Consider the following 115,343-nt stretch of genomic DNA (forward strand, 5'->3'; position numbering starts at 1 on the left):
CGACTTGGGCAGGGGCCGGGTGTTGTTGATCAGCACAAACTGGCGGCGCAGCTCGGCCTCGTCGCGGCACACCATCGCCGCGACGAACACCTGGAAATCCTCGCGCTGGGTGGCGGTCAGAGCCGATAGGCGTTGTTGGCCGTCAACGACCAGGCCGGGCGGGCCATCGGTCATATCGATGGTGATCTTGACGACGCCCTCGCCCAAGTCCTCGACCTTCACACGGTCGGTGAAGGCCACGACCACCGCGTTGGGAAGGATCGAGTCGGGCTTGGCTAGATAGTCCTGGATCTCGCGGATGTGGCCGGCGATCTGGGGGCGCTGGAAACCCGACAGGTCACCCTGCGAGTCTCGCGACACCCGCTCGATCTGAGCGAACTTCAGGATGTCGCTGGCGCTCGCCGCGAAGGTCAGCACCTCGTGCTCGGGGCTTTGGTTGGCCTTTACGGCGGTGAAGGTAAGCTTGGTCATTCTGCGTCGCCCGCAAGGCTCGTAAGATCGTCGATCAGGGTCTTGTAGATGGCGAGGTTATGGATGCCCCGCCGCTTGTTGCGATTGCTCGCCCGAAACAGCATCACCTCGATGCCGGCCTGGCTGCAGATGGGGCAGCCACAGGCCTTCCAGGGGCGCTTGGTCAGAGTCTCTCGATACGCCGATTCCAGCCGCTTCATGACGGTGGTGTGACGCACGGCCTCGTAAGATTGGTCCGTGGCGATGATGGCGTTGTACTTGAGCACCGGCTCCAGGACGCTTTCGACATCGCGCTCGCCCTTGTCGAACGCGCGCAGCGCCGCCAGCGCCTCGACTTCGAGCTTGGAGAGATCCTCGGCCTTGAACGTTCCCTGTTTGATAAGCCGCGTCAGGCGCGGGTTCTCGATCGCTTGGGGGACCCGGATGGCGGTGTAGTATCGCAGCGCGCCGTGGCCATCGTCCTCGCGCAGGAAGTAGTTCTGCTTGGCGTCCTTGAAGGCGCGGATCAGCGGCGAAGTCGTGTCGAAGCTGGTGATGTCGTAGGCACCAAACGAGTCGATCTCGTTGGCCTTGGCAAAGCCCAGGATATGGATGCGCGTGATGGCCGGGATCGCATCGCGAATGGCGGCCAGACAGGTTTTGATCTGGTCCGACTTCAGCGGCACCATCCCTCCGATGGCGAGGTAGGTGTAACCCATCGCCACCAGCGAGCGGGCGGCCTCGGCCATGCTGTTGGGCGACCACCCTTGGACGACGCCCAGGGGCGTGAAGTTCTTCATCCCGCGCGTTTCGCGCCAGAAGGCGTCGGCGTTTTCCAGGGTGATGTCGTAGCGCCGCTTGGCCTCGGGCGAACCGCCGGCGAAGCCGACCAGGGTCTCGTCGTAGTCGAAGATGATATGGTCGACCGAGCAGCCGTGGGTGAACCCGCAATCGTCATAAAACTCGGCGGTGTCGCCTGGCGTATAGGGCGGCACGTCGTGGGCGACATAGGTAAAGGCCCCGCAGTCGCCAAACAGCGCCAGGTCGGCGAACTGCGGCTTGTCCAGCCGCATGAACTCGCGCACGCCGATCCGCCGAAAGCGCATGGCCTGGCTTTCGGTGTACTTGCCCTTGATCCTGTGGTCGCCGACGATCCCGCGCGACACCAGCACGCCGTCATAGGGCGCATAGCCCATGATCTCGTGGGGGTAGGCGTCGTCCCAGTAGGGCTTGCGATTGGGCGTGTTGCGATCATTGATGAAATCGTAGCCGGGGTCGACGAAGTCGAGGCTGTCGGCGAAAATGAACTTCATCGGCTGGCCCTGGAGAGTTCTCGGTCGAGGCGCAGCAGATAGTCCGTGAGCCCTTTGATGTGCTTGCTAGTGCTTTGCGGATCGTCCCACGACCACCCCAGTTCCTCCCACACCCCGCTGGTCCAGCGGCAGTGGGGCACCAGGCGCGAGAGCGATGCGGCGACGTCGGCGCGTGGATCGAGGGACGCATCGGCGCGGGTCCATACAGGATCCATCAACGCGCCCATGACGCGCACGCCGACCGAGTGGGTGAGACGACTTTCCTGGGCAGGGCGGCCCCAGGCCTCGGGGAAGGCGGCCTTGACCGCGCCCCAGTAGATGTTCAGCGCCTGCAGCATGCTGGGCAGATCGGCGCCATCAGCGGTGCGATAGGATCCCAGGGCGCCGCCAGGACGCAGGTTGAACTGCAGAGCGTTCATCAGCGGCGTGTCGGTGATGACGGGGCCGACCACGCCGGCCTCGGACTCGCGCTTGATCATCTTGTGGAAGGGCGAGGCCGGATCCTGGTTCAGGGCATTGCACAGCACGCTGGGAATGAGGCGCGGAGCAAGATCGCGAGGCAGGTCGACACTGACTTCGGGCAGCAGTTCGTCGATCAGACGCGAGGGCAGGGGCTTGGCCTTGTTGACCAGGATGAACTGCTCGCGCTGCACCTCAAGGTCGGACGAGACGAACGCGACGATCGGCACCAGGAGGTCTGATTGATTGGCCTTCGACAACGCCAGCGACCGCTGTTGGCCATCGACGATCCAGGCCGCGCGCTGACCCTCGGGGCGCAGCGGGATGGACAGCACCCCGCTCTGGACCGCGTCCGTGCCGCCTTGCGGCGCGGGACCGCGCGAAAGCTTGAAGGCGACCTCCTTGGAGAGCGCCAGGATGATGGCGTTGGGGAAGAGAACCTCGCCCTTCTTCAGGAACTCGGCGATCTCGGAGACGTGGCTCTTGATCTCTTTGCGCTGAAAGCCGCGCAGCAGCGTCTCGTCGCGGTGCAAGCGCGAGATGTCGGCGATCTTCATCACCTCGTCGCCACGGACGAAGAAGGCGAAGACGTCCAGGCTTGCCGCCTGGCGGGTGCGCAACGCGCGCACCGAGAGCATGGGCGCGCGGGTCAAATCAGTGCTCCCGGGCGCTCGCCGGCCACGGCCTGGAACAGCAGCTTGAACCGGCCCTGCTCGCAGGCCACGCCCAGCTCGTCGCGCAAGTGGCGCAGCATCGCGCCCGATCGCCCTTGGACCAGCGCCCAGTCCCGCAGGATCAAGGCGCGGATCTGCGCGTCGTCTAGTCGTTCGCGGCTGGGCTTTTCTCGCGCCTCGAGACCCTCTAGCGCGGCCAACACCGCTGTTCGATGGTCAGCGGCGTCGTCGAGAGCCACCCCGATTTTGTCGACGAAGTGCCTGAGCGCGCGTTGGGCGAAGTCGCTTTGGGTGCCGGCGTAGGCGCCGCCATCGAAGCGATCGAGTCGGTCGTCATACGGCATCCAGGCCGCGCCGAACGTCTTGGCCAGATCGCCGCCGGGCGCTTCCTTCGAAAACAGTCGCAGCCGCGAAAGCCGTTCGGCCGGCCAGCGCGACCAGGCGTCGGCCACCATGTCCAGGTACGGACGCGACAGAGCCGCCAGGATCAGGCCCTGACCCTCGAGCGCCGGCGCGGGCTCCAGGGCGCTTTCCACCTGGGCCCACCAGGCGCGCGCCTGATCGCCGGTCTTTCGCAGGATCGAGTCCGGGGCGTTGGGCGCGACGGTCAGGTCATAGCTCGGCGCGCAGCTCTCGGCGCTGATCAGACCCAGCCCGGCGGATACGATATAGAGGCGACCCTCGGCGGACTTCGTGGCTTGCGTCGCCTCACTGAAGGCGCGGCCCAGATAGAGCGAACCGGCTATCCAGGGCCGGCTGGCCGCCAACAGCCGTTCACGCCATGCCGCCCCGACCACTTCGGACGGACCCGACGCCAGGTCGCGGGCGCTGAGCTGCGGATCGGGCGCGTGCCGCTTGCGGTTCGTGCAGGTCGTGACGATGATGGGGTGTGCAGTTATTGGCTTGGCCTCTGAAGTTCGATGCTGCAGTTTCCTACTGCAGTCATATCCAAATCGTTGAGCAGTTTTCCGGGGCATCGGCCGTTCTGTCCCTGGAATTTTGATCCGAGTCTGCGGCGCGAGCCAGCGGAGGTTATGACGCGCGAGAACCGGGGGCAGGGCGGTTCAGCCGCGCGAAAAGTTCGGCTCATTGATCACCATTGCGATCAACCGGCCTGCAGGTCATCGATCATCTCCAGCATCTCGCGCAGTTTCTCGCGGGCGCCGGCCAGCTTGCGGGCGGTGATCAGGTCGTGACGGCCGGCCAGGAAGAGGACGGTCTCCAGGACCTCTTCGGAGTGGCGCAGCAGCTCGACCAGGTTCTCGCCGCTGGGGCCGTTGTTGGCGGCGAACCAGTTGCGTACGGCCCTTGGATTGGCGCGGGTCAGACGCACCACCACCTTCACCGCCGCGGAGCTCTGGCCGTACTCGCGCCGCAGCGCCTGAGCGATCGCCTCGACGAAATCCATGCGGTGCGGGTCGGGGCTTTGCGGAAAAGTTTTTCCCAAATCTGACCGAAGTTTTCGGTCCTTCTGCGAACGCGACATTCCCACCATCCCCGACCTAGGGTCGTAACCGGAGCCAAGGTGCTCCGGCTCGGTGACGTTTGGCGGGGGGACTGAAGACAGATGGAAAGTGTAACCTGCGACGAAAAGCCCGCCGGAGCGTCAGTGCGCGCGGCTCAGTACGTTCGGATGAGCACCGAGCATCAAAAATATTCGACCGAGAACCAGGCCGAGATCATCGCCCGGTACGCCGCGCGCAAGGGGGTCGAGATCGTTCAGACCTATGCTGACGAGGGCAAGAGCGGTCTGCGGCTGGACGGCCGCGATGCGCTCAAGCGCCTGATCGCCGATGTTAAGGCCGGCCGGGCCGACTTTCAGGCCATCCTCGTCTACGACGTCAGTCGCTGGGGCCGCTTTCAGGACGCCGACGAGAGCGCCTTCTACGAATTCCAGTGCCGCGAGGCCGGCATCATCGTCCACTACTGCGCCGAGCAATTCGAAAACGACGGCAGCCTTTCGGCCACCATCATCAAGAGCATGAAGCGGGCGATGGCCGGCGAGTACAGCCGCGAGTTGTCAGCCAAGGTCTTCACCGGACAGTGCCGCCTGATCACCCTGGGGTTTCGCCAGGGCGGGCCGGCCGGTTTTGGCCTGCGCCGCGTGCTGGTCGACGAGCATCGCCAGCGCAAGGGCGTGTTGAACCGCGGCGAGCAGAAGAGCCTGCAGACCGATCGCGTGGTTCTGGCCCCGGGGCCGGCCGAAGAGATCGAGATCGTCCAGCGCATCTACCGCATGTTCGTGCTGCATCGCCGGTCCGAGCGCGAGATCGCCATCCTGCTCAATGAGGAAGGGCTGGTGACGGATCTGGGCCGCGCCTGGACGCGCGGGGTTGTCCACCAAGTGCTGAGCAACGAAAAGTACGTCGGCAACAACGTCTACAATCGCGTCTCCTTCAAGCTGAAGAAGAAGCGGGTGGTCAACGAGCCCGACCACTGGGTGCGGGGCGACGGCGCCGACGCTATCGTCGATCCCGATTTCTTCCTGGCCGCGCGGCGGATCATCGAGGAGCGTACGCGTCGCTTCACCAATGAAGAGCTGCTCGAGCGTTTGACGGGGTTGCTGACGCAGCGGGCTGTCTCTCCGGCCTGATCATCGACGAGGTGGAGGACATGCCTTCCAGCTCCACTTACCGGCATCGGTTCGGCAGTCTCGTGCGCGCCTACGAACTGGTCGGCTACGCCATCCCGCGAGACTATCGCTACCTGGAGACCAACCGCGCCCTGCGCGCCTTGCACCCGAAGATCGTCGAACAGACGCTGGGCGCGATCCGCGGGCTGGGCGGCACGGTGCGGGTCGACCCCGTCACCGACCTGATGACCGTCAACGAGGAGTTCACAACCTCGTTGGCCATCGCTCGCTGCGCCCCGACCCCCAGCGGTGGTCGTTGGAAGATCCGGCTCGACGCGGGCCTGCGCCCCGACATCACCATCGCCGCGCGCATGAACGCCGACAACGCTACCGTCCGTGACTGGTATCTCCTGCCGTGGATCGACCTGGGTGAAGCGTCCAGGCTCAGGCTCGCCGAGGACAACGGCGTCTTCCTCGACGCCTATCGCTTCGATGACCTGGAGCCGTTCTTCGATCTGACGCGGCGCTTTCGCCTGCGGAGCGCGGCATGAACGAGCAGGATCAGCACATTCGCCGCATCCCGATCGCGGCGATCACCGTCCTCAACCCGCGCTCGCGCAACAAGCGGATCTTCCAGGAACTGGTCTCCAGCATCGCCAACCTGGGCCTCAAGAAGCCGATCACCGTCAGCGCCCGCGACGACGGCGGCTTTGACCTGATCTGCGGTCAGGGCCGGCTGGAGGCGTTCGTGGCCTTGGGCGAGACGGAGATCCCCGCCGTGGTCATGGAGGCCTCGGTCGAGGACTGCTTCGTCATGAGCCTGGTGGAAAACCTGGCCCGTCGCCAGCACAGTCCGATGGAGCTGGTCCACGAGATCGGCGCCCTGAAGGAGCGCGGCTACACGATCGCTGAAATCGCCCGAAAGACCGACTTCAGTCCCGAATACATCTGGGCGATCGTCTTCCTGCTCGAGAACGGCGAGGTGCGCTTGATCAACGCCGTCGAGCGCGGCGTCATTCCCCACACCATCGCCATGGAGATCGCCAAGGTCGGCGATGCAGAGGTCCAGAGCGCCCTGGCAGACGCCTATGAGAACAAGGCCTTGCCCCGGCAATCAGCTGGTGTCGATCCGCAAGATCATCGAGCAGCGCAAGACCAGCGGCAAGGCTGGCCACAGCGGAGCGCGGGGTGGTGGGGCAGAGCGGGTGCGGGTCACCGCCGACGCCCTGGTGCGGGCCTATCGCAAGGAGACCGATCGCCAGAAGCTGCTGATCAAGAAGGCCGCACTCGCCCAGAGCCGTCTGCTCTTCGTGGTCAACGGACTGCGGCGGCTCCTGGACGACGACCACTTCGTGACCCTCTTGCGGGCCGAGGCCATGCATACCTTGCCCAATCCCCTGGCCGAGCGCCTCGGCGTCCACGAGGCCTGAAATGGCCCCCGTCCGCGCCGCCTTCGAGCAGGACCTGGTCACGGTTCGGCTCGACGAAATCCTGCCCATGCGCAAAACGCCCGAGAAGGTCCTGACCTCGGTGAAGTTTCGTCGCATCGCCCAGTCGGTCGCCGAGGTCGGCGTCATCGAGCCGCTGGTCGTCGTCCGCTCGCCCGGCGGCGGGCCCTACATGCTGCTCGACGGCCATGTGCGCTTGGCGATCCTCAAGGACCTGGGCGAGCGCGAGACCCGCTGCCTGATCTCCGACGACGACGAAGCCTTCACCTATAACAAGCGGGTCAATCGGCTCGCCACCATCCAGGAGCACTACATGATCGTTCGCGCCATCGAGCGCGGCGTTTCCGAAGAGAAGCTCGCGCGCGCCCTGAATGTCGACGCCAAGGCCATTCGGCGCCGGCGCAGTCTGCTGGAGGGCGTTACGCCCGAAGTCGTCGAGATTCTGAAGGACCGGGCGGTCAATCCGGTGTCATTCGACGCGCTTCGCAAGATGAAGCCGATGCGCCAGATCGAGGTGGCCGAGCTGATGGTCTCGGCCGGAAACTACACCTCCGCCTACGCCAAGGCCCTGCTGGCCGCGACCCGCCGGACCGATCTGGTCCATGCCAACAAGCCCAAGAAGGTCGGCGGCATGACCAGCGAGCAGATGGCGCGGATGGAGCGGGAGATGGAGTCGCTGACCCAAGGCTTCAAAGCCCTGGAGACCTCCTATGGCGACGATGTCCTGCACCTGGTCATCGCCTCAGGCTATCTATCCCGCCTGATCGGCAACGCCGAGATCGAGCGGTATCTGCGCGGGCGCCATTCTGAGATCCTGGGCGAGTTTCGGGCCATCGTCGCGGCGGCGTTGCTGGATCGGGCGGTGACTTTGGGCGGGCCGAGCGAACCCAGTCTGTAAAACAGCGCGGTCATGGGCAAGCTGCACATGTTCACCAGGCCGAGCGGTCGCCTGGTTCGAAGGAGCCTGCGCAGGCTTTCCTTCGTCGGCTTTCAGAATCGCAGCATCCTTCGGTCGAAGCGAATGTCCGCCGGGAGTCCAGCCGACCCCATGGCCAGCCAACTGAACCTTCCTTTTTCCAAGCCGCTGCTGAGGCGCGGCCGAGCCAGCCTGTGGATTGTCGCCTGCCCGGACAGGGACGAAGAGCGAGCAGCGGAATTTCTTTCGCGATTTCGCCACCTTTTCGTCGACGCCCGCACCGGGGCGCTAACCATAGCGCCTCAGGATCACATCCTGCTCAAGATTCAGAACCGTGGGCGCTTTGAGCTTTTCGGTCCGGCCTTGCCGGCTAACGGCGCGATCGATCTCGACCTCGACTTGGCTCTCAGGGCTGCGGACTTGGCAGAACCGGCCATGGATGTGCGGCCGGATGAGAGATCCCGCCCGGTGGTAGGAATTTTCTTCGGGCGTTCGGGGCTTGCAACCGCACCACCGCCCAGGGACGCCACCAGCCTGGAAACCATCCTAGCGACCCTGCGGCACGCAACATTTCAGGCCTCACATCAGGCGCGGCTGGATCGTTCAGAGCGTGCCTACGAGCATTTGGCCGGCGTGGCCCCGCCCGGGCTGCTGGGGACCTTCACGCGTGAAGCGGCTGACGCCGCGCGCCAGCTCTGCGGTTCACCGCAGGACACACCTGCGGTGGCGCGGATGCAGGAGCTCTATCAGCAGGCAGACGGTTATTTTCGCCAATCGGGCCTGATTGGCCAATCTGACCGAGTGCGCGCCCTCTCGGACACCTCCGGCCTTGATCAATTGTGTTTTCCATTCGCGGAAACGGTAGGGGAGGGCGGGTTGGGCTCCACGCGCATGGCTTATCGCTACCTGCGCCTGATCGCTCACCGTTTCGATGCGCCAGCCTTGTTTGGAGCGCGTTCCACGGCGCAGGTAACGACGCCCCGGACGCGGATCGCCGACCTTGAGCTCAGCGACGCAGTCTTGTGTCGCTGGCTCGCCGGCCTTGGCTCATCACGGCTTCGCGCCTGGCACGACTGGTCGCCCGGCGAAGGCCCGGGCCGGTGGACACTGCAGGCTGGGCTCGACACTGATCTTTCCGTGCTGCTGGGTATTGCTGGACGTACGGGCGAAAAGGGCGGTAGATACTCGTTAAAGGCGTGGGGGCGGGGCTGTGTGGTCGAGCCGCGGAGGCTTGATTGCGCGATCGGAGAGCCGGCGCGTCTGTCGATAACAACCGATGGCCGGGGGGCTGGCGGTGTGGATCTGGAGCTCACCAGCGGCTCTGGCGCACGGTTGCCTCTTCGTCTGAAAACGCCGGACGCAGATGCTGAACAGCCAGAAGGTTTTCACCGACAGGGACGCCATTGAGCTCTTCGGGGACTACGAAACCCATCGCTTGAAAATCGAGCTGGGCTTGGAGGAGTTTGGGGGTGCCACCCCTGGCGCTGATATCCGCGACGCTGCTGATATCGTAGCGGCCGCCGCTCACAAGATCGTCGATTTTGGTGTGGTGTCCGACCTTGATGCTGCGCTGCTTGGCGAACTGGCCCTCGCCGGTAAGGCGCTGTTTGACAGCGTCATCCTTCCAAACGAGCAAACCAAGTTCCTGCTGGAGTTGGAGCGGGCCAGTGACAACCAGACCGACCGGCCGATGATCCGTGTTACCGGCTCGGCGACGCGCGTCCCCTGGCCGTTGATGTATTTTGGACCTCTCGAGCCGGATGATACGCCAGCGCTGGAGCTCTTCCTAGGCGCTCGGTATCTTTTTCTCTTCTCCCCGGCCCACTACGACTCGATGTCGATCGAAAACGACCTGGCGGGGTCCCCCGAAGAGTTGAAGACTTTCTGGACCGTCGAGCAGGACGGCTCTCTGGCCCATGTATGGGACGATACCTATCTCTTGGCTGATCAGCCGGCCAACCGCCGATGGTACGCCCCACTTTCGCCTAACCTACGGCGAGAGCTTAGCGTGTTGAGCGACAAGCCCGCCGACCGGCCGGCGATGGAAGAGCAACTCAGGAGCTTCGCCACGAGCGACAACAAAGCAGTTCTGCATTTAGACTGCCACGGCAAAATGAGGCCGGGGACGTATGATCCTTCGCGCGTCGCCATCCATGTGCGTGAAAAATTCCTAGCTGAACACGGCAAGGTCAGCGCGTGGGCATTCGGAAGCAATCCCAGACTCCTGGCCACTCTGAATGTCTGCCATTCGGGCGGCAGCCGCTTAGCTGAAGAGCATACCAGCATCGCCGAGGCCTTCATGAACCAGGGCATCGGAGGCGCGATCGCGCCCTTTGCCAAGGTTCCGTACAAATTGGCCATGCGCCTAAGTCGCCTGACCTACGAGGGCCTGTTGGCCGGGGCAACCGTGCGAAGCGCGTTTGACAGGGCGCAGATGGAAATGCTGCAGGACGATCCAGCCGTACTCCTCTTCGCCATCTGGGCCGACGTGCCCTATGTCGACTCTCCACTAGCCAAGCCTGGCCTCAACTTCACGGCCGGGCAGGCCTGATCATGGGGCAGAAGGTCAATCCGATCGGGCTGCGGCTCGGCGTCAACCGTACTTGGGACAGCCGCTGGTTCGCCGACGGCGAACAGTACGGCAAGCTTCTGCACCAGGACCTGGCGGTCCGCGCGATGCTGAAGAAGCGCCTGTACCCTGCCGGTGTCTCGCGGGTCATCATCGAGCGTCCGCACAAGAAGTTCCGCGTCACGATCTATGCCGCCCGTCCGGGCGTCATCATCGGCAAGAAGGGCGCCGACATCGACAAGCTCCGCAAGGATCTGTCGGTGATGACCGAAGGCGAGGTTCACCTGAACGTCGTTGAGATCCGCAAGCCCGAAACCGACGCCCAGCTGGTGGCCGAGTCCGTCGCCCAGCAGCTCGAGCGCCGGATCGCCTTCCGCCGCGCTATGAAGCGGTCGATCCAATCGGCTGTTCGTCTTGGCGCCAAGGGCATCCGCATCAACGTGTCGGGCCGTCTCGGCGGCGCTGAGATCGCGCGGATGGAATGGTATCGCGAAGGTCGCGTGCCGCTCCACACCCTGCGCGCGGACATCGACTACGGTTTCGCGGAAGCCAAGACCACCTACGGCATCATCGGCGTGAAGACCTGGATCTTCAAAGGCGAAGTGCTGGAGCATGACCCGATGGCCCAGGACAGACGCTGGGCCGCCGAGGCTCGCGGCGGCGAGGAAGGCCGTGACCGCGGCGACAGAGACGGCCGTCGGGGTGCGGCGCATGCCGACGGCCGTTACGGTGACTCGGGTAGTGATCGCAGGACCTCCAGAGACGTCGTCCGGCCCGTCGGACGACCGACCGCGCCCCGGGCGGCGGCGGGCGTTGCGGGGGAATCCCCGCAGGGGGAGGCCCGGGTAAGTCCACGTGTGGTGGTTTCCAAGATCGCTGAAGTTTCCGCTCAACCTGAACCAGTCCCGGCTGAGCGGGTTAACCGAAAAGTCATTGAAACGAAGCACGATTGGATAGCTCGGGCGGAACGTGAACTGATGCACGTCTTTACGACACCTTCCGCCGACACGGCCGAGCGTCGTGATCGGATTGTCCTGTTGTTGGAGCATGGGCAGCGGGCGCTCGCCGAGAACGTCTCCGAAGCGCCAATCTCACGTCGTCTGGCCGCTATCCTGCCCAGACTGTTTGAAGAGTTGTTCGCCACCGACAACAAGATCAGCTGGGCGGCCGCCTACGCCATCGCTGCTCTGCGTGCGCCCAAGCAATTCACCGCGGGCGATATCCCCGCGCGCAACAGCGCCCTGGAACGCGCGGTTCGTGGAGAGCTCGAAAGTTATCTGGCCGACCGACGCAACAGCCTCTTGTCCAAGGTGGAGATATCCGAGGTTAGCAAGCGTGGGACCACTTTCCGCGTCCAAGGCCGCGCTAGTGTGTCCACGGCGCTGCCCATCACCCTTGACGGCGTCCATCCACAAATGAAGCTGCCGCGATGGGCCAACACCGACGTCTCGACCCTGAGGGTTCAGATCAGCGAAGCCCGTGGATCGTTGGGACAGCGCTTTGAAAACGTTGTCCAGCACAGCGCATCAGAGCCGGATGAAGTCTTGGCGACCTGTGATTTTGAATTCGATTTCGCGGGACCTGAAGTCAGTGCGGTGACCATCAACCTCTTCCTTGATGGTCACCGCCTGGATGTTCACCGGTTCACTACCGATCGTCTATTGGCCGTCCCAGTCGTCTGACAGCAGGACGTCTTCGTCGCTATCCGACCAGAGCTCAGCGAGTGCGGCCTCGACGACGGCCTGATTGTCCTCGCTCGCGTAGATATTCTCCGGCCGCATGTCACGAAGACGCAGAGTTCCGTCCTCCTGCTCTTCCAGCAGCATCAACTCCAGCCCGAAATAGAGCGGTTCTTTGGCCGAAAAATAGATCTCCGCCTCGCGCTTTCTGACGACCGACAGGCCCTGGCCGGCCTCAGCGATCTCACCCATTTCCGCAGACACGTCGATGTCGTGATTGCGATCGTCGAGCACCTGCACCTCCAGACCGCGGGCCGACCAGGCGCCGGTCACGAGGTAGGCCTTGCGCCCTTGCAATGAGCCTTGGAAAAGATCCGAAAAGCGGCTGGCGGAGAGCACCTTGTAGGCTTCGTCGAACTTGAGGCGTTCGCAGGCGGGCGCAACGAGCTTGAAAGAGGCCTTGCTGGCCTTTTTGGCCTTGAGTTTGGCGGTGACGGCGACCTTGTCGACCAGCCCCCCGATCAGCGGAATGCGGGCCAGAATATTCGTGGAATCCTCGATCTCCATTGCGCTCGTCATCGTCGTGTTGAGTACCTGGGTCTTGGAGGTCGTGACCCGCTCTCCGGGCAGCTTTGACGGCGGCGGCGTGATCGCGTTCTTTAGATCCCAGGTCTCCAGCATGCCCGACTTCCGGTCGCCGATCACGTAGATCCGGCTAAGGGCCGACTCCCGGCGCGCGATCTTGATGGGATTGATCCGCATATCCAGGAACAGCCTGAGCAGCGGATCAGAGGTCTTGGAATTGCATATCATGTTCGAGATCCCCCTAAGACTGTGCAATGCTCCGATACCACACGTCGGCAGGCAAGCCGTTCCAACCGATCAGCAGGGAAAAGATATCCAGCGGTGCAATGCTCTTCAGCGCTGCCGAGGGACCATCAGCCGTGAGCGCTGAGATGTTGCGCGACCAACTCATCTGCCAACAGGCTGGGGCGAACCAGGGCGAACCAGGGCGAACGGTGTTGTGCGATCTCCATGTCGACGCCGCCGAGCGTGCGGGTCTGCCCGATTTTGTGGCGACGACCTAAGGGTTGTTAATTTTCCATTTACAACCAAACCAAGTTCGATGAACTTCGTTATGTGGGATTGGGGCAAAAATTCCTGGCGGTGTTGGCTGCACTGGCGTGTTTTGCGCCAGCGCTCGCGAGCGCTGACGACAGGCCCTCTCTTCCGGGAAGCTTCAGGATCGGAGCCGGCGGCAGCGCCTCCTATTCGATACCGATACAGCTGCCCCCTGGAGCCGGAGGCACCGCTCCGCTCCTGGCGCTGAGCTACGACAGCCAGAATACGGCGGGCGCGCTGGGCGCGGGGTGGACGGTTACTGGCCTTTCCGTCATCACCCGGGGTGGCAAGTCCATTTTCGAAGACGGGGCCGCAGACGGCGTGCGTCTGACCACTGAAGACGCGCTCTATCTGGATGGCCAGCGCCTGGTGGTGATCACGGCCCAGCCGGGCGGCGGTGGCCAGCGCATCGAATATCGCCTGCGCAATGACGACGGCAGTCGCGTTGTCGAGCAGAGGAACGGTGCAGCCAGGGTCTTCACTGTTCAGCGCAAGGGCGGCGTAAAGCTCGTCTACGGAGGAACGCCCGACAGCACCATCAGACTCGCCGATGGCTCAGCGCTCCTCTACGCGCTTAGCCGAACCACGGACACGTTCGGCAACTACGTGCTCTATCGGTATGTCCAGAACGGGTCAGGCGGGTTCGCCCTGGCGCAAGCCGAGTTCACGGGTAACGACACGCCGGGCAAGCCCGCTCAGGCGCCCTATGCCTCGGTCGATTTCGCCTACAGCACGCTCGCAACGCAACCGACGAGCTACTTGGAAGCTGACAATGGGCGCCAGGTCGACGATCCCCAGGGGGCGTCGGCAGGTGTCGCAAGCCGATCTCCCGACGATCCAGGCCCGCCCCGCCGGCAGCCGCAACGTGAGCAGTCCGACGAAGCTGCCGACGCAGGGCGCGACCGCCAGGGCCATGATCGTCCAGGAATGAGCGAGGCTCACGCGTATCGATCCCCTTGCACGAATTCGCCGCCCGTAGGGTGATCGCGAAAATTGATGACGCGCGCGCGAAGGTAGACGTCGGGGCCGAAGGTGACTCTTCTCCGACCTTGGGAAGATCTGCTTTTGAGCGGGTCGCCGCCTGGCCGATAGCTGTCGCAAATCCGTGAAGGTCCTGCGCTAACAAGCCCACTTCGCGGCGCGCTGCGGGGCCGGTGCCGATGTCAGGGTCTATCTTTCGCACAGGGTTTGGAGCGTGCGCGCTGGCGTTCGCCATGGCGGCGCCGTTCGCGCCCGTGATGGCGGCCCCGGCCGCGACGGCGGTCTACGCCTATCCGAGCCTTCCGTTGTCCGAGGCGCTGGCGCGGCTGGCCGAGCAGTCCGGCTTTCATGTCAATTACGACGAGCGCCTGGCCCATGGCCTGACCTCGCGCCCGGTCAGCGCCTCGACGCCCCAGGACGCCCTGGATCAGATGCTGGCGGGCACCGGGCTGGCGCCGCGCTTCACCCGGCGCGACGCCTTCACCCTCGTGCGCCGTTCGCCGGACGCGCGGCCCGACATGCGGCTGGACGACATGGTGGTCACCGCGCCGGTGATCGGAAAGGCGCGGTCCAGCGACTACGCCTGGTACGGCTCGATGCTGCTGGAGGAATGTTTCCGCAAGCTGCGGGGGCAGACCGCGCTGAAGGGCCGCAAGTACGAGCTGCAACTCTATGTCTGGCTGGACTCCGCCGGCGCGGTCACGCGCCTGGAGGCCGTGGGTCCGGAGGAGCAGGCCGAAACGCGGATGCTGATCGAGCAGGCCTTGGCCGAGTTGCACATGGTCAGCCTGCCGCCCACCGCCATGCCCCAGCCGATCAGGATGCGCATCAGCGCGATGTGATGGCGGTTTGGGCAGGAGCAGTGTCTCGAACCGGGAGACAGGGCGGGGCGTCGTCGGGGCGCGGACGTCGCATCGCCGTGGCGCTGGGCGTGACCCTGCTGGTGCATGGCGCGATGCTTTGGTCGTTCCTCGGGCGTCGCCAGGGACTGGAACCGCGGTCGTGGACCATGGACATGCTGCTGGTCAGCGCCGACGGAACGCCGCAGGCCGCGCGCCAGGGCGGTCGCGTCGAGGCCGCGTCGGGCGGCGCTCCGACGACCGGACGGAAGCCGGCGCAAAGCCCGGCGCCGGTCTCGTCCGGCGATGGCGCGGGCGGCGGGCGGGGGAGCGACGGCCAATCCACGCCCGAACTTTCCCAGGTCGCCCCGCCCTCGACCCAGACGGGCGAGGCGAGCGGCGCGCTCGACGGCCTGGACAGGGCGTCCTCGGAGGGGGCGGCGGCCGACAACGCCTATCAGCGCGCATTGCAAAGGCACATCCGGCCCTTTCGCCGATATCCCGCCGACGCGATCCCGCGACGGGCCGAGGGCGTCGTGGTCGTGCGCTTTCGCGTGAGTCGGACGGGGAATGTCGAGGAGGCGTGGGTCGCGGAGCGTTCGCCCGACCCCGCCCTGGATCGCGCCGCGCTGGAGACCCTTTGGCGCGCCGAGCCGATGCCGGGCGTGCCGAGCCAGTTCCCCGCGCCGGTCGAGGTCGAGCTGGCCATGCCGTTCAGGTTGCCTGGCCGATGAACCGCGACGTGCTGATGGGCTGGTTCATGCGGCTGTATCCGGAGCTGCGGACGCGGCTGCGGGGGCGGTTGCGTTCGCAGGACCTGGCCGACGAGGCGCTGAACGAGACCTGGCTGCGGCTGTCGCGCGAGGGCGAGGTGGGGCAGGTCCGGGACGCCAGAGCCTATCTGTCGCGCATGGCGATGAACATCGCGATCGACCGCAAGCGCGCCGGCGCGCGCCTGGCCTCGGCGATCGACATCGACGCCGTCCTGGCCCTTCCCGATCCCGACCCCGGACCCGAGCGCGCGGCGATGGCGCGGCTGGAGCTGAGCGCGGTCGAAGAGGCGTTGGCCCGGTTGACGCCACGCCGCCGGGCGATCCTGGCCGCCGCCCGCCTGGAGGGCCGCTCCTGCGCCGACATCGCCTTGGCGATGGGGCTTTCGAAGCGGACGGTGGAGATGGAATTGAGACACGCCCTGGATCACTGCGCCGATCATTTGGCGTCGCTGGAAAAGATCGGCTTCGTAAATCCCGACGCCGGTTCGTCTAGATAAGAGAATGGTCGCGAGCACTGGATGATGGACATTAGACGCGACAGCCCCGGGGGACTGCCAGACGCGGATCTGGATGCGCAGGCGCGCGCCTGGATCGCGCGCCTGAAATCGGGGGGCGCGACCGAACTGGACTTGCGAAGACTGGCCAGCTGGCGGGCCAGCTCGCCCGACGCCGAGCACGCCTTCGACCGCGCGCGGCGGCTTTGGGCGCGGCTTGGGCCGGCCCTGCAGGCCAGCGCCGACGCCAGGGTCGTGCCGCTGCGCCGTCCGTCGATGTCCCGTCGCGCCATGATAGGCGGCGGCGGCCTGATCGCCGCCTGCGCCGTCGCGGGCGTGTATCTGGCCGGAGGGACGCAGCGCCAGGACGCCATGCCCGGCACGGTGTTCGTCACCGAGAAGGGACAGCGCCGCCGCGTCGCGATCGCGCCGGGCGCGGTGGCCGAGCTCAACACCGCGACCCACGCGCGGGTCTGGAACCAGGCCGGCGAAAACGGGCTGGAGCTGATGAGCGGCGAGGTGCTGATCACGCTGGCCGGCGCCTCTTCCGCGGGGCGGTTCGTCGCCAGGGCTGGGGAGGCCGTGGCCATCGCCCGCGCCGCCGAGTTCCTGTTGCGCCGCCAGGGCCAGCAGGTCAGCGTCCTGTGCATGAAGGGCGACATGGTGGTGACGCGCGGCGACCAGGACTTCGCCCTGGCGCCCAACAGCCTGCTGAGCCTGGACGGGCCGCGAGCTGTGCTGAGCCAGGTGCGCGACACCGTGGAGACGACGGCCTGGCGGGTCGGCCAGCTGGTCTACAAGGATCGTCCGTTGATCGAGGTGATCGGCGAGCTCAATCGCTACCGCAAGGGGCGGATCGTGCTGCGCGACAAGGCCCTGGCCACCCGGCGGATCAGCGGCGTCGTGCACCTGGACCGCATCGACGGCGCCTTGACCAACTTCGCCCGATCGCTGGATGTCCGCATCGTGCGGCTGCCCGGCGACATCGTCGTCCTGGGCTGACCGGGCGAGGCGCGCGGGAACGTCCATGGGACCCGCCCGCCGCTTTCTTTGCGCATTCGCCGGAGCCGTCTCGTCCATAGGGCAGGAGGCTTCGATGGCGACAGCAGGACAAGGGCGGGCAGGCGTTGCCGCGAGCGGCGCGTCTCTGGCGTTGGATGCGGCCCTGGCCGAGACGTCGGACTTCGCCGCCTGTTTCGACGTGCTGGAAGCGAGCGCCGCGAGCGCCGGCTTCAGTGATGTTCTCTGCCGTCACTTCATTGAGGGGCACGGTCACGCGGACGGCCATGAGCGCCACACGCTGGATGGCGCGGTGTCGGCCTTGATGGCCGAGAGCGCCTTTCGACGCGCCTGGCCCGTGGAGGCCTACGCCCTTGGCCGCAGCCGACCGTTCCGCTGGACGACGTCCGAATGGCCCGGCGAGCAGGGTGTGACGGCGCGCCGCGCGATGGAGCGGCTGGCCGCGGCCGGCATCGAGGGCGGCGTGTCCCTGTCGGTGCGCGGGCCCATCCAGAGGGCGACCGTGGTCACGGGGTTCTGCGCCATGTCGCGGCTGTCGGCCTTCGCCGGTGACGGGCTGGATCGCTGGCAGGTCGCGGTGTCGCGTTTCCATGCCCGACTGTGCGAGGTGCTGTCGCCCCAGGTCATGCCGCCGGACCTTTCGCGACGTGAACGCGAGATCCTGCACCTGACGGCCAGCGGCCTCACCGCCCTGGCCGTGGCGCGCGAGCTGGGGGTCGCCGAGGCGACCATCAAGTTTCATCTCGCGGGTATTCGAAAAAAGTTGGGTGTCAGCAAAACTTCCGGCGCGGTGGCCAGATTCCAATCTCTGACGGGCCTTTTGAGTTGAATTCTAAGGTTTAGGGAATGTAATTACTGCCTTGAAGGTAGTAATTTTGCATTGATTGAAGCTGAATTACATTGAGAAGCTCGCCAATCGGCGGGCTTATCTGCGTTGTAGGTTAAATTATAAAATCTCTATACTATAGTATAGTATTATGGATGTCGTAATCGACTGCTAGCAGCTGCCCCATCGGTCGGGGGCGATCGTTTCGCATCACCCCGGCGCTGTCGCGTTTTTGAGGGTCGGGGGCGAAATGATCGCTGAGAGAACCGCCATGGTCTTGGTCCATGGCAGCAAGGTCTTGTCCGCATCGTTGCGCGGCGCATTGTGCGCCGCCTCGGCCGCCGCCGCTCTTTGCGCCGCCGTGCCGGCCCTGGCCCAGGACGCCGACGCGCCGATCGCCACGGCCAACGGCGAACAGAACGACCTGCGCTTCGACGTCATGGAGTTCGAGGTTTCGGGCAATTCGGTGCTCGGCGCGGTCGCCATTCAACGCGCCCTGACGCCCTACACCGGCTTCGGCAAGGGCGTGCCGGACGTCGAGGCCGCCCGTGGCGCGCTGGAGAAGGCCTATCGCGACGGCGGCTACGCCACGGTCGTGGTCGAGGTGCCGGCTCAGGACGTCCGCAGCGGGATCGTCAAGCTGGCGGTGGTCGAGGGCAAGGTCGACCAGGTCCGGGTGCGCGGCGCCCGCTACGTGCTGCCCAGCGAGATCAAGAGCGCCCTGCCGGGCCTGGCCGAGGGCGCGGTGCCCAACGTGCCGTCCCTGCAGAAGGAACTGGGCGACGCCAACAGCCGCACCACCCGCACCATCACGCCGGAGTTCCGCGCCGGTCAGGCGCCGGGCACCGTCGATGTCGACCTGATGGTCGAGGACAAGCGTCCGTGGGGCGCCTCGCTGGAGCTCAACGACCAGTACAACCGCTCGACCGAGCGCTGGCGCGCCAACGCCTCGGTGCACTACGACAACCTCTGGCAGCGCGCCCACAGCGCCAACCTGTTCTTCCAGACCGCGCCCGAGGAGCCCAGCCAGATCCAGGTCTGGTCCGGTTCGTACTACGCGCCGATCGGCTATGGCCGCACCAGCCTGCTGGCCTATGCCGTGCAATCCAACACCGACGTGGCCACGATCGGCGGCCTGGCGGTCCTGGGCGACGGCTTCATGGCCGGCGCGCGGGTCATCCGCACCCTGGGCGGCTCGCCCAAGGGCACGGTCCAGTCGCTGCTCTTCGGCTTCGACTTCAAGGACTACATGGACCAGATCGGCCTGATCGATCCGGCCACCGGCCAACTGCTGACCTTCGACACCCCGGTCACCTACCTGCCGTTCACCGGCCAGTACCGGCTGCTCGGCGGCAACGCCAAGTCCAACTACGAGATCACGCTGGGCGCCACCTTCGCCTTCGACGGCGTGGTCGGCGACCAGGACGAATTCGGCGGCCAGCCGGACGATCCGCTGAAGCCGGGCGACCAGAGCCATCCGGGCAAGCGCGCCGACTCCGAGGCCAGCTTCTTCTTCCTGTCCGGCGCGGCCAACTACACCCGCCGGTTCCCCGAGACCTGGGAAGCCAAGCTCTCGTTCGACTGGCAGCTGTCGGCCGTGCCGCTGATCTCCAACGAACAGTTCGTGCTGGGCGGCGCCAACAGCGTGCGCGGCTTCCGCGAGGCCGAGGTGCTGGGCGACAGCGGCTTCCGACTGGCCGCCGAGGTCAATCGCAAGGTCCCGATGAGCTGGGCCGGCGCGGCGATCGACAAGGCCGTCGACTGGAAGCTGGGCGTCTTCGCCGAAGGCGGCGGCACGTTCCTGAACCGGCCGCTGCCGGGTGAAGAATCCGAGTTCTGGCTGGCCAGCGTCGGCGTCTCGACCCGGTTCGAGGTGCGCGAGGCCCTCTATGGCCAACTCGACCTTGCCTACCAGTTCCAGGAAGACCCCAGCGGCTCCGGATCACCGGTTCCAGACGACGTGGGCGACCTTCGCCTGCACGTGAAAATTGGCGTCAAGTATTGAGGCGGAAAATGAACAGGAAACATCTCTTAGGTCTGATTGCCGCCTTCTCGGCTTTTACGTCTTTTCAGGCCGCTGTGGCGGCTGACGGCGAGTGGTTCGACGATAAACTGAAGATCCGCAAGGAGATCGTGGTCAATCCCGGGCCCAAGGGCGCGGGCCTGGACGCGACGACGCCGACCTTCCCCTTCGCCCTGCGGCTCTCCGAGCAGACCGTGGCGTTCGGCGACCTGAAGGAAGACGGTTCGGACCTGCGGGTCACCGGTCCCGACGGCAAGCGCGTCGAGCACTATGTCGAGAGCATCGACCCCAAGGCCGGCCTGGCCGTGGTCTGGGTCAAGGGCACGAGCCTGGATCCCAAGTCGAGCCAGACCTACCACCTCTATTACGGCGGCGACGCCAAGTCGGTGGCCAATTCGGCCGCCGTGTTCGACAGCTCCGAGCTGCTGGCCCTGGACTTCACCGACGGCGCCAAGGACCGCACCCGCAACGGCAACGACGTGGTCGGCGCGGTCGCCACCGCGCCGGGCTTTGCGGGCCAATCGGCCAGTCTGACCGGCGCGCCGGTCCGCATCGCCGCCTCCACCAGTCTGACCGCGACGGCGGGCGCGCCCTTCACCCTGATGATGTGGGTCAAGCCCGCTCAGGCGCAGAACGCCGTACTGGCGCAACGCGCGGGGCTGAACCTCGGCCTGGCCGGCGGCCAGGTGGTCGCCCAGGTCGGCGGGACCCAGGTCGTCGGCGCCACGCCGGTGGCGCCCGGCGCCTGGACTCACGTGGCCCTGGTCGGCCGCGCCAACGGTATGATCGACCTCTATGTGGGCGGCAAGCTGGCCGGCAGCGGCCAGGGCGCGACCCCGGCGCTGAGCGACGACCTGATCCTGGGTCAGGGCTTCACCGGCCAGATCGACAACGTCCGCTACGCCGCCGCCGAGCGGTCGGCGCCCTATGTCAACGCCGTGGCCCTGTCGGACAATGGCCGAGGTCTGGTGACGTTCGGCGCCGAAGCCGCGCGGTCGGGCAAGTTCGAGCTGGGCTACTTCGTCACCGTCGTCACCAACGTGACGCTGGAAGGCTGGGTGGTGATCGGGCTCTGCGGGATCCTGCTGGCCATCGCCATCTGGGTGATGGTCACCAAGTCCTCGCTGGTCGGCAAGATCGAGAAGCAGAACGCTTTCTTCCGCGAGGCCTACGGCGCCGCCGCCGACCTGAAGGCGGCGTCCCTGCGCGACGAAGCCGCGCACGAGCGCGACTCGACCCTCTCGGAAATCTACCTGGCGGGCATGAGCGAGCTGGATGCCCTGGCCAAGTCGGGCTCGGCCCGGTTGTCGGTCGGCGCCATCGAGGCCCTCAAGGCGCGGATCGACGGGGTGCTGTCGGACCAGTCCTACAAGCTGTCGCAAGGCATGGTGCTGCTGACCCTGGCGGTTTCCGGCGGTCCGTTCCTGGGCCTGCTGGGCACGGTGATCGGGGTGATGATCACCTTCGCGGCCATCGCGGCCGAGGGCAATGTCAACGTCAACTCGATCGCCCCCGGCGTCGCCGCCGCCCTGCTGGCCACCGCCGCCGGCCTGTTCGTCGCGATCCCCGCCCTGTTCGGATACAACATCATCCTTACACGGATCAAAAGGATCAACGCCACCACCCGCTCGTTCGCCGACACCCTCGTCGCGCGCCTTTCCGTCCAGTACGGCGCGTAGGGGGCGACCATGGCCAAGATCCAAGACGAAGACGCCATCTACGACGAGGTCAACATCGTTCCGATGCTCGACCTGGCCTACGTGCTGATCGTCGTGTTCATCCTGATGGCGACGGCCCAGGTGTCGGGCATCGAGCTCGACCTGCCCCAGGCCTCGAACCGGCAGACCCTCGAGGTCAGCCAGACCCAGGCGATCAGCGTGGCGGCCTCCGGCGAGGTCTACCTCAACGGCGCCCCGACCACCGTGCCCGAGCTGACCGAGGAGATGCGCGCGCGCTTCGCCGAGAACCCGGACGTGCCGGTGGTCATCCGCGGGGACACGGCGACGGACTACGGCAAGGTCATGGAGGTTCTCGACGTCGTGAAGGGCGTGGGGATCACCAAGATCGGCTTGCCGGCCGAAAAGCCCGCCGCCTGATCGCCGCCCGTTCGAGTAACCCAGCATGAAACCCAACCCCAGACCCTCGCCGGGACGGTGGACGATACCGGCGGCGCTGGTGATCGGCGGCCTGGTCCTCGCGGCCCTGTGCTGGTGGCTGCTCGGCCTCGGCAAGGTCGAGGACCGAGTGCGGACCGAGGAGGTCGAGATGTTCGACATCTCCGAACCGCCGCCACCGCCTCCGCCGCCGCCCGAGCCCGTCCAGCAACAGACCGAGACCAAGCCCGAGGAAACCCCGCAGACCGTCCAGCCGGATCCGCTGTCGGCCACCCAGCCGACCAGCACCAACCCGCCGGCCGGCGATCTGGCCAGCCTGCTGCAGGATCCCACCGCCTCGTCCTCGCCGTTCGCCGGCGGGGCGCGAGGGCAGGGGGGAACGGGCAAGGGGCCGCTGATCGGCGGCGTCGCGTCCGGAAACGCCGCGTCCCGCGCCTACGCCGACACGATCAAGAATCTGATCATGCGGCGTCTGCGCCAGGACAAGGCCCTCGCCCAGGAAGCCTTCGCCTTCTCCATCAAGGTGAGGGTGGGGGCGGCGGCGGACCTGGAGATCGTCAGTGTCTCCAACGTCACCCCGCCCGAGCTGGAGGGCGCCATCACCAAGGCCCTGCGCGGCCTGTCCTCCATCGATCGTCCGCCCCCGGCGGGCGGGCCGGTCCCCTACGTCGCCACCATTCGTCTCAGCCAGTCCTGACCGGGAACGGTCGATCCCCACTCGCTCCACGGAGTCCACGATGTCTAAGTTTTCTCTCGCCGTCAGACTGCTCGCCGGCGCCGCCAGCGGGGCCCTGCTGCTGACCGCCGGTGTCGCAACCGCCCAGACGCGGCCGACCGATCCTTCGACGCTCGATATCCTCCAGGTGCTGGTGGACAAGGGCGTGCTGAGCCAGACCGACGCCGACGCGGTGCTGGGCGAGGCCCGCAAGCGGGCCGAGCAGCGCTCCGACGTCGTCCGGGTGCCTTATGTGCCCGAGGCTCTGCGCACGGAGATCAAGGAAGAGGTCAAGGCCGATGTCATGAACACGGCCCGCCAGGAGAACTGGGCCCAGCCCGGCGTCCTGCCCAACTGGCTGGACCGTTTCACCCTGTCGGGCGACATGCGCGTTCGCGGCGAGTGGAAGAACTTCGGCGACGGCAACACGCCGCTGATCCCCAACGTGACCGAGATCCGCAATCGCGGCGGCATCTCCGAACTGGCCACGCCGCCGTTCCTGTCGACCACCGACGGCCGCTTCCGCAGCCGCGTCCGGGGCCGCCTGGCGGTCGACGCCAAGGTCAGCGACAGCGTTCAGGCCGGCCTGCGCTTCGTGACCGGCGACGTCGCCGACCCGACCTCCACCAACGAGACCCTGTCGCCCAACTTCGACAAGGTGAACGTCAATCTGGACCGCGCCTTCATCAAGGTCTCGCCGTTCCAGGAGAGCCCGCTGCTGCGCAACACCTCGGCGATCTTCGGCAAGTTCGACAATCCGTTCTTCGCCACCGAGATCATGTGGGACCGCGACGTGCAGTTCGACGGCGTGGCGCTGAGCACCGACATCGCCCTGGGCGACCACTACAGCGCTCCGCATGTGTTCGGCACGGTCGGCGCCTTCCCGCTGGACGAGTTTTCGACCAAGACCGAGGACAAGGTGCTGTACGCCGTGCAGCTGGGTGCTTCCTACCAGCCGACCGAGCGGATGAAGTTCCGCGCCGCGGCCGCCTACTACTACTTCGACAATGTCCAAGGCCGCTTCAACACCCTGGGCCTGCGTGACAATGACGAGACCACGCCGCGCCGCGTGCAGTACGGCAACTCGCTGTTCAACGTGCGCCGCGACAACACCACGCCCAACACCGTGCTGTTCGGCCTGGCCTCGGGCTACGAAGTGGCGGCGGTCACGGCGCGCGCCGAGTTCAAGCTGACCGACGTGCTGACCCTGGCCTTCGACGCCGAGGGCCTGGTCAACACCGCCTTCGACGAAAACAAGCTGCGCACCACCTACGGCGTGCCGGCCAGCAGCGGCGACACCGCCTGGCATATCCGCGGCACGATCGGCAGCCCCAAGATCGACATGCGCGGCGACTGGCAGTTCAGCGCCGGCTACCGCCACATCGAGGCCGACGCCACGCTCGACCTGTTCACCGACAGCGACTTCGGCCTGGGCGGCACCGACCAGGAAGGCTTCGTGATCCGCGGCGCGATCGGCCTGAGCGAGCGTCTGGCGCTGGAGGCCAGCTGGTTCTCGGCCCGCACGATCGACCTGATCGATCCCCTCACCGGGGCGCGCGCGGACTCGATCGACAGCGACACCGCCCAGCTCGACCTCACCGTCAAATTCTAGCGCCGGAGCCCGTGATGAAGACCCTCACCACCATCGCCCTCTGCGCGGTCAGCCTGGCCGCCGGCGCGGCCGTCACGGCGGGAGCCCAGACGGCTTCCGGGCCGGCTTCCGCCCCGGTCACCCGGGCGGCCAAGGCCGGCGAGTGCATCGTTCGCGAACAGGCCGAGCAGATCATCGGGGTCCTGGCCCAGCGCAACGAACAGCTGAGCACGGCCACCAGCAACCTGCGCGCCGCCGAACAGCGGATCGCCGAGCTGGAGGTCAAGGCCGCCGAGGCCGACACCGCCAAGCGCGCCCTGCAGACCGCCGCCGACCGCAATCGCGAGCTGGTGACGATCGGCAAGGCGATCCTCAAGGACTACGGCGACATGAACCTGGGCAAGAAGGCCGCCTCCGGCGAGCCCCTGACCGGCCTCTACCGCGTGCGCCTGGAGAACACCCTCCAGAAGTTCGAGGACGAGATCGCCGCCCAGCGCGTGTTCCCCGAGCGCGAGTTGCAGCAGGCCGCCCAGCCTGCCGCGCCGCCGACCGCCCAAGCCAACTGACGACCCCGGGACCGCCGCGCGAGCGCGCGGCGGTCCAGTTCCGCATCGTTTTCAGGAGCGCCATCATGGCCCGCCGCCGTACCGCCGTTCAGTCCGCCAAGACCAAGTCCGCCACCGCAAAGACCGTCGTCCTCCGGTTCGGCCAGGCCACCCAGCGCGCGGCGCTGATCGCCTCGGTCAGCCTGCTGGGTCTGGCCGCGTCGGGCGTGCTGGGCCTGCAGGTCGCCATGGCGCAGGACGCCGCCCAGACCCTGGCCGGGACCAAGATCCTGCCGGGCGGTCGCTGGACCGGCGCGCGCCTGCCGACCGTCGCCCAGACCAACAACGGCCTGGTGATGACGATCAAGCAGGAGCAGAAGGCGGCCCTGATGGACTGGTCGCAGTTCGACGTGGGCGCCAGCGAGGAGGTCCATTTCGAGCAGGGCGGGGCGGACTGGATTGCGCTGAACCGCATCTTCAGCGCCAATCCCAGCCAGATCGCGGGCAAGATCACGGCCAAGGGCCAGGTGTGGCTGGCCAATACCAACGGCGTGATCTTCAAGGGCACGGCCAAGGTCAACACCGCCTCGATGCTGGTGACCACCACGGTGATGCCGGACTCCGTGCTCGACACCAAGGGCCTGCTGAGCGATCGCAACCGCGACGACGGCTGGTACGGGATCCCCGGCCTGCTGGAAGGCGCGGTCGGCGACATCGTGATCGAGAAGGGCGCGGAGCTGACCTTCAAGTCGACCGATCCGACGGTGACCAGTTCGGCCATGTTCCTGGGCGTCAACGTCATCAACCACGGCAAGATCGACATCACCGACGGCCAGCTGGTGATGATGGCCGGTGAGGACTTCGTGCTGCGCTCCGGCGCCACGCACGAAATGTACAACTATGACTTCCTGCGAGGTGTCTACGGCCTGAGCAGCGCCAAGCGCGCCGGCTACGGCCGTTACAACAACGAGGCGCGCTGGAATCTCTGGCATTATGGCCGGGCCGAGGAACTGGGCCTGAGCGTGATCAACGACGGGGTGATCAACGCCACGCGCGGCACGATCCTGATGCAGGGCGCCAGCATCGTCCAGAACGGCGTCGTCACCGCGACGACCGGCGTGCGCCAGCGCACCGGCGCGATCCTGCTGCGCGCGGGTTTCGCCTTCGACGACGACGAGCTCTACTATTCGAACGGCTACGACCGTCTGGCCGGTGACATCACCTTCGGCAAGGGCAGCCTGACCCAGGTCGCGCCCGAAACCGGGACCGACGCCAGCCCGGCCCTGGAGACCTTCACCGGCTCCAAGCGCTCGCGCATTTCCGTGGTCGGCCGCGACGTGCTGATGGAGGAGAACTCGACGCTGCGCGCCCAGGGCGGCCTGATCACCGTCGACGGCAACTACAACGCCACGATGCTCGGCGACTTCGCCGGCGCGGACAAAGGTAAGCCGGGGTCGTTCATCATGCGCCAGGGCGCGCTGATCGACGTCTCGGGCGTGCGTGGTGTGCAGCGTGACGTCAGCGACAACATCGTCGACGTGGAGATCCGGGCCAACGAGCTGTCGTCCTCGCCGCTCCAGCGCGATGGGATCCTCTATGGCGAGGACGTTAAGGTCGACATCCGCCAGGGCGCGAGCATCGTCGACTGGACCGGGGCGCTGGCCAACCGCAACCTGACGGCCGAGGATCGCTCGATCAACGGCGGCGACGTGCAGATCCGGGCGCTCAGCGCCGTGCAGATCGACAACGGCGCCAAGATCGACATCTCGGGCGGCAGCGCCGACTATGCTGGCGGCTGGGTCGACGTCACCCAGCTGACGGCAGCCGATGGCCGGGTGTTCGACATCGCCACCGCCGATGCGGGCCTGACGTACACCGGCCTGTCCAAGACCCAGCGCTTCGAGGCGGGCTATACCGAGGGCGGCGACGCCGGCCGGCTGGAAATCCTGTCCTCGTCGCAGAAGCTGTTCGGCCGCGTGAGCGCCGACACCGTGGTCGGCAGCCGCCAACTGGCCGCCGGCGTGAAGGGGGCCAAGCCCGCGACGCCGACCGGGGCCATCGAGGTCCCCGTCTCGACCCGCATGCCCAAGGGCGGCTCGGTGACCTTGGGCACCGGCTCGGAATCCCTCGCCGAATACTTCTTCGACCAACTCTTCGTCACGCCCGGCCAGGGCGCGGTGAACCTGACGGTCAACGGCGGTCAGGTCACCCTTGATCCCACCAAGCTCGGTAAGGACGGCAAGCTGTCCGAGGGCGGCTATACGCAGGTGATGGTCGGCGAGAAAGGCGATCAGCCGATCCTGCTGGCTCCGGGCTGGGTGGTCTATCGCGGCCAGGCGGTCGAACTGCGCCAGGCGCTGATCGACCAAGGCTATGAAGGCGCGGATCTGGAGGCTCTTCTGGCGCCGGGCGCGACCCTGCCGACCGGCTTCCAGCGCGGCCGCAACGCCTCGTTCAGCTTCATCGAGGACGACTTCTTCGCCGGCGTCGAAACGCTGAACATCATGAACAAGTCTGATGCTTGGGCCTACAGCCTCAACATCACCGACGGCGCGCGGCTCCAGCTGCGGGCTGGCGGGGCGCTGACCCTGAGCGCGACGCCCGCCAATATCGGCCGCGACGTCGTGCTCAGCGCGGCGGGCGGCAGCATCAACGTCCTGGCTTCGCGGATCGGCGACGGTTCGGTGCTGTCGGTGGCCGGGACCTGGACCAACGACCTGAACAGCGGCGGCCAATGGGGCGGCCGGGTCGACGGCGGCTCGATCGCGGTGCAGGGCGCGGTGCTGGACGGCGACGTCACCTTCGACGCCCAGGGCGGCGGCTGGTGGAAACAGACCAGCCCGGCCACCGCGGCGGGTCCGGCCGGCTACGAGCTGGTCAACGGCAAGGGCGGTTCGATCGCCCTGACGCGTGGCGCGAGCCAGGACGGCGCGACGCTTCTCGACCGCGCCGATTTCAAGCTCGGCGGCCTGGGGGGCGCGGGCTCCCTGCGGCTGGAAGAGATGGGCGACATCGTGATCGGCCCGGCCGGTGGTTCGGCCTCCGCGGGCGGCCTGTACCTGTCGGACGCCAAGCTGAACGAATGGGGCCTGGGCTCGCTGACGATCAACGGCGGCCTGCTGGACCTGACGCTGGACACCTCGGTGATCGGGCGTGTCAGCCAGGGTGTGCGGGACCCCAACGTCACCGATCCCAATGATCCCAACGTCTTCATCATCGCGCCGGGCACGGTGATCACGGCCGAGGGCTATCAGGCTATCCTGGCCGCCAACGCCAAGGCTGCGGCCTACAACGCCAATCTCCCCGCCGGGGCCAGCGAGCGCCCCCCCATCGGCAAGCTGTCGGTCGTCGCCGACATCGACGTGCGCGCCGGAACCAAGCTGGACCTGGCGCAGAAGGTTCTGGTCCTCGACACGCCGGCCAGCCAGATCGCGACCGGCGCCGACCTTTCGCAGTTCACCAAGGCCATCGTGCCCGCCGAGCATCTGCGCGCCGGCACGACCTTCAATCTGGGCTATGCGGGCAATCTCACCGTCGCGGACGGCGCGACCATCAAGGTGGCGACCAACGGCGCGGTCGGCCTCAGCGGCTCGGTGCTCGACATCGGCGGCGACATCACCGCCCTGAGCGGCAAGATCAACCTGTCCGCGACCGACCTGGGCTCGCTGCGGGTCCGCTCCTCGGCGTTCCTCGATGCACGGGGCGTGGTGGTCAGCCGCCTGGTGCAAGGCGGGGCTCCGGGCCAGTCCTGGACCGAGGGCGTCGTCCACGCGGGCGGCGACATCTCGGTGGGCGGCGGCGACGTGATCATCGAACGCGGCGCGCGGCTCGACGTCTCGGGCGCGGCGGGAGTCCTGACGGTCAGCGTGCCGTCGCGCCTGGGCGCGGTGCGGGTCGATCGCCTGATCGGCGGCGACGCGGGCACGATCTCCATCGGCGGCCGGTCGGGCTACGTGGTCGGCGACCTTCGCGGCGCGGCGGGCGTGGGCTTCAACGGCGTCACCGGCCGGGCCGGGGTGCTGAACCTGACGGGCGGGGCCGATGGCCGGGGCGTCAGCGAAGAGCAGATGACCGCCATCCTCGACAATATCGCCAATAGCGGCATCGACACCTACGGCTTCGCCAATCTGGCCGAGCTGGCCGAGGCCTATTTCGGCGCCCAGCCGGGAACGATCGAGCCCATCCCGATCAACGATCCCGTCGCCCTGCGCGCCTTCCTGGCCGAGGCCTTCGCCGGAGCTTCGGCGACCGATCCCGCGGGCTTCCTGGTGCTGGACCCGACCCTGGTCGAGGCCGGCGCTGCCCGACCGCCAGTCGGGCCCTACGCGCCGGACGTCCCGGCCGGCTACGTGGTCAGCACCAACCAGGGCGGCTATGTCGGCGCCCTGGCGATGCTGATCGACTACTTCGGCGGGGCCAGCTATCGCGAAAACTTTGCCAGCATCGCGCCGGGCAGCAGCTTCCATGTGGGCCAGGCGCCCCTGACGGCCGCGGCCGGCTTCGATACGGTCAATATCGACGGCCAGGTCCGGGTGGACTCCGACCTTACCCTCAAGGCCCTGCGGTCGCTGACGATCACGTCGGTGGCGGCGGACACCGCCGACGTCACCCTGCAGGCGCCGATCATCACCTTCACCGGCGGCCTGGGCATGGCCGACACCAGCTCCGACGGCGGTGAGTTCAAGGCCCTGGCCCAGACCATCAACGTGGGCAACGCCGCCTTCGGCGGCTTCAGCAAGGTGACGCTGGAGGCCACGCAGTCGCTGTCGGGCGGCAGCAAGGTCACGCCGGACGGCATGGGCGGCAGCCTGTTCTCCAACGTCTATGCGCCCGGCGCCCTGGTGATCCGCGCCGGGCAGGTCTATCCGCATACCGGCACGGCGCTGGGGATCTTCTCCGACACCAGCGTCACCTTCGAGCGCGCCGGCTCCAGCCCGGCCGCGCCGCTGTCGGCCGGCGGCAAGCTGGTGATCGAGGCCCCGGTCATCAACCAGGGCGGCGTGCTTTCGGCTCCCTTCGGCACGATCGAGTTCGAGGGCGAGCAGGTCAACTTCCTGCCGGGCAGCCTGACCACGGTTTCGGCCGACGGCCGCACCATTCTCTACGGCCACACGATCGACGGCTCGAACTGGTGGGGTCCGACCCCCGACAGCATGGAGGACGTCCAGCTCGACACGCCGCCCGAAAAGCGGATCGTGGTGTCGGGCGACAATGTCGACCTGCAGGCCGGCGCGGTGATCGACGCCGGCGGCGGCGGCGATGTTCTGGGCCTGGAGTTCGTCCAGGGTCCCAAGGGCGCGGCCAACATCCTGACGGGTGACGGCGTGTTCGCGATCTCGCCGGCGTTCGGCGCCGACGTCTCGCTGGGGCAAGCGCCCAGCACCGCGCCGCGCGAGCAACTGGCGGTCGGCGACGTGATCTGGCTGCCCGCCTTCGACGGCAACCCGGCCGGCTACTACACCCTGCTTCCGGCGGAATATGCCCTGACCCCGGGCGGCTACCGCGTCACCGTCGCCCAGACGGGCGCGGCCTCTTCCACGCCGCGCCAGACCACGGACGGCAGCTTCATCCTGACCGGCCACCAGGCCGGCGAGCAGGGCGTGGCGTTCAGCGACCAGGGCTTCACCAGCTTCCAGGTGATGTCCGGCGCCGGGGTGCGCCAACGTTCGGAGTTCATCGAGACCAGCGGCAACTCTTTCTTCTCCAGCGAGCGGTTCCTGACCGGGCTGGAACGTTCGGGCGCGGTTTACAACGCCGACCCCAGACTGCCGGTCGACGGCGGCTTCATGACCATCGCGGCGCGCGAGAGCCTGCAGCTGAACGGTGAGTTCCGGGCGCGCGGCGCCACTTCGGCCGATCGCGGCGGCGTGCTCGACATCGCCGGCGACCTGATCGTGGTGGCCTCGGCCGGGACGGACATCAGCGACTTGGGTCCGGGCTATCTGCGCCTGGATCCCAAGCAGCTGTCGAACGTGGCCGAGAGCCTGCTGATCGGCGGGGTGCGCCGCCAGGGCCAGGCGGGGCTGGAGATCGTCACCGGCTATGAGGGGCGCAACGACGACGGCACGCCCATTGGCGCCTCCGTCGGCGCCGAGCGGATCGTGGTGCGCAACGGCGAAAGCGACGCGCTCACGGGCGTGGAAATCCTGTTCGCCGCGACCGACGAAGTCCGGTTCGAAGCCGGTTCGGTGGTGCGGGCCGTCGGTGATGGGGCCCAGGCGGCCGACATCATCCTGCGTCCGGAGCTGGCCTCCCACACGACCACCACGGTCTGGCCCCCGATGACCTACGCGGCCGAGGATCGCGGCGCGTTCGTGCGGGTCTCGAACCTGGGCGACGTGGCGATCACCCGCACGAACGCCAAAAACGACCGCGGCGACGTGGTGCTGGAGAGCGGCGCGCGGCTGGAGGCGGTCGACGCCGTCGCCGTCAACGCCACCCGCGACACCACGCTGGAGCCCGGGGCGATCCTCAAGGCCGGCGTCATCGAGGCGGCGGCCGGCGTCGTCAGCTTCGGCGACGCGCCGTCGGTGCAGAACGGCCTGGTGCTGAACGACGCGGCCTTCGCCGCCCTGGCCAGCGCCCAGACCCTGCGCCTGCGCAGCTTCTCCACCTTCGACATCTATGGCGACATCAACCTGGCCACCAGCAACAACCTGGTGCTGGACGGCGGCGGCCTGGTGAACATCGACGGCCAGAGCGACAGCGTGTTCACGGCCAAGACCCTGACGCTGTCCAACACCAACGCCCCGGCCATCACCCCGACGGCGACGGGCGGCGGGTTGAAGCTCAACGCCGAAACCGTGGTCTTTGGGCAAGGCGTGGTGGGCCTCGGCTTCGCCGACATCGACGTCGACGCCAAGGGCAGGGTGCTGTTCAGCGGCGCGGGCAAGATCAACGCGCCGGGCTCGCTGTCCATCCGTGCCACCGACGTGGCCGCCGCCAGCGGCGCCTCGCACGGCGTCAACGCCGGGGGCTCGGTGGAGGTTCTGGCCCAGGCGGCGCCGATGACCCTGGCGGCCTTCCAGACCGCCGGCGCCACCCTGGACCTCAAGGGCCAGTCGGTGACGATCGACCTGCCGGTGACCCTGTCGTCCGGCGTGTTCCGGGCTTCGGCGACGACCGGCGACGTGCTGGTGGGCGACAACGCGCGCATCGACGTATCGGGTTCGGCCATCAAGTTCTACGAGGTCACTGAATACCTCGGCGCGGGCGGCATTGGCCTGACGTCGGAGCGCGGTGACGTGACGGTGGCCTCGGGCGCGGTGCTGGACCTGTCCGGCGGCCAGACCGGCGACGCGGGCGACCTGATCATTTCGGCCGGCCGCGGCGTGGCGGTGCTGGACGGCCAGCTCAAGGCCGTGGCCGGGACCGGCGGCAAGGGCGGCGCCTTCACGCTGCAGACCTCGACGCTGGCCGACTTCGGCGCCCTCAACGCCAAGCTCAACACCAGCGGCTTCAACCGCTCGCGGCGCTTTGCGGTGGTCAGCGGCGACGTGGACCTGACCGGCGTGACCCAGGTGGACGCGTTCGAACTGTCCACCGGCCAGGGCTCGATCACGGTCGACGGGAGCGCCCAGGTCATCACCACCGGCGCCAAGGGCGGCAAGATCGTCATCGCCTCGGGCGGCGACCTGATCGTCGAGGACGGCGCGGTGCTGGACGCCAGCGCCAAGGGCGCGGGTCCCCAGCGTGGCGGGCTGGTGTCGCTGCAGGTCGGCGACGCCGGCGCGCTGGACATCGGCGCGGCGGTGCTCAAGGTCGGCGGGGCAGGTACGGGCGAGGGCGGCGAGGTGCGCTTGCGGGCCCGCCAGATCAATGGCGACGTGGCCGTGGATCGCTACCTGGCCAGCGTCGACGGCGGCGCCACCATCCTGGAAGCCTACCGGGTCACCGACCTGGGCGCGGGCGACCATGTGATCGACACGGCGCTGCAAGGTCAGGTCGTCGCCCAGGCGACCGCCTTCATGGCTGACGGTAATGTCTTGGCCATCCGCACCCGCCTGGGCCAGGCGGACGCCAACGCCTTCAAGATCACCCCCGGCATCGAGATCCGCGCCGGCGGCGACCTGAGCCTGAAGGACGAATGGAACCTGGCGCCGGTCCGCTTCGGCGGCCAGCCCGGCGTGCTGACCCTGCGCGCCGGCGGCGACCTGTCGATCGACGCCAACCTGTCGGACGGCTTCCTGTCGGCGCAGCAGCCGAGCGTTCCCTTGTCGAGCAGTGATCCGGCGACGGCCGCCAGCCCGCTGACCAACGACGAATCCTGGTCCTACAACCTGGTGGCCGGCGCTGATCTGACCCAGGCCAACGTCCTGTCGACCCTGGCCTCGGCCACGGGCGAGGGCGACGTCAAGATCAACGCGATCGTGCGCACCGGCACCGGCGACATCAACGTCGCCGCCTCGGGCGACCTGAATTACAAGCCGGTCCGCGAGTACCAGTTCGTCATCACCCCGGATATCGCCGGCAACAACAATGTGGCCATCATCTACCCCGATGGCACGCTGCGTAACTTCGCCGCCACCCAGATGCCCAGCGGCCTCTTCGAGGTGACCGTCCCCGACCTGGGCCATGTCGTGTTCGACCAAGGCTCGATCTACGGCAACGGCACGGTGTGGATCGAAGCCGGAGCCCGGGCGATCACGGGCGACTACGACAACGACGGCAGCCGCGCGGCCTTCTCCGTCCAGTATGTGGATGGGGCGCTCTACACCGCCGGCCGGGAGGCCGCGCCGCTGGCCGACTTCGAAATGCCCAACCAGTATTATGGCGGCAGCTCCTGGGACCCGCTGGTGGTCTCCTACCGCGCGGGTTCGTTCCTTGAGAAAGGCGGCGACATCAGCATCGCCGTCGGCGGCGACATCAACGGCGCCGGTGACGCCATGCGCGACGCCACCTGGTACGGCAAGCGGGGCGGCGTCGTCACGACCAGCTACGGCGGCCTGCTGGACACGCCGTTCAGCACCGACCGGGGTGGCGTCTACCAGCAGACCGCCCTGTGGATCACGCCCGACACCTTCCGCCAGGGCGTCGGCGCCCTGGGCGGCGGCGACGTGACCATCCGCGCCGGCGGCACGGTGGACAACCTCGCCGTGGTCCTGCCCACCACCACCCGGGTGGCCGGCGGCCGCACGGCCGACGAAGCCAAGGTGCTCGACATCCGCGGCGGCGGCGACCTGGAGATGTCGGTCGGGGGCGACCTGCTGGGCGGCTCGATCTGGATCGGCAAGGGCGCGGCGACGATCGACGTCGACGGGCGCATGGACAAGACCGCCGACCCGGACATCGAGAACCCGTATTTCTACCAGTCCAACATCGGCGGCTACCGGCCCGACCGTCGCAAGCAGGGCTACGGCGTCCTGATCGTCGATGACGCCACCCTGAAGATCACCACGGGGGGCGACGCCCGGTTCGCCAGCGTGCGCTCCAGCGCCAACGAGAACTGGGACTACCAGGGCTCCAGCTGGCTGGCCTACACCCAGAAGACCAAGCTGGAGGTGATCTCCTCGGGCGGCGACGTCCAGTACTACGCCGCCGGCGGCCGCCAGTACGAGCCGGGCGACATCCTGCCGTCGAAGACCCGGCTGGTGTCGATCAGCGGCTCGGTGATCCTGGGCGATTGGGAGGAGAAGCCCGAGCTGATCCTGGTCGACAGCTTCCCGGGCGGCCAGTTCGACCTGCTGGCTCGCAAGGATATCGGCTTCCTGAACATCCACAGCACCGGCCAGAGCCAGACGTTCAACGGCGGCTACGGCCAGCGCGGCTACGACGCGCCGGGCTTCGCCCTGAGCTGGGGCGATCCGAAAGACGCGCCGCGCGCGGTCAACCCCTTCAGGCCGGGCGATCACCGCTTCTCCGACACCTGGGGCAGTGGCGGGCCGGGCTACGGCCGCGGCGAGAACTCCGACAACATCAACGAGGGCAGCGACCACTACGCGCGAATTTACACGCTCGATGGCGATATCTATCAGGCCCAGGGGACGCAGGATGCCGCCCAGTATCCGGGGGCTCCCGGCGCCTACGGCTTCGGCAACTTCATCTTCGGCTATGAGACCCGCCTCAAGGCCGGCGACGACGTGCGCATGGGCGTGATGGAGTTCCTCAACCAGGACCCCGACGACGTCTCCACGGTCCAGGCCGGTGGTTCGCTCTACCTGCCCGACATCACTATCTTCGGCGAAGGCCGGATGTGGGTGCAGGCCGGGGACGAGATCTACATGGGCACGACCCCCGGCGCCGGCATCCGGGCGGCCGAGGACACGGACTACGCCAACAAGGTCGAGGACAACGGCGCGGACATTTCCGTGCTGGCCGGCATCGACCAGGATCCGAGCTACGATCCGTTCTTCGAATACTACCTGGGCACGGGCGACCTGGCGGCCAAGCCGATCTATCTGAGCGAGTACTATACCTTCGACGACATCGGCCTGGGCACGCCGCACCCCACCACCCTGGCCGACGGCCAGACCGAGGTGACGGTCTATGCGGTCGACCTGGTCAACTACTGGAACGAGATGAACGGCCGTCCGCTGATCTCGCTGGAGGACGACAAGGGCAAGCCGGTGGCGCGCGGCACGCTGATCTCCAAGATCAGCAAGGCCGACTACGAAGCGGCCGTGGCGTGGCTGGCCGATCTGGATCCGGTCAAGAAGCGGGGCCTGGCCACGCGTATCCTTTACGCCGAACTGAAGACCTCCGGCCGTGAAGCGGTCGGGGCCTCCACCGGCACCGATCCGTCCAACACCCGGTTCGGCGATCCCTCGCGCGGCTATGCGGCGGTGGGCAAGCTGTTCCCTGGAGCCCAGCGCAAGCCGGGCGAGGCCAAGCAGGCGGGCGAAGCCCGCTGGTTCGGCGACCTGATCATGACCAACAGCCAGATCCGGACCGACGGCGGCGGCAATGTCGACATCCTGGTCCCCGGCGGCCTGGTGCAGTTGGCCAGCCTCAGCGTCAGCAACACCGATCCCAACAGCTCCGGCGTGCTCAGCCAGGACGGTGGTTCGGTCAACGTGCTCACCTATGGCGACTACATCGTCAACCAGAGCCGCACGATGACGGCGGACGACGGCGACATCATGATCTGGTCGTCGTTCGGCAACATCGACGCCGGCAAGGGCCGCAAGTCCTCGCTGTCGATCCCGCCGGTGATCTTCCCGGTCGACATCAACGGCATCGTCCGGGTGCTGCGCTCGGGCCTGCCCAACGGCGCGGGCATCGCCACCCTGAACCGGGTGGACGGCACGCCGGGCGGCGACGTCGACCTCTACGCGTTCAACGGCATCGTCAACGCCGGGGACGCGGGCATCCGGGCCTCGCGCGACCTGTTCGTCGGCGCCCTGGAGATCCGCGGCCTGGACAACATCACGGTCGGCGGCGTGACCAATGTCGAGCTGAACACCGAGGAGGCCGAACTGGGCCCGATCAACCTCGAGAACTTCGCCCAGGCGGCCGAGGACGACGCCATCGCCAAGGCCTTCGACATGAGCGCCGAGGTCGAGAAACTGCGGACCGTCTCCCAGACGATCCTCACCGGCTCGGTCGTCTCGTTCGGCGAGGACCCGGACGAAGAGAAGAAGCGCAAATAGTCATCCGGCCCGCTCGACACGCGCGAGCGCGGCCGACCCCCATGCCGGGCAGAGGTGTTCCCCTCACACCTGCCCGGTCTTTTCGGACGCGCCCAGGCGGGCGCACCGGGCATGCCCGCCCGGCCGAAAGGCTCTCCTCCCGACGCAGGCGAAGGCCACATCGCCCGCGTCGGGAGGACGAGAACCCTCCACGTCATTCATTCCGGCGGTTGCCGCCGAGGTTTCAGCAGGCGTTCCCATGACCGACACCGACCAGACCAGCCGTCACCCGATGCCGCTGTTCTACAGCGACCCCCAACCGCTCTCGTCCGTCGCCCACGCCGACTGGCGCCTGAAGGCCGGCGCCTTCGAATTCGCCCGCGACGCCCACGTCGTGCCGCTGGTGGTGGCCGAGTTCATCAAGGCCTCGCGCTGGTATCCGATCCTGTTCGCCACCGACGGCGCCGCGCCCGTGGCCCTGGTCGGGCTGGAGCGTCGCAACCTGTTCGTCGCCGACGGCGAGTGGACGGCCGGCGCCTATGTCCCGGCCTATGTCCGTCGTTATCCGTTCGGTTTCATGGGCGCGGGACGGCCCGACCACTTCGCCCTGGCCATCGACGTCGGCAGCGACCGCGTGGCCCAAGGCGGAGAGGAGGGCGAGCCGCTGTTCGTCGACGGCAAGCCCGGTCCGCTGACCCAGCAGGCGCTGGAGTTCTGCGACGCCTTCCAAGACGAGGCCGCCGCGACCACCGCCTTCTGCCGGGCGATCGTCGAGAAGGACCTGTTGGTGGATCGCCGCGCGGATGTGACCACGCCGGATGGCCGGCGGTTCGCGATCGAGGGCTTCCGCCTGATCGACCCCGCCAAGTTCGCCGCCCTGGACGCCGAAACGGTGGTCGACTGGCACGCACGCGGCTGGCTGGGCCTGGCGCAGTTCCACCTGGCCTCCCTCGACCGCTTCGCCGAACTGATGGCCCTGCAGACCCAGGTCCCCGTCGCCGAGGCCGCCGAATGATCCCGTCCTCCAGGAGTTCCGTGATGATCCACCGCATGATGCTGGGCGCCGCCCTGGCGTTCGCGCTCTCGACCCCCGGCGCCGCCTCCGCCCAAACCGCACCGGCCGGTGCGCCGAAGCTCGGCGGGCCGCTCATCCCCGGGCTTTGCATCCTGGGCCGCGACGCTCTGTTCGCCAATTCCAAGGTCGGGGCGGCGGCCAACGCCCGGCTCAAGGTGCTGACCGACCAGGTCCAGGCCGAAGTGGACAAGGAGCGCGTGGCGATCGACGCCGAAGCCAAGGCGCTGGACGCCCAGCCCGCCACCCTCAAGCCCGACGACCTGAAGGCCCGTCGCACCGCCCTGGCGGCGCGGATGACGGCGCTTCAGCGCAAGGTGGCCCTGCGGTCGTCGGAGCTGGAGGCCACGCGGGTCAAGGCCACTGAAAGGCTGGGCGCCGAGGCCGAACCTGTGGTCGCCCAGGTCTACAAGACCCGCAACTGCGGCGCCCTGATCTCGCGCGAAGCGATGATGGGCGCCAATCCGGACATGGACATCACCGTGGCCGCCATCCAGGCGCTGGACGCCAGGATTTCGACCATCACCTTCGAACGCGAGGTCGCCCCACCGCAGGCGTCGGCCAAGCCTTAGGGGCTAGGACAAGACGCCTCCGTCCTCGCGTTCGATGACGATCAGCGAAGGGCGGGGCGGCCGGCCGGGGATGAAGTCCGGCCAGCGGGTCGTGGCTTCGTCCAGCGAGGCCGAGCGTTCGGCGGGATGTTGGACCGACAGGAACATCGCCTTGCCGTCGCGCGTGAAGGCGGGGCTGCAGCATTCCGCGCCGGAGGGCGGCGAATAGAACAGCCTTGGCCAGGCCTTCTCCGGTCCCGAGGTCTGCATCATCCACAGGCCGTCATGCTGCCGGGCGCCCGGGCCGTCGGTGCAGATCCACATCCGACCGGCGGCGTCGAAGCTCAGATTGTCGGGGGCCTCGAACCAGTCCTCGGGTCCGGCGCTCGGATGGAAGCGCGCGCCCGAGCCGGGGGCGGCGGGATCGCCGCAGAGGGCGAAGACGCTCCAGGTGAAGCGGTCGGCTGTGTGGTCGGGGCCACGTCCGTCGTCAGGCGGGACGAGCTCAAGGATGTGGCCGCCTGAATTGATGTGGCGCGGATTGGCGGCGTTGGTGGCCTTGGCGCGTTCATCGACGCCGGTCAGGGCGATATAGACCCGGCCGGTCTTCGGATTGGGCTCGTAGCCTTCCGGCGCATCCATCGGCGTGGCGCCCAGCAGGTCGGCGGCGCGGCGGGTTTCCAGCAGGACGTCGCCCTGGCTGGCGAAGCCGTTGGCCGGGGTCAGTGGGCCGATCCCGAACACCAGCGGCGCCCATTCCACGGTTCCGTCCTCGGCGAACCTGGCGACGCTCAGCACGCCCTCGTCCAGCAGATCGCGGTTGGCGGCCCGGTCGTGCGGGTCGAAGACGCCGCGGCTGACGAAGCGGTAGCAGTACTCGTACTCCCAGTCGTCGCCCAGATAGACCACCACCCGGCCATCCGGCGCGACCACGCTGTGGGCGCCTTCGTGGGCGAAGCGTCCCAGGGCGGTGCGCTTGACCGGCGGGGCGGTCGGGTCGAGGGGATCGATCTCGACCACCCACTCGAAGCGGTTGGACTCGTTGGGCTCGTGGCCGAGGTCGAAGCGCTTGTCGATCCGCCGCCAGCCATAGCGGCCGTCCGGCTCCAGGTCGGTGAAGTGGCCGCGCGTCATGCGCGCCTGGTCGGGATGGTTTCGCCAGTCGCCGCCGAAGAAGTCCGCCGAGCCTTCCTCACCCGACAGCACCGTGCCCCAGGGGGTGACGCCGCCATTGCAGTTGTCGTGCGTGCCCAGCACCAACCGGCCGGTCGGGTCGGCGGCGGTGCGTAGCTTGGGATGGCCGGCGGCTGGACCGGAGATCCTGATCGGCGTGGTGGCGGTGACGCGGCGATTGTAGGGGCTGTCGATGACGGCGCGCCAGACGCCGCCCGTGCGGCGGACCTCGGCGACAGTCAGGCCACAGGCGGCCATGCAGACCCGCAACTGCTCGTCGCCCAACGTCCGGGCCTCGTCGGCCGGCGCGACGCCTGGGAACATCAGGAACGGGGTGGGGTATTCGTGATTGACCACCACCAGTCCGCCGTCGGGATCGCCCGACGGCAGCGGCAGGATGGCGGTGAAGTCGTTGTTGTAGCCGAACTGCCGCTCCTGGGCCTTGGCCGTGAGGGCGATTGGATCGAAGGCCGGGGCGTCCGACCACAACGGATCGCCCCAGCGCAGCACGACGGTGCGCTTGAAGCCGTCGGCAAGGGCCTCGACCGGACCGATCGAGGGCGACAGCGGCTTGAAGCCGATCGGCTCGGCCGCCGCCGCCGCCGCCGCCGCCGCCGTGGCGCGGAACAGCGGCGCCGCCAGGCTGGCGGCGACGCCGGCCGCCAGCAGGCGACGCCGATCGATCAGGGTCGAGATCGGCGCCGCGCCGCGCGCCCGTCCTGGCGCCGCGCGCCCCTTGTCGTTGTGAACGCGCGACGGCCAGGACCAGCTCATCTTGGCCTCAGAAGCTGAAATTGAGGCCGAAGGTGACGGTGCGCCCGCTGTAGGTCGCGCCTTCCAGATAGCGCGATCCGGCCCCGTAGCGCTCGTCGACAATCGCCTTGTCGCCGTCGTTGAGGATGTCGACGGCGTTGACGAAGATCTTGGCGCGGGGGTTGATCGCGTAGCGCAGCTGACCGTCCAGAGAGCCATAGGCCTCCTCGACGATCCGGGTGCCGTAGCTGGAGAACCGCACGGCCTGGCGATCGCGCCAGCCATAGGCCAGCGTGCCTTCCAGGCCGTACTTCTGATAGGTCGCCGCCGCCGTGTAGATTCGTTCCGGTGCGTTGAAGAAGTCGCCCTTGGCGATGTCGTCGACGCCCGGATCGGCCTTGCTGCGCTGGATCGTGGCGTTGGCGTAGACGCCCAGGCCGCCCCAAGGGCCCGGCAGGTTGTTGAACTGGCGCACCAGGTTCAGTTCCAGGCCATAGACCGTGGCGCGCTTGCCGTTGGTGTAGGTGGTGACGTCGTCGATGGTCTTGCCCACCAGGCGCGGATCGTTCTCGAACCGGGCGCGGTCGGCCTCTGTCTCGCCGGCCACGCCGCTGAAGATGAAGCGGTCGATGCGCTTGTAGTAGACGCCGGCCGAGACCATGCCGATCGAGCCGAAATAGCGCTCGACGCCCAGGTCGAAGTTGTAGGCGTAGGCCGGCTTCAGGCCGGGATTGCCGACCGTGACGTCGACCTCGCCGTCCTCTTCCTCGATCGTCGTCGCGCCGGAGATGAACAGCGGCTCGGGCCGGGCGATCGAGGTGAACATCGCGCCGCGCACCACCAGGTCGTCGCTGGCGCGGTAGTTGATCTGCAGGCGCGGCAGCCAGCTGGTGTACTTGGCCTTGCCGGTCACCGCCGTGAAGGTGGGATCCTCGCCTTCCAGTTCGACGGCCTCCCAGTTGTCCGAGGCGATGCGGGTGTGATCCACGCGCAGACCGCCGATCGCCTCCCAGCGACCCCAGACGCCCTTGGCCATCAGGTAGCCGGCGAAGATGTCCTCGCGGCTCTTGTAGCTGTCCTCGTCGCGAGGAATGACGCCGTCCTCGACATAGGCGTTCTCGAAGTCGGGGTTGGTGTCGACCAGGTGCTGCGAATAGGTCCGCCAGGCCTTCACCTGGGCGATGTCGAGCGAGAGGAAGGCGGGGTAGGGCGCGCCGGTCTTGGAGACGTCGACCAACGGTCCCACGCCGAATTGCTGCAAGGTCAGCGGGCCTTCCAGTTCCATGACGTTGCCCTCGACCAGTTCGCGCTTGGAGCGCTCGGCCTTGGCCCCGAACTTCACCGAACGCAGCCAGCTGGAACCGGGCTCATAGGTCACGTCGAAATGAGCCGCGGCGCGGGTGTTCTTCTGGTTGTCGATGTCGATGTCGTTGTAGCCGAGCTCGTATTGCGAGGGATCGGCGATGCGCGCCCGGTCGGCGGGGCTCAGGTTGGGTTGGGGGAACTTGCCGCTGAAGTCGTAGCCGAACAGGTTGCTGTCCAGGTCGACCTTGAAAGCGACCTCGTTGTCGAAGGGCTCGTTGCGGACGCCCGCCGAATAGCCCAGGCCGTAGTCGAAGGTGAAGGCGCCGCTGCGGGTCTTGCCCGCCAGAACGTAGGATTGCTGGGTCAGCTCGGTCTCTTCGTACTGGTCGAAGATCTGGGCGTTGCCCGGTTCGGTCAGGATCAGCTTGCCGTCACCATCGTACTCGTCGGTGCCGCCCTCGAAATAGATCTCGCGGCTGAGCTCCTGGTCGTAGAGGCGGTTGTAGCTGCCCTTGAAGGTCAGTTCGGTGTTGTCCGAGATCGCCCAGTTCAGGGCCAGGTTGGCCGAGATGTTCTCGCGCTTGTCCTCGTAGTCGGCGATGTGGAACTGCAGGGGCGTGACCCCGCTGGCCGGATCGTCCTCGACGAAGCTCAGATAGTCCTCGTCCTGGTAGAAGACATAGCCCTTGGTCTTGCGCTTGGAATAGCCGCCCGACACCAGGATTCCGAACTGGTCGTGATCGCCGAACCGGCGCGCGGCCGTGCCCTGGACCATCGGGCTGGTCTTGCCTGCCAGGTCGTGATGGAAACCGCTGACCGTCAGGTCCAGCACCGGCTTGGCGAAGTCGAAGGCCGTGGCCGTTTCCAGCACCACCGCGCCACCGATGCCGTCGGCGTCCTGGTCGGGCAGCAGGGTCTTGTGGACAGTGATAGACGACAGGGCGGCGGTCTGGATCATGTCCAGCGGCACCCGGCGGCTTTCCTTCTCGGGCTGGGCCGCGTTCATGCCGTTGATCTGGGTGTTGTTCAGGCCGCTGTCCAAGCCGCGGATCGAGACGTAGCGACCCTCGCCGGCGACCACTTCGCGCTGAACCGAGACGCCGGGCATGCGGCGCAGGGCCTCGGCGGCGTTCAGGTCGGGAAAGCGGCCGGCCTGGTCGGCGGCGACGATGTTGCTGAGATTGTCGGCGTTGCGCTGGCGGCTGAGCGCGCGGGCCTGGGCGGCGCGCTGGCCGGTGACGACCACCTCGGACACCTGGGCCAGGCCCATGAGAGACAGGCGCTGTGGGTTTTCGCCCGGTGCGACCTCGACGGCCTCGTTCAGGTCGGGCAGGCCAAGATATTGAAACGTCAGGGTATGGGCGCCGGAGGGCAGGGCGCCGAAGCGGTAGCGGCCTTCGGAATCGGTGACGGCGGTTTGCCCGGTCGTGTCGACCCGCACCAGCACGCCGGAAAGCGGCGCCTGGCTGTCGGCCTGGCGCACGGAGCCTGAGATCTGGCCCTGGCCTTGCCGCTTGCCCGCCACCAGGCCGATCGTGCGGCCATTGTCGCTGTCGATCACCAACGGCCCGCCGGCCAGAAGCAGGTTCAGGGCGCTGCGGGTGGTGTAGCGGCCTTGCAGGGGCTTGCTGGTGCGGCCCTCGATCGCGTCATAAGGAAACAGGATCTGCACGCCGGCCTGGCGCGAGAAGGCGTTGAGCGCCGAGGCCAGGCCTTGGGCGGGAATATCGAACGTGGTTTCGGACGCCGCCGCCGTGGAGGCCTGGGCCCAGGCGGCGGGCGCGGAAAGGGCGCAGGTGGTCGCCAGCAGCGCAGCCATGAGGCGCGCGCTCGAAGAACGCTTGAAAGGCATTGGGTCGCTCCGGTCAGCCGCTCAACCCCCGAATGGGCAGGCTGCGCCATAGAGACGCTTGGCCCGCGGCCAAGCTCTATGCCGCGTGCGAATTTTATTCCGCGCGGGTCAGCATGATGGTGTTGTCGCCGGCGTCGACCGCGCGAACACCGAAGCTGGAGCTCAGGGTGTTCAGGAAGTCGCTCGGGTCGGAATTGGTGAACCGCCCGCCCAGGCGCAGCTTGCTCAGTTCGGGATCGGCGATGACCAGCTTTTTGGTCAGGTAGCGATTGTAGTCCTCGACGACCGCGCCCAGCGGCGCGCCCTGGAAGACGATCTCGCCGCGCCTCCAGGCCGAGACCTCGTCCAGCGACTCCGTCGAGGCCTTTTGCACGAAGGCGTCCGAAGCCGTCGCCACCACGCTCTGGCCGCCCGCGAAACGGGCGGCGGGGGCGGAGTCCGTCTCCGACCGGCGGAGCGCTCCGGTTCCACGTAGGGCCAGCAGGCTCAGGGAGCCACCGCGGAGGCGGGCGTTGAACTCACCGGCGCCGAGATCCGCGGTGACGTCGCCGGCCTTCAGGACGCAGGGCGTGGTCGCGGCGGCGGCCACCGTCACGACCGCCTCGCCGCGATCCAGCCAGACGCAGGGCGCGCCTTTGCTCCAGCGCCAGGATACCTTGCTGTCGGTGTTGAGATCGATGCTCACGCCGCCGCCCAGCGCCACGCGTCGCCGCTCACCGGGACGCGTGCTGGCGGTGGATTTGGCGAAGGTCCTTGTGGCGAAAGCCCCGACGCCGAGCAGGCAGCCGCCGCCGATCACGCCGGCGGCGCGCAGGAAGGCGCGACGCGACGCCGGAGCGGGGGCGATGTCCTTGGGGATGTCCAGGGAGCTGCCGGTCTCGCCCAGCCTCGCCCACAACCGCGAAACCTTGGCGAAGGCGGCGGCGTGGGCTGGATGGGCGTCACGCCAGCGTTCGAAGGCCTCGACGTCAGCGGAACCGGAATCTAGCCGCGCCAGCCAGAGACTGGCCTCGTCCCTTATCGCCTTGTGGTCGACCTGGTCCTGCGGCTCCATCCGGTCTCACGTTCTCCAGCGACGGGTTCCTCCGCCATTTCCGCCGCGTCCAGCATCTGGGCCAGCAGGCTCAGGCCCTTGGCGAGATGCTTCTCCATAGTAGAGACGCTTATGCCGAGCCTCGCCGCTACGTCCTTGGGCGACATCTCGTCGAAACGTCGCATTATCACGACCCGGCGAGCCTGGGGCGGAAGCTTCTGGATCGCAATGATCAGGCGCCGCAATTCATCGCGGTCGGAGAGCTGGCCGAAGGCGTCGATCGCAAGATCGGCCTGCTGCAGCTCTTCCACGGCGGCGACGGTCTCGATGGAGACGATACGGGCTCGGCGAATTTTCTGGATGCCCAGGTTGCGGACGATCTGCAGCACATAGGCGCGGGGATTGGCTGCCTGCCGCGCGCCATCGTGGGCGAACACCCGGGCATAGGCGTCGTGGACGAGGTCGGCGGCCTCGTCGAAGTCACCGGTCAGCCGCCGCGCCAGTTTCAGATACTGCCGCTCGTACGGCAGGATCTGGTCGACGAACCAATGATCGAACTCGCGGAGCCACATCATTGGATCACAACTCGGCTGGCGGGTGGCGCACTGAGCCGTCTGCTTAGAAGCTCCCGAAGACAGTTTCACGACATGGGGCGGCTGAACGGGCGAACCTTCCCTTGATCGGCGCATCAAGCGCCTCATACGAGGAAAGTTGGCCCCCGCCAGCGCTTCGTCTCCACCCATGGCGTGTCCGCTTACAGATCAGGTTTCGAGGTCTGCTTGTCGCGCAGCCCCGACAATCACTTAGTTTTCTGGGTGTCTAGCTAGCCGCATCCCGGCGCGGGCAAGGAAAAGCGCGGATCGGTCGTAAAGCGCTGGTCGGTCAGGGTGTGGAGGAACGCGACGAGGTCGGTGCGCTGAGCCTCGCCAAGTCCGTTCGCGACACGGTGACGGCGGATGGCCTGGGGCAGGGTCTTGGCCGATCCGTCGTGCAGATACGGCGCGGTCAGGGCGACATTGCGCAGGCTGGGCGTGCGGAAGCGGGCGTTGTCCGACGCGCGCCCGGTGATCTCGCCCAGGCCCTGGTCGCCGGAGAACGGCAGGTCGATGCGGTGGAACGCCCGCTGCGGCGTCGCGCCTGCCGCGTCGGTGAACAGCGGGCCGGCGTGGCAGGTCGAGCACTGGGCCTTGCCGAAGAACAGCGTCTGGCCGCGCGACACTTCCGCCGAGATCGCCACGGCCTGACCGCGCCGCCGCTGATCGTAAGGCGCGTCGAACGACAGCAGGGTGCGCTGGAAGGCGCCCAGCGCCTCGCCGATGGTCGCCATGCTGACCTCGCCGTCCGCCTCGGGGAAGGCCTGGGCGAACATCCTTTGGTAGCAGGCGCTGGAGGCCAGGCGGGCGGTCAGCACATGCTCCTGCCTGGTGAAGCCCATCTCGACCGGATGCTCGCCCGCGATGGGGATCAGGACCTGGTCCTCCAGTCGCGTGACGCGCGGATCGCCCCAGGTCAGGGACGTGAAATAGCCGACATTGGCCAGGGCCATGATGTTGCGTCGGCCCGGATCGCCGTGCACCCCAGGATGGGTGGCGTTGCTGTCGGTGAAGGCGCGGCGCTGCTCGTGGCAGGTGGCGCAGGCCATGGTCCCGTCGATCGACAGGTCGGCGTCGTAGAACAGCCGCCGGCCCAGGGCGACCTTGGCGTCGGACATCGGGTTGTCGGCCGGGACCGGCGGCGGGGCCACGCCAGCCGGCAGTCGCCAGTCGAAGCTCAGGTCCACTGGGGGCGCGAAGGCCGTCGCCGTCGCGGCGAGCGCGCAGAGGCCGGCGACCAGCGCCAGCCTCCAGCTCCAGCGGGCGAGCACCCGGTCCATGTCAGGGCCGCGCGGCGACCATGATCGGCAGTTCGGCCGGTCCGTTGGCCGAGACCTGCACCACGTATCGGCCCGGCTGCAGGTCGAAGGCCACCATCTTGCGCAGGGTCGAGCAGGCCGGGCCGCGCCCGTGCGACGCCGAGCGGACCGGCGCGCCGTCGGCCAGCAGGTCGATCCACGCCGCCGTGCCCAGGGCCACCACATAGGTCCCCCCCGTCGGGATGATCAGCGAGAACAGGCCCCCGTGGCTGACCGAGCCGCCCGGCTTTTCCGGCTGGACCGGATAGGTCACCGCCGGGGTCGAGGGCAGGGTGGCCAGATAGGCTTGGCCCGGCGTCAAGGCGGCCTGGGCCACGCCCTCCACGCCTGTCGCCGCCGCCAGCGGGACCTTGGCGGTCCAGCCTTTCAGCTCGGCCGGCAGGTCGGCGTCTTGCGTCGCGCAGGCGGGAGGCGGCGCGGGAGCCGGCGTCATCTCCTGCGCCCCGGCGGCCAGGGGCGCCGTCAGGCAAAGGCCGGCGATGGCGAGAGCGGCGAGACGCATGGTCTTCATTTCCTGGACGGGCATCAGAACTTCATCCGCAGGTCGGCGCGGAAGTTGCGGCCTTCCTCGGGGAAGCCGTCGACCAGTTGGTACTTCTGGTCCAGCAGGTTGCGGGCCCCGATGATCACGTCGATGCTCGGCGTCACCGTGACCTGGGCCGTCAGGTTGGCCAGGATGTAGTCGCCGGTGCGGTAGTAGCGGGCCGGCGTGACCAGCGTGCTCGACGTCACCGTCCAGCGCCTGGACGCCGTCTCCAGGCTGGGCGTCAGGGTCAGGCGGTCCACGACCTTCCAGTTCACATAGGCGAACAGCTTGTGGGTCGGCACGCCGGTCGGGCGGAAGGCGGCGTTGGTCGGGTCGGTCAGCTCGCGGTGCAGGTAGGTGTAGTTGCCGCCGATCGTCAGGCTCGGCGACAGCTGGGCGGTGACCGAGGCCTCGGCGCCGTAATACTCGCCCTTGCCGGCGTTGCGGGTCTGGCTGACCGTGCCGAAGGGCGGGCCCAGGGCCACCGGGATCTGGATCAGGGCGTCCTGGACGTCGCTGTAGAACACCGCTCCCTCGACCTGCACGGCCGGGGTCACGTCAAGCTTGCCGCCGACCTCGTAGTTCACCGCCCGCTCGGCCTTGACGCTGGGGTTGGGGATGGCCGTGCCGAACCGCGAGCTGTAGCGCTCGAACAGAGTGGGGAAGCGGGCGCGCGACGAGACGCTGACATGCAGTTGGCTGGTCTCGGTCGGTCGATAGATCAGCGCCGCCTGGCCGTTCCAGGCGTCGTCGTCGGTCAGCGGGTAGAAGACGAAGGCGTTGGAGTTGAAGTCCTGGGCCATCGACAGGTCGCGGCGGTCCCACGAGGCGCCGACCACCAGGTCCAGCTTGTCGCCCAGGCGCTGGGTGTCTTCCAGGGCCAGGGAGGTGGTGTCCTCGGTCGTGGTCTGGCGCGGCTCGACCAGGGCCGGGGCGAAGGTCTGCTGCCACTCCACGTGTTTGTCGCGGCGATAGAAGGCGGCGGCCTTCAGGGTGTTGGTCGCGGTCAGGCCGACGCCCAGTTCGACGTTCCCGCCATAGGCGACGTCGTCATAGTAGGAGCGGAAGGCGCGGCCCAGGGTCTGGGTGTTCTGGCGGGCGTTGTCGTACGAGAACAGGCCGTTCTCGAAGCTGTTGCGATAGAAGCGCGTCTTCACATAGGCGTTGTCGGCGACCTGGGTCTTGGTCAGCAGGGCGATGCTGTCGAGATTCCAGTAAGGCCAGGTCCAGAAGCGAGTGCTGGCCGTGTCGGTGACGTGGAACGGCGCGTTCTTCTCGCCCTCCTGGCGGGTGTAGGTCAGCGAATATTCGTCAGTGGCGTTGGGCGTGAAGCCGAGCTTGGCGTTGACCCGCCAGTCCTGGCTGTCGGAGTGATCGCGATTGCCGCCGTTCTCCAGGGTGGTCGCGCGATAGTCGTCGGGCAGGGCCCAGTGGGTGCGCTCGTTCCGCGCGCCGCTGATCTGGGCGTAGAAATGGTCGGTGCGTCCGCCGATCCGGCCCGAGACGCTGTTGCTGTTCAGCGAGCCGTCGCCGTCGAGGCCCGCGCCCAGGCGGATCTCGCCCTCGAACGGCTGCGACGGCTTGCGGGTCACCAGGTTGATCGCCCCGCCGATCCCGCCGGGGCCGTCCAGCACCGAGACGTAACCCTTGGAGACTTGAATCTCCGACAGGTCGGCGGTCAGGAAGCGGGCGAAGTCGATGCGGTTGTCGGCCGGCAGGAACACCCGCACGCCGTCGATCGACAAGGTGGTCTGGAAGCGGTCGAAGCCGCGGATGAACACCACCCGCTCGTTGCGCGAGCCGCCGGTGTTGCCGGCCGCCGCGCCGGGCACCAGGTCCAGGGCCTGGTCGATGCTGGTCTTGTCGAACTTGCGCAGCGCCTCGCCCGCTACGACGGAACCGCCGACCCGCTCGCCCGCGCTGTTGCGCGCGGTGACCTGAACCTCGCCCAGATTGTAGACATCCTTGGCCGCCGTCTGGGCGTGCGCCGAGCCCGCCAGCACCGAGCCGGCGAGCAGAATTGACCTGAACAGCATGGAAAACCCCGTTATGTAGAGTCACTACATAACGGTTCCGCCGGGGCTGCGCTTCCGCTTTTTCGCGGTTCTGGTGCGCCTGCCGTTTGCTCGGGAGGGCCGCGTCCTGGCGCTATGGGCGGCTCGATCGCGGGTCAGGTTACCGCCCATCGGACGTTGGGAGGAGGTTTGGAGCGCTTTGGACGCCCTCGGGCTGTCGGCGCGTCTTCGCATGTCGCAATAAGATACAAGCAGGATTGACTGTATAAAATCTTTTTCTATGGTCTGGCGACAGAACAGGAGGAAGCGAAATGGGGCTGGATGGATTCGACCGGCGCGCGGTGTTGCTGGGCGGGGTCGTCGGGGCGGGGCTGGCGGCGTCGCCAGCGTCCGCGGCGACGAAGAGCGTCAAGCCGGGCTTCCTGTGGGGCTCGGCCGGCGCGGCCTACCAGATCGAGGGCGGCAACTACGCCAGCGACCTGTGGGTGATGGAGCACGCCAAGCCGACCATCTTCAAGGACCCGTCGGGCGACGCCGCCGACAGCTACAACCGCGTCTGGGAAGACATCGCCCTGGCCGCGTCGCTGGGCTTCAACACCCATCGCTTCTCGATCGAATGGTCGCGGATCGAGCCCGAGCCGGGCCAGATCTCGCTGGCGGGCATCGCCTATTACCGCCGCGTGCTGGAGACGATCCGCAAGCACGGCATGACGCCCTTCGTCACCTACAACCACTTCACCACTCCGCGCTGGTTCGCGGCGGCGGGCGGGTTCGAGACGCGCGACAACATCCCGGCCTTCGTCCGTTACTGCACCCTGATCACGGAGCGCCTGGGCGACCTGATCGGCGTGGCCTCGACCTTCAACGAGCCCAATCTCGGCGCCCTGGTCAGCTGGTCGCCGGCCATCCGGCCGCTGCGGCCCTATATCGAGATGTCCAAGAAGGCGGCCGCCGCCTCGATCGGCGCGACCCACTGGGCGCCGCCGGTGCTGGGCGACTTCCGCATCCAGCAGCCGATCATGATCGAGGCTCACGAGCGGGCCTATGAGGCGATCCGCAAGGCGTCGAACGACCGCTATCTCGTGGGCGTGACCCTGTCGCTGAACGACGAACGCGCGCCGGCCGGCGGTCCCAGCGGGGTCGAGGCCAAGCAGGCCCAGGCGATGCTGCCGTGGCTGGCCGCCCAGGGCGACTTCATCGGCGTGCAGAACTACACCTGGACCGAGGTCGGCCCCGACGCCGACCTGCCCGCACCCAAGGGCGTGGAGCTGAGCCAGATGGGCTATCCCGCCGCGCCCGAGGCGCTGGAGGCGGTGATCCGCACGGTGGCCAAGCACACCAACAAGCCGATCTACGTCACCGAGAACGGCGTCGCCACCGAGGAAGACAGCCGTCGGATCGCCTTCATCGACAAGGCCGTGCCGGGGGTCTTCGCCTGCTTGCGCGATGGGATCGACGTGCGCGGCTACATCCACTGGTCGCTGCTCGACAACTGGGAATGGTTCTCGGGCTACGGGCCCAAGTTCGGCCTGGTCGCGGTCGACCGCGCCACCTTCAAGCGCACCCCCAAGCCCAGCGCCCGCCACCTCGGCGCCATCGCCCGCAAGGGCCTGCCCGCCGGCCTGAAGAGCCGCTGAGGAGCCCATCCATGTTGAAGCGTTTTGTCGGACTGCTGCTGATGACCTCGACCCTGACGACGGCCGGCGCGGCCTTGGCGCAGGCCGCCGACCCGGATACCCGGGCCAAGGCCATGGTCGACGCCATGACCCTGGACGAGCAGATCGGCCTGTTGCGCACCCAGGCCGGGTTCGGCCTGCTGTCACTGGGCGTGCCCCTGCCGCCGACCGTCCCCGAGAGCATGCGCAAGGCGACCCCGCCCGGCGCCCTGGGCTCGGCGGGCTATGTGCCGCCGGTCGAGCGGGTGGGCATGCCGGCCCAGCAGATGTCGGACGCCAGTCTGGGCGTTGGCAATCTGGGCGGCTTCCTGCGGCGCGGCGACGAGGCGACCTCGCTGCCGGCCACTCTTGCCCTGGCCGCCACCTTCGACCCGAACCTGGCCCAGAAGGCCGGCGATATGCTGGGCGCCGAAGCCCACGCCAAGGGCTTCAACATCCAGCTGGCCGGCGGCGTGAACCTGACCCGCGAGCCGCGTAACGGGCGGAACTTCGAATATGCCGGGGAAGACCCGCTGCTGGCCGGCCAGATCGTCGGCGCCCAGGTGGCCGGCATCCAGGGCCGCCACGTGGTCTCCACCGTCAAGCATTTCGCCCTGAACGCCCAGGAGACCGGCCGCTTCGTGCATGACGCCTTGCTGGACGAGGCGGCCCTGCGCGAGTCCGACCTGCTGGCCTTCGAGATCGCCATCGAACGCGGCCAGCCGGGTTCGGTGATGTGCGCCTACAACAAGATCAACGGCGTCTATGCCTGCGAGAACCCGTTCCTGCTGGGCAAGGTGTTGAAGGGCGACTGGAAATATCCGGGCTGGGTGATGTCGGACTGGGGCGCCTCGCACAGCCTGGCGCCGGCCCTGGCGGCGGGCCTCGACCAGGAGTCGCCGCAGGACGATCCGCACTTCAGCGACCTGAAGGCGGCGGTCGAGCGGGGTGAGGTGCCGGCCGAGCGCGTGCGCGACGCGGCCTATCGGATCGTGCGCAGCTTCTATGCGGTCGGGGTCATCGATGATCCGGCCAAGGCGGGCGGCGCGATCGACAAGGACGCCCATGCCGAGGTGGCCGAGCAGGTCGCCCTCCAGGGCATGGTGCTGCTGAAGAACGACGGCGTCCTGCCCCTGGCCGCCAGCGTCAAGAAGATCGTCGTGATCGGCGGCTTCGCCGACAAGGGCGTGCTGTCGGGCGGCGGGTCCTCGCAGGTCATGCCCTATGGCGGCCACTTCCTGGATCGGCGGGGCCGCGAGGGCATCGCCGCCTTCCTGGCCCCGGTCTACGGCCTGTCCTCGCCGCTGGCGGCGCTGAAGGCCCTGCGGCCCGACGCCGACATCCGGTTCGACGACGGGACCGATCCGGTCCGCGCCGCCGCCCTGGCCAAGGGCGCGGACGTGGCCATCGTCTTCGCCACGCGGCCGGAAGAGGAGGGGATGGACGCCATCGCCCCGGACCTGCCCTATGGCCAGGACGCCCTGATCGCGGCGGTCGGCGCGGCCAATCCGAGTACGGCGGTGGTGCTGGAGACGGGCAACCCGATCCTGATGCCGTGGCTGTCGAAGGTGGGGGCGGTGCTGCAGGCCTGGTATCCGGGCCAGCGCGGCGGTCCGGCCATCGCCAAGCTCCTGACCGGCGAGGTCTCGCCCTCGGGCCGCCTGCCGATGACCTTCCCGGCGAGCGTCGAACAACTGCCGCGTCCGGCGATCCCGGGCTTCGATCCCAACAACCGCAAGCCCTTGGGTCTGGGCGCCAAGGTCGCGCCGTTCGCCGTGCCGTTCCCGGAGGGCGCCGATGTCGGCTACCGCTGGTTCGAGCGCAAGAAGGCCAAGCCCTTGTTCGCCTTCGGTCACGGCTTGTCCTACACGACGTTCGGCTACGCGAAGCTGGCGGCAAAGGGGGGCGACGCTCTCAGCGCCACCTTCACCCTGACCAACACCGGCAAGCGCGCCGGCACGGAAGTGGCCCAGCTCTATGTCGCCCCGCCCGGCAAGACCCATCGTCTGGTCGGCTGGGCGCGGGTGACGCTGGCGCCGGGCGAGAGCCGCCAGGTGACCATCCAGGCCGATCCGCGCCTGCTGGCCTCGTACGACGTGAAGGCCGGCGCCTGGCGTCGGACGGCGGGGTCCTACGACCTCTATGTCGGCAAAGCCGCCGGGTCGCGCGACCTGGTCGGCAAGGCCAAGCTGACGGAGGGCGGTCGATGAGCTTCGTCGCCCTCGCCGTTGCGGCGGCCTTGGTTGGCCCGGTCGCCAAGATCGACACCGGAACCCTGCAAGGCGCCACGGCCGACGGTGTGACGGCCTTCAAGGGCGTGCCCTACGCAGCCGCTCCCGTCGGCGACCTGCGCTGGCGCGCGCCGCAGCCGGCCGCGCGCTGGGCCGGCGCGCGCGACGCCTCGACCATGGGGCCAGACTGCGTGCAGGGGCGCATGCCCGGCTCGCCCGAGCCCGCCGCACAGTCGGAGAACTGCCTGTTCGCCAATGTCTGGCGGCCCGCCGCCGCGAAGGCGGGCGCGAAGCTGCCGGTCATGGTCTGGATCCACGGCGGCGCCTTCACCAACGGCGGCTCGTCCTCGCCCGAGACCTGGGGCGACGCCATGGCCAAACGGGGCCTGGTGTTCGTCACCTTCAACTACCGCCTGGGCCGGTTCGGCTTCTTCGGCCACCCGGCTCTGAGCGCCGAGCATCCGGACGAGGCCACGGGCAACTACGGCCTGATGGACCAGATGGCGGCGCTCGGCTGGGTCCGGCGCAACATCGCCGCCTTCGGGGGCGATCCCAGGAACGTCACCGTGGTCGGCGGCTCGGCTGGCGGTATCTCGATCAACCTGCTGCTGGGCGCGCCCAAGGCCGAGGGGCTGTTCGACAAGGCCATCATCCAGTCGGGCGCTGGGCGGCGGTTCCTGACCCCCGAGCGGCGCTTGTCGGAGGACCTTCCCGGCAAGTCTTCGGCCACGAGCGTTGGCCTGGCCTTTGCTAAGAAGCTGGGCGTCGAGGGGCAGGACGCGGCGGCCCTGGCCGCGCTGCGCGCCCTGCCGGCCGACAAGATCGCCGCCAACCTTTCGATGGCCACCCTGGTCTTCCAAGGCGAGGGCGCGCTCTATTCGGGGCCTGTGGTCGACGGCAAGCTGATCGTCGAGACGCCGGAGGAGGCCTTCGCCCACGGCCGCCAGTACAAGATGCCGGTGATCGTAGGGGCCACGACCGCCGACCTCAGTCTCGACTTCACGCCCAGCGCCGAGGCGGCCTACGCCAGGTTCGGCGACGGCGCGGCGGCGGCGCGGGCGGCCTACGACCCCGATGGCAAGCTGCCGGTGAAGGCTCTGAACCAGGCCATCGGCGGCGACCGCAACATGGTCGAGCCGGCGCGCTTCGTGGCGCGGGCGGTCGCGGCCAAGGGCGCACCGGTCTACGAATACCGCTTCGGCTATGTCGCCCCGGCGGCTCTGGCGGGATCGCCGTACGGCGCCAACCACTCGACCGAGGTGGCCTATGTCTTCGATCGGCTGACCCCGGTCTATGGCGCGGCGACCACAACCACCGATCAGGCAGTGGCGGAGAAGCTCGCCGACTACTGGGCCAATTTTGCGCGCAAGGGCGATCCCAACGGTCCGGGTCTTCCAGCCTGGCCGCGCTACGACGCCAAGAGCGACAAGCTGATGGACGTCCGCGCGGACGGGAATTTCGCGGGCGAGGCCGATCCGTGGAAGGCGCGGCTGGACGTGGCCGAGCGGGCGGCGGGCAAGTAGGTCTCAGCCGAGGCGGATGTCGTGCTTCGCCTCGGGATCCAGCAGCACGGCGACCATGTCGCGCATCATGCCCACCGCCCGGTCGAGGTCGGCGGTTGGGTCCAGCGTCCGCGCCACCGACAGGCCGCGCACGGTCCAGACCATCAGGCGCAGCAGGGGCGTGGTGACCGGGGCGCCGTAGATGTCGTCGAAGCGTCGGGCCCAGGCGAAGGATTCCGTCTCAATCATGCTCTGCATCGGCAGCAGGCGTTCGGCCAGTTCCGGGTCGCTGCGCGAGCCCTGCAGCACCTCCAGCACGGCCACGCCGGAGGGGCGGCTCAGCACCTCCCAGGCCGCCTCGGGCAGGGCCAGCAGCTTCTCGCGCAGGTCGCGGATGTGGCCGAGGCGAGCGACATATTCCTCGACCTCCCGGTCATAGACCGCCCGCACCACGTACAGCATCAGGTCCACCTTGGTGGGGAACTGGTGCAGCATCGCGCCCCGGCTGACCCCGGCCCGTTGGGCGACCAGCAGGGTGGTGGTGGCCGCGTAGCCGCTTTCGTGCAGGCACTGGATCGTCGCCTCGAGAAGCCGGGCGCGGGTGTCGTCGCTGCGCTCGGCCTGGGTGCGGCGGGCGCGGAGAGGTTGGCTCTCCATTCTAACGCGTCGCCGCCGTGACCAGGGTCCGCACGCCGGGCGCGATCTTGATGATCAGGTCGGCGGGCGGCTGCTTGCCCATGAAGCTGAACAGCGGCCGGGCCGAGGCGGCGTTGAAGGCCTCCACGCGGGCCAGCACGGCCAGGGCTTGGGCGCGGTCGGCCTCTGCCATCGGCTTGCCGGCTTCGACGGCGTCCATGGCCGAGAGGGCCGCCTGCGCCAGGGCGGCGATATCGGCCGAGATCGGCAGGGCTTCCTCCAGCGCCGGCCGGCCCTTGGCCACGGCCTGGAAGCGGGCGTCGTTGGCGCGCCAGGCGGAAAGGTCCGCGCGCAGGGCCGCGCCTTGAGTGCGATCACCGCCGACCCACGCCTTAGCCCGGGCCTCAAAGCGGTGGGCGACCAGGCTGTCGACCGGCGCGGCGTCGGCCAGGCCGTTGAGGTCCTGGACGATCTTCTGGCCGCGCAGCATGGCCAGGATGCGGTGGTCGTGAGCCATGTTGCGGGTCGGGCCGACCAGGTCCAGCAAGGTCAGGACGGCTTCCGACTGGCCCGGCGCCAGGCGCGCGGCCATGCGGGCGGTGTTGGCCTGGTCGCGCAGACCCTGGATGCGTAGCTGGTCCTGCACGATCGGCAGGCGGCGATAGAGGTCGTCGACGTCGCGCACCTCGCGGGGCGACCAGAAGCGCTCGGCCAGGGCGGCGGCGCGGGGCCACAGGCGGGCGTCGATCACCTCGTCGGTCACGATCTCGGCCCATAGCGGGGCCTCGCCGCCCAGCACCAGTTTCTCCTGTTCAGGCGTCAGCGAGGGGAGGGGCTTGGCGACCAGGGCGTCGGTCAGGATCGCGGCCATGATCGGCGACAGCTTGCGGCCCTTCTCGGCCTCGGCCGGCGTCAGGCCGGCGGCCGAGGTGTCGAGCGGATCGAGGGCGTAGTGGAACGAGGCGGGGTTCAGGAGATCCAGGTAGTAGCCGGCCGAGACGATGGTGCGGTGGCCCTTGGCGACGGCGTCGACCGTGGCGTTCGAGGTCTGCCAGGCCTGGACGACCACGTCCTTGGGGACCGCGCCGGTGGCGGCGACCTCCTCCCAGCCGATCATGGTCTTGCCGTGCTTCCTCAGGATCGCGGCGACGCGGGTGTGGAAATAGCCTTCCAGAGCCTGCTTGGAAGCCAGGTTCTTGGCCTTCATGAAGGCCTGCACCTGGGGATGGTCCAGCCAGACCGCGTCGCTGACCTCGTCGCCGCCGGCGTGGAAATAGGCGTCGGGAAACAGGCCGCCCATCTCGGCGAACAGGCCGTCGAGGAAGCGGTAGGTTTCCTCCTTTGTGGGATCGAGCGCGCGGTCCATGGCCGCCAGGGCGTTGGCGGGCTTGAGCGGGGCCAGGGCGTATTGCGGATAGGCCTCCGCCATCGCGCGGGTGTGGCCCGGCACGTCGAACTCGGGAACGATCCGCACCCCGCGCGCGGCGGCGTAGGCCACCAACTCGCGGATCTCGGCCTGGGTATAGTGCTGACCGTCGCCGGTGGCCTGGAGCTTGGGATAGCGCTTGCTCTCGACCCGGAAGCCCTGGTCGTCGGACAGGTGGAAGTGCAGGACGTTGAGCTTGACCCGCTCCATGGCGTCGATCTGCCGCTTCACCGTCTCCAGCGTCATGAAGTGGCGGGCGGTGTCGATCAGCACGCCGCGCCATTCGAAGCGCGGGGCGTCGTCGATGGCCACGAAGGGCAGGGCGGCGCCGGGCGGATTGACCGCGATCAGCTGGCGCAGGGTGGCCAGGCCCCGCAGCACGCCCAACGGTCCGTCAGCGTCCAGGCTCACCCCGTCGGTGGTGACGTTCAGGCGGTAGGATTCGGCGGCGGGATCGGCGCGGCAGGCGATGTTCAGTTTCGGACCGGGGCGCGGAACCATGCCCGTCAGGCTGGCGGCGTCGCGCTGGAAGCGGGCCGCGGCGAGGGCGGCGAGGGGGGCGGGGCAGCCGCTCGAATCGATGACGAAGGCGCCGTCCAGCCTCAGCTCGCCCGGGCTCCAGGTGGCGGAGACAGGCTGCGGCATCAGGGCCGGCTGGGCGGTAGCGGGCAGGGCGGCGGCCGACAGCGCGGCTCCCAGGCAGGTCGATCCCAGCAGGGCGAAGGCGCGCTGACGCATAAAGGCTCCCATCCTTGATCTAATTTACAAGCGATCTTGACTGTATGTTAATTGCGTTGCTATCGTCCGCGCAACAAAAAGGTCTGCGGACCCAGCGCGGGAGAACTGAATGCGTATCGTGACGGCCCTGGCCCTGACCCTGATGGCGGCCACGCCCGCCCTGGCCCAGAGCGCTCCGGCCCCGGCGCCCGCCGCCGCTGCGGCGGCCGGCTTCTCGGCCGATACGCCGCTGGAGGCGATCGTGGCCAATCCGGCGGCCAAGGCCGCCCTGGACAAGACCCTGCCCAACCTCGCCGCGCATCCGGCCTTCGAGCAGTTCAAGGCCATGAGCCTGCGCCAGCTGCAGCCCTATGCCTCCGACAAGATCAGCGAAGAGGCGGTGGCCAAGGTCGACGCCGATCTGAAGGCCCTGGCAGCCAAGCCCTAAGGCGCTCTTCGCGCCACCATCGCGGGGTACCGGCACGGCCCGGCCGGCGTCCTTCGCGGGACGCCGCCGAGGTCGCGCGCCTGCGTGTCAGGTCCGGAAATCTCGGTAAGAGACGAAAAAGACACATCAATTTCAAAAACAGTCAGATTTGATCGTGAATCTGCTTGCCAGAGAACAAACAATCATAATTGACTGTAAGTGAGGGCGTCGCGAACGGCAAAGAGCGCCCCGCAATGGAACAACGAGGGGATTGGGAAATGCGAACGACTGCTGGCACCTACCGCGCCGCCCTGCTGGGAACGGCGATGCTGGGCGCCTTCTGCGCCACGACCGCGAGCGCGCAGGACGCCGCGCCGTCCTCGTCTTCAGTTACCAGCCTGGACGCGATCATCGTGACCGCCACCAAGCGCGAGCAGCGCCTGCAGGACGTGCCCGTGGCGGTGACGGCGGTCTCGGGCAAGACCCTGGAGGCGTCGAACTTCCGCGAAGTGTCAGACATCCAATACTTGGCCCCGAACGTCACGTTCTCGTCGACCAACCCGGTGGCCAACGGCGGCGGCTACCAGATCCGCGGCGTCGGCACCCAGACCTATGACAGCGGCGTCGAGCAGACCGTCGGCCTGGTGGTGGACGGCGTGATCATCGGCCTGCCCCGCGACCCGGGCGCGGCCGGCTTCGCCGATATCGAGCGCGTGGAGGTGCTGCGCGGCCCGCAAGGCACGCTGTTCGGCAAGAACGCCTCGGCCGGCGTGATCCAGATCGTCACCCAGAACCCGAAACTGGAACAGACCTCCGGCAAGGTCGATCTGTCGTACGGCGAGCGCGACGAGCAGATCGCGCGCGGCGTGGTCAACTTGCCGCTGGGCAAGACGGCCGCTGTGCGGGTGTCGGGCTTCTACAACAGCCAGGACGGCGCGATCCCCTATGCGGTGCGCACCAGCGGCCACGTAGGCGACCGCGAGAACAAGGGCGTACGCGGCAAGCTCCTGTGGGAGCCGACCGACGACCTGACCTTCGTGGTGGCGGCCGACTACCAGAAGGCCTTCGCCCGCGACGCGGCCATCATCCACACGCTGGGGATCAACCCGCGCTACAACGCGCTGTTCAACTCGTTCGCGGTGAAGCCGGGCCCGAACACCTACATCAGCTACCAGGACGGCGACTGGAAGGCCGACACCACGGTCCAGGGCGTTTCGGGCCAGGCCGATTACCGGATCGGCGGCTTCACGCTGACCTCGATCACGGCCTATCGCAAGTCCCAGATGACCCAGCTGACGGACATCGACCACGCGCCGATCGACATCTTCAACTTCAGCGACGGGGGCCTGGACAGCGACCAGTTCACCCAGGAACTGCGCATCACCTCGCCGTCGGGCGGGAAGCTGGAGTACGTCGCCGGCCTCTACTACCTGAACACCGAGGTCAGCGGCTGGACCACCCAGAAGGGCGACTTCCTGAAGTTCTCGACCGGCAACCCGGCCTATCCGCCGGCGGTGCTGTTCGGCCGTCGCGATCAGACCAGCAAGACCAAGAGTTACGCCGCCTACGGCCAGGCGACCTATGCGGTCAACGACGTCTTCAAGCTGATCGGCGGCCTGCGCTACACCAACGACGAGGTGTCGGGCGACCTGAAGGTCAGCGCCGTGCCCGGCTACTTCACCTACGGGACCCTGCTGCCCTATTCGGGCCAGGTGTCGGCCGACAACGTCTCGGGCCGCGTCGGCGTCCAGTACCAGCCCAACCGCGACCTGATGGTCTATGCGACCTACGCCAGCGGCTACAAGGGACCGGCGATCGACTCCCTGAACGGCCAGATCAAGCCGGTGAAGCCCGAGACGGTCGACAGCTACGAGCTGGGTGTGAAGTCCACCCTGTGGGACGGTCGCATGACCCTGAACGCCTCTATCTACCGCTCGGACTTCAGCGACTTCCAGACCCAGGCCCTGGACCTGACCTCGGCCACGCCGCGGCTGGGCCTGACCAACGCGGGCCTGATGCGGGCGCAAGGGATCGAGTTCGAGACCCACATCCGCCTGGCGCAGGGCCTGACCGTTGGCGGCAGCCTCAGCTACAGCGACGCCCAGTTCAAGGACTACACCGGCGCCTGCTATACCGGCCAGCCGACCTCCACGGTGGTCGGCCAGGGCTGTTACATCCTGCCGGGCACGACCGCGACCTATGTCGCCAACTATGACGGCCAGCGCCTGACCAATGCGCCCAAGTGGAGCTACAACCTCAACGCCGCCTACGAGCGTCCGGTGACCGCCGATCTGAAGTTCGACGCCAGCGTCAACTGGTCGTGGCGCGACGACGCCTACGCCATCACCGCCGATCCCAAGTCGATGGTGAACGCGTACGGCATGCTCAACGCGGCGATGGGCGTTGGCCGCGACGACGGCGGCTGGCGACTGGGGCTCTACGCTCGCAACCTGCTGGATAAGCGCTTCTACGCGCCTTATCCCTCGCTGAACCTGATCAACGCCGGCGGCTACGAGAAGATCGTCAGCCCCGATGCGTTCCGCACGGTCGGCGCGAAGTTGAGCCTGAGTTTCTAAGGCTCTCCCGGGCGAGCGTACCGATCTCCCTTGGGCCGCTCGCCCACCCCCTTCCTCGGCGGGACACCTCGATGAACAGCCTGTGTGGCCGCCTGCTCGTGGCGGGTCTCGGACTGAGCCTGGCGGTCTTCGCGGACGGTCCGGCCAACGCGCGCCAGGCGGCGCCGGAAACCAAGCCCGCCGCGCTTTTCGGCATGGTCGACCAGCCCTGTCCGCCGCCGCTGGAGGTCCCGCCGCCGGTGCGGGCGTTCAACGCGGCCTTCGTCGCGCCGGGCAGGGTCGACATGCCGCGCATGCTGGCCCTGACCAAGGACCCGGCCTTCGTCACCTACAACGACGCCAAGAAGGCCCGGGACGAGGCCGACTGGGCGGGGCTGTGCCGCTATCGCCGCGACAACGACGCCCTGGTCGCCTCGGGCCATACGCCGCGCGTGGTGTTCTTCGGCGACTCCATCACCGAGAACTGGGTTCTGGGCGATCCGGACCTGTTCGGGCCGGATGTGGTCGGGCGCGGGATCGGCGGCCAGACGACCGCCCAGATGCTGGTGCGCTTTCGCTCCGACGTGATCGACCTGAAGCCGCGCGTCGTCCAGATCCTGGCCGGCAGCAACGACATCGCCGGCAACAAGGGGCCGACCAGCGAGCGCGACTTCCAGAGCAACATCATGGCCATGGTCGAGCTGGCGCGGGTCCACCGCATCCGCGTCGTCCTGGCCAGCATCCCGCCGGCGGCCAAGTTCTTCTGGCGGCCCGAGGTGACGCCGGAACCGGAGATCGCGCGCCTGAACGCCTGGCTGCGCGACTACGCGCGTCGCGAAAACCTGACCTTCATCGACTATCACGCCGTGCTGACGACGCCCGAAGGCGCGATGCGGCCGGGGTGGTCGCTGGACGGCGTGCACCCCAACCGCGACGGCTACGCCGCCATGCGGACCCTGGCCCAGCGTGTACGCTGACCGCCGTTTGACGAAGAGGCTGGACCGCGAACGCGGTTGCCGTGATCTTCCCGCCATGACTCAAGGTTTGCAGACCCGCGACACCGCCGCCGCCTCGACCCGTCCTCGCCGCCGGACCCAGGCCGAACGCAGCGCCGAGACGCGGCGGATCCTGCTGGAGACGACGATCCGCTGCCTGCACACCAAGGGCTATGCGGCGACCACGACCCTGTTGGTGGCCCAGGAGGCCGGGCTCAGCCGGGGCGCGATGCTCCACCAGTTCCCGACCCGCGTGGACCTGATGATGTTCGTCGTCCAGTCGGTGTTTGACGACGAGGTGGCCATCTACGACGCGCGCCTGTCGGCCATCCCCGATCCCAAGGAGCGGCTCTACGCCTTCCCGCAAATCGTCTGGGAGGTGCTGAGCCGGCCGTCCGGCGTGGCGGTGCTGGAGATCCTGCAGGGCTCGCGCAGCGATCCGGACCTGACCCACCGCCTGGCCCCGCTCCAGGCCGAGATCGAGCAGAACGCCCTGACCCTGCTGGGGCGTTGGTTCGGCGAGAACGGCGGGACAGCTTCCATGACCGCCATGCGCCTGGTCGTCTGGGCGGTGCGGGGCCTCTCCATCGCCCAGGTCCTGGCGCCCGACCCCGAGGAAATCGAGAAGTCAGTGATCCTGCTGCGCCGCATGCTCGAGGTCTATGCGGAACGGCCTCGCGGCAAGTAGCCCTTAAGACGCGGTCTGAGGCACGGCGACCGGAGACTCTGCATCCGGCGGGCCGGCGACGGGGATCCTGACGCTGAACGTGCTGCCCATGCCTTCGCCTGCGCTCTCCACTTCCAGCGCGCCGCCGTGCAGGGCCACCAGCTGCTTGGCCAGGGCCAGGCCGATGCCGAGCCCGCCCTGGGCCTTGGTCAGGTGTTCCTCGACCTGGGCGAAGATCTCGAAGATCCGCGACTGCATCTCGGGTGGAATGCCCACGCCGGTGTCGGCGACCGTGATCTCGGCCAGGTCGCCGATCTGATAGGCCCGCAGCGTGATCACGCCACCGGGCGGGGTGTATTTGGCGGCGTTGTTGAGCAGGTTGGCCACCACCTGCGCCAGCCGGGTGTGGTCGGCTTCCAGCCACACCGTCTGGGCGGCGATGTCGGTCACCAGGCGGTGGTCCCCGGCGTCGATGTTGTGCTGGCTGGCCTCGATCGCCGACTGGAGGATCTCGTCCAGGACGATCCGCTCCTTCTTGAGCGAGATCTTGCCCTGGCTGACGCGCGAGACGTCCAGCAGGTCGTCGACCAAGTGTGACAGGTGGGTGAGCATGCGGTCCATCCGGGTGCGGATGTCGCTGGAGCGCTCGGGCGGAAGGTCCTTGCTCAGCAGGTGCAGCCCGCCGCTCAGGGCGGCGACGGGGTTGCGCAGCTCATGGGCCAGCACGGCCAGGAAGCTGTCCTTGTGGCGGTCGGCGCGGCGCAGGGCCTGGGCGGCGGCCTCCAGCTCGTCGCGCTGCAACTCGATCTGCCGGCGCTGCTGGTAGAGGTCGAAGAACACATTGGCCTTGCTGCGCAGGATGTCGGCTTCGATCGGCTTCTGGATGAAGTCCACCGCGCCGGCCTCGTAGCCGCGGAACCGGCGCTGGATGTCGGCGGTCCCGGCGGTCAGGAAGATGATCGGCACGTGGATCGTCCGCGCGCTGCCGCGCATGAACTCGGCCAGCTCGAAGCCGTCCATCCCGGGCATCTGGACGTCCAGCAGGGCCAGGGCGACGTCGTGGGCCAGCAGCAGCTCAAGCGCCTCTTCGCCCGACCGGGCCTTCAGGCAGACCAGGCCCTCGCGCTGCAGCAGCGCCTCCAGGGCCAGGAGGTTCTCCTCGAGGTCGTCGACCAGGAGGAAGTTGATAGGCTTGTCCGCGATCATCGTGCGGCCCCCAAACTCGACAGATAGGATGCGATCGCATCCAGGTTCATGACCGTCGCGGTCGAACAGGCTTCCAGGGCCGCGTGGGGCATGGCTTGCGCATAGGCCCCGGCGGGGTCTTCCACGATCGCCACGCCGCCGGCGTCCAGCACCGCCTTCAGGCCCAGGGCGCCGTCGTGGTTGGCGCCGGTGAGGATGACGCCGGCCAGGCCCGCCCCGTAGGCGTCGGCGGCGCTTTCGAACAGCACGTCGATGGACGGGCGCGAATAGTTCACCGGCTCGTCGGTCGACAGGGCCAGGGCGCCGCCTTCCTCGACCAGCAGGTGGTAGTCGGACGGGGCGAAATAGACCACGCCGCCCGTCGCGGGCTCCTTGTCCTCGGCTTCCTTCACCGCGATCCGGCACTTGGTCTGGAACAGCGGGATCAGCACGTTGCCCCGGTCGGGCGGCACGTGGACGACCACCATCACCGGCAGCGAATAGTCGGCGGGCAGGGCGGGTAGGATGGTCAGCAGGGCCTGCACGGCGCCCGCCGACGCGCCGATCACCACCGCCTGGGGCCCCGTGGCGGTCATGGCTCGCGCCTTTGATAGATCTTCTCGCCCGGCACGAAGTCGACGAAGCCGTCGGCATGTTCGGAGAACCGCAGGCTCTCCTTGGAGCCCAGACCTAGGAAACCCTTGCGGGCCAGGGATTCCCGGAAGAGGCCGATGACCCGGTCCTGCAGCGGCCGGTCGAAATAGATCATCACGTTGCGGCAGGAGATCAGGTGCATCTCGGCGAAGACGGAGTCGGTGACCAGGCTGTGGTCGGAGAACACCGCGCGCTCGCGCAGGGTCTTGTCGAACACCGCGCGTCCGTAGTCGGCGGTGTAGTAGTCGGAGAGCGACGAGCGGCCGCCCGCCTTCTGGTGGTTCTCGGTGAACTTCCGAATCCGGTCCAGCGGATAGACGCCGGCTTCGGCCGCGCGCAGCGCCTCGGGATTGATGTCGGTGGCGTAGAACAGGGTCCGCTCGTAGAGGCCCTCTTCGCGGAAGAGGATGGCCAGCGAATAGAGCTCCTCGCCGGCGCTGCAGCCGGCGATCCAGACCTTCAGCGAGGGATAGGTCCGCAAGTGCGGCAGGACCTTTTCGCGCAGCGCCCGAAAGTACGACGGGTCGCGGAACATCTCGCTGACCTGCACGGTGAGATAGTCGAGCAGGCGCGGCAGCATGGACGGGTCGTGCAGCACGCGCTCCTGCAGGGCCGAGATGCTGCCGAAGCCCAGTTGCTCCCGCGCCTGGGTCAGGCGTCGCTTGATCGACGCCCGCGCATAGTGGCGGAAATCATAGTGGTAGTGCTGAAACAGCGCTTCCAGCAGCAGCTGGATCTCGAGGTCTTCGATCTTACTGGACACAGGTCATGCTCACCGAGGCATCCAGACCCGGACCAGCGAGAGCAGCTTGTCCACATCGATGGGCTTTGCCATGTAGTCGTTAGCGCCGGCCGCGATGCAGCGTTCCTGGTCGTCGGGCATGGCCTTGGCGGTCAGCATCAGGATCGGCAGCTTGGCCCAGCGCGCGTCCTTGCGGATCGTCTGGGTCGCGGTCAGCCCGTCCATGACCGGCATCATCACGTCCATGAGCACCAGGTCGACGGCCTGGGCGGGGTCTTCGGCCGAGGCGTTTAGCGCCTCGATCGCCTCCTGGCCGTTGCGGGCGATCTGGACGACCGCGCCGCGCGGCTCCAGCACGCTGGTCAGGGAGTAGACGTTGCGGATGTCGTCCTCGACGATCAGCACGCGGCGGCCTTCCAGCACCGCGTCGCGGTTGCGGGCCTTCTGGATCATCTTCTGCTGCTCGGGCGGCAGGGCCGACACCACCTGGTGCAGGAACAGCGAGACCTCGTCCAGCAGGCGCTCGGGCGACTTGGCGCCCTTGATGATGATCGAGTTGGAATAGCGGCGCAGCTGCTGCTCGTCGTGGGCCGACAGGTCGTGGCCGGTATAGACGATGACCGGCGGGAAGGCGTGGCCGTCGTCCTGGCTCAGGGTCTCCAGCAGCGAGAAGCCCGAGGCGTCCGGCAGGGAGAGGTCCAGCACCATGCAGTCGAAGGTCTGTTGGCGCAGCTGCTCCAGGCACTCGGCCGCCGTGCCGACGCCGACGGTCTCGACGTCGCCGGACGACAGCAGCTTGCCCACCGCTTCGCGCTGAACGTCGTCGTCCTCGACGATCAGAATCCGCCGCACGGTGCGGGTCAGCTTGGACTCCAGGGTCTGGAGCACGCCGGCCAGTTCCTCGCGCTTGACCGGCTTGACCAGGTAGCCCACCGCGCCGAGCGACAGCGCGGTCTGGGCGTGGTCGGCGGCCGAGACGACGTGGATAGGGATGTGGCGGGTGGCGTCGTCGCGCTTGAGGCGGTCCAGAACGGCCAGGCCCGACTGGTCGGGCAGGCCCACGTCCAGCACCACGGCGCTGGGCTTGAACTCCTTGGCCAGGTTCAGGGCTTCCTCGGCGGTGCCGGCCACCAGGCACTGGAAGCCCATCTCGCGGGCCAGGTCGCGGACGATGCCGGCGAAGGCGTCGTCGTCCTCGACCACCAGCAGCATGCGTCGCGTTTCGGTCAGCCGTTCGCGGTCGTCCTCGACCTTGCGGGGCGCGGGAGCGGGCTTGCTGGGACGCGCCTTGATCGGAGCGGCGACCGAGGCGGGCTCGGCGCGGGCGGGCTGGTCGCGGGGCGCGACGCGGGCCGGGTCGTAGGCGAGGGGGATGGTGACGGTGAAGGTGCTGCCTTCGCCGACCCGGCTCTCGAGCGTCAGCGATCCGCCCAGCAGGCGGGTCAGCTCGCGCGAGATCGACAGGCCCAGGCCCGTGCCGCCGTACTTGCGGCTGATGGTGCCGTCCGCCTGGCGGAAGGCCTCGAAGATGGCTTCCTGCTGTTCTTGAGCGATGCCGATTCCGGAGTCGGTCACCGCCAGGGCCAGGCTGTCGGCGCCCTCCGGCCGGATCGACAGTCGCACGCCGCCCTTCTCGGTGAACTTGAAGGCGTTGGACAGCAGGTTCTTCAGCACCTGTTCCAGCCGCTGGCGGTCGGTTTCGATCAGCGTCGGGCTGTCGTTCGCCAGGTCGATCTCGAAGCCCAGCCCGCGCTCGTTGGCGACCGGCTGGAACAGCTGCTTCAGGTCCTGCGCCAGAATCTCCAGCGGAACGTCCTCGGGACGAACCTGGACATGCCCCGCCTCGATCTTCGATAGGTCCAGGATGTCGTTGATCAGGGTCAGCAGGTCGTTGCCCGACGACTGGATGGTCTGGGCGTACTTGACCTGCTCGCCCGACAGATTGCCGTCGGCGTTGTCGCCCAGCAGCTTGGACAGGATCAGCAGCGAATTGAGCGGCGTGCGCAGCTCGTGGGACATGTTGGCCAGGAAGTCTGACTTGTACTGGCTGGCCTGTTCCAGCTCGCGGGCCTTCAGCTGGATGGCCGCGCTGGTGCGTTCCAGGTCGTTGCGCTGGGTCTCCAGCGTCTGGGCCTGCTCCTCCAACTGGCTGTTGGTTTGTTCCAGCTCGACCTGCTGCTGCTCCAGTCGCGTCTGAGACTCCTTCAGCGCGCGGCCCTGTTCCTCCAGCTCCTCGTTGGAGACCCGCAGCTCCTCGCTCTGGACCTGCAGTTCCTCGGACTGACGCTGGGTTTCTTCCAGGGCGTCCTGCAGTTCGGCGCGGTAGCGCGCCGAGCGCAGGGCAACGCCGATCGAGCCGGAGGCCTGGTCCAGCAGTTCCAGGACCAGATCGTCGACGGGGTGCAGGAAGCCCAGCTCGATGACGGCGTTGACCTGGTCGTCCGCGCGGGTGGGGACCAGGATCAGGTGACGGGGATTGTCGCGTCCCAGGGCCGAGCCGATGGTCAGATAGCCGTCGGGCACGTCGCGGATGATCGTGGGCTGGCCCTCGGCGGCCACCTTGCCCAGCAGGCCTTCCTTGACCCGGAAGCGCGTCGTGACATCGGCGTCGGCCGGGATGCCTAGGGCCGCGACGCGGTGATAGGCGCCGTTCTCGCCCTTGAAGAGCGCGCCGGCCTGGAAGCCGACGAACTTGGCCAGGAAGCCCAGGATGCTGTCGGCCAGCTCCTCGACCGACAGGTCGCCCATCATGGTCTCCGCCAAGCCCACCTGGCCCGACTGCAGCCATTCCTGCCGGGCCCGGATGCGGGCGGCCCTGCGGATCAGGACGAACACGGCGATCGTCAGGAAGCCGCCGAGCAGGCTGGCGGTGACACCCGTGACCAGGGCCGCCCTGTAGGCGGCGTCCATCTCGGCCAGCCGGATCTGGCGCAGGCGTTGCTCCTCGCGGCGCATCACGTCCAGCTGTGAGCGGACGGCGTCCATCTCGAGCTTGCCGCGGTCGCTGCCCACGATGGCCAGAGCGGCCTGGGCGCCTTGGTCGCGGCGCAGGTCGATGGTCTCCTTCAGCTCGGCGAGCTTGGCGTCGACGTGGCGGCGCAAGGGAACCAGGTTGTTCTGCTGGACGGGGTTGTCCTGGGTCAGCGAGCCGACGGCGTCGATCCGTGCGCCGACCTCGGCCACCGCGTGCTCATAGGGCTCCAGATACTTCTTGTCGCCGGTCAGCAGATAGCCGCGTTGCCCCGTTTCGGCATCCTGGGCCGAGGACAGCACCGCGTTGAGCGACATCAGCACCGCATGGGTGTGGATGATCTTCTGGTTGTTGGCGCGCAGGATCTCGACATTGCGATAGGCGATCGTGCCGCTGATCAGGAAGAACGCCAGCACGACCGCCAGCCCGGCGGCCGACCATTTTTCAACGTTCGACCGTGTGGGCGACGCGCGACGAGATTGGCTCAGCGACATGCAGGTCTCGAAAGAAGGGAAGGGCGTGCGACCTGCCTAACGGGTGAGGTCGGGAAGGCAAGCGAAAGGGGCGAAACTATCGCCGGGCGGAGCGGGCCTTAGTCCTCGTTTCGGACGCTCGAGGTCGGAAGGGCGACGGCGTCGAAGGGGCGGCGCAGGTGCATACTGTAAAGCTCCGTTTAGGGCCTCTGAACGCGCGACCCGGCTTTTGGTTCGGCGTCCCCGTCACGAATTGGTGGATAAGGCTGCGCGTCCGCTCGCCATCGCGTCTTCGATGCGATCCGATTCCCGTCTCTCATTCCAGAAAACATCGTTTTCCCAATATCTCGGCGCCTGAGACAGCGGCGCTGGCCGCCTGTCCGCGCGGCGTTCCGCATTTCGATCCAAATAATATCGATACGTAATCGTTGACTTATTGGTTCCCCGCCCCCGAGGCTTGGTTGTCGACCGGTTCCAAAGCCGGCGGTCATGCAAGAACGAGGGGATAAAAATGCATTTCGATCGGAGACTTCTGCTGTCCACCGCCGCCCTGTCGGCGATGCTGCTGTCGGCGGGGGCGGCCGGCGCGCAGGAGGCCGCCAAGGCTTCGGCCCCCAAGGCTTCGGCCGACATCGTCGAGGAGATCGTGGTCACCGCGCTGAAGCGCTCGACCACCCTGCAGACCACGCCGATGGCCATCAGCGCGGTCACCGGCGACAGCCTGCAGAAGATCGGCGCCACGGGCCTGCAGGACTATTTCCGCCAGGTGCCGGGCGTGAACCTCACCCAGGGTCAGCTGGGCCAGAGCCGGGTGACCATCCGCGGCGTGCAGGGCTCGGGCGAGGCCACCACCGGCCTCTATTACGACGAAACCCCGGTCACCGGTCCGTCGGGCACCACCCAGGATCCGGGCAACAACGCCGCCGATCTGAACCTGTTCGACGTCGAGCGGGTCGAGGTGCTGCGCGGTCCGCAAGGCACCCTCTACGGCGGCGGCTCGATGGGCGGCGCCCTGCGGGTGATCTACAACAAGCCCAACTCCCAGGAATTCGGCGCGGCCATCGAGGCCCAGGCCTCCGACACCAAGGGCGGCTCGGCCGGCTCGTACCTGAAGGCCATGGGCAACATCCCCATCATCGAGGGCAAGCTGGCCGCCCGCGTCACGGCCTATACCGAAGACCGGCCCGGCTATGTCGACAACGTCAAGCTCAAGACCACCGACGTCAACGACAGCCGCTCGTCCGGCTACCGCGCCATGCTGGGCCTCACCCCGACCGAGGACCTGAGCTTCGTCCTGACCAAGGTCCACCAGACCTCGTCCGCCGACGACATGGAAGGCTGGTACCAGCGCGTGGGCGAGTACCAGACCGACAGCACCGTCAAGCTGCCGCTGGACACCGAAATGGACATGACCAGCCTGACCGGCAAATGGTCCAGCCCCATAGGCGAGGTCACCGCCGTAAGCTCCTATTATCGCTACGATATCCTGCGGACCATCGACTTCACCCCGCAGTACAGGCCCTATGTCGGTACGGCCTACGGCGTGATCGGCTACCAGCCGGCCAATCTGCAGTCTTGGAACCACGAGCTGCGCCTGAGCTCCAAGGGCGACGGGCCGCTGCAATGGACGGTCGGCGGCTATATGGAGCTGCGCAAGGACCACATCGACAGCAACACCGTGCTGACCGACCCGGCCTCGGGCCTGCCCTATAGCCCCCTGCGCTACGTCACCGCGCGCTACATCGACACCGACATGAAGCAGACCGCCGAGTTCGGCGAGGTGACCTGGTCGCCCGAGCAGGTGGCGGGCCTGAGCCTGACCTTCGGTGCGCGCCACTACGACTACACCAAGACCACCTCGGGCGCGGGCACCCAGCGCAACCTGCTGACCGGCGCCGCGCCGGCCGGCTATTCCGAACAGACCGCCAAGGCCAAGGGCTGGGTCTACAAGTTCAACGCCGCCTACAAGATCAATTCGGACGCCATGGTCTACGCCACGGCCTCGGAAGGCTTCCGGCCCGGCGGCGCCAACAACATCCCGGGCCTGAACAGCCGGCTGGTGGTCTACAACCCCGACAGCCTGTGGAACTACGAAACCGGCGTGAAGACCACCTGGCTGGGCGGCCATCTGACGGCCAACGCCGCCGTCTACCGGATCGACTGGAAGAACCGCCAGACCGGCGCCCTGACCGCCGACGGCCTCTACTCGTTCATCACCAATTCGGGCGACGCGCGCATCCAGGGCGTGGAGTTCGAGTTGGCCGCCAAGCCGATCGCCGGTCTGACGATCAACGGCTCGATCGGCTACACCGACGCCAAGCTGACCGAGGACCAGGGCAACGCCGACGTGCTGGTGGACGGCTCGACCGGCAAGAAGGGCGACAAGCTGTCGTGGGTGCCGGACTGGACCGCCTCGGCTTCGGCCCAGTACGTGTGGCCGTTGCCGGTCGACGGCCTGAACGGCCTGGTCCGCGCCGACTACGCCTATACGGGCGACATGGCTTCGACCTTCCGTCCGGACTACGTCTACTACGACAAGTTCGGCGGCTTCAGCACGGTCAACCTGCGGGCCGGCGTCGAGGGCGACGGCTGGGGCGTCTACGCCTTCGTCAGCAACCTGACCGACGCCGTGGGGATCATGAACAAGAACAGCAACGTCGGGTACCAGGACCTGCTGTACGGCCTGACCCCGCGCACCATCGGCGTCAACGCGCGCCGCAAGTTCTGATCCGTGTATCCCGGCCGCCGTTCCGTAGGGGCTTCGCGCCGCGCGGAACGGCGGCCAAAGTATCGCTTACCAGGGAGGGCGCGGGCCGCCGCGCGAACCGCATGAAGATCAAGATCGCTCTGGCCGCCGTCCTGCTGGCCTCGACCGCCGTCCCCGCGCTGGCCGCCCCGCTCGACGCCGCCGCGACCAAGGCCGCCGTCGCCGCCCAGCTGGACAAGGACTATCCGCGCCTGGACGCCCTCTACAAGGACCTGCACCAGCATCCCGAGCTGGGCTTCCAGGAGGTGAACACCGCCGCCAAGCTGGCCAAGGAGATGCGGGCGCTGGGCTTCACCGTCACCGAACGCGTCGGCAAGACCGGCCTGGTGGCGGTGCTGAAAAACGGGGAGGGGCCTTCGATCCTGGTCCGCACCGAGCTGGACGCCCTGCCGATGGAGGAGAAGACCGGTCTGCCCTACGCCAGCACGGCCAAGGCCATGTGGAACGGCAAGGAGACCTTCGTCGACCATTCCTGCGGTCACGACATCCACATGGCCGCCTGGGTCGGCGCCGCCCGCGCCCTGGTCGCCCTGAAGGCGCAGTGGTCGGGCACGCTGGTCTTCATCGCCCAGCCTTCCGAGGAGTCGGTGTCGGGCGCCAAGGCCATGCTGGACGACGGTTTCATCCAGCGGTTCGGCAAGCCCGACTACGGCTTCGCCCTGCACGTGGGGCCGGGCATGGCGGGGCAGGTCTATTACAAGCCCGGCGTCCTGACCTCCAACTCCGACGCCCTGGAGCTGACCTTCAACGGGCGCGGCGGCCACGGCTCGATGCCGGCCGCCACCATCGACCCGGTGATGATGGCCGCGCGCTTCACGGTGGACGTGCAGAGCGTGATCAGCCGCGAGAAGGACCCGGCCGCCTTCGGCGTGGTCACCATCGGCTCGATCCAGGCCGGCAGCGCGGGCAACATCATCCCCGACAAGTCGGTGCTGCGCGGCACGATCCGCACCTACGACGCCCCGGTGCGCGACAAGATCCTGGCCGGGGTCGAGCGCACGGCCAAGGCGGTGGCCGAGATGTCGGGCGCCCCGGCGCCGGACCTGGCGATCGTCCCGGGCGGCAAGGCGGTGGTCAACGACGTGGCCCTGACCGCGCGCACGGCCGAGGCGTTCAAGGCCGCGTTCGGCGCCGACGCCGTGGCCATCCCCGCGCCCGGCTCGGCCAGCGAGGACTATTCGGAGTTCATCATCGCCGGGGTGCCGTCGGTCTATTTCTCGATCGGCGGCTACGATCCCAAGGCGATGGCCGAGGCAAAGGCGACGGGCAAGCCGATGCCGGTCAATCACTCGCCGTTCTTCGCGCCGGTTCCCGAGCCCACCATCCGTACGGGCGTCGAAGCCATGACCCTGGCCGTGATGAACGTGGCCCAGGGCGCGCGCTAGGCCCGCTAGGTCCGGCGTCTGGGCTAGAGCAGCAGCAGGCGTCGGATCACCAGTTCCAGCGTCTGCTCGGTGACCGGGCGGCCGGTGGCGTAGTTGTTCATCGCCAGACCGCTGAGCACGTCGATCACCAGGTCCGGATCGATCACCGGCCCGACCTCGCCCCGCGCGATGGCGCGCTCGACGACCTGCCGGTTGTAGGCCCGGCGCGTCTTGAAATCCTCGGAATAGCGCTCGGCGATCTCGGGGCGCACGCGGCCCTCGGGGATCAGGAAGCTCATGCACGGCCCCAGGACGGGGTCGTTGTAGAGGGCCAGCATGTTCTGCGACAGCAGGATCAGGTCGCGGACGATGTCACCGGTGTCGGGCAGGGCGCTGAAGCGGAAGGCCTCGTTGAACGCCTCGCCCACCGCTTCCATGGGCGTGGCCCAGCGGCGGTAGAAGGTGGCGCGCGGCACGCGGGCCCGCTCGCAGATCTTCTCCAGCGTCAGGCCCGAGAAGCCGTGGGCGGCCAGGGTCTCCAGCGCCGCCTGCTTCATGCGCCGCTCGACCTCCGGGTCCCTGGGCCTGCCGGGGCCGCGCCGCGGCGCCACGGATGGATCGACGGTGTTGGAAGGAGGGGTGGGCAAGAGGCGCGCGCTTTCGAGAAGTTCCTCACCCTAAGGTATCAGGGCGCCTTGGGCCAAGTCCGGATCGGCGATCTCGGCCGCCGGCCGCGCTTTTGGAAATCGCGGGTGGACGGATCGGAAAGGCCTGTTAAGCTCGACCTATAGGTTCAAAGTCGTTTCATATATCCTAAACCGAGAAACTTGACTGTAGGCCGCTCGGCGCACCGAGCGGTCGCCGGGCCTCCTTTGCCCGCGATCAGCAGGTCTTGGTCAGTCAGTCCGAAGCCAACGAGTGAGTTCCGCGTCCGTCTGAAACCGGGGAGGAACAGTGCGCGTCGAACGTAGCTTCATTTTGGGGTGTCGGCATGGCGGCGGTCCTGCTGCCGTTCCCGTTCCAGGCGCTGTCGCAGACGGGCACGCGCCCGTGCGAAACCCGCTCCTTCTTCCAGCCGCACGGCCTGCTCTGGCATCCCCTGGCCGGGGTGATGGCGGTGCTCCTCTACTTTTATTGGCGCGCGGAAAGGTCCGGCAAGGCCGTGGCCGACGGCGGCGCCGACAGTGCTCTGTCGTTTCGGGGGAAGTGAATTTCAACCATTGAGTTCATTTCGAGTCGCTTTCGTCGAAATAAAGACGCCCGATATGATCCTCTGTTCAGGCGTATTGCCAGATTAAAAATCGCCGTTTTTCTCGATCTTGTCCTGAAAATGGAAAATCAGAATGTGTGAAAAATAGCTGTCTATGGCATAAAGTGCCAAGTATAGGACAAATTCGGATCGGCATATATTTTCTGTAGATTTTCAGAAAAGCGAACGTGTGCGCCTACTGTCGCCTGTAACCACGTGGTTAAGGGTAAAAGTTCGATTCATCGAACGCTGAAATCCTATCTTTTCTTTTGGAAATTTTCCGACTTAGTATGGATGGACGTCCTGGAGTTGTACTCCGGGATGGGGAGCAGCAGATGGCCGAGGGGCTGGAGGAAACGACGCGAGACCTGATCGGCTGGGCGCAGGGCGTTCTGCCGGGGCGGAGCGTCGTGGCGCGCTCGCTCGGGGACCGCGAAAGCCAGGACGGGGTGGACATCCGCCTTGTCGGCTTGACCCCCCGCGCGACGCCGCGCGCGGCCTCGCCGTCGCCCCCCCTGACCCTGGCCGCCGACTATCTGCTGACCGTGCGCGCCGCCGATGCGATCGCCGAGCAGACCGGCATCCTGAACCTGATGCTGGCGGCCCTTGACTACGAGCATGCCGAGGTCGCCACCGACCGGGACGCGACCAGGCTTTGCATCGACCTGGGCCTGCCGCCCGCCCTGGGCCTGGTGCTGCGCGCCACCGTCTCGCGCCGCCGTCCGGCCACCCGCGCCCCGCTGGTGCGGTTCCCGCTCAAGGTGGCGGCCGGCGAGCTGGGTGTGCTGCAGGGCTCGGTCCTGGGCCCGGGCGATACGCCGGTGGCCGGGGCCATCGTCCGCGCCGAGGGCGTAGACCGCACCGCCCAGACCGACGCGTTCGGCCGCTTCCGCCTTTACGGCCCCGTCGGCGACGCCGTGGTCCGTCTCAACGTCCGGGCCCGAGGGGTCGAGATCGACGACGAGGTCGAGCCCGGACACCCCGTGATCCTTCGTCTACCGCTGGAGATTTGACATGCCGTCCTATTTGAGCCCCGGCGTCTATGTCGAGGAAGTCGACGCCGGTCCACGCCCCATCGAGGCCGTGGGCACCTCGACCGCCGGGTTCGTCGGAACCGCGCCCAATCCCGACGCCCGGGTGGACGAGGCCGTGGCGATCAACAACTGGAGCCAGTTCCTGCGCGAATACGTGCGCGACGGCGACAAGGGCACCGACCTGGCCAACGCCGTCTACGGCTTTTTCCTGAACGGCGGATCGCGCTGCTACGTGGTCAACACCAAGGCCGACGGGGCGATCGCCGGCAAGGGCAGGGGGCTGGACGCCCTGGCGGCCATCGACGAAATCGCCATCATCGCCGCGCCGGGCCGCACCGACGCGGCCTCGCAGGGCGCCTTGCTGGATGCGGCGGAGTCGCTGAAGGACCGCGTGGCGATCCTCGACGCGCCGCCCCGGGTCGACGACGTCGAGGTCCTGACCCGCGCCTCCGACGGCGGCGTCCCGCCCGCGCCGGCCGCCGACGGAGGCAGCGACGCCGGTCCCGCGCCGAAGGGCAAGGGTCCCAAGCCCGGCCTGCGTCCTCGGGATTCCGACGGCGGCTACGGCGCCTGCTACTTCCCCTGGCTGCGCGGCCGCGACGCCATCGATCCTGACCAGCTGGTCTCGATCCCCCCGTCCGGGCACATGGCCGGCATCTATGCCCGCACCGACAGCGAGCGCGGCGTGCACAAGGCCCCGGCCAACATCACCATCCGCGGCGCCCAGGGCTTGACCCAGATGCTGTCGCGGGCCGAGCAGGACGTGCTCAACCCCGTGGGGGTCAACTGCATCCGCTTCTTCACCCGCGAGGGCGTGCGGGTCTGGGGGGCGCGGACCCTGGCGCCCAGCGCCAGCAACTGGCGCTATCTGAACGTCCGGCGGCTGTTCAACATGATCGAGGAGTCGATCGCCATCAACACGCGCTGGGTGGTGTTCGAGCCCAACGCCGGCCCGCTGTGGAAGGACATCCAGCGCGACGTCGGGGCCTTCCTGACCCTGCTGTGGCGCCAGGGCGCCCTGGCCGGGGCCCGGCCCGAGGACGCCTTCTTCGTCAAGTGCGACGCCGAGACCAACCCGCCCGAGGTGGTCGACGCCGGCCAGGTGGTGGTGGTCATCGGCATCGCGCCGGTCAAGCCCGCCGAGTTCGTCATCTTCCGCATCGGCCAGACCGCGGCCGGCTCCACCGTCGAGACCGCCTGACCCCAAACCCTGAGGAGGATCCGTCATGGCTGAAGCAGCCGCGAAACAAGGCGAAGAGGCGGCCCCCAAGGTGGGCGCCATTCCCGATCTCTATCGCAACTACAACTTCATGCTCTCGTCCCGCGAGATGGGCGAGGTGCGGTTCACCGAGTGCTTCGGCCTGGGCGTCCGCATCCTGCCGATCCGCTATCGCGAGTCCGGCGCCGGCCAGATCGTCCGGACCCTGCCGGGTCCCGTCGAATATGCCGAGGTCACCCTGCGCTACGGCCTGACCAAGACGCCGGCCCTGTGGGACTGGCTCAAGGAGGTCCTGGCCGGCGGCACGCCGCGCCGGAACATCTCGATCGCCATGCTGGACGTGAAGGGCACCGCCGAGGTTCTGCGCTGGAACCTCGACAACGCCTGGCCGTGCGAGTGGAGCGGGGTGTCGTTCGACGCCCTCGGGCGCGAGGTGGCGATCGAGGAACTGAAGCTGTCCTTCGACTCCCTGACCCGGGCCTGACCCATGGCGCTTCGCCGGCTGTTTTCGGGTTGGCTGATCGCCGTGGCCGCCCTGGCGCGTTCCGTGGCGGCGGCCCTGGAGCGCGCTGCGGCGGACCGATCCGAGCCGGCGCCCGCCGCGCCGGCTCCGGTCATGGCCGCCCTGGCCGAGCGCTATCCCGGCGCGCCGGACCACTGGCTGGCGCTGGTCGCCGAACGCACGGCCCAGATGGCCGAGACCGGCGTGGCGCCGATGTCGGTGTCCAGCCGCCCGTCGGCCTGGCCGGAATCCCTTCCCGGAGCGGTCGCGCCGCTGGAGCCGCTTTCGCCGACGGCGCCGGGCGCTGAGCAGACGCCTCGCCCCGTCGTGCGCGAGCGGAACGACCCCGTGCCGTCGCTGGCGGCCTTGCAGGACCGGCCTTCGGAGGTCTGGCGCAGGCCTGAAACGCTGCGTGGACGCCGGCCGCGCCCGGTTTTCGCGCCGCTGGAAACCTCGTCCGTGCGCGAAGGCTTTCCGCCGGAAGACACCGGGCCGGCGGAGCGCCGCCCGCGTTCGCCCCTGAAGCTGGAAGCCCGCGCGCCGATCGAAGAGGCGGCGGCCAGGCCTTCGACCTGGGACGGCGCGCGCGACTGGAGCGGAGAGGCGACGGCCTCCGAACAGCGCATCCTTGCCCCGCCGTCGAAGTCTGCGCCGCCCGCGCCCGATTTCACGATGGCGCGGGAAGTCGTCGATCGGGTCGAACCGTCCACGCGGCCTTCCGATCCGCCGCCCGTCGCGGCGCCTCGCGCTCCGTTAGAGTCGACTTTCCCGACGCCGCCGGCGGTTCGAGACGCCTCGGCGGCCGTCGAGATCAAGGCTACGTCGCGCCGGTCGCCGTCGTTCGCGGACCGGCCGGTCACGCGTGACGCTCGTGCCGATGTTCCGATTCCTCCGCCGACATCCCGACGATCCACCGCGCGGGGTGCGATCTTCCAGGCCCTGGCCGCGCTGGTCCGACATCCTCGCACAGCGTTCCATCCGGCGGCGGCGAACGCCGATGCGGCTCCGGCCGTCCAGAGTCAGGATGACGGCGCGCCGCCCCCCCGTCAGGGCCCTTCGTTCCCTGAGCCGACCGCGCGTCCTACGCTTGCGCCCGAGCGGCCGCGCCCCGAAGCGGCTCCCCAGCGGCCGAGCGCCGAGCCTTGGACTGTTGCGGCGTCGGCGTCCCGCCCGCTGAGGCCGAACTGGCCTCCGCCGCTGGTGGAGGTGGCCAACGATCTGGAGCCGCAGCCGCGTTTCGCGCCTCCGTCATTGGCGAAGGCTTCGGCGCCTCGTGCCGCCCGTCCGCCGGCCGACGACCGCTGGCCCGCGTTTCCGCCCGCCGTCTTCGCGCCGCCCGTGGTGGCCGCGATCCCGTCGCCGCGCCTGGATGACCTGGCCCGCGAGCAGGAGGAGGGCCGATGGAGCGTGTAGCCTTCCTGCTGGAGCGGTCTGGCGAGCGGATCTCGTGCCTGCTCAATCCCGAGAACCTGGAAGCGCGGCGCACGGCCGGCCTGCGGGTCCGCCAAGGCGCGGGCGGCTTCCTGACCGGCCTGGCGCGGTCGGAGGACCCGCTGATCGCCACCGGCGGCGGGGTGACCGAATACGACCTGCACCTGCTGTTCGACGTCGAGGTCGCCCGCGAAGGCCGTCCCCCCAGCGCCGTCAACACGCCGGACGACCCGGCGAGCGTGGCCGGGCCGGCCGAGGACGACGACGTCCGGGCCCTGACCCGGCCCTTGTGGGACCTGACCGAGAACGCCGTGGCCGCCGACGGCTTCGCCGCCCCGCCCACGGTCCGGTTCATCTGGGGCAAGTCCTGGAACATCCCGGGCGTGGTGCTGCACGTGGCCGAGCGGCTGGAGCGGTTCAATGTCGACGGGGCGCCGCGCCGCTCGTGGCTGAGCCTGCGCCTGCGCCGTGTCGAGGAGTCCGAGCCGCGCCCGGCCCCCAGCCGGCCCGTCACGCCCCAGTTCGAGGCCCCGTCCGATCCGGACGGCGGCGACGGCCAGGCCCCCGCCGTGGACGTGCCGGTCGACAGCGAGGGCCTGCCGCTGGAGCGCCTGGATCAGATCGCGGCCGATCACTACGGCGACCCGGGCCTGTGGGCCGGGCTGGCGGCCATCAACGGCATCGACGACCCGCTGAATATCCCCGACGGGACGACCATCACCCTGCCGTCCCTGGCCGCCGTGTTGGAGGCGATGGCATGAGTTCGATCTTTGGCAACCGGCCCCTGACGGCCCGGCTGGGCGGCGCGCCCCTGGACACGGCCCTGGCGCGCTACGCGGTCTCGGCCTTCGTCCGCCAGGCCCTCAACGCGCCGGCCATGGCCGAACTGGCCTTCGCCGACCCGCCCGCCGACGCCCTGTCGGGCCTGGCCCTGGGCGCGGCCCTGGCGATCTCGGTCGAGGGCTCAGGCGACCTGTTCGAGGGCGAGGTCACCGCCGTCGAATACGAGCACGACGCGGCCCAGGGGCGGATCGTGCGCCTGCGGGCGCTGGACAAGCTGCATCGCGCCCGGCTGCGCCAGCGGGCGCGCACCCTGACCGACCTGTCTGTCGTCGACCTGGCCGGCCAGGTGGCGTCCGAGCTGGGTCTGGGCTTCGAGAGCGCCGAGCATGCGCCGAACCGGGCCCTGATCGTCCAGCACGACCAGAACGATTTCGACCTTCTGGTCGACCTGGCGCGCGATGCGGGCCTCTATCTGTTCCTGGAGGCGGGCGAGCTGAAGCTGGCCAGCCTGGCCGGGGCCGGCGATCCGATCGCCTTGAAGATGCGCCGCGAGATCGTCGAGGCGCGGGCCTCGGCGGGAGCGGACTCCCTGCGGCCCTGGGCGGCAACGCAGAGCTGGGATCCGTCCCGCGCGGTGTCGGCCAACGCCCGGGCGGGCCTGGCGCGGCAGGACGCCGAGGAACTGCGCGACGGCGGCCTGACCGCCTTTCCGGATCTGGGCGGTCGGACCCTGTTCAACCGCCTGGCCGCCGACGCGGGCGAGGCCGAAAGCCTGGCCCAGGCCGATCTGGACCGGGCGGTGGCGCGGGCGGTGCTGCTGGAGGCGACCGTCGAGGGCGACACGCGCCTGGGGCCCGGCCGGCGGGTCGACATCGAGGGGGTCGGCGATCTGGTCGACGGCCGCTGCGTGATCACCCGGGCCCTCCACCGTTTCGACGAGGCGCGGGGCTATGTGGTCGAGATCTCGACCGAGCCGCCGGCCCGGCCGGATCGCGCTCGCACCCCGGCCTTCACCCTGGGCAAGGTGACCGACGCCGACGATCCGGACGGCCTGGCGCGGGTGCGGGCCAAGCTGCCGGTGCTGGGCGACGTCGAAACCGGCTGGATGTCGGTGCTGCTGATGGGGGCGGGGGCCGAGAAGGGCGTGTCCATCCTGCCCGAACCGGACGACGACGTACTGGTGCTGTTCCCTGACGGCGACCCCGCCCGGGGCGTGGTGCTGGGCGGCCTCTATGGCGAGCGCGTCGCGCCGGGGCGGCCCGGGGCGAAGGCCGCCGGGGCCCGGGCCTTCACCGTGCGCACGCCCGGCGGTCAGGCCCTGACCCTGGACAGCGTCGACGCGATGGCCCGGCTGCAGACGAGGGCGGGCGGTCTGTTCGAGTTCAGCGCCGGCGGCTCGCACCTGCGGGCCAGCGGCGACCTGCTGATCGAGGCGCCGGGGCGCAAGCTGACCATCCGCGCCGCCTCCGTCGCGTTCGAGGAGGGCTGAGCATGCTGTGGCTGACCCAGGACGCGACATTGGTCTGCGATCACGGCGGCCGGGTGGGGATCGCTCCGACCCAGACCCTGGTGCGCATCAAGGGGCGTCTGGCCCTGGTGAACCCCAATCCGCAATCGCGGCCCATCGCCGCCTGTCCGAACGCCAATCCGGTGATCGGCCTGAAGCCGTGCCTCACGACCCTGGTCGTCAAGCAGGGCTATTCGACCTTCGTCACCATCGGCGGACGGGCGGTGTGCCTCGACACGGTCACCGGCCTGACCGACGGCTCGCCTCCGGGCACGGTCAATTACAACGTGGTCGATCCCGGCCAGCGGCTCGTGGCGGCGGGGAGCTGAGCATGGCGGGCGTTCGGGGCATTCGGTTCGACGGCGCGGAACTGGCGGGAGCGACCTCGGCCCTGCGGCCGCCCGCGGGTCTGGTTCTGTCGCCGGCCGGCCGGCTGGAGGGCGTGGGCGGGCACGAGGCCGTGCGCCAGGCGATCATCCTGCTGCTGACCACCATTCCCGGCGAGCGGGTCATGCGGCCCACCTACGGCTGCCCGCTGCACCGCCTGATGTTCGCGCCCAACGACGCCACCACGGCCGGCCTGGCGATCCACTACGTCCGCCAGTCGATCAAGCGCTGGGAGCCTCGGATCGAGGTCGTGCGGCTGGACGCCGGCGTCGATCCGGCCGCGCCCAGCCAGCTGACGGTCGCGCTCGACTACCGGGTGCGGGCCAGCAACCAGCCGGGACAGCTGAACTTCGCCCTCGACTTGCGCGGGGAGGCCGCCTGATGCCGCTGCCCACCCCCAAGCTGGACGACCGGACCTTCGCCGAGCTGATGGGCGACGCCATGGCGGTGATCGACCGGACTTGCCCGGAATGGACCGACCGCAATCCCAGCGATCCCGGCATCACCCTGCTGGAGACCTTCGCCTACCTGACCGACACCATGCTGTACCGGCTCAATCGCGTGCCGGAGAAGCTGTATGTCAGCTTGCTGAACCTGGTGGGAGCTCAGGTGCGGGCGCCGGCGGCCGCGGCGGCGACCCTGACCTTCACCCGCACCGACGTGGCGGGCGCGATCACCATCCCCGCCGGGACGAAGATCGCCACCAACGACGGCTCGGTGACCTTCGTCGTCACCAAGGCCGCGACCCTGGCGGCCGACCAGAAGAGCGTCGAGGCGCCCGCCCTGCATGTCGACATCACCGAGGCCGAGTCCGTGGGCGTCGGTACGGGCGCGCCCGGCCAGAGCGTGCAGGTGCGTCGCCCGCCGATCATCGCGCCGTCGGGCGACGGGTTGGACCTGATCGTCGGTGTCGAGGCCGATCCCGCCGAGCTGGCCGATGGGGCGGTGTCGCGCACGCTGGGCGACAAGAGCTACCGGATCTGGCGCGAGGTGGTCAGCTTCGCCGACGCCGCCCCGACCGACTGCGTCTATCGCGTGGATCGCGCCGCCGGCCGCATCCAGTTCGCCCCGGCCCTGGCCGGCGAGGGCTCGATCTCCCTGACGGCCGTGCCGGCCCTGGGGCGGGACATCCGCGCCTGGTATCGCGGCGGCGGCGGTCGGGCGGGCAATGTGGCGATCGGCGCCCTGACGGTGTTCAAGACGCCTATCGCCGGCCTGGCGGTGACCAATCTGGCGCGGGCCGCCGGCGGGGCCGAGGCCGAGACCATTCAGGCCGCCCTGAAGAGGGGGCCGTTGGAGCTGACGTCCATGCGCTGCGCCGTGACCGCCCGCGACTTCGAGCGCGTGGCCATTCGGGTGGGGGCGGTGGCGCGGGCCAAAGCCTACGCCCAGTCCCAGGTCTGGGCGCACGCCGCGCCCGGCGTCGTCGAGATCCTGCTGGTGCCGGCCGTCGAGACGGCCAAGCTGCCCGATGGCGGCGTGACCGCCCAGGTGGTGATCGATCATCGCAACGAGGAACTGCGGGCCCGGGTCCAGGCCGCCGTCGACGAGCGACGGCCGCTGGGCGTGCAGACCGCCGTGGGCTGGGCGCGGGTGCGGCCGGTTTCGGTGGCGGCCCGGGTGGTGGTCAGCCGCGAGGAAGACGCCCCGGCGGTGGAGGCGCGGCTGCGCGCCCGCCTCAACGCCCTGTTCTCGCCCCTGCGCGACGAGCCGTTCGGCCAGGTGCTGCGGGCGTCCGACGTCTACGAGGCGATGCTGGCCGATCCCAGCGTGCGCTATGCCGACCAATTGCGCTTGACCATCGGCGAGGCCCCGGACCGCGACGTGTCGGATCTGCTGCGCGATCCGCACCAGGCGCGCACCTGGTTCGCGGCCACCAACCAGGGCCTGAACCGCAGCCTCGACGACGGTGGCACCTGGTCGACGGTGTTCAAGGCCGACGGCGACCGGCCGCTGTTCGTGCGCCGCCACCGCGACCGGCCGGGCCTGGTGGCCCTGGGCGTGGTGCGCAAGACCGGCGGGGCCATCCACGTGTCGCGCGACTGCGGCGAGACCTGGAAGACCGACGCGGCGGTGTTCAACAGCGAGGTCTCCGACGCCGACTGGCTGGACCGCGAGGGCTCGCCCCTGCTGCTGATCGCCACGGCCGAGGGCCTGCGGCAGTTGAAGCCGTTCGGCGACGCGGGACCCTCGCCGGTGGTGGTGGACAAGGCCCGCGACAGCAAGGGCTACTACGCCGTGACCACCTCGGTGTCGTCGGCCGGCGTGGTCCAGGTGGCGGTGGCGGCGCGGGCCAAGGGCGGGGTCTATCTGTCGGCCCTGGGCGGGGTGTCCGAGAGCTTCCACTCGATCGGCCTGGTGGCGCAGGACATCCGCAGCCTGGCGGTGCAGCGGTTCAACGCCCGCGACTTCCTGTGGGCGGCGGCGGCGGCCGAGGCGGGCCAACAGGGCTCCGGCGCCTTCCGGGTGGAGCTGCGCTCGGGCGGGGCCGACGATCCCGAGGGCTTCAAGCCGTTCAATGTCGGCTGGCAGGGGGGCTCGTGCGAAGGCCTGACCTTCGCCGACCAGTGGGTGTTCGCCGGTTCCAACCGGGGCGGGGCGCTGGCCCTGGACAGCAGCGCCACGGCGCCGTCCTGGCGCGCGGCGCCGCTCGACGCCGGTTTGCCGATCCGCGACACCGAGCGGCTGCTGCACGTGGTGTCGTGCGTGGCGGCCGCGCCGGTGGCGGGGGCCGCGCCCATGGTGTTCGCCGGCGGGCCGATGGGCGTCTATCGCAGCGTGGACGGTGCGGCGCGCTTCGCCACCGCCTCGGCCACGGTGTTCACCGACCGCATCCCGCTGCCGCCCAACTGGCTGTACTGCGCCGACCAGCACCGCCTGTCGGTGGTCATAGACGACGACGTGGGGGGCTGACGGATGGACCGCGCCCGCATCGCCCGCCTGCTGCCCGAGACCTACCAGGCGGCCATCAAGCCCAAGAATCCGCTGGGCGCGGTGCTGGGCGTGATGGAGACCCTGCACGCGCCGGCCGAGGCGGCCCTGGCCAGCCTGGACGCCCATGTCGATCCCCTGCGCGCCCCGCCCGACTTCGCCCTGATGCTGAGCCGCTGGCTGGACCTGGACCGTTATCTGGACTGGACCGGCGGCCGGCAGGGCGAGGGGGCGCCGCGCTATGCGGCGGGGCTGGGCCGCCTGCGGCTGCTGTGCCTGGAGGCGGCCTATCTGTCGCGCTGGCGGGGCACCCGCCGGACGCTGGAGCGGCTGCTGACCGTCGCCACGGGGCTGTCCGGCTTCACCGTCGTCGAGAACCCGCCGGGCCCCAAGGGCGCGACGCGCCTTTTCCATCTGCGTGTCGTCGCCCCGACGGCCGCCAAGCCGCTGGCCGACCTGGTCCGTCGCATCGTCGACGAGGAACGCCCTGCCTACACCACGTACGAAATCGAGTTTTCCGCAGCCTGATCGCGAGCACGAGGACGAAGACCCATGCCGAGTTTCGAGATTCCGGACGGCCCCACGACCCTGGCCCTGAAGACGGAGGCCGGATTCCACAAGGGGACGGCGACGTTCAACGTCACCAACAAGACCGGCGAGGGACTGACGGGGCGCTTCAGCGTCCAGATCCAGGGCGCGGGCAAGGCCGAGTGGTACACGATCCAGGGCGAGCCCGAGCGGCCCGTGGCGGCCGGCGAGACTCAGACGGTGATCGTGGCGGCCAAGATCCCGGCGGCGACCCCGCCCGGCCAGCACCGCGTCAAGCTGCGGGCGACCAACGTCAACGATCCGGACAACGACTTCACCGAAAGCACGGCGGCGGCGGTGACCGTTCCGGCCGCGCCCAAGCCGGCGCCCAAGAAGCCGTTCCCCTGGTGGATCGTGGCCGTGGCCGGCGGCGTCCTGGTGCTGGTGATCGGGATCATCATCGCCGTCGTGGCGCTGAGCGGCGGCGACAAGGGCAAGAAGGACGTCGCCGCGGTCAAGGTGCCCAAGGTCATCGGGCTGGAATACGCCGCCGCCGTCGAGGTGCTGAAGAAGGACGGCTACGCGGCCGCGCCGGTGATCAACGCGGTCTCGCCCGACCAGCCCCTGGGCTTGGTCTTCAAGCAGGACCCCGAGGCCGAGACGGCGGCCGATCCCAAGACCACCGAGGTCAAGCTGACCGTGGCGGTGGGCGAGACGGTGACCGTGCCGGTCGTCGTCGACAAGCCCTATGTCGGCGCCCAGGCCCTGCTGGAGGATCGCGGGTTCACGGTGGCCGCGCGGGTGGTCGGCGATCCCACCGGCAAGGCGCCCGACACCGTCCTGACCCAGGAACCGGCCGGCGAAGCTTCAGCGCCCAAGGGCAGCCCGGTGACCCTGACCGTCGATCCTGGCGTGGTCGTGCCCGATCTGGTCACGCCCCAGTTCGACGGCATTGCCGGCATCAAGACCCTGCAAAGCGCGGGGCTGGAGATCGGCACGATCGGATCGGCCTGCCGCGGCACGGTCGACAAGATCATCGAGCAGAGCGTCGAGGCCAAGGCCAAGGTCGCCAAGGGGACCAAGGTCGACATCGTGATCGGCGCCCCGTCGGTGATCATCAACAATCGTCGGAGCTGCCGCCTGATCATCCGGCCCGAAGTCCTGACCTTCGCCAACAGGGCCAAGGTCTCGACGGTCGCGCCGCTGCAACTTCAGAAGGTCCAGTAGCCGCGTTTCGTGAAGCCAATTCGGGGGCTCTTGAAGCTTTCGCGAACACAAGGACGAACACATGCCGAGTTTCGAGATTCCAGACGGCCCGACGACCGTGCCGCTCAAGAGCGAGGGCGGTTTCTACAAGGGGAGCGCCGTCTTCAGCGTCACCAACAAGAGCGAGGAGGGTCTGACGGCGCGTCTGGGCGTCCAGATCCAGGGTGAGGGGAAACCCGAATGGTATCAGGTCCAGGGGGAGCCGGAGCGGCCCGTGGCGTCCGGGGAAACCCAGACCGTCACGGTCGTCGCCAAGATCCCCGGGGCGACGCCGGCGGGCCAGCACCGGATCAAGCTGCGGGCCATCAATGTCAACGACCCGGACAACGACAGCACCGACAGCTCGGCGGCGGCGGTCACCGTTCCGGCGGCCGTCACGGCCACCAAGCCGCCGCCCAAGCCGTTCCCCTGGTGGATCCTGGCGGTGGTCGGCGGGGTGCTGGTGCTGGTGATCGGGGTGATCGTCGCCATCGTGCTGCTCAGCGGCGGTCCCAAGGTCCCGTCGGTGGTGGGCCAGACCTATGCCGAGGCGGTCAAGGTGCTGGACCAAGCCGGCTACAAGGTGGTCAAGCGGCTGGACCAGGAGTCGGGCGACAAGAACGCTGAAACCGTGCTGACCCAGGTCCCCGCCGCCGGAACCAAGGCCAAGAAGACCGAAGAGGTCGCCCTGACCGTGGCCATCGCCAAGGTGGTGGTCGCGCCCGAAAAGCCGGTGGAAGAGCCGCCGCCCGTCATCGCCGAGCCGGAGGTGATCCCGGCCGAGGCGGGCTGCGAGCCGTCGGTCGGCACCTGCATCGACGGCTTCGTCTGGCGCAACGCCTTCGCCAACGACCGGGTCTGCGTGACGCCGGAGTCCCGCAGCCTGGCGGCCCTGGAGAACGCCCAGGCCGGCGCCCGACGCAATCCGGGCGGCGGTCCCTACGGCCCCGATACCTGCCTGCAGGGCTTCGTCTGGCGCGACGGCGTCCAGGGCGACCACGTCTGCGTGACGGTGGAGCGGCGCACGATCGTGGCCCAGGAGAACGCGGCGGGACCGTCCCGCTACCGCGCTTGCCGGCCGGCCCAGACCATCCCCAGGCCGACCCTTCCGTCCCGGCCGAGGATCACGCTGCCCGGCCGTCTATGAGTTCGAGGGGCCGTCGTCGGGCGGCCCCTCGGGCGACTTCAAAAGGAGACCCGACATGGAGCGGATATTCTCACTCGAAGCGATCCTGGGCTCGCTGGCCTTCGGTGTGGCCGGGGCCATCGTCGCCCTGATCGTCCGGCTGGCCAAGGGCGACGGATCGGCGGCCCTGTGGCGCGTGCTGGAGACCTTCCTCACCGCCACCTTCGGGGCTTTCCTGGCCCGTACCTTCATCAGCATCATGCTGAGCGTCGGCGGGGACTCCGACGCCGCCGTCACGGTGACCAGCCTGCTGTTCTTCATCTGGCCGGGCGTGGTGAACCTGATCTCGCTGGGCTTCGGTCATCCGGTGATCGGGGTGGAGGCCCTGCTGTGGATCGCCCTGGTGGTGGGCGGGCTGATCGGCCTGTTCGACGGGCTGTGGGCCACGCACAAGTGGGCTGGCCTGGGCGTCCCGGCCTTCCTGCTGGACGTCACCTGGGGCTTGGGCGGCAACACCAACGGGGTGCTGATGCACCTGATCAACTTCGCCTGGGGCGACCACGGCGACGGCGACAGCGAGAACCGTCACGACGCCCATCGCTACAAGCAGGGCTTCGCGGTGCGCTCGGGCTTCGCGTTCACCCAGGGGGCGGTGATGAGCAACACCGACACCTGGGACCCGACCTCGGACCTCTTCAAGCACGAGACCATCCACATCTGGCAGAACCGGGTGCTGGGGCCGTTCTTCTGGTTCTCCTACGTGGGCTGGATGGGGCTGGTCCTGATCCCGGCCCTGATCGCCGGCCTGATCGATTCCAGCCGCCGGGTGGGCGACGCCATCATGTGGTGGACCTATTTCGACAATCCCTGGGAGGTGATGGCTTACGGCATCGCCAATCCCGGCGACCGGACGGGCCAGGTGTTCATGAGCGGCGGCGGCACGGTGACCGGCTGGGTCTGCTGGCCCTGGGCCCTGGCCATCGTGCTGTCGGTGGTGGGCGTGGGGGCGCTGGGGACGGCGTTCGTCGCCATCCTGATCGCCGGCTATGGGTGAGGGGGCGGGATGAAGGTGGTCGTCATCATCCTGGTGCTGGTCGTCATCGGCTTCGCCGTGGCGATCGGCGTCGGCGTGGCCCGCAGCGGTCAGAGCCCCTCGGCCGGCGGCGGTCCGCCCACCCGCGACGGCAAGATCGACGAGGACGCCCTGGAGGACTGGGAGCCGCCAGCCATGGCCGCCCTGATGGGCAAGATCGCGCGGCCCTTCGCGCCCAAGCTGCTGAAGAAGGCCGTCGAGGTCTCGGGCCAGGCCGGTTCGGGCCTGGATGCCGGCAAGCCGGGGACGCTGAGCGTCGAGCCCTCCAAGAAGGACATGCGCATCGCCCGGGTCAGCCTGGTCTCGGGCGTAGCCGCCCTGGCGACGTACGAATGCTTCGGCGGGGACGGCAAGACCTGTCCGCAGACCGTCTGTCTGTGCGAGGCGGGTTCCAGCCTCGCCGAGGACGACATGGGCGCCTGCCCAGAGAGTTGGCGCAAGGCGCGCCGGTCGGGCGACGGCGAGCACCTGGCCTGCGCCAAGGACGACGCCGCCGTGGCGCTGGTCGTCTATCCGGAAGGGGGATCGATCAGGATCGAGCCGGTGGCCGGCGAGGCCGCCACGGTGTCGATCCGATGAGCGCGCCGCGCCCATTGACCCAGATTTCAAGCGGTGGCGGCCGTCGGGTTCCGCCCTCGTCCCTGTTCGTCAGAGCGAAAGAAGGAGACGTGTCATGCGATGGATCGTGTTCGCCATCACCCTGGTGATCGGCGCCTTGGCGGTGATCGTGCCGTTGGCCACTCACTGGCCCGAACCGGCGGCGGCCGTGGGCCTGGGGATCGGGGCCCTGGTGGCCGCCCTGTGGGCCGGGATCCGAGGCCTGGTGGCGGTGATCTCGGGCTCGGCCACGGCGTCGTCGGTGCGGGTGACCGCCACCTGGACCCTGGACGGCCTGGACTGGGCGGTGATGGCCGGGGCGGTGGTGCTGGGCGTGGTGATCGGCGTGATCGTGCAGCTGGCGACCTAGACCCGCACCGTCCGCAGCGCCGAGATCGTCGCCAGCAGCGAGCCAATCAGCAGGATCAGCAACCAGATCGCCCCGACGATGGCGATGATCAGCGCGCCGATGGCGTCGGTGATGCTGGCCAGGAAGCCGGGCGGGAAATCGATCAGGAACGAGACCAGCAGGGTCGCCCCCAGCGACACCGCGCTGAGGATGACGATGCCCTTGTTCTGCAAGAACCGCTCGTGCGCCAGGATCAGCAGGATGCAGAAGGCGATCTTGAGCAACAGGATCAGCCCCAGCGTCGCCGTGGCCGCGCCGGTGGGAAAGTCGGCCCAGGCGGCGAAATAGGCGATGGTGCCGAACGGGATGGCCACCAGCAGGGTGACCATCAGGATCAGCAGGCCCAGCGCCACCAGGGCCATGGCGATGGCGCCCAGCAGGCCGAAGAACGACAGCACCAGGGTGACGATCCCCTGGATGCGGCCCACCACGCTGCGCGACAGCAGTATGCCCAGGCCCATCAGCAGGACGGTGTAGAGCAGCAGCCCGTCGAGCAGCGGCAGGTAACTAATCCCCAGTCCGGGCGTTGAGGCTTCGAAGCCGGCGTCGTGCACGGCGTTCAGCACGAAACCCGAGGCGCATTCGATCAGCAGGGCCACCAGCAGCATGAAGCCGGCCAACCAGAAGAACGGCGCGCGCAAACGGTCCATGGGTTCGGTCCTGGGGTTCGGCCTCGCTTTGAAAGCGAAGTCTGCCCAATCTCCACTATCGCGACAAGTGCTTGTAAGATGATCGCTCAGGTTGCTGGGGTTGACCGATCGCGGGGAATTGGCCGAATGCGTCCTGATTTGAATACAGACGCTGCTTCCGTACCCGGATGACATCCGGTAAGGGGCCTGACCCTTGCTTAGCTTGGGCAGGCGCCTACATGCCACCTGCTGGGAAGCCGGTACGAGACCGCAATGATCGGGGATAAGGCCATGAAGGAACGGCTCGCCAACGCCGTCGAACGAACCCGGTCGACGGCCGTGGCCTTGGCCATGATCGCCGCGGGCGGTCTTGTGGCCGGCGCGTCGCCGGCCCTGGCCCAGACGGCCGAGGGGCCGACGCCGGGCGCCAATACGGCCTCGACCCAGGCCGTCCACGATCCGCTGGAAGGCTTCAACCGCGGCAGCTTCGGCTTCAGCATGGGGCTGGACCGCGTCCTGCTGCGCCCCATCGCCCACGGCTACATGGCCATCACCCCGTCGCCGGTGCGCCATCGCGTGAGCGCGGTGATCTACAATCTGGGCGAGCCCAGCACGACGCTGAACGACATCCTGCAAGGCCGTCCCAAGCGCGCCGGCCAGTCCTCGGCCCGGTTCCTGATCAACTCCACGATCGGGGTGCTGGGACTGTGGGATGTGGCCTCGAAGATGAACATCCCGGCCCACGACGCCGATTTCGGCCAGACCTTCGGCCGTTACGGCGTCAAGCAGGGACCGTATCTCTACGTGCCGGTCGTCGGCCCCTCCAGCTTCCGCGAAGGGGTGGGCCGGGTGCTGGATTTCGTCACCGATCCGGTCGGCATCGTCGGCGGCGGCTACACCACCACCTTCGGCGCCACGCGCCTGGTCACCCAGACCATCGACACCCGCTATCGGGCCGACACCGCGTTCAAGGCCCTGGACGACGCGACCGATCCGTATGTGACGGCCCGCTCGGCCTTCGGCCAGTATCGCGAGGCCTTCGTGCGCGAAGCGACGGGCGAGGCGCAGGTGCTGCCCGACTTCGACGACGTCTCGACCGAGCCGGCCGCCGCGCCCGCCGACGCTCCGGCCCAGCCGGCGGCGGCGAGCGAGCCCGCCCAAGCTTCGCCCGAAACCGCGCCTACGACTTCGACGGACGCCACCCCCGCGCCCGCCACGCCCCAATGACTGTCCCGGAAACGACCATGACCAAAGCCCGCCCCACCCGCCGTTTCGTCCAACTGGCCCTGGTCGCGCTCGTCGGCCTGGGCGCGCTGACCCAGGCGAAGCCGGTCCTGGCGCAAACGGCCCGCGACGCCGGCGCCGAGCAGTTCGTGCAGACCCGCGCCCAGCGGGTGATCTCGGTCCTGGCCGACAAGAACCAGAGCGTCGCCCAGAAGAAGGCCACCTTCCACCAGGCCATCGACGAACTGGCCGACGTGCAGAAGATCACCAACTTCGTGCTGGGCAAGTACGCCCGCACCATCACGCCCGACCAGCGCGCCCGGTTCTCGACCGCCTTCCGCACCTATGCCGAGGGCGTGTACCAGAATCGCATCGACGACTATCACGGTGAGGTCCTGAAGGTGACGGGCTCGGTCGTCCGCAAGCCGGGCGACGTGATCGTCAACACCACGATCTCCGGCGGGCAGGTGGGTTCGCCCCTGCCGGTGTCCTGGCGTGTGATGGGCGGCGGCAATTCGTGGAAGGTGGTCGACGTCCAGTTCAAGGGCGTGTGGCTGGCCATCACCCAGCAGCAGGACTTCGTTTCGACGATCGACAATGCCGGCGGCAATATCGACGTACTGATCTCTCAGTTGCAGCGTGACGCCCAGCGTCCCGCCGCGCGCAAATAAGGCTATAGGACAAGGTTCGCCGTTCGGGCGGAGAACCTCGTCTGCTTCGAAAGGATAAGGGGTTGCGCGATCAATGGGCCGAGACCTTGATGGGTCTCCTCGTTCTCGTCCTGGCGGGAGCTTTTCTCGTCTATTCGCTGAGCGTCGGCGGCGTGGGCAACAAGCCGGGCGGCTATGACGTCACGGCCAAGTTCGGCCAGGTCGGCTCGCTGGCGCCGGGCGCGGCGGTCAGCGTCGCGGGCGTCAAGGTCGGCACGGTTTCGGAAATCAAGCTGGACCCCAAGACCTTCCTGGCGGTGACCAAGCTGAGCCTGGACCCGACCGTCAAGCTGCCGGCCGACTCCACCGCCAAGATCACCAGCGACAGCCTGCTGGGCGGCGTCCACGTGGCCATCGCTCCGGGTGGCGCGGTCGAGGACCTCAAGCCGGGCGGCGAGATCGAGAACACGCAAGGGTCGGTCGACCTGTTCGGCCTGATCGGTTCGGTCATGCGTCCGCAAGGCGGCGACACGGCTCCGGCGGCCGCGTCCGCGCCCGCGGCGAACCCCGCCGCCACGGCTCCGGACAGCTACTAGGATGGCCGCGGCCGGCGCGGCGGTCCCCGCGTTCCTCAAACCTGTCCGCACGATCGGGCGCTCGACGTTCGGCGCCCTGAGCATGGTCGGCGGGGTAGGGGTCTTCGCCCTGCGCGGCGTGGCCTCGGTGTTCACGCCGCCCTGGTTCGCCGGCCAGTTCCTGCGCCAGCTGATGGCCATCGGCTTCTTTTCGCTGCCGGTCGTCGGTCTGACCGCGATCTTCACCGGCGCGGCCCTGGGCCTGAACATCTATACCGGCGGTGGGCGGTTCAACGCCGAGCAGGTGATGCCGCAGATCGTCGCCCTGGGAATCACGCGCGAGCTGGGGCCGGTCCTGGCCGCCCTGATGCTGGCCGGCCGGGTCTCGGCCGCCATCGCCGCCGAGATCGGGGCCATGCGCGCCACCGAGCAGATCGACGCGATGCGCACCCTGTCGACCGATCCGTTCCGCTATCTGGTCGCGCCGCGCCTTATGGCCGCCACCCTGGTGCTGCCGTTGCTGACCCTGATCGCCGACATCATCGGCGTGGCCGGCGGCTGGCTGGTGGCCGTGCGGATCCTGGATTTCAACGCCGGCGTCTACATCCGCAACACCGTCAACTTCCTGCAGGCCTGGGACGTCGGTTCGGGCCTGATCAAGGCGGCGGTGTTCGGTTTCATCGTGGCGCTGATGGGCTGCTATCACGGCTACAACGCCAAGGGCGGGGCGCGCGGCGTCGGCCGGGCGACCACCCACGCGGTGGTGTCGTCGGCCATCCTGATCTTCGCCTCCGACTACTTCCTCACAACGCTGTTCACCCACGCATGACCGCCCCCCTTCAAGCCGAAGTCGCTAAACTCGAGTGGAAGGGCGTCCGCAAGCGCTTCGACGGCGCTCCGGTGCTGGACGGCCTGGACCTGTCGGTGGCCAAGGGCCGGTCGCTGGTGATCATCGGCGGCTCTGGCCAGGGCAAGTCGGTGACGATCAAGGTCGCCATGGGCCTGGTGCGGCCCGACGCCGGCGAGGTGCTGGTCGACGGCAAGGCCGTGGCTTCGGGCGGGGCGGGGCGTCGCAAGCTGTTCGAACGGATCGGCGTGCTGTTCCAGGGCGCGGCCCTGTTCGACAGCCTGACGGTCTGGGAGAACGTCGCCTTCCGCCTGATCAACGCCGACGGCGTGCCGCGCAAGGAGGCTAAGGTCCGGGCGATCGAGGCCCTGGGCCGCGTGCGCCTGGGCGCGAACGTCGCCGATTCCTATCCGTCGGAACTGTCGGGCGGCATGCAGAAGCGCGTGGGCCTGGCCCGGGCGGTGGTGGCCAATCCCGAGATCATCTTCTTCGACGAGCCGACCACGGGGCTGGACCCGATCACCTCGGCCGCGATCAACGAGCTGATCGTCGACCAGGTGAAGGGCCTGGGCTGCACGGCGGTGTCGATCACCCACGACCTGGCCTCGGCCCGCACCATCGGCGACGAGATCGCCATGCTGCACGGGGGCAAGATCATCTGGCGCGGCACGCCCGCCGAGCTGGACAGCACCACCGATCCCCATGTGCGCCAGTTCGTCGACGGACGCGCCGACGGGCCGATGACCAGCGCGGTCTAGGCGCGTGATCCGATCCCCGCGAAAGACGGCGCTGCTGGCCGTGCTGGCGTTCGGCTTGGCCGGCGCGGCCCAGGCCCAGGACTATGTCCGACCGGATTGCCGGGGCCTGTTGACCGCGCCCCGTTTCGACACGCCCGAGCACGTGCGCTGGTACAAGCGCTTCTGGACGGGCGAGTGCGATCACCTGCCGATGTGCTTTCCCGGCTCGCCCAACTGGAACGACATCGTCGGCAAGCTGCTGACGCGGGGCGGTCCCAGCGAGCAGTCGGCGTTGCTGCCCAAGGCCTGCCGCCTGGGCCAGACGATCGGGCAGGAATGGTCGCGCAACAAGAAGATCCGCCGCATCGACACCGGCGATCTGAAGATCTTCAAGGCCCAGCTGGAGGCCTCCGGCGACGCGCTTCGGGGTGTCGAGCAGGTCGAGACCTCGGCCCGGGCCAAGCTGGCGCGTCCCTGATCCGACACCCTAGGTCGTAAGCTTCACAATAAAATCGGAACCAAAGTTTCAGCCCCGCGTTGGAGCCCTTCGGGGGGTCATGGGACCGGCACAGGTTGTTGTAGGCGCGCAATCGCTTTCCGACCTGGGTCGTCGTTCCCTTCAGCGCCGCCCACGTGATCGACGTGGAGTTTTCCTATGCCGGCGGCTCAGACCAAGACCCCTCAACGCGGGCTCGACAATCACCAGCTTCTGGCCGCCTTGCGGGCCTTTCGCCGGGGCGACTTCTCGGTTCGCCTGCCGACCGACCTGTCGGGTCTGGACGGCGAGCTGGCCGAGGCGTTCAACGACGCCGTCGATCTGAACGATCAAATCTCCAAAGAGTTCGCCCGCCTCGGCGAGGTGGTCGGCAAGCAGGGCAAGATCAACCACCGCGCTCGCCTGCCAGGCGCCACCGGTTCGTGGGCCGACAGCGTCGAGGCGGTCAACACCCTGATCACCGACATGGTCCACCCGACCGCCGAAATGGCCCGCGTGATCGGCGCCACCGCCAAGGGCGACCTCAGCCAGACCATGGACCTGGAGAACGAGGAACGCCCCCTGCGCGGCGAGTTCCTGCGCATCGGCAAGGTCGTCAACACCATGGTGGGGCAGCTGGGCTCGTTCGCCTCGGAAGTGACCCGCGTGGCCCGCGAAGTGGGTACGGAAGGCAAGCTGGGCGGCCAGGCCCAGGTGAAGGGCGTGGCCGGCACCTGGAAGGACCTGACCGACAACGTCAACCTCATGGCCGCCAACCTGACCGGCCAGGTGCGGAACATCGCCGAGGTGACCACCGCCGTCGCCAACGGCGACCTTTCGCGCAAGATCACCGTGGACGTGAAGGGCGAGGTGCTGGAGCTGAAGAACACCATCAACACCATGGTGGACCAGCTCAACAGCTTCGCCTCGGAAGTGACCCGCGTGGCCCGCGAAGTGGGTACGGAAGGCAAGCTGGGCGGCCAGGCCAACGTGAGGGGCGTGGCCGGCACCTGGAAGGAGCTGACCGACAACGTGAACCTGATGGCCGGCAACCTGACCGGCCAGGTGCGGAACATCGCCGAGGTGACCACCGCCGTGGCCCGCGGCGACCTTAGCCGCAAGATCACCGTGGACGTGAAGGGCGAGGTGCTGGAGCTGAAGTCGACCATCAACACCATGGTGGACCAGCTGAACGCCTTCGCCTCGGAAGTGACCCGCGTGGCGCGCGAAGTGGGCACCGAAGGCAAGCTGGGCGGCCAGGCCCGCGTGGAAGGCGTGGCCGGCACCTGGAAGGACCTGACCGACAACGTCAACCTGATGGCCGGCAACCTGACCGGCCAGGTGCGGAACATCGCCGACGTCACCACCGCCGTCGCCATGGGCGACCTGTCCAAGAAGATCACCGTGGACGTGAAGGGCGAGGTGCTGGAGCTGAAGAACACCATCAACGTCATGGTGGACCAGCTGAACGCCTTCGCCTCGGAAGTGACCCGCGTGGCGCGGGAAGTGGGCACGGAAGGCAAGCTGGGCGGCCAGGCCAACGTCACCGGCGTCGGCGGCACCTGGAAGGAGCTGACCGACAACGTCAACCTCATGGCCGGCAACCTGACGGGTCAGGTACGGAACATCGCCGAGGTGACCACCGCCGTCGCCATGGGCGACCTCTCCAAGAAGATCACCGTCGACGTGCGCGGCGAGATCCTGGAGCTGAAGAACACCATCAACACCATGGTGGACCAGCTGAACTCGTTCAGCTCGGAAGTGACCCGCGTGGCCCGCGAAGTGGGCACCGAAGGCAAGCTCGGCGGCCAGGCCCAGGTGAAGGGCGTCGGCGGCACCTGGAAGGACCTGACCGACAACGTGAACTTCATGGCCGGCAACCTGACCGGCCAGGTGCGGAACATCGCCGAGGTGACCACCGCCGTCGCCAACGGGGACCTCTCCAAGAAGATCACCGTGGACGTGAAGGGCGAGATCCTGGAGCTGAAGAACACCATCAACGTCATGGTGGACCAGCTGAACGGCTTCGCTTCGGAAGTGACCCGCGTGGCCCGCGAAGTGGGTACGGAAGGCAAGCTGGGCGGTCAGGCCCAGGTGAAGGGCGTCGCCGGCACCTGGAAGGAGCTGACCGACAACGTCAACCTGATGGCCGGCAACCTGACCGGTCAGGTGCGGAACATCGCCGAAGTGACCACGGCCGTGGCCATGGGCGACCTGTCCAAGAAGATCACCGTCGACGTGCGCGGCGAGATCCTGGAACTGAAGAACACCATCAACGTCATGGTGGACCAGCTGAACTCGTTCAGCTCGGAAGTGACCCGCGTGGCGCGGGAAGTCGGCACCGAAGGCAAGCTGGGCGGTCAAGCTCAGGTGAAGGGCGTGGCCGGCACCTGGAAGGACCTGACCGACAACGTCAACTTCATGGCCGCCAACCTGACCGGCCAGGTCCGCAACATCGCCGACGTCACCACCGCCGTCGCCAAGGGCGACCTCTCCAAGAAGATCACCGTCGACGTGCGCGGCGAGATCCTGGAGCTGAAGTCGACCATCAACGTCATGGTGGACCAGCTGAACGGCTTCGCCTCGGAAGTGACCCGCGTGGCGCGGGAAGTCGGCACCGAGGGCAAGCTGGGCGGCCAGGCCCAGGTGCCGGGCGTGGCCGGCACCTGGAAGGACCTGACCGACAACGTCAACATGATGGCCGCCAACCTGACCGGCCAGGTGCGGAACATCGCCGACGTCGTGACCGCCGTCGCCCAGGGCAACCTGAAGCGCAAGCTGACCCTGGACGCCAAGGGCGAGATCGCCTCGCTGGCCGACACCATCAACGGCATGATCGAGACCCTGGCCACCTTCGCCGACCAGGTGACCAACGTGGCCCGTGAGGTGGGTTCGGAAGGCAAGCTGGGCGGCCAGGCCCGGGTGCCCGGCGCCGCCGGCCTGTGGCGCGACCTGACCGACAACGTCAACGAACTGGCCGCCAACCTGACCACCCAGGTCCGCGCCATCGCCGAGGTGTCCACCGCCGTGACCAAGGGCGACCTGACGCGGTCGATCACCGTGGAAGCGTCCGGGGAAGTGGCGGCGCTGAAGGACAACATCAACGAGATGATCCGCAATCTGAAGGATCAGACGTTGAAGAACACCGAGCAGGACTGGCTGAAGACCAACCTGGCCCGGTTCAGCCGCATGCTGCAGGGCGAGCGCGACCTGTCGACCGTGTCGAACCTGGTGCTGTCGGAGCTGGCCCCGCTGATCAACGCCCAGCACGGGGTGTTCTACGTCTCCGACCACGACATCAACGGCGATCCGGTGCTGAACCTGGCCGCCAGCTACGCCTCGAACCCGGGCGACCGGCCGCCGGCCCGGTTGCGCCAGCGCGAGGGCCTGATCGGCCAGTGCGCGGCCGAGCGCCAGCGCATCCTGCTCACCGACGTCCCGGCCGAGTACATCAAGATTAGTTCGGGCCTGGGCGAGGCCGCGCCGCAGAACATCATCGTCCTGCCGGCCCTGTTCGAAGGCGAGCTGAAGGCGGTGATCGAACTGGCCACGTTCGGCAAGTTCAACGAGACCCAGCAGGCGTTCCTCGACCAGCTGATGGAATCCATCGGCATCGTGCTGTCGACCATCGCCGCCAACATGCGGACCGAAGGCCTGCTTGAGCAGTCCCAGCTGCTGACCTCCGAGCTCCAGGCCCAGCAGGGCGAGCTGAAGAAGACCAACGACCGCCTGGAACTGCAGGCCGCTTCCCTGCGCCAGTCCGAGGAACTGCTCCGCTCCAAGCAGGACGAACTGCAGCAGACCAACGCCGAGCTGGAGGACAAGGCGGTCCTCCTGTCGGCCCAGAACAAGCAGGTGGAGGCCAAGAACACCGAGGTCGAGCAGGCCAAGGCGGCGCTGGAGGAAAAGGCCGAACAGCTGGCCCTGACCTCCAAGTACAAGTCCGAGTTCCTGGCCAATATGAGCCACGAGCTGCGCACGCCGCTCAACTCGCTGCTGATCCTCTCCAAGATGCTCAGCGAGAACGCCCAGGGGAACCTCTCTGCCAAGCAGGTGGAGTTCGCGCGCAACATCCACAGCGCCGGCGCCGACCTGCTGGGCCTGATCAACGACATCCTGGACCTGTCGAAGATCGAGAGCGGCACGGTCACCCTCGACATCGGCGAGATGTCGTTCGCGTCCCTGCGCGACCAGACCGACCGGACCTTCTCGCAGCTGGCTCAGGACAAGAAGCTGGACTTCTTCGTCAGCATCGATCCGGCCCTGCCGCGCTCGATGTACACCGACGACAAGCGTCTGCAGCAGGTGATCAAGAACCTGCTCAGCAACGCCTTCAAGTTCACCCAGGCCGGTTCGGTGCGCCTGACCATCGCCCGGGCCGAGGACGGCTGGGCCAGCGGCAACGATCACCTGAACAAGGCCGGCCAGGTGCTGGCCTTCTCGGTCGAAGACACCGGCATCGGCATCCCCGAGGACAAGCAGCGGATCATCTTCGAAGCCTTCCAGCAGGCCGACGGCACGACCAGCCGCAAGTACGGCGGCACGGGCCTGGGCCTGTCGATCAGCCGCGAGATCACCCGCCTGCTGGGCGGCGAGCTGCGGGTCGTCTCGACGCCGGGCCAGGGCAGCACCTTCACCCTGTACCTGCCGCTGAACTTCAGCCCGGCGGCCCAGCCGCAGCCGACCCAGCCGCTGCGTCCGGCGACCTCGCCGACGCCAACCTTCCGCCTTTCGACCACCGAGGCGGGTCTGGTCGAGGCCGCCGAGACGGTGGTCGACGACCGCGAGCAGATCGAGCCGGGCGATCCGGTGGTGCTGATCGTGGAAGACGACACCCGCTTCGCCTCGATCCTGCTGTCGCTGGTCCGCGACGGCGGCTTCAAGGGGGTGGTCACCGGCGAGGGTTCGGCCGTGCCGTCCCTGGCTCGACGCTTCAGCCCCGACGCCATCATGCTGGACATCGGCCTGCCCGACATGGACGGCCTGGCCCTGCTGGACCTGCTCAAGCGCACGCCCGACACCCGCCACATCCCTGTGCAGGTGATCTCGGCCGACGATCATGGCGGCCTTGGCCTGTCGATGGGCGCCTTCGGCTTCACCAGCAAGCCGGTGGAGCGCGAGGCGGTGGCCTCGACCCTCGAGAAGGTCAAGAAGCTGGTCACCGAGACCGGCCGCGCCCCGATCCTGGTCGGCGGCGAGGGCCAGGCGGCCGACGCCCTGCGCGAGGTCTTCGGCGTGCTGAAGGTCGTGCCGGCCTTGTCGGACCTGCCGCGCGACGCTTTCGCCGGCGAGGGCGACTGCCTGGTCATCGACGTCGGCGGCGGACCGGTCGGACCCTATATCGACGCGCTCAAGCACCGAGACACGGCGGCCGGCGTGGCGGTGTTCTACGCGCCCGAGGACCTGGAGCCGGACGATGACCGCCGCCTACGGCTGGCGGTGTTCTCGGGCTTGGCGCGGCTGGCGCGCACGCCCGAGCAACTGATCGACCACGTGACCATGCTGCTGCACGCGCCGCTGGAGCGCCTGTCGCCGCCGGCCCGGCAGATGCTGGCCCAAAGCCGCCATGCCGACGCCGTACTCACCGGTTTGACTGCGGTGGTGATCGACGACGACATCCGCAACATCTTCTCCCTGGCCAGCGCCTTGGAGGAGTACGGCATCGAGCTGCGCTACGCCGAGAGCGGCCGGGCGGGGTTGGAGCTGCTGGACAGCCTGCCGACCGTGGACATGGTTCTGGTCGACATCATGATGCCCGACATGGACGGCTACGAGACCATGCGCGAGATCCGCGCCCGGCCGCAGTTCTCCGACCTGCCGGTGATCGCCGTGACGGCCAAGGCCATGAAAGGCGACCGCCAGAAGTGCATCCAGGCCGGCGCCTCGGACTATGTGTCCAAGCCCGTGGACATCGACCAGCTGATCTCGGTCCTGCGGGTCTCGGTGCAGCGCACCGACGCCCAGCGCCTGGCCGGCGACAACGTCGTGGCCATCCACAGCGCCGCCCAATGACCGTACCCGCCGTCAAGCATCAGGCGATCCCGCCTCCCGAGGACCGGCCTCGCACGCGGATCCTCATCGTCGACGACGACGAGCGCAACGCCTTCGCCGCGATCCAGGCGTTGGAGGCGCTGGGCCAGGAACTGGTGGTCGCCCGGTCCGGCGAGGAGGCCCTGCGCCACCTGCTGACCGACGACTTCGCCGTGATCCTGCTGGACCTGCACATGCCGGGCATGGACGGCTACGAGACGGCCGAGCTGATCCGCCAGCGGCGGCGCAACCGCGACGTGCCGATCGTCTTCCTGACGGCGGTGTTCCGCGACGAAGCGCACATCTTCAAGGCCTATTCGGCCGGGGCCGTGGACGTGGTGTTCAAGCCGGTCGACCCGTTCATCCTTCGCTCCAAGGTGCAGGTGCTGGTCGATCTGCACATCAAGACCCTGGAGCTGGAGCGCGAGTCCGAGAGCCGGCGCCTGCTGATCGAGGAGAACGCCAGGGTCCACGCCGAGAAGCTGGCCGCCGAGCGGGCCCTGCGCCGCACCCAGGAGCGCCAGGAGGCCATCCTACGGGCCCTGCCGGTGGTGTTTCACTCGCGCACGGCCGAGCCGCCCTACGAGCCGCTGTTCGTGGGCGGCAACGTCATGGAACTGACCGGCTTTTCGGCCGATGAGTTCATGGCGACGGCGGACTTCGGCATCAGCCGGGTCCATCCCGACGACGTTGACATCGTGGTCCGCGCCCAGGCCGAGGCCCGGCGCACGGGCGCCTATTCCTGCGAATACCGCTGGCAATGCGCCGACGGCTCGTACCGCTCGCTGATCGACCAGGGCGTGCTGGCGCCCGACGAGGACAGCGGCCGCCAGATGGTGTTCGGCACCCTGCTGGACAACACCGAACGCCGGGGGTTGGAGGAGCAGCTGGGCCACGCCCGCAAGATGGAGGCGGTCGGCCAGCTGACCGGCGGCGTCGCCCACGACTTCAACAATCTGCTGACCGTGGTGCTGGGCAATATCGAGCTGATCCGCCGGCGAACGGGGGAGCAGCACGAGCTGGCCCGCCAGATCGACGCCGTGCGCCAGGCCGCCGAGAAGGGCGGGGCCCTGACCCGGCAATTGCTGGCTTTCTCGCGCCGCCAGCGCCTCAATCCGTTGACGGTGGACCTCAACACCCTGATCGCCGACTTCGCGCCGCTGCTGCGCCAGGCCACGGGCGAGGCCGTCAGCTTGGCGCTGGACCTGTCCGACACGCCGCTGCCGGCCCACCTGGACCCGGCTCAGTTCGAGAGCGCCCTGCTGAACCTGGCAGTCAACGCCCGCGACGCCATGGAGGGCGACGGGGTGCTGACGATCACCGCCCGCCGGACCGCCGGCGACGATCCCAAGGTGGTGGTCTCGGTCAGCGACACCGGCCAGGGCATGGACGCGGACGTGGCCTCGCGTATCTTCGAGCCGTTCTTCACCACCAAGGAAATCGGCAAGGGGTCGGGGCTGGGCCTGTCGCAGGTCTATGGCTTCGTGCGGCAGTCGGGCGGCGAAATCTCGGTCCGCAGCCAGCCGGGGCAGGGGGCCAGGTTCGAGATCCAGCTGCCGCTCAGCCAGGCCAGCCTCAGCGAGCGCGCCGACGACGGCGAGGTGGGCGAGGCCGCGCGCGGCAGCGAGAGCGTGCTGGTGGTCGAGGACGATCCGGCCGTGCTGTCGATGGCCGTCGAGACCCTGGAGGGCCTGGGCTACCAGGTGACGACGGCCAATTCGGCGGCCACCGCCCTCAAGCGCCTGAAGGGGCGCAAGGCCTTCGACCTGCTGTTTTCCGACGTGGTCATGCCGGGCGGCGTCAACGGCGTCGAGCTGGCCCGCCTGGCGCTGGAGGCCCGGCCAGGCCTGAAGGTGCTGCTGACCTCCGGCTATGTGGGCGACGAAGCCGCCTCGTGGGGCAACGACTTCCCGCTGATCGACAAGCCCTATCTGGGGCCGGCCCTGGCTTCGAAGATCCGATCCGTGCTGGAGGTCGATCCGCCCCAGGCCAAGCAACCCAAGGCCAGCCAGGGCTAGCCCCCTCGGTTTCCACAGCTTCGCGCCCGGGCGCGCCTTGTTCCCGCGCGCCGCGGGACCATCTGACAGGCCTGGCCACGCTTCTATGCGACGGCCCTGCCTTCGGAGCGCCCATGACCGATCTTTCAGCCTTCCCCATCACTCAGCGCTGGCCCGCCCAACATCCGGACCAGATCCAGCTCTACAGCCTGCCCACCCCGAACGGGGTGAAGGTGTCGATCATGCTGGAGGAGACGGGGCTGGCCTACGAGCCGCACACGATCAACATCGGCGCCAACGAAACCTGGATCCCGGAATTCCTGTCGCTGAACCCCAACGGCAAGATCCCCGCCATTATCGATCCCGACGGCCCGGACGGCAAACCCTTCGGCCTGTTCGAAAGCGGCGCGATCCTGGTCTATCTGGCCGAGAAGACCGGCAAGTTCCTGCCCCAGGACCCGGCCGCGCGCTACGAGACCCTGGCCTGGGTGTTCTTCCAGATGGCCGCGATCGGCCCGATGTTCGGCCAGCTGGGCTTCTTCCACAAGTTCGCCGGCCGCGAGTACGAGGACAAGCGTCCGCGCGACCGCTACGTGGCCGAATCCAAGCGCCTGCTGGGCGTTCTGGAGGATCGCCTGGAAGGCCGCGACTGGATCATGGGCGACGAATACACCATCGCCGACATCGCCACCCTGGGCTGGGTGCGCAACCTAGTCGGCTTCTACGACGCCGGCGAACTGGTCGACTATGCTGGCCTGAAGAACGTGCCGGCCTGGCTGGAGCGCGGTCTGGCGCGTCCGGCCGTGCAGCGCGGGCTGGAAATCCCCCAGCGCCCCTGACGCCTCCTATCCGGGTTCTCCGGCCGCTCGCCATCTGGCGTTAGTGGCCCGATCCCTCCGACGCGCGAGAATGTCGCAGTCAGCCTTAACCGGTTTTGCGCATCTTTTGACGCAGGCTTCCGCCGTCGGAGGGCCCAGATGAATCTCAACGAAGCGCGGCGTATCCGGGAACTCCGCAACTACGGAATTCTCGACACCTCGCCGGACGAGGCTTTCGACCGCATCACCCGTCTGGCGTGCGATCTGTTCGACACGCCCATCGCTCTGGTCTCGCTGATCGAGCAGGATCGGCAGTGGTTCAAGTCGCGCCAGGGCCTGGACGTCTGCTCGACCTCGCGGGACGGCGCGTTCTGCAACACGGTCATCGAGCAGGGCCCCGAAGCCCTGATGGTCGTCGAGGACGCCACGCGCGACCCGCGCTTCGCCCACTACGACTCCGTCACCGGCGACATGGGGGTGCGCTTCTACGCCGGGGTCGCCCTGACCTCGCCCGACGGCTTCAATCTCGGCACGCTCTGCGTGATCGACACCAAGCCCCGGCCCAGCCCCACCGAGCGCGAGCTGCAGCGCCTGCGCACCCTGGCCCGCATCGTGATCGACGAGCTGGAGCGCGTGCGCGTCTCGCGGGTGCGCTGGGAGCAAGCCCGCCTGCTGCAACTGGCTGAGAAGATGTCCGGCGTGGCGCACTGGCGCTACGACGTGGTCGACCAGGAGCTGTTCTGGTCGGGACTGGTCTACGACATCCACGGTGTCGACCAGCGCACCTTCGCGCCCACCATCGACCGCAACCTGTCGGCTTTCCATCCGGAAGACCGGGAGAGGGTCACCGCGGAGCTGATGGGCGCCATCGAGACCAAGAGCGCCAGCAGCTTCCAGGCGCGCCTGGTCCGACCCGATGGCGAGGTTCGGATCGTGCAGTCGAAGGCCGGCTGCGAAGTGGACGAGCAAGGCAATGTCATCGCCCTGATCGGCCTGTTCCAGGACGTCACCGAGCAGGTCCGGAGCCTGGACAACCTGACCACCAGCGAAGCGCGCTATCGCCTGCTGGCCGAGAACACCTCAGACGTCATCGTGCGCACGGCCATGGACGGCACGCTGCTCTATGTGTCGCCCGCCAGCCGGACGATGGGCTACGAGCCCGAGGAGCTGATCGGCACGGCGGCCGACCGGCTGGTCCACCCCGAGGATCGCGAACGCTTCCTGGCCAATTCGCGGCCGCTCTACAGCGGTCAGGTCCCAGACGCGCCGGCGGATCGCCAGCATCGCTACCTGACCGGCGACGGCCGCTGGGTTTGGCTGGAGGGCAATCCCCGCATCGTCCATGACAGCCAGGGCCGGCCGACCGAGATCGTCAACGTCTTCCGCGACGTGACCGAGCGCCGCGAGCTGCAGGAACGCGCCGACCGCATGGCGCGCATGACGGCCCTGGCCGAGGAGGTCGCGGGCATCGGCTACTGGCGGATCGAGGTCGCCACCGGCGAGGCGACCTGGTCGCCGCACGTGGCGATGCTGTACGGGGTGGACCCCAGCGTCGAGCCGCGTCAGGAGCTCTTCCTCAAGGCCCTGCATCCCGACGACCAGCCGGTCGTCCGCGCGCGGCTCAAGGCGGCCATCGAGGAGGGCGCGGACTGGAAGGGCGCGGTCACCCGCGTCGTCCTGGCCGACGGCGGCCTGCGCTATCTCGAAGGGCACGGTTGCTGCGAGCGTAACGCGGCCGGCCAGGTGGTCGCCGTCTTTGGAACCATCGTCGACATCACCGCTCGCCTGACCGCCGAGATCGTCCGGGCCGAGGATGAGGCTCGCTATCGCGTCATGTCCGAGCGCGTGCTGCTGGCCACGCGGGCCGGCCAGATCGGCGTCTGGGAGTGGGACGTCCAGACCGGCGAGCTGCTGTGGGACGACCGCATGTACGCCCTTTACGGAGTAGAGCCCGGCGCGCCGATGACCGTCGAAGGGTTCGTCGGCCAGGTGCATCCCGACGACCGTGAGGCCGAGCAGGCCTGCGCGCGCGCCGCCATGCGGGGCGAGACGCCCTACGACATGGAGTTCCGCGTGGTGCGTCCGTCGGGCGAGGTGCGCTCGATCCGGGCGCTGGCCACCGTGGTGCGCGCCGCCGACGGCGCGGCGCGACGGCTGGTCGGCACCAATTGGGACGTCACCGACGTCCGCAAGCTGGAGCGCTCGCTGCGCGCCAGCGAGCATCGCGCGCGCAAGCTGATCGCCAACGCCCACCAGGCCATCGTCACCGCCGACGAGGCCGGGCGCATCACCGGCTGGAACCGCCATGCCGAGCTGACCTTCGGCTGGACCACCGAGGAGGCCATCGGCGCCGACCTGGCGATGATCCTGCCGGCCGGCCAGGCGGGCATGGCCGCCTTCCTGGGCGGCGACCTGGGCGACGACATCGACCAACGCATCGAGACGGCCGCCTGCCGCAAGGACGGCGTGGAGATCCCGATCGAGCTGGCGATCAGCGCCGTGCGCGACGCGGCCGGCTGGGAGATGACGGCGCTGATGCACGACATCAGCGAGCGCAAGGAACAGCTGGAGCTGTTCGAGAACGCCTTCGAGCACGCCGTGATCGGCAAGTGCCTGGTCGGGCTGAACGGCCGGTTCCTGAAGGTCAATTCCGCGCTCTGCGAGATGGTGGGCTACGGCCGCGACGAGCTGCTGGCCCTGGATTTCCAGGCGATCACTCACCCCGACGACCTGGACGCCGACCTCAGCCTGGTGGCCGACCTCTTCAGCGGCAGAATCTCGACCTATCGGATGGACAAGCGCTACATCCGCAAGGACGGCGGGGCGGTCTGGATCCAGCTGTCGGTCTCGCGCGTCGACAATCCGGACGGCTCGCCGCGCTATTTCATCTCTCAGATCGAGGACCTGACCGCTCGCCGCGCCGCCGAGGCCGCGTTGAAGGACAGCGAGGCCCGCTACCGGCTGATGGCCGAGAACACCACCGACATGATCCTGACCGCCGACCTGACCGGCAAGATCACCTTCGTGGCCGCCTCGTGCGAGGTGCTGATCGGCTATGCGCCCAGCGAAGTGATGGGGCGCGGCGCCGCCGATCTGGCCTATCCGGAAGAGCGGGTGCGGGTGCGACGGGTCTACAGCAACCTGGCCAAGGGCAAGCCCGCCGGACGCGTGCGCTGGCGTGTGCCGCACAAGACCGACGGCCACGAGGTCTGGCTGGAGTCGAACCCCTCGCTGCTGCGCGACCCGGCCACCGACGCGCCGACCGGCTTCCTGGACGTGATCCGCGACGTGACCGCCCAGGTCGCCCAGGAAGAGGCCCTGGCCAAGGCCCGCGCCGAGGCCGAAGCCGCCGCCACGGTGAAGGGCGAGTTCATGGCCAATATGAGCCACGAGATCCGCACGCCCCTGACCGCCGTCATCGGCTTTTCGGGCCTGTTGTCCCAGCGGCCCGAGCTGGACGAGCTGTCGCGACGGTTCGTGCAGCGGATCTCCGGCGCCGGCCAAGCGCTGCTGGCCCTGGTCAACGACGTGCTGGACTTCTCCAAGCTGGAGGCCGGCCAGTTCGAGATCACGCCGCGTCCCGTCTCGCCCCTGGCCCTGGCCCAGGAGGCCCTGGCCCTGTTCGCCCCACAAGCCGACAACAAGGGCCTGTGGCTGGAATGCGAGGCCGAGGGCGAGCTGCCCGAGCGGGTGATGATCGACCCCGACCGGGTCCGCCAGGTGTTGCTCAACCTGGTCGGCAACGCCGTGAAGTTCACCGATCACGGCGCGGTGCGGCTGTTCGTGGCCTATGACGCCGACGCGGCCAGGCTGCGCATGCGGGTCGAGGATACGGGCGCGGGCATGAGCCTCGAGCAGCAGACCAAGCTGTTCCAGCGGTTTTCGCAGGTCGACGCCTCGTCGACCCGCAAGCACGGCGGCACCGGCCTGGGCCTGGCGATCTGCAAGGGCCTGACCGAGGCCATGGGCGGCGATATCGCCGTGTCCAGCGCGCCGGGCGGCGGCTCGATCTTCAGCTTCCACATCGCCGCCGAGGCGGTGGCCGATCCGGCCGCCGACGTCGACCTGTCGACGACCGAGGGCGAGGGCGGGCGTCTGGACGGCGTGCGCGTGCTGGTGGTCGACGACAATCCGGTCAATCGCGAACTGGCCCGCACCATCCTGGAGCACATGGGCGCCGAGGTGACCGAGGCCGCCGGCGGTCGCGCGGCGGTCGAGACGACCGCCCTGGAGCCGTTCGACTGCATCCTGATGGACCTGCGGATGCCCGAGCTGTCCGGCGCCGACGCCCTGGTCGAGATCCGGGAGCGCCCCGGGCCCAACCAGGAGGTGCCGATCCTGGCCTTCACGGCCGACGCGGACCTGAGCCTGCTGGAGCAGCATCACGGTTTCGACGGCATGGTGTCCAAGCCGATCCTGGCGCCCGAGCTGATCGGCGCGGTGGACGCCTGCACCCGCTGGGAAGGGATGGTGGACACGGTCGCTCAGCGCGACGCCGTGGAGGCCTGACATGGCCCGAACGCGCGTCCTGGTGGTCGAGGACGATCCGCTTATCCTGGACCTGATCACCACCCGTCTCGATATCGCCGGCTACGACACCTATTTCGCCCGCGACGGCTTCGAGGGGCTGGCGCGCCTGCATGAGCTGCGGCCGTCGGCCCTGGTGCTGGACATCAACATGCCGCGCCTCGACGGCTTTGGCCTGCTGCGCAAGATGCGGCTGGAGGGGCTCAATACCCCGACCATGGTGCTGACGGCCCGCAACCAGCCCGACGACGTTCGGCAGGCGATCCAGCTCGGCGCGCGGGATTTCCTGGCCAAGCCGTTCAAGGACGATCAGCTGCTGCAGCGGGTGGGGCGGCTGTTGAGGCGCGCGCCGTCGCGATCGGTGGAGTCGGCTCCCAAGCCGGAAGCCTCGCCCGCCGAACCGCCGCCGGTCATGCTGCCGATCGACGACGGGCCCGAGCCTTTCCTGCTCTGACCGGGCGGCGGCCGGCCTTCGTTCTTCGACCTTCGTTCACTTTTTATTCCCCGGCGGCTTGAACCGCCCGGGGGGAACACTCAAGTTGCTTATTCGTTGAGCTCCTCGGGTGGCGGCAAGCTCCCGACCAAGGGCGGCCAGGAGAGCGCATGAGTCCCGACGACACCCCTTCGCGGGAGGCCTCCGAGGCCCGCGCCATCGCCTTGGTCGATCGCTATCTGGCGGTCCGGCGGCGCACCGAGACCCTGGCCCGGCCGCTGTCGCCCGAGGACCAGGGCGCGCAGTCGATGCCCGACGCCAGTCCGGTCAAGTGGCACCGCGCCCACACCGCCTGGTTCTTCGAGACCTTCCTGCTGACGCCGTTCCTGCCCGGCTATCGGGTGTTCGATCCGGCCTTCGGCTATCTGTTCAATTCCTACTACGAGGCCGTCGGGCCGCGTCAGCCGCGGCCGCTGCGGGGCCTGATCACCCGGCCGTCGGCGGAAGAGGTCGGCGCCTATCGAGCCCATGTCGACGCGGGCATGGTGCGCCTGCTGACCACGGCCCCGACCGCCGAGGTGATGGAGCGCCTGGACCTGGGCCTGGCTCACGAGGAGCAGCATCAGGAGCTGATCCTGATGGACCTGCTGCATCTGTTCGCCCAGTCGCCCCTGCAGCCGGCCTATCGCGACGCCCCGCCGGCCCAGCGTCCCGCCGCCGCCTCGCTGCGGTTCGTCGCCTTCGAGGGCGGGCTGGTCGAGATCGGCGACGAGGGGCCGGGCTTCGCCTTCGACAACGAGCGGCCTCGGCACAAGGCCTTCCTCCAGCCGTATCGCCTGGCCGACCGCCTGACGACCAATGGCGAGTGGATCGCCTTCATCGAGGACGGCGGCTATCGCCGGCCCGACCTGTGGCTGTCCGACGGCTGGGCGGCGGTCAACGAGCAGGGCTGGGAAGCCCCGCTCTACTGGCGACGGGAGGAGGGGGCGACCTGGTCGCTCATGACCCTGTCCGGCCGCCGGCCCGTCGATCCCGACGCGCCCGTGGGCCATGTCAGCTATTACGAGGCCGCCGCCTTCGCCGCCTGGTCGGGGCGCCGCCTGCCGACCGAGACCGAGTGGGAGGCCGCCGTGACCGCGCCGGAAGGGCAGGGCCTTCGCCAGACCTCGGACGAGGCCTGGCAATGGACCGCCAGCCCGTATGTCGCCTATCCGGGCTTCAAGCCGGGGGCCGGCGCGTTGGGCGAGTACAACGGCAAATTCATGATCAACCAGATGGTCCTGCGGGGCGGCGCGGCCGAGACCCCGCCTGGCCATGCGCGGCCGTCCTATCGCAACTTCTTCCACCCGGCCCAGCGCTGGGCGTTCACCGGGGTTCGCCTGGCCGATGACATAGACGCGCCGGACCGCGAGACCGCCGGGCCAGCTTCGACCTTCCTGGATGATGCGGTGGCCGGCCTGACCGGGTCCCGCAAGACCCTGCCGGCCAAGTATTTCTATGACGCCGAGGGCTCGCGCCTGTTCGAGGCGATCTGCGACCTGCCCGAATACTATCCCACCCGCACCGAGACGGCGCTGCTGAAGCGGATCGCGCCCGAGATCGCCGCCCGGGTCTGCGACGGCGCGGCCCTGGTCGAGTTCGGCAGCGGGGCCAGCACCAAGACCCGCCTGCTGCTGGACGCCATGCCCCAGCTGGCGGTCTATGTGCCCATCGACATCAGCCCGTCGGCCCTGGACGAGGCCAGCCAGGCGCTGCGTCGCGACTATCCGGGTCTGACCGTCGCGCCCCTGGTCGACGATTTCACCCAGGCCGTGCGCCTGCCGGCGGCGGCGCGGGGACGGCCGGTGACGGGCTTCTTCCCGGGCTCGACCATCGGCAATTTCGCCCCGGCCGAGGCCGAAGCCTTCCTGCGCGGCGCCCATGCCCTGCTGGGCGAGGGTTCGATGTTCGTGGTCGGGGTCGATATCGCCAAAAGCCCGGACGTGCTGGTGCCCGCCTATGACGACGCTCAAGGCGTGACGGCGGCGTTCAACAAGAACGTGCTGGCGCGGATCAACGGCGAACTGGGCGGCGATTTCGATCTCGACGCCTTCGATCACCGCGCGGTGTGGAACGCCGAGGAAAGCCGCATGGAGATGCATCTGGTCAGCCGTATCGACCAGACGGCGCACCTGGCGGGTCATGAGATCCGGTTCGCGGCCGGAGAAACGATCCACACCGAGAACTCGTACAAGTACGCGCCCGAGGCGTTCGTGGACCTGGCCCGTCGCGCAGGCTGGAAGGTCGCGGCGCGCTGGATCAGCGACAGCCCGAGCTTTGGCGTCTTCGCCCTGGCCGGCTGAGGCGGGCGGCGTTCAGATCGGAGAGCGGCCGCGGTCGTATGACCGCGGCCGACTTCGTGTCAGGCGTCGCGGCCGGACAGGCGTCCGCCGCCGCGCGACGAGGAGCCGCCCTTGCGGCCCGCATTGGCCGCGAGGTCGCGATCCTTGGCGAAGCTGCGCTTTTCGCTGGGAACACTGGCGCCCCCTTTGCGCGCGATTTCGCGGCGGCGTTCGGGATCCATGGCGGCGAAGCCTCGGCGGCCGCGGGGCCGTTCGGTGTCGAGGTCCATAGGTTGCTCCTAATCGGGACTGGTCACGGGGGGGAACGGCGCGTCAGAGGCGTCATAGGGCCGGTCGTCACCGGGCTGCACGGGCGGCTCTCGCATCGGCTCTTCTTCGGGCACGGAGCCCGGATCGTATTCCGGCGGCGAGGGTTCGATCGGCGGCGGGGCTTCGGGGTCGGTCATGGCGTCCTTCCACGTGTTCCAGTGAAGTAACTGGCCAAGCCGCGTTCGGTTCACGCCTGAGGCGAGACAAAATTGCAGAGTTTGGTGTTAACCATCGGAACGACAAGGTGAACCCGATGACCAAGGCCCCGCCGAAAAAGCCCGAAAGCGTAGCAATATCGCGCCATTGGCGACTTCTGGCGGCGGCTGTCGCGGGGGTTTTGGGCTGGTTGGCGGCCCGTCACCTGAAAGCGCCGGTCAGCAGCCATATCCTGATCGGCTGGGACGTCTGCGCCCTGGTCTATGTGACGACCACCTGGCATCTTTTCCTGACCGCCGACGAGGCCGAGGTGCGCCGTCGGGCCGCCGCCGAGGACGAAAAGCCCTCGGCGATCCTGGGCATGATCCTGGCGGCGATCCTGATGAGCCTGGCCGCGGTGATCGCCGCCATGCTCAACGCCCGCAACGCCGAACCCAGCGTCCAAGCCATCACCGCCACCTGCGCGGGGATCACCCTGGTGCTGTCCTGGATCGTCCTGCACTCGGTCTTCACCCTGCACTACGCCCACCGCCATTTCGGCGACGGCACGGGCAAGCCGGGGATCTATTTCCCGGGCGAGCCGGCCCGGACCTATCTCGATTTCGGCTATCTGGCCTTCAGCATCGGGGCGACCTTCCAGGTGTCGGACAACAACATCCTGACCGCGCGCCTGCGCAACCTCGTCACGGCCCAGGCCGTCTGCGCCTATTTCTACAACACCGCCGTGCTGGCCCTGGGGATCAACATCATCGCCGGCCTGGTCGGCTAGCGCCGGGGCGGGCCGTCCTTGGCCTGGCCCTCCAGGCGCGCCTGGAGCGGGGTCTTGGGCAGTTCGGCCAGGCGCAGGCGGCCGTCGTGGTCGGTGTCGAGCAGGGCGAAGCGCGACTTGGCGGCCTTGCCGGCCTCGGCGCGGGTGATGCGGCGGTCGAAGTCGCCGTCAGAAGCCATCACGGGCTGCGGCTCGGCCAGCAGGCTGTAGGGCGCGGCGCCTTGCAGCATGCCGCCCATGAGGCCACCGCCACCGCGCTTGCCGCGGCCACCGCCGTCCGGAGGCCCGTCGTCCTGGCCCGCGAAGCCGAGGCCGCCCGGGAAGCCACCGCCGCCGGGAGGTCCGCCGCGACCGCCGCCGCGTCGTCCGCCGCCGGGCGGGCCGCCCTGACCGCCACGGCCGCCGCCGTCGCCCTGGAAGCCCTGCAGGATCTCGGGCGCGACCTTGGTCTCGTAGGCCGAGACCTCGAAACCGTCGATGACGCCGTTGTGGTCGGTGTCCAGCGTGTCGAAGAAGCGCAGGGCGTCGGCCACGAACTCGTCGCGGGTCAGGGCGCCGTCGTGGTCGGCGTCGGCGCCGGCGAACCATGCCGCGACCGGGTAGGGGGCGCCGGGCTCGGCGCGGAAGGGCTCGCCGGCCGGGCTGATGAATAGCTGCGGATGGGCGCGGCGCGGCGGACCGCCAGGCTCGCCTTCGCCGGGCGGACGAGGCCGGGGCGCCTTGCCCCAGTCGCCGCCTGGACCATCCTGCGGCGGGCCGGAGGCGCAGGCCCCCAGGCACAGGGCGGCGAACATCAGGACACAGGTGGCCCGAAAATTGGCGAAGGGGAGGTTGGCGAAGCTCTGCATGCCTCGATCAACCCCACCGGCATGTCCGGCGTATGGCGCAGCTTTTGCGGCTCCGAAACAAAGCCGGAGCCACGCCGATACATTTGGCTAGAACGGCAGCTCCACACGCGCCCGCAGGCCGCCTTCGGGCAGGTTGTGCAGGGTCGCGTCGCCGCCATGGGCGCGGGCCACCGAGCGCACCACGGCCAGGCCCAGGCCGATGCCGCCGGTCTCGCGGTTGCGCGACGGTTCACTGCGGAAGAACGGCTCGAACACGCGGTCCAGCTCGGCGGGCGCGATACCGGGACCCTTGTCGTCGATCTCGATCACCGCCAGATGGCCCTCGGCGCGGACCCGGCCCTGGACCGAGCCGCCGTACTTCAGGCCGTTCTCGACCAGGTTGGTCAGCAGCCGGCGCAGGGCGACGGGATCGCCCTCGATGATGATCTTCTCGCCCAGCTCGACCGACGCCTGGCCGCCAGTCTCGGCGGCTTCGTCGATGATGCTCTCCAGCAGCGAGGCCAGCTCCAGCTTGGTGCGCTCGGCCGGACGGGTGGTGTCGCGCACGAAGGCCATGGTGGCGGCGATCATCGCCTCCATCTGGTCGATGTCGCTGGCCAGCTTGCCGCGGATGTCGTCCGGCACGGCCTCGATGCGGAAGCGCAGGCGGGTGAGGGGCGTGCGCAGGTCATGGGCCACCGCGCCGATCATCGCCGTGCGGTCCTCGACATAACGGCGCAGGCGCTCCTGCATCATGTTGAAGGCCTTGGCGGCGGCGATCACCTCGGCCGAGCCCTTCAGCTCCAGCGGTGCGGCGCGCGGATCGCGGCCCAGCCGCTCGGCGGCGCCGGCGAAGGCGGTGATGGGACCCGACAGCTGACGGGCGAACAGCCAGGCCAGGGGCGCCACGCTCAGCACGGAGAGGCCCAGGATCAGCAGGATGCGCTGCTGCCAGGTGTCGAAGCGGATGGCCGGCTTGGGCTCCACCACCGTCCAGCGGCCATTGTCCTGCTGGACCGCCAGCTTGAAGTCGCCGACGACGAACGGCTCCTCGCGAGGGAACTCCGGGCCCTTGAAATCGGGGCCGCCCTTGAAGTCGCGTCCCTTGAAATCGTTACGGGGCGGTCGGGGACCGTCACGCCCGTCCGGCGGGCCGCCGGGACCGCGAGGCCCGTCTGGGCCATCCGGACCACCGGGGCGTCCCGGGCCGTCGCGGTGCGGCATGCCCTGGTTCAGGGTGCGCTTCTGGGTGCGGACGAAGAAGCGGGGGCCGGTGTCGACGTCCATCTCGATGCGGGCCGGATCGGTCCCGACCAGGCGCGCCACGGCGGTCTTGAACTCGGCGCGGCGACGGTTGTCGACCAGGCCCCGGATCGGGCCGGCATGGCGGCGGATCACCAGGGGGCGACCGTCGCGCGGCTGCACCGTCTGACCGGTCTTCAGGGCGCGCGCGATCTCGCTCAGCCGATAGACCTCGGGCGGCGGCGGCGGCAGGGTGAAGACCACGGCGATGGCGATCAGCTGGGCCGCCACCAGCGTCACGATGACCAGGCCCAGGGCCTGGACGAACAGCGGAGCGCCGCTCAAGCCTCCGGCCCGCAGGACGGGCCGCTCGCGGTCGGTCATGGGGTGCGGGTGACCTTGGAGGTGAACATGTAGCCTTCGCTGCGGATCGTGCGGATCAGCTCGCCGCCGCCGCCGTCGTCCAGCTTGCGGCGCAGACGGCTGATCTGGACGTCGATGGCGCGGTCATAGGCGTCGCTCTCGCGGCCCCGGGCCAGGTCCAGCAACTGGTCGCGGGTCAGGACGCGTTGCGGGCGCTCGACGAAGGCGCGCAGCAGCGAGAATTCGCCGCTCGACAGATTGACCACCACCGACTGCGGCGAGCGCAGTTCGCGGCGCACCAGGTCCAGGCGCCAGCCGGCGAACTCGCAGGCCGCGCCCATGCCGTCGTCGACGGTGCGCGGTTCCTGGCGGCGGCGCAGCACGGCGCGGATTCGGGCCAGCAGCTCGCGCGGATTGCAGGGCTTGGGCAGGTAGTCGTCGGCGCCCAGCTCCAGTCCGACGATGCGGTCGGTTTCCTCGCCCATGGCCGACAGCATAATGATCGCCGGACCGTCGGCGGCCGACAGGCGCCGGCAGATGGCCAGGCCGTCTTCGCCGGGCAGCATGATGTCCAGCACGATCAGGTCGACCGGGCCTCGGGCCAGGGCCTGTTCCATGGTCCGGGAATCGGAGGCGGTGTCGATGGCGTAGCCGTGGCGACCGAGGAAATCGGCCACCACGTCGCGGATGCCCGGATCGTCGTCGACGATCAGGATGCGCGCGCCGCGCGCCGGGTCGGTGATTTGGCCGGATGCCGCGACGGACGCCAGCACGGGATCTTGCGAACTTTCCATGACACGTTCTTTCCACGCCCCCATAACCAGCAGATTTCACGCCTGAAACAGGGACGCAACCCGCGCCTGCGACCAATCTTCGCAAGGCGTGGCCGCAGCGGGGCGGTTTGGTGTCAGCCCGGAGACCGGTTGATCGGCGCCGCGTAGTCCGGGCCTTCGATGTTCATCGCCTCGATGGCCAGGTCGCCGACGAACGGGTTGGTCTTGCGCTCGGCGCCGAAGGTCGACATCGGGCCGTGGCCGGGCACGAACTGCACGTCGCCGCCCAGCGGCCACAGCTTGCCGGTGATGGCGTCCAGCAGGTCCTGGTGATTGCCGCGCGGGAAGTCAGTGCGGCCGATGGAGCCCTTGAATAGCACGTCGCCCACCTGGGCGAAGCGCGCCTCGCGGTGGAAAAACACCACGTGGCCGGGCGTGTGGCCGGGGCAGTGCAGAACCTCGAACTGGGTCTCGCCCAGGGTCACCACGTCGCCGTCTTCCAGCCAGCGGTCGGTGACGAAGGTCCGGGCCTCGGGGATGCCGTACATTTCCCCGCTTTCCTGGATACGGTCGATCCAGAACTGGTCGTCCTTGTGCGGCCCCTCGATGGGGACGCCGGTCAGGCGCTTGAGCTCGGCCGCGCCGCCGGCGTGGTCCATGTGGCCGTGGGTGATCCAGATCTTTTCCAGGGTCAGGCCCTGGTCTTCCAAGCCCTTCATCAGGCGCGGAACTTCGCCGCCCGGATCGATGACGGCGGCCTTCTTGGTCTTGGCGCACCAGACGATCGTGCAGTTCTGCTGCAGCGGCGTGACCGGCGCGATGACGGCGCGGATCGGCATCTCGGCCATGATGCGGGCTCCAGAAACGAAAACGGGCGGAGATCCGAAGACCTCCGCCCGTCCGAACTAAGCGTTATGGACGCCCGTTCAAGTCTTATCTCAGTCTTGGCCGGGCACGCCGGTGGGCGGCGCGTCGGTGTCCAGTTCATGGACTTCGTCGGTGATGCCGCGGCCGACATGGCTCTTGCGGAAGCCGTAGGCGAAGTAGATCACCAGGCCCAGCCCGCCCCAGATCGGCAGGACGGCCATGGCTTCGAGCGGCAGGTTGAAGTAGAGGCCCGCGCAGCCGATCATCGCCAGGGGCGCGATCAGCCAGACCATCGGCGTCTTGAACGGACGCGGACGGTTGGGATCCTTCACCCGCAGCACCATCACCGCGATCGCCACCATGAAGAAGGCGAACAGGGTGCCGGAGTTGGAGATGTCGGCCAGCTGGCCCACCGGGAAGAAGGCCGCGGCGATGGCCACGCAGACGCCGGTGAAGATCGTCACGACGTGCGGCGTCTTCCACTTCGGGTGGATGGTGGCCCAGCTTTGCGGCAGCAGGCCGTCACGGGCCATGACGAAGAAGATGCGGGTCTGGCCGTAGATCATCATCAGGATGACCGAGGGCAGGGCCAGGTTGGCGGCCAGGCCCAGCAGGTTGCCGACGACCGGCCAGTTGATCTCGCGCAGGACGTGGGCGAGGGCTTCGTTCGAGCAGACCAGGCGGCCGGCGTTTTCGGTGGTGGCGCAGGCGGCCTGGAAGGCGGCCGAGCCCGGCTGGACGACCGAACCGTCGAGCGCCAGCACCGGCTGGGCGCCGATGGCGCCGATCGCGCCGGCGGCGACCAGCAGGTAGAAGATGGTGCAGATGCCCAGGCTGCCGATCAGGCCGATCGGCACGTTGCG

Annotated in this window: 87 protein-coding genes and 3 pseudogenes (2 of these 90 cut by a window edge); 61 read left to right on the top strand and 29 right to left on the bottom strand. The window is 68.5% G+C overall.

Going from position 1 to position 115,343, the window contains the following annotated elements; genetic code table 11:
- The 5 genes from dbpB (AC07OA_RS15425) to AC07OA_RS15445 all read right to left on the bottom strand — a co-directional run.
- On the bottom strand, positions 1-471 hold the start of the coding sequence (gene dbpB, locus AC07OA_RS15425; RefSeq protein WP_494664702.1) for a DGQHR domain-containing protein DpdB. The gene continues 639 nt to the left of window position 1, outside the view; only the first 471 of its 1,110 coding nucleotides appear in the window; the start codon lies at positions 469-471; its stop codon lies off the left edge, out of view.
- Complete coding sequence (gene dpdA, locus AC07OA_RS15430) at positions 468-1,763, bottom strand: tRNA-guanine transglycosylase DpdA (protein WP_494664703.1); 1,296 nt, start codon at positions 1,761-1,763, stop codon at positions 468-470. The genes dbpB (AC07OA_RS15425) and dpdA overlap by 4 nt, the downstream gene beginning before the upstream one ends.
- Positions 1,760-2,875 (bottom strand): DGQHR domain-containing protein DpdB, encoded by a 1,116-nt coding sequence (gene dbpB, locus AC07OA_RS15435; RefSeq protein ID WP_494664704.1) that lies wholly within the window; start codon positions 2,873-2,875, stop codon positions 1,760-1,762. Before dbpB (AC07OA_RS15435) ends, dpdA begins: the two co-directional genes overlap by 4 nt.
- Positions 2,872-3,873 carry a hypothetical protein gene (locus AC07OA_RS15440; protein WP_494664705.1) on the bottom strand — a complete coding sequence of 334 codons (1,002 nt, stop codon included), beginning with the start codon at positions 3,871-3,873 and terminating at the stop codon, positions 2,872-2,874. Before AC07OA_RS15440 ends, dbpB (AC07OA_RS15435) begins: the two co-directional genes overlap by 4 nt.
- A 128-nt stretch (positions 3,874-4,001) precedes the next feature.
- A complete protein-coding gene (locus AC07OA_RS15445; protein WP_494664706.1) occupies positions 4,002-4,304 on the bottom strand; it encodes a hypothetical protein in 303 nt (100 codons plus the stop codon).
- 225 nt (positions 4,305-4,529) lie between these two features.
- Here AC07OA_RS15445 and AC07OA_RS15450 point away from each other — a divergent pair, with 225 nt between their 5' ends.
- The 8 genes and pseudogenes from AC07OA_RS15450 to rpsC all read left to right on the top strand — a co-directional run.
- Entirely contained in the window at positions 4,530-5,489 is a 960-nt protein-coding gene (locus AC07OA_RS15450) for a recombinase family protein (protein WP_494664707.1), read from the top strand.
- Between the two features lie 20 nt (positions 5,490-5,509).
- Complete coding sequence (locus AC07OA_RS15455) at positions 5,510-6,019, top strand: hypothetical protein (protein WP_494664708.1); 510 nt, start codon at positions 5,510-5,512, stop codon at positions 6,017-6,019.
- Positions 6,016-6,507, top strand: a pseudogene (locus tag AC07OA_RS15460) (ParB N-terminal domain-containing protein); the annotation flags it as partial. The gene AC07OA_RS15455 and the pseudogene AC07OA_RS15460, both read left to right, overlap by 4 nt.
- Before the next feature lie 82 nt (positions 6,508-6,589).
- The gene (locus AC07OA_RS15465; RefSeq protein WP_494664709.1) at positions 6,590-6,898 is read left to right on the top strand and encodes a hypothetical protein; all 309 of its coding nucleotides are present in this window, start codon (positions 6,590-6,592) and stop codon (positions 6,896-6,898) included.
- Between the two features lies 1 nt (position 6,899).
- Positions 6,900-7,814 (top strand): plasmid partitioning protein RepB C-terminal domain-containing protein, encoded by a 915-nt coding sequence (locus tag AC07OA_RS15470; protein ID WP_494664710.1) that lies wholly within the window; start codon positions 6,900-6,902, stop codon positions 7,812-7,814.
- Positions 7,815-7,826: 12 nt separating this feature from the next.
- The gene (locus AC07OA_RS15475) at positions 7,827-9,239 is read left to right on the top strand and encodes a hypothetical protein (RefSeq protein ID WP_494664711.1); all 1,413 of its coding nucleotides are present in this window, start codon (positions 7,827-7,829) and stop codon (positions 9,237-9,239) included.
- Entirely contained in the window at positions 9,196-10,383 is a 1,188-nt protein-coding gene (locus AC07OA_RS15480) for a CHAT domain-containing protein (RefSeq protein WP_494664712.1), read from the top strand. Before AC07OA_RS15475 ends, AC07OA_RS15480 begins: the two co-directional genes overlap by 44 nt.
- A 2-nt stretch (positions 10,384-10,385) precedes the next feature.
- Positions 10,386-11,099, top strand: a pseudogene (rpsC, locus tag AC07OA_RS15485) (30S ribosomal protein S3); the annotation flags it as partial.
- A 960-nt stretch (positions 11,100-12,059) separates the two neighbouring features.
- Here rpsC and AC07OA_RS15490 read toward each other — a convergent pair.
- The gene (locus tag AC07OA_RS15490; RefSeq protein WP_494664713.1) at positions 12,060-12,893 is read right to left on the bottom strand and encodes a hypothetical protein; all 834 of its coding nucleotides are present in this window, start codon (positions 12,891-12,893) and stop codon (positions 12,060-12,062) included.
- A 354-nt stretch (positions 12,894-13,247) separates the two neighbouring features.
- On the opposite strand from AC07OA_RS15490, the pseudogene AC07OA_RS15495 reads away from it, so the two are divergent.
- A pseudogene (locus tag AC07OA_RS15495) lies at positions 13,248-13,868 on the top strand (SpvB/TcaC N-terminal domain-containing protein); the annotation flags it as partial.
- Here AC07OA_RS15495 and AC07OA_RS15500 read toward each other — a convergent pair.
- A complete protein-coding gene (locus tag AC07OA_RS15500; protein WP_494664984.1) occupies positions 13,836-14,117 on the bottom strand; it encodes a prepilin peptidase in 282 nt (93 codons plus the stop codon). The pseudogene AC07OA_RS15495 and the gene AC07OA_RS15500 sit on opposite strands and share 33 nt — an antisense overlap.
- Positions 14,118-14,416: 299 nt before the next feature.
- Between AC07OA_RS15500 and AC07OA_RS15505 the strand changes: the two genes are divergently transcribed.
- The 14 genes from AC07OA_RS15505 (at position 14,417) to AC07OA_RS15570 (ending at position 38,334) form a co-directional block, all read left to right on the top strand.
- A complete protein-coding gene (locus AC07OA_RS15505; protein ID WP_494664714.1) occupies positions 14,417-15,025 on the top strand; it encodes an STN domain-containing protein in 609 nt (202 codons plus the stop codon).
- An 89-nt stretch (positions 15,026-15,114) separates the two neighbouring features.
- Positions 15,115-15,756, top strand: a complete 642-nt coding sequence (locus tag AC07OA_RS15510) for a TonB family protein (protein ID WP_494664715.1) — start codon at positions 15,115-15,117, stop codon at positions 15,754-15,756.
- Complete coding sequence (locus AC07OA_RS15515; RefSeq protein ID WP_494664716.1) at positions 15,753-16,292, top strand: RNA polymerase sigma factor; 540 nt, start codon at positions 15,753-15,755, stop codon at positions 16,290-16,292. The genes AC07OA_RS15510 and AC07OA_RS15515 overlap by 4 nt, the downstream gene beginning before the upstream one ends.
- A gap of 21 nt (positions 16,293-16,313) precedes the next feature.
- Positions 16,314-17,291 (top strand): FecR family protein, encoded by a 978-nt coding sequence (locus AC07OA_RS15520; protein ID WP_494664717.1) that lies wholly within the window; start codon positions 16,314-16,316, stop codon positions 17,289-17,291.
- Between the two features lie 94 nt (positions 17,292-17,385).
- The gene (locus AC07OA_RS15525) at positions 17,386-18,138 is read left to right on the top strand and encodes a helix-turn-helix transcriptional regulator (protein WP_494664718.1); all 753 of its coding nucleotides are present in this window, start codon (positions 17,386-17,388) and stop codon (positions 18,136-18,138) included.
- Positions 18,139-18,406: 268 nt separating this feature from the next.
- Positions 18,407-20,140, top strand: coding sequence for a ShlB/FhaC/HecB family hemolysin secretion/activation protein (locus AC07OA_RS15530; RefSeq protein ID WP_494664719.1), 1,734 nt, complete (start codon positions 18,407-18,409; stop codon positions 20,138-20,140).
- Positions 20,141-20,214: 74 nt separating this feature from the next.
- Positions 20,215-21,837: a DUF2341 domain-containing protein gene (locus tag AC07OA_RS15535; protein ID WP_494664720.1), complete on the top strand. Its 1,623-nt coding sequence runs from the start codon at positions 20,215-20,217 to the stop codon at positions 21,835-21,837.
- Between the two features lie 9 nt (positions 21,838-21,846).
- Positions 21,847-22,254: an ExbD/TolR family protein gene (locus AC07OA_RS15540; RefSeq protein WP_494664721.1), complete on the top strand. Its 408-nt coding sequence runs from the start codon at positions 21,847-21,849 to the stop codon at positions 22,252-22,254.
- 25 nt (positions 22,255-22,279) lie between these two features.
- On the top strand, positions 22,280-22,969 hold the full coding sequence (locus AC07OA_RS15545; protein WP_494664722.1) for a hypothetical protein: 690 nt from the start codon (positions 22,280-22,282) through the stop codon (positions 22,967-22,969).
- A gap of 40 nt (positions 22,970-23,009) precedes the next feature.
- Positions 23,010-24,599, top strand: coding sequence for a putative porin (locus tag AC07OA_RS15550; RefSeq protein ID WP_494664723.1), 1,590 nt, complete (start codon positions 23,010-23,012; stop codon positions 24,597-24,599).
- 14 nt (positions 24,600-24,613) lie between these two features.
- Positions 24,614-25,144 (top strand): hypothetical protein, encoded by a 531-nt coding sequence (locus tag AC07OA_RS15555; RefSeq protein WP_494664724.1) that lies wholly within the window; start codon positions 24,614-24,616, stop codon positions 25,142-25,144.
- Positions 25,145-25,209: 65 nt separating this feature from the next.
- On the top strand, positions 25,210-36,711 hold the full coding sequence (locus AC07OA_RS15560; RefSeq protein ID WP_494664725.1) for a filamentous hemagglutinin family protein: 11,502 nt from the start codon (positions 25,210-25,212) through the stop codon (positions 36,709-36,711).
- Positions 36,712-36,949: 238 nt separating this feature from the next.
- Entirely contained in the window at positions 36,950-37,705 is a 756-nt protein-coding gene (locus AC07OA_RS15565) for a SapC family protein (protein ID WP_494664726.1), read from the top strand.
- Positions 37,706-37,728: 23 nt separating this feature from the next.
- Positions 37,729-38,334 carry an OmpH/Skp family outer membrane protein gene (locus tag AC07OA_RS15570; RefSeq protein ID WP_494664727.1) on the top strand — a complete coding sequence of 202 codons (606 nt, stop codon included), beginning with the start codon at positions 37,729-37,731 and terminating at the stop codon, positions 38,332-38,334.
- Positions 38,335-38,337: 3 nt separating this feature from the next.
- Here AC07OA_RS15570 and AC07OA_RS15575 read toward each other — a convergent pair whose 3' ends face one another.
- The 7 genes from AC07OA_RS15575 to AC07OA_RS15605 all read right to left on the bottom strand — a co-directional run bounded on the left by AC07OA_RS15575 (position 38,338) and on the right by AC07OA_RS15605 (position 48,903).
- Positions 38,338-40,260 (bottom strand): PhoX family protein, encoded by a 1,923-nt coding sequence (locus tag AC07OA_RS15575; RefSeq protein ID WP_494664728.1) that lies wholly within the window; start codon positions 40,258-40,260, stop codon positions 38,338-38,340.
- Between the two features lie 7 nt (positions 40,261-40,267).
- Positions 40,268-43,363 (bottom strand): TonB-dependent receptor, encoded by a 3,096-nt coding sequence (locus AC07OA_RS15580; protein WP_494664729.1) that lies wholly within the window; start codon positions 43,361-43,363, stop codon positions 40,268-40,270.
- 127 nt (positions 43,364-43,490) lie between these two features.
- Positions 43,491-44,450 (bottom strand): FecR family protein, encoded by a 960-nt coding sequence (locus tag AC07OA_RS15585; protein ID WP_494664730.1) that lies wholly within the window; start codon positions 44,448-44,450, stop codon positions 43,491-43,493.
- Complete coding sequence (locus AC07OA_RS15590) at positions 44,414-45,004, bottom strand: RNA polymerase sigma factor (RefSeq protein WP_494664731.1); 591 nt, start codon at positions 45,002-45,004, stop codon at positions 44,414-44,416. The genes AC07OA_RS15585 and AC07OA_RS15590 overlap by 37 nt, the downstream gene beginning before the upstream one ends.
- A gap of 248 nt (positions 45,005-45,252) precedes the next feature.
- On the bottom strand, positions 45,253-46,302 hold the full coding sequence (locus tag AC07OA_RS15595) for a cytochrome-c peroxidase (RefSeq protein WP_494664732.1): 1,050 nt from the start codon (positions 46,300-46,302) through the stop codon (positions 45,253-45,255).
- Between the two features lies 1 nt (position 46,303).
- Positions 46,304-46,867, bottom strand: coding sequence for a homogentisate 1,2-dioxygenase (locus AC07OA_RS15600; protein WP_494664733.1), 564 nt, complete (start codon positions 46,865-46,867; stop codon positions 46,304-46,306).
- The gene (locus AC07OA_RS15605; RefSeq protein WP_494664734.1) at positions 46,867-48,903 is read right to left on the bottom strand and encodes a TonB-dependent receptor plug domain-containing protein; all 2,037 of its coding nucleotides are present in this window, start codon (positions 48,901-48,903) and stop codon (positions 46,867-46,869) included. The genes AC07OA_RS15600 and AC07OA_RS15605 overlap by 1 nt, the downstream gene beginning before the upstream one ends.
- Positions 48,904-49,193: 290 nt before the next feature.
- Between AC07OA_RS15605 and AC07OA_RS15610 the strand changes: the two genes are divergently transcribed.
- Genes AC07OA_RS15610 through AC07OA_RS15620 form a run of 3 tightly spaced genes read left to right on the top strand, consistent with a single transcriptional unit; the run spans position 49,194 to position 54,291 of the window.
- Complete coding sequence (locus AC07OA_RS15610; protein ID WP_494664735.1) at positions 49,194-50,519, top strand: glycoside hydrolase family 1 protein; 1,326 nt, start codon at positions 49,194-49,196, stop codon at positions 50,517-50,519.
- 11 nt (positions 50,520-50,530) lie between these two features.
- Positions 50,531-52,747: a glycoside hydrolase family 3 protein gene (locus AC07OA_RS15615; RefSeq protein WP_494664736.1), complete on the top strand. Its 2,217-nt coding sequence runs from the start codon at positions 50,531-50,533 to the stop codon at positions 52,745-52,747.
- Positions 52,744-54,291: a carboxylesterase/lipase family protein gene (locus AC07OA_RS15620; RefSeq protein ID WP_494664737.1), complete on the top strand. Its 1,548-nt coding sequence runs from the start codon at positions 52,744-52,746 to the stop codon at positions 54,289-54,291. The genes AC07OA_RS15615 and AC07OA_RS15620 overlap by 4 nt, the downstream gene beginning before the upstream one ends.
- A 3-nt stretch (positions 54,292-54,294) precedes the next feature.
- Here AC07OA_RS15620 and AC07OA_RS15625 read toward each other — a convergent pair whose 3' ends face one another.
- Together AC07OA_RS15625 and AC07OA_RS15630 are read right to left on the bottom strand one after the other, a co-directional pair.
- Entirely contained in the window at positions 54,295-54,927 is a 633-nt protein-coding gene (locus AC07OA_RS15625; RefSeq protein ID WP_494664738.1) for a TetR/AcrR family transcriptional regulator, read from the bottom strand.
- Position 54,928: 1 nt separating this feature from the next.
- Positions 54,929-57,070 (bottom strand): beta-N-acetylhexosaminidase, encoded by a 2,142-nt coding sequence (locus AC07OA_RS15630; protein ID WP_494664739.1) that lies wholly within the window; start codon positions 57,068-57,070, stop codon positions 54,929-54,931.
- 109 nt (positions 57,071-57,179) lie between these two features.
- On the opposite strand from AC07OA_RS15630, the gene AC07OA_RS15635 reads away from it, so the two are divergent.
- From AC07OA_RS15635 to AC07OA_RS15650, 4 genes are all read left to right on the top strand, one after another.
- Positions 57,180-57,497 carry a hypothetical protein gene (locus tag AC07OA_RS15635; protein ID WP_494664740.1) on the top strand — a complete coding sequence of 106 codons (318 nt, stop codon included), beginning with the start codon at positions 57,180-57,182 and terminating at the stop codon, positions 57,495-57,497.
- Positions 57,498-57,754: 257 nt separating this feature from the next.
- Positions 57,755-60,052 carry a TonB-dependent receptor gene (locus AC07OA_RS15640; RefSeq protein ID WP_494664741.1) on the top strand — a complete coding sequence of 766 codons (2,298 nt, stop codon included), beginning with the start codon at positions 57,755-57,757 and terminating at the stop codon, positions 60,050-60,052.
- Positions 60,053-60,123: 71 nt separating this feature from the next.
- Complete coding sequence (locus AC07OA_RS15645) at positions 60,124-61,008, top strand: GDSL-type esterase/lipase family protein (protein WP_494664742.1); 885 nt, start codon at positions 60,124-60,126, stop codon at positions 61,006-61,008.
- A gap of 55 nt (positions 61,009-61,063) precedes the next feature.
- The gene (locus AC07OA_RS15650; protein WP_494664743.1) at positions 61,064-61,714 is read left to right on the top strand and encodes a TetR/AcrR family transcriptional regulator; all 651 of its coding nucleotides are present in this window, start codon (positions 61,064-61,066) and stop codon (positions 61,712-61,714) included.
- A 3-nt stretch (positions 61,715-61,717) separates the two neighbouring features.
- Here AC07OA_RS15650 and AC07OA_RS15655 read toward each other — a convergent pair whose 3' ends face one another.
- Genes AC07OA_RS15655 through AC07OA_RS15670 form a run of 4 tightly spaced genes read right to left on the bottom strand, consistent with a single transcriptional unit; the run spans position 61,718 to position 67,739 of the window.
- On the bottom strand, positions 61,718-62,899 hold the full coding sequence (locus AC07OA_RS15655; RefSeq protein WP_494664744.1) for a hybrid sensor histidine kinase/response regulator: 1,182 nt from the start codon (positions 62,897-62,899) through the stop codon (positions 61,718-61,720).
- Positions 62,896-63,474, bottom strand: a complete 579-nt coding sequence (locus tag AC07OA_RS15660; RefSeq protein ID WP_494664745.1) for a chemotaxis protein CheB — start codon at positions 63,472-63,474, stop codon at positions 62,896-62,898. Before AC07OA_RS15660 ends, AC07OA_RS15655 begins: the two co-directional genes overlap by 4 nt.
- Positions 63,471-64,295 carry a CheR family methyltransferase gene (locus tag AC07OA_RS15665; protein ID WP_494664746.1) on the bottom strand — a complete coding sequence of 275 codons (825 nt, stop codon included), beginning with the start codon at positions 64,293-64,295 and terminating at the stop codon, positions 63,471-63,473. Before AC07OA_RS15665 ends, AC07OA_RS15660 begins: the two co-directional genes overlap by 4 nt.
- 9 nt (positions 64,296-64,304) lie before the next feature.
- Positions 64,305-67,739, bottom strand: coding sequence for a response regulator (locus tag AC07OA_RS15670; protein WP_494664747.1), 3,435 nt, complete (start codon positions 67,737-67,739; stop codon positions 64,305-64,307).
- Positions 67,740-68,229: 490 nt separating this feature from the next.
- Between AC07OA_RS15670 and AC07OA_RS15675 the strand changes: the two genes are divergently transcribed.
- Both AC07OA_RS15675 and AC07OA_RS15680 read left to right on the top strand, forming a co-directional pair.
- Positions 68,230-70,446 (top strand): TonB-dependent receptor, encoded by a 2,217-nt coding sequence (locus AC07OA_RS15675; protein WP_494664748.1) that lies wholly within the window; start codon positions 68,230-68,232, stop codon positions 70,444-70,446.
- 101 nt (positions 70,447-70,547) lie between these two features.
- On the top strand, positions 70,548-71,870 hold the full coding sequence (locus AC07OA_RS15680; protein WP_494664749.1) for an amidohydrolase: 1,323 nt from the start codon (positions 70,548-70,550) through the stop codon (positions 71,868-71,870).
- A 23-nt stretch (positions 71,871-71,893) separates the two neighbouring features.
- Here the strand turns inward: AC07OA_RS15680 and AC07OA_RS15685 are convergent, their stop codons facing one another.
- Positions 71,894-72,406, bottom strand: coding sequence for a TetR/AcrR family transcriptional regulator (locus AC07OA_RS15685; protein ID WP_494664750.1), 513 nt, complete (start codon positions 72,404-72,406; stop codon positions 71,894-71,896).
- A gap of 434 nt (positions 72,407-72,840) precedes the next feature.
- On the opposite strand from AC07OA_RS15685, the gene AC07OA_RS15690 reads away from it, so the two are divergent.
- The 16 genes from AC07OA_RS15690 to AC07OA_RS15765 all read left to right on the top strand — a co-directional run bounded on the left by AC07OA_RS15690 (position 72,841) and on the right by AC07OA_RS15765 (position 87,851).
- Entirely contained in the window at positions 72,841-73,059 is a 219-nt protein-coding gene (locus AC07OA_RS15690) for a hypothetical protein (RefSeq protein ID WP_494664751.1), read from the top strand.
- A gap of 374 nt (positions 73,060-73,433) precedes the next feature.
- Entirely contained in the window at positions 73,434-74,111 is a 678-nt protein-coding gene (locus AC07OA_RS15695; RefSeq protein WP_494664752.1) for a carboxypeptidase-like regulatory domain-containing protein, read from the top strand.
- Between the two features lies 1 nt (position 74,112).
- Entirely contained in the window at positions 74,113-75,333 is a 1,221-nt protein-coding gene (locus AC07OA_RS15700; RefSeq protein WP_494664753.1) for a phage tail sheath family protein, read from the top strand.
- Between the two features lie 25 nt (positions 75,334-75,358).
- Positions 75,359-75,835, top strand: a complete 477-nt coding sequence (locus AC07OA_RS15705) for a phage tail protein (RefSeq protein ID WP_494664754.1) — start codon at positions 75,359-75,361, stop codon at positions 75,833-75,835.
- 3 nt (positions 75,836-75,838) lie between these two features.
- Positions 75,839-77,266 (top strand): hypothetical protein, encoded by a 1,428-nt coding sequence (locus AC07OA_RS15710; protein WP_494664755.1) that lies wholly within the window; start codon positions 75,839-75,841, stop codon positions 77,264-77,266.
- Complete coding sequence (locus AC07OA_RS15715) at positions 77,254-78,045, top strand: CIS tube protein (protein WP_494664756.1); 792 nt, start codon at positions 77,254-77,256, stop codon at positions 78,043-78,045. The genes AC07OA_RS15710 and AC07OA_RS15715 overlap by 13 nt, the downstream gene beginning before the upstream one ends.
- Positions 78,042-79,556: a phage baseplate assembly protein V gene (locus tag AC07OA_RS15720; RefSeq protein ID WP_494664757.1), complete on the top strand. Its 1,515-nt coding sequence runs from the start codon at positions 78,042-78,044 to the stop codon at positions 79,554-79,556. Before AC07OA_RS15715 ends, AC07OA_RS15720 begins: the two co-directional genes overlap by 4 nt.
- Before the next feature lie 2 nt (positions 79,557-79,558).
- Positions 79,559-79,903, top strand: a complete 345-nt coding sequence (locus AC07OA_RS15725) for a hypothetical protein (RefSeq protein ID WP_494664758.1) — start codon at positions 79,559-79,561, stop codon at positions 79,901-79,903.
- Between the two features lie 2 nt (positions 79,904-79,905).
- Positions 79,906-80,343, top strand: coding sequence for a GPW/gp25 family protein (locus AC07OA_RS15730; protein ID WP_494664759.1), 438 nt, complete (start codon positions 79,906-79,908; stop codon positions 80,341-80,343).
- Positions 80,343-82,874, top strand: coding sequence for a baseplate J/gp47 family protein (locus AC07OA_RS15735; protein ID WP_494664760.1), 2,532 nt, complete (start codon positions 80,343-80,345; stop codon positions 82,872-82,874). The genes AC07OA_RS15730 and AC07OA_RS15735 overlap by 1 nt, the downstream gene beginning before the upstream one ends.
- 3 nt (positions 82,875-82,877) lie before the next feature.
- On the top strand, positions 82,878-83,420 hold the full coding sequence (locus AC07OA_RS15740; RefSeq protein ID WP_494664761.1) for a hypothetical protein: 543 nt from the start codon (positions 82,878-82,880) through the stop codon (positions 83,418-83,420).
- Positions 83,421-83,444: 24 nt separating this feature from the next.
- On the top strand, positions 83,445-84,647 hold the full coding sequence (locus AC07OA_RS15745) for a PASTA domain-containing protein (protein ID WP_494664762.1): 1,203 nt from the start codon (positions 83,445-83,447) through the stop codon (positions 84,645-84,647).
- Between the two features lie 61 nt (positions 84,648-84,708).
- Positions 84,709-85,812, top strand: coding sequence for a PASTA domain-containing protein (locus AC07OA_RS15750; RefSeq protein WP_494664763.1), 1,104 nt, complete (start codon positions 84,709-84,711; stop codon positions 85,810-85,812).
- Positions 85,813-85,867: 55 nt separating this feature from the next.
- Positions 85,868-86,845: a hypothetical protein gene (locus AC07OA_RS15755; protein WP_494664764.1), complete on the top strand. Its 978-nt coding sequence runs from the start codon at positions 85,868-85,870 to the stop codon at positions 86,843-86,845.
- A gap of 9 nt (positions 86,846-86,854) precedes the next feature.
- Positions 86,855-87,463 carry a hypothetical protein gene (locus AC07OA_RS15760; protein WP_494664765.1) on the top strand — a complete coding sequence of 203 codons (609 nt, stop codon included), beginning with the start codon at positions 86,855-86,857 and terminating at the stop codon, positions 87,461-87,463.
- 94 nt (positions 87,464-87,557) lie between these two features.
- Complete coding sequence (locus AC07OA_RS15765; RefSeq protein WP_494664766.1) at positions 87,558-87,851, top strand: hypothetical protein; 294 nt, start codon at positions 87,558-87,560, stop codon at positions 87,849-87,851.
- Here the strand turns inward: AC07OA_RS15765 and AC07OA_RS15770 are convergent.
- Positions 87,848-88,540 (bottom strand): hypothetical protein, encoded by a 693-nt coding sequence (locus AC07OA_RS15770; RefSeq protein ID WP_494664767.1) that lies wholly within the window; start codon positions 88,538-88,540, stop codon positions 87,848-87,850. The two genes, AC07OA_RS15765 and AC07OA_RS15770, sit on opposite strands and share 4 nt — an antisense overlap.
- A 270-nt stretch (positions 88,541-88,810) precedes the next feature.
- Here AC07OA_RS15770 and AC07OA_RS15775 point away from each other — a divergent pair, with 270 nt between their 5' ends.
- The 12 genes from AC07OA_RS15775 to egtB all read left to right on the top strand — a co-directional run bounded on the left by AC07OA_RS15775 (position 88,811) and on the right by egtB (position 109,174).
- The gene (locus tag AC07OA_RS15775) at positions 88,811-89,746 is read left to right on the top strand and encodes an MlaA family lipoprotein (protein ID WP_494664768.1); all 936 of its coding nucleotides are present in this window, start codon (positions 88,811-88,813) and stop codon (positions 89,744-89,746) included.
- On the top strand, positions 89,743-90,414 hold the full coding sequence (locus AC07OA_RS15780; protein WP_494664769.1) for an MlaC/ttg2D family ABC transporter substrate-binding protein: 672 nt from the start codon (positions 89,743-89,745) through the stop codon (positions 90,412-90,414). The genes AC07OA_RS15775 and AC07OA_RS15780 overlap by 4 nt, the downstream gene beginning before the upstream one ends.
- Before the next feature lie 62 nt (positions 90,415-90,476).
- The gene (gene mlaD / locus AC07OA_RS15785) at positions 90,477-90,989 is read left to right on the top strand and encodes an outer membrane lipid asymmetry maintenance protein MlaD (RefSeq protein WP_494664770.1); all 513 of its coding nucleotides are present in this window, start codon (positions 90,477-90,479) and stop codon (positions 90,987-90,989) included.
- Between the two features lies 1 nt (position 90,990).
- A complete protein-coding gene (locus AC07OA_RS15790) occupies positions 90,991-91,797 on the top strand; it encodes an MlaE family ABC transporter permease (protein WP_494664771.1) in 807 nt (268 codons plus the stop codon).
- Positions 91,794-92,573, top strand: coding sequence for an ABC transporter ATP-binding protein (locus AC07OA_RS15795; protein ID WP_494664772.1), 780 nt, complete (start codon positions 91,794-91,796; stop codon positions 92,571-92,573). Before AC07OA_RS15790 ends, AC07OA_RS15795 begins: the two co-directional genes overlap by 4 nt.
- A gap of 4 nt (positions 92,574-92,577) precedes the next feature.
- Positions 92,578-93,030 (top strand): hypothetical protein, encoded by a 453-nt coding sequence (locus AC07OA_RS15800; RefSeq protein WP_494664773.1) that lies wholly within the window; start codon positions 92,578-92,580, stop codon positions 93,028-93,030.
- Positions 93,031-93,207: 177 nt separating this feature from the next.
- Entirely contained in the window at positions 93,208-99,039 is a 5,832-nt protein-coding gene (locus tag AC07OA_RS15805; protein WP_494664774.1) for a HAMP domain-containing protein, read from the top strand.
- Positions 99,036-101,075 carry a response regulator gene (locus AC07OA_RS15810; RefSeq protein WP_494664775.1) on the top strand — a complete coding sequence of 680 codons (2,040 nt, stop codon included), beginning with the start codon at positions 99,036-99,038 and terminating at the stop codon, positions 101,073-101,075. Before AC07OA_RS15805 ends, AC07OA_RS15810 begins: the two co-directional genes overlap by 4 nt.
- A gap of 113 nt (positions 101,076-101,188) precedes the next feature.
- Positions 101,189-101,893, top strand: a complete 705-nt coding sequence (locus AC07OA_RS15815) for a glutathione S-transferase N-terminal domain-containing protein (RefSeq protein WP_494664776.1) — start codon at positions 101,189-101,191, stop codon at positions 101,891-101,893.
- A 138-nt stretch (positions 101,894-102,031) separates the two neighbouring features.
- On the top strand, positions 102,032-106,381 hold the full coding sequence (locus AC07OA_RS15820) for a PAS domain S-box protein (protein ID WP_494664777.1): 4,350 nt from the start codon (positions 102,032-102,034) through the stop codon (positions 106,379-106,381).
- A 1-nt stretch (position 106,382) separates the two neighbouring features.
- Complete coding sequence (locus tag AC07OA_RS15825) at positions 106,383-106,853, top strand: response regulator transcription factor (RefSeq protein ID WP_494664778.1); 471 nt, start codon at positions 106,383-106,385, stop codon at positions 106,851-106,853.
- 149 nt (positions 106,854-107,002) lie between these two features.
- Positions 107,003-109,174, top strand: coding sequence for an ergothioneine biosynthesis protein EgtB (egtB, locus tag AC07OA_RS15830; protein WP_494664779.1), 2,172 nt, complete (start codon positions 107,003-107,005; stop codon positions 109,172-109,174).
- A gap of 59 nt (positions 109,175-109,233) precedes the next feature.
- Here the strand turns inward: egtB and AC07OA_RS15835 are convergent, their stop codons facing one another.
- Together AC07OA_RS15835 and AC07OA_RS15840 are read right to left on the bottom strand one after the other, a co-directional pair.
- A complete protein-coding gene (locus AC07OA_RS15835) occupies positions 109,234-109,443 on the bottom strand; it encodes a KGG domain-containing protein (RefSeq protein ID WP_012285637.1) in 210 nt (69 codons plus the stop codon).
- Between the two features lie 9 nt (positions 109,444-109,452).
- Positions 109,453-109,620, bottom strand: coding sequence for a hypothetical protein (locus tag AC07OA_RS15840; protein WP_494664780.1), 168 nt, complete (start codon positions 109,618-109,620; stop codon positions 109,453-109,455).
- A gap of 209 nt (positions 109,621-109,829) precedes the next feature.
- Between AC07OA_RS15840 and AC07OA_RS15845 the strand changes: the two genes are divergently transcribed.
- Positions 109,830-110,408 (top strand): DUF1345 domain-containing protein, encoded by a 579-nt coding sequence (locus AC07OA_RS15845; protein WP_494664781.1) that lies wholly within the window; start codon positions 109,830-109,832, stop codon positions 110,406-110,408.
- Here the strand turns inward: AC07OA_RS15845 and AC07OA_RS15850 are convergent.
- From AC07OA_RS15850 to AC07OA_RS15870, 5 genes are all read right to left on the bottom strand, one after another.
- Positions 110,405-111,256 (bottom strand): hypothetical protein, encoded by an 852-nt coding sequence (locus AC07OA_RS15850; protein WP_494664782.1) that lies wholly within the window; start codon positions 111,254-111,256, stop codon positions 110,405-110,407. The genes AC07OA_RS15845 and AC07OA_RS15850 overlap by 4 nt on opposite strands.
- Before the next feature lie 87 nt (positions 111,257-111,343).
- The gene (locus AC07OA_RS15855; protein ID WP_494664783.1) at positions 111,344-112,861 is read right to left on the bottom strand and encodes an ATP-binding protein; all 1,518 of its coding nucleotides are present in this window, start codon (positions 112,859-112,861) and stop codon (positions 111,344-111,346) included.
- Positions 112,858-113,634, bottom strand: a complete 777-nt coding sequence (locus tag AC07OA_RS15860; protein ID WP_494664784.1) for a response regulator — start codon at positions 113,632-113,634, stop codon at positions 112,858-112,860. Before AC07OA_RS15860 ends, AC07OA_RS15855 begins: the two co-directional genes overlap by 4 nt.
- 113 nt (positions 113,635-113,747) lie before the next feature.
- A complete protein-coding gene (locus tag AC07OA_RS15865) occupies positions 113,748-114,464 on the bottom strand; it encodes an MBL fold metallo-hydrolase (RefSeq protein ID WP_494664985.1) in 717 nt (238 codons plus the stop codon).
- 87 nt (positions 114,465-114,551) lie between these two features.
- Positions 114,552-115,343, bottom strand: partial view of an amino acid permease gene (locus AC07OA_RS15870; RefSeq protein WP_494664785.1) — the end only. The gene runs 792 nt beyond the window's last position; the window shows 792 of its 1,584 coding nt (coding positions 793-1,584); its start codon lies off the right edge, out of view — the gene reads right to left on this strand; the stop codon is at positions 114,552-114,554.

The organism is Caulobacter sp. GW821-FHT09B08, assembly GCF_059418225.1.

Bases quoted from the DNA above. Each gene is read 5' to 3' on its own strand.
- dpdA (WP_494664703.1), bottom strand. From the start codon at position 1,763: ATGAAGTTCATTTTCGCCGACAGCCTCGACTTCGTCGACCCCGGCTAC.
- AC07OA_RS15440 (WP_494664705.1), bottom strand. From the start codon at position 3,873: ATGCCCCGGAAAACTGCTCAACGATTTGGATATGACTGCAGTAGGAAA.
- AC07OA_RS15445 (WP_494664706.1), bottom strand. From the start codon at position 4,304: ATGGATTTCGTCGAGGCGATCGCTCAGGCGCTGCGGCGCGAGTACGGC.
- AC07OA_RS15450 (WP_494664707.1), top strand. From the start codon at position 4,530: ATGAGCACCGAGCATCAAAAATATTCGACCGAGAACCAGGCCGAGATC.
- AC07OA_RS15455 (WP_494664708.1), top strand. From the start codon at position 5,510: ATGCCTTCCAGCTCCACTTACCGGCATCGGTTCGGCAGTCTCGTGCGC.
- AC07OA_RS15470 (WP_494664710.1), top strand. From the start codon at position 6,900: ATGGCCCCCGTCCGCGCCGCCTTCGAGCAGGACCTGGTCACGGTTCGG.
- AC07OA_RS15475 (WP_494664711.1), top strand. From the start codon at position 7,827: ATGGGCAAGCTGCACATGTTCACCAGGCCGAGCGGTCGCCTGGTTCGA.
- AC07OA_RS15480 (WP_494664712.1), top strand. From the start codon at position 9,196: ATGCTGAACAGCCAGAAGGTTTTCACCGACAGGGACGCCATTGAGCTC.
- AC07OA_RS15490 (WP_494664713.1), bottom strand. From the start codon at position 12,893: ATGATATGCAATTCCAAGACCTCTGATCCGCTGCTCAGGCTGTTCCTG.
- AC07OA_RS15500 (WP_494664984.1), bottom strand. From the start codon at position 14,117: ATGGCCCTGGCGGTCGCGCCCTGCGTCGGCAGCTTCGTCGGACTGCTC.
- AC07OA_RS15505 (WP_494664714.1), top strand. From the start codon at position 14,417: ATGGCGGCGCCGTTCGCGCCCGTGATGGCGGCCCCGGCCGCGACGGCG.
- AC07OA_RS15515 (WP_494664716.1), top strand. From the start codon at position 15,753: ATGAACCGCGACGTGCTGATGGGCTGGTTCATGCGGCTGTATCCGGAG.
- AC07OA_RS15520 (WP_494664717.1), top strand. From the start codon at position 16,314: ATGATGGACATTAGACGCGACAGCCCCGGGGGACTGCCAGACGCGGAT.
- AC07OA_RS15525 (WP_494664718.1), top strand. From the start codon at position 17,386: ATGGCGACAGCAGGACAAGGGCGGGCAGGCGTTGCCGCGAGCGGCGCG.
- AC07OA_RS15530 (WP_494664719.1), top strand. From the start codon at position 18,407: ATGGTCTTGGTCCATGGCAGCAAGGTCTTGTCCGCATCGTTGCGCGGC.
- AC07OA_RS15540 (WP_494664721.1), top strand. From the start codon at position 21,847: ATGGCCAAGATCCAAGACGAAGACGCCATCTACGACGAGGTCAACATC.
- AC07OA_RS15545 (WP_494664722.1), top strand. From the start codon at position 22,280: ATGAAACCCAACCCCAGACCCTCGCCGGGACGGTGGACGATACCGGCG.
- AC07OA_RS15550 (WP_494664723.1), top strand. From the start codon at position 23,010: ATGTCTAAGTTTTCTCTCGCCGTCAGACTGCTCGCCGGCGCCGCCAGC.
- AC07OA_RS15555 (WP_494664724.1), top strand. From the start codon at position 24,614: ATGAAGACCCTCACCACCATCGCCCTCTGCGCGGTCAGCCTGGCCGCC.
- AC07OA_RS15560 (WP_494664725.1), top strand. From the start codon at position 25,210: ATGGCCCGCCGCCGTACCGCCGTTCAGTCCGCCAAGACCAAGTCCGCC.
- AC07OA_RS15565 (WP_494664726.1), top strand. From the start codon at position 36,950: ATGACCGACACCGACCAGACCAGCCGTCACCCGATGCCGCTGTTCTAC.
- AC07OA_RS15570 (WP_494664727.1), top strand. From the start codon at position 37,729: ATGATCCACCGCATGATGCTGGGCGCCGCCCTGGCGTTCGCGCTCTCG.
- AC07OA_RS15575 (WP_494664728.1), bottom strand. From the start codon at position 40,260: ATGAGCTGGTCCTGGCCGTCGCGCGTTCACAACGACAAGGGGCGCGCG.
- AC07OA_RS15580 (WP_494664729.1), bottom strand. From the start codon at position 43,363: ATGGCTGCGCTGCTGGCGACCACCTGCGCCCTTTCCGCGCCCGCCGCC.
- AC07OA_RS15585 (WP_494664730.1), bottom strand. From the start codon at position 44,450: ATGGAGCCGCAGGACCAGGTCGACCACAAGGCGATAAGGGACGAGGCC.
- AC07OA_RS15590 (WP_494664731.1), bottom strand. From the start codon at position 45,004: ATGATGTGGCTCCGCGAGTTCGATCATTGGTTCGTCGACCAGATCCTG.
- AC07OA_RS15595 (WP_494664732.1), bottom strand. From the start codon at position 46,302: ATGGACCGGGTGCTCGCCCGCTGGAGCTGGAGGCTGGCGCTGGTCGCC.
- AC07OA_RS15600 (WP_494664733.1), bottom strand. From the start codon at position 46,867: ATGCCCGTCCAGGAAATGAAGACCATGCGTCTCGCCGCTCTCGCCATC.
- AC07OA_RS15605 (WP_494664734.1), bottom strand. From the start codon at position 48,903: ATGCTGTTCAGGTCAATTCTGCTCGCCGGCTCGGTGCTGGCGGGCTCG.
- AC07OA_RS15610 (WP_494664735.1), top strand. From the start codon at position 49,194: ATGGGGCTGGATGGATTCGACCGGCGCGCGGTGTTGCTGGGCGGGGTC.
- AC07OA_RS15615 (WP_494664736.1), top strand. From the start codon at position 50,531: ATGTTGAAGCGTTTTGTCGGACTGCTGCTGATGACCTCGACCCTGACG.
- AC07OA_RS15620 (WP_494664737.1), top strand. From the start codon at position 52,744: ATGAGCTTCGTCGCCCTCGCCGTTGCGGCGGCCTTGGTTGGCCCGGTC.
- AC07OA_RS15625 (WP_494664738.1), bottom strand. From the start codon at position 54,927: ATGGAGAGCCAACCTCTCCGCGCCCGCCGCACCCAGGCCGAGCGCAGC.
- AC07OA_RS15630 (WP_494664739.1), bottom strand. From the start codon at position 57,070: ATGCGTCAGCGCGCCTTCGCCCTGCTGGGATCGACCTGCCTGGGAGCC.
- AC07OA_RS15635 (WP_494664740.1), top strand. From the start codon at position 57,180: ATGCGTATCGTGACGGCCCTGGCCCTGACCCTGATGGCGGCCACGCCC.
- AC07OA_RS15640 (WP_494664741.1), top strand. From the start codon at position 57,755: ATGCGAACGACTGCTGGCACCTACCGCGCCGCCCTGCTGGGAACGGCG.
- AC07OA_RS15645 (WP_494664742.1), top strand. From the start codon at position 60,124: ATGAACAGCCTGTGTGGCCGCCTGCTCGTGGCGGGTCTCGGACTGAGC.
- AC07OA_RS15650 (WP_494664743.1), top strand. From the start codon at position 61,064: ATGACTCAAGGTTTGCAGACCCGCGACACCGCCGCCGCCTCGACCCGT.
- AC07OA_RS15655 (WP_494664744.1), bottom strand. From the start codon at position 62,899: ATGATCGCGGACAAGCCTATCAACTTCCTCCTGGTCGACGACCTCGAG.
- AC07OA_RS15660 (WP_494664745.1), bottom strand. From the start codon at position 63,474: ATGACCGCCACGGGGCCCCAGGCGGTGGTGATCGGCGCGTCGGCGGGC.
- AC07OA_RS15670 (WP_494664747.1), bottom strand. From the start codon at position 67,739: ATGTCGCTGAGCCAATCTCGTCGCGCGTCGCCCACACGGTCGAACGTT.
- AC07OA_RS15675 (WP_494664748.1), top strand. From the start codon at position 68,230: ATGCATTTCGATCGGAGACTTCTGCTGTCCACCGCCGCCCTGTCGGCG.
- AC07OA_RS15680 (WP_494664749.1), top strand. From the start codon at position 70,548: ATGAAGATCAAGATCGCTCTGGCCGCCGTCCTGCTGGCCTCGACCGCC.
- AC07OA_RS15685 (WP_494664750.1), bottom strand. From the start codon at position 72,406: ATGAAGCAGGCGGCGCTGGAGACCCTGGCCGCCCACGGCTTCTCGGGC.
- AC07OA_RS15690 (WP_494664751.1), top strand. From the start codon at position 72,841: ATGGCGGCGGTCCTGCTGCCGTTCCCGTTCCAGGCGCTGTCGCAGACG.
- AC07OA_RS15695 (WP_494664752.1), top strand. From the start codon at position 73,434: ATGGCCGAGGGGCTGGAGGAAACGACGCGAGACCTGATCGGCTGGGCG.
- AC07OA_RS15700 (WP_494664753.1), top strand. From the start codon at position 74,113: ATGCCGTCCTATTTGAGCCCCGGCGTCTATGTCGAGGAAGTCGACGCC.
- AC07OA_RS15705 (WP_494664754.1), top strand. From the start codon at position 75,359: ATGGCTGAAGCAGCCGCGAAACAAGGCGAAGAGGCGGCCCCCAAGGTG.
- AC07OA_RS15710 (WP_494664755.1), top strand. From the start codon at position 75,839: ATGGCGCTTCGCCGGCTGTTTTCGGGTTGGCTGATCGCCGTGGCCGCC.
- AC07OA_RS15715 (WP_494664756.1), top strand. From the start codon at position 77,254: ATGGAGCGTGTAGCCTTCCTGCTGGAGCGGTCTGGCGAGCGGATCTCG.
- AC07OA_RS15720 (WP_494664757.1), top strand. From the start codon at position 78,042: ATGAGTTCGATCTTTGGCAACCGGCCCCTGACGGCCCGGCTGGGCGGC.
- AC07OA_RS15725 (WP_494664758.1), top strand. From the start codon at position 79,559: ATGCTGTGGCTGACCCAGGACGCGACATTGGTCTGCGATCACGGCGGC.
- AC07OA_RS15730 (WP_494664759.1), top strand. From the start codon at position 79,906: ATGGCGGGCGTTCGGGGCATTCGGTTCGACGGCGCGGAACTGGCGGGA.
- AC07OA_RS15735 (WP_494664760.1), top strand. From the start codon at position 80,343: ATGCCGCTGCCCACCCCCAAGCTGGACGACCGGACCTTCGCCGAGCTG.
- AC07OA_RS15740 (WP_494664761.1), top strand. From the start codon at position 82,878: ATGGACCGCGCCCGCATCGCCCGCCTGCTGCCCGAGACCTACCAGGCG.
- AC07OA_RS15745 (WP_494664762.1), top strand. From the start codon at position 83,445: ATGCCGAGTTTCGAGATTCCGGACGGCCCCACGACCCTGGCCCTGAAG.
- AC07OA_RS15750 (WP_494664763.1), top strand. From the start codon at position 84,709: ATGCCGAGTTTCGAGATTCCAGACGGCCCGACGACCGTGCCGCTCAAG.
- AC07OA_RS15755 (WP_494664764.1), top strand. From the start codon at position 85,868: ATGGAGCGGATATTCTCACTCGAAGCGATCCTGGGCTCGCTGGCCTTC.
- AC07OA_RS15760 (WP_494664765.1), top strand. From the start codon at position 86,855: ATGAAGGTGGTCGTCATCATCCTGGTGCTGGTCGTCATCGGCTTCGCC.
- AC07OA_RS15765 (WP_494664766.1), top strand. From the start codon at position 87,558: ATGCGATGGATCGTGTTCGCCATCACCCTGGTGATCGGCGCCTTGGCG.
- AC07OA_RS15770 (WP_494664767.1), bottom strand. From the start codon at position 88,540: ATGGACCGTTTGCGCGCGCCGTTCTTCTGGTTGGCCGGCTTCATGCTG.
- AC07OA_RS15775 (WP_494664768.1), top strand. From the start codon at position 88,811: ATGAAGGAACGGCTCGCCAACGCCGTCGAACGAACCCGGTCGACGGCC.
- AC07OA_RS15780 (WP_494664769.1), top strand. From the start codon at position 89,743: ATGACTGTCCCGGAAACGACCATGACCAAAGCCCGCCCCACCCGCCGT.
- AC07OA_RS15790 (WP_494664771.1), top strand. From the start codon at position 90,991: ATGGCCGCGGCCGGCGCGGCGGTCCCCGCGTTCCTCAAACCTGTCCGC.
- AC07OA_RS15795 (WP_494664772.1), top strand. From the start codon at position 91,794: ATGACCGCCCCCCTTCAAGCCGAAGTCGCTAAACTCGAGTGGAAGGGC.
- AC07OA_RS15805 (WP_494664774.1), top strand. From the start codon at position 93,208: ATGCCGGCGGCTCAGACCAAGACCCCTCAACGCGGGCTCGACAATCAC.
- AC07OA_RS15810 (WP_494664775.1), top strand. From the start codon at position 99,036: ATGACCGTACCCGCCGTCAAGCATCAGGCGATCCCGCCTCCCGAGGAC.
- AC07OA_RS15815 (WP_494664776.1), top strand. From the start codon at position 101,189: ATGACCGATCTTTCAGCCTTCCCCATCACTCAGCGCTGGCCCGCCCAA.
- AC07OA_RS15820 (WP_494664777.1), top strand. From the start codon at position 102,032: ATGAATCTCAACGAAGCGCGGCGTATCCGGGAACTCCGCAACTACGGA.
- AC07OA_RS15825 (WP_494664778.1), top strand. From the start codon at position 106,383: ATGGCCCGAACGCGCGTCCTGGTGGTCGAGGACGATCCGCTTATCCTG.
- egtB (WP_494664779.1), top strand. From the start codon at position 107,003: ATGAGTCCCGACGACACCCCTTCGCGGGAGGCCTCCGAGGCCCGCGCC.
- AC07OA_RS15835 (WP_012285637.1), bottom strand. From the start codon at position 109,443: ATGGACCTCGACACCGAACGGCCCCGCGGCCGCCGAGGCTTCGCCGCC.
- AC07OA_RS15840 (WP_494664780.1), bottom strand. From the start codon at position 109,620: ATGACCGACCCCGAAGCCCCGCCGCCGATCGAACCCTCGCCGCCGGAA.
- AC07OA_RS15850 (WP_494664782.1), bottom strand. From the start codon at position 111,256: ATGCAGAGCTTCGCCAACCTCCCCTTCGCCAATTTTCGGGCCACCTGT.
- AC07OA_RS15855 (WP_494664783.1), bottom strand. From the start codon at position 112,861: ATGACCGACCGCGAGCGGCCCGTCCTGCGGGCCGGAGGCTTGAGCGGC.
- AC07OA_RS15860 (WP_494664784.1), bottom strand. From the start codon at position 113,634: ATGGAAAGTTCGCAAGATCCCGTGCTGGCGTCCGTCGCGGCATCCGGC.